The 115,343-nt window shown below is 50.2% G+C and carries 104 protein-coding genes and 1 other RNA gene (1 of these 105 only partly in view); 38 read left to right on the top strand and 67 right to left on the bottom strand.

What is annotated here, in order from left to right; genetic code table 11:
- Positions 1-337 precede the first annotated feature (337 nt).
- The 5 genes from DZK30_RS12985 to DZK30_RS12965 all read left to right on the top strand — a co-directional run bounded on the left by DZK30_RS12985 (position 338) and on the right by DZK30_RS12965 (position 5,827).
- Positions 338-736, top strand: a complete 399-nt coding sequence (locus DZK30_RS12985; RefSeq protein WP_118974544.1) for a helix-turn-helix domain-containing protein — start codon at positions 338-340, stop codon at positions 734-736.
- Positions 737-799: 63 nt separating this feature from the next.
- Entirely contained in the window at positions 800-2,227 is a 1,428-nt protein-coding gene (locus DZK30_RS12980; RefSeq protein ID WP_205529431.1) for a leucyl aminopeptidase family protein, read from the top strand.
- A 318-nt stretch (positions 2,228-2,545) separates the two neighbouring features.
- Positions 2,546-4,669 (top strand): S46 family peptidase, encoded by a 2,124-nt coding sequence (locus DZK30_RS12975; RefSeq protein WP_205529430.1) that lies wholly within the window; start codon positions 2,546-2,548, stop codon positions 4,667-4,669.
- 268 nt (positions 4,670-4,937) lie between these two features.
- Complete coding sequence (locus tag DZK30_RS12970; RefSeq protein ID WP_118974542.1) at positions 4,938-5,456, top strand: Dps family protein; 519 nt, start codon at positions 4,938-4,940, stop codon at positions 5,454-5,456.
- Positions 5,457-5,497: 41 nt separating this feature from the next.
- On the top strand, positions 5,498-5,827 hold the full coding sequence (locus DZK30_RS12965; RefSeq protein ID WP_118974541.1) for a phosphoribosylpyrophosphate synthetase: 330 nt from the start codon (positions 5,498-5,500) through the stop codon (positions 5,825-5,827).
- A gap of 138 nt (positions 5,828-5,965) precedes the next feature.
- On the opposite strand, the gene DZK30_RS12960 is transcribed toward DZK30_RS12965, so the two are convergent.
- Together DZK30_RS12960 and DZK30_RS12955 are read right to left on the bottom strand one after the other, a co-directional pair.
- Complete coding sequence (locus DZK30_RS12960; protein ID WP_118974540.1) at positions 5,966-6,811, bottom strand: methyltransferase domain-containing protein; 846 nt, start codon at positions 6,809-6,811, stop codon at positions 5,966-5,968.
- Positions 6,811-7,884 carry a glycosyltransferase family 4 protein gene (locus DZK30_RS12955; RefSeq protein WP_118974539.1) on the bottom strand — a complete coding sequence of 358 codons (1,074 nt, stop codon included), beginning with the start codon at positions 7,882-7,884 and terminating at the stop codon, positions 6,811-6,813. Before DZK30_RS12955 ends, DZK30_RS12960 begins: the two co-directional genes overlap by 1 nt.
- A gap of 226 nt (positions 7,885-8,110) precedes the next feature.
- Between DZK30_RS12955 and DZK30_RS12950 the strand changes: the two genes are divergently transcribed.
- Together DZK30_RS12950 and DZK30_RS12945 are read left to right on the top strand one after the other, a co-directional pair.
- A complete protein-coding gene (locus DZK30_RS12950; RefSeq protein WP_118974538.1) occupies positions 8,111-9,163 on the top strand; it encodes a glycosyltransferase family 4 protein in 1,053 nt (350 codons plus the stop codon).
- Positions 9,164-9,180: 17 nt separating this feature from the next.
- Positions 9,181-11,016 (top strand): ABC transporter ATP-binding protein, encoded by a 1,836-nt coding sequence (locus DZK30_RS12945; RefSeq protein ID WP_118974537.1) that lies wholly within the window; start codon positions 9,181-9,183, stop codon positions 11,014-11,016.
- 130 nt (positions 11,017-11,146) lie between these two features.
- Here DZK30_RS12945 and DZK30_RS25840 read toward each other — a convergent pair whose 3' ends face one another.
- Positions 11,147-11,320 (bottom strand): hypothetical protein, encoded by a 174-nt coding sequence (locus DZK30_RS25840; protein WP_162903060.1) that lies wholly within the window; start codon positions 11,318-11,320, stop codon positions 11,147-11,149.
- A gap of 81 nt (positions 11,321-11,401) precedes the next feature.
- Positions 11,402-11,581: a hypothetical protein gene (locus tag DZK30_RS12940; protein WP_118974536.1), complete on the bottom strand. Its 180-nt coding sequence runs from the start codon at positions 11,579-11,581 to the stop codon at positions 11,402-11,404.
- A gap of 268 nt (positions 11,582-11,849) precedes the next feature.
- Here DZK30_RS12940 and DZK30_RS12935 point away from each other — a divergent pair, with 268 nt between their 5' ends.
- Complete coding sequence (locus DZK30_RS12935) at positions 11,850-13,802, top strand: tetratricopeptide repeat-containing sensor histidine kinase (protein WP_118974535.1); 1,953 nt, start codon at positions 11,850-11,852, stop codon at positions 13,800-13,802.
- Positions 13,799-14,416, top strand: coding sequence for a response regulator (locus DZK30_RS12930; RefSeq protein ID WP_118974534.1), 618 nt, complete (start codon positions 13,799-13,801; stop codon positions 14,414-14,416). The genes DZK30_RS12935 and DZK30_RS12930 overlap by 4 nt, the downstream gene beginning before the upstream one ends.
- A 370-nt stretch (positions 14,417-14,786) precedes the next feature.
- On the opposite strand, the gene pruA is transcribed toward DZK30_RS12930, so the two are convergent.
- On the bottom strand, positions 14,787-16,412 hold the full coding sequence (gene pruA, locus DZK30_RS12925; RefSeq protein WP_118974533.1) for an L-glutamate gamma-semialdehyde dehydrogenase: 1,626 nt from the start codon (positions 16,410-16,412) through the stop codon (positions 14,787-14,789).
- A 271-nt stretch (positions 16,413-16,683) separates the two neighbouring features.
- Here pruA and DZK30_RS12920 point away from each other — a divergent pair, with 271 nt between their 5' ends.
- Entirely contained in the window at positions 16,684-19,023 is a 2,340-nt protein-coding gene (locus tag DZK30_RS12920; protein ID WP_118974532.1) for a PKD domain-containing protein, read from the top strand.
- Between the two features lie 250 nt (positions 19,024-19,273).
- Here DZK30_RS12920 and DZK30_RS12915 read toward each other — a convergent pair whose 3' ends face one another.
- The 13 genes from DZK30_RS12915 to DZK30_RS12855 form a co-directional block, all read right to left on the bottom strand.
- Positions 19,274-19,525 (bottom strand): VF530 family protein, encoded by a 252-nt coding sequence (locus tag DZK30_RS12915; RefSeq protein ID WP_118974531.1) that lies wholly within the window; start codon positions 19,523-19,525, stop codon positions 19,274-19,276.
- Between the two features lies 1 nt (position 19,526).
- On the bottom strand, positions 19,527-20,303 hold the full coding sequence (locus DZK30_RS12910) for an ABC transporter ATP-binding protein (protein WP_118974530.1): 777 nt from the start codon (positions 20,301-20,303) through the stop codon (positions 19,527-19,529).
- Between the two features lie 125 nt (positions 20,304-20,428).
- Positions 20,429-21,079 (bottom strand): fructose-6-phosphate aldolase, encoded by a 651-nt coding sequence (fsa, locus tag DZK30_RS12905; RefSeq protein ID WP_118974529.1) that lies wholly within the window; start codon positions 21,077-21,079, stop codon positions 20,429-20,431.
- 68 nt (positions 21,080-21,147) lie between these two features.
- Positions 21,148-21,246, bottom strand: an RNA gene (gene ffs, locus DZK30_RS12900) — signal recognition particle sRNA small type.
- Between the two features lie 196 nt (positions 21,247-21,442).
- Positions 21,443-22,318: a transglutaminase-like domain-containing protein gene (locus tag DZK30_RS12895; RefSeq protein ID WP_118974528.1), complete on the bottom strand. Its 876-nt coding sequence runs from the start codon at positions 22,316-22,318 to the stop codon at positions 21,443-21,445.
- 141 nt (positions 22,319-22,459) lie between these two features.
- Complete coding sequence (locus DZK30_RS12890; protein WP_118974527.1) at positions 22,460-24,151, bottom strand: M20/M25/M40 family metallo-hydrolase; 1,692 nt, start codon at positions 24,149-24,151, stop codon at positions 22,460-22,462.
- 155 nt (positions 24,152-24,306) lie between these two features.
- The gene (gene porN / locus DZK30_RS12885) at positions 24,307-25,209 is read right to left on the bottom strand and encodes a type IX secretion system ring subunit PorN/GldN (protein ID WP_118974526.1); all 903 of its coding nucleotides are present in this window, start codon (positions 25,207-25,209) and stop codon (positions 24,307-24,309) included.
- A 24-nt stretch (positions 25,210-25,233) separates the two neighbouring features.
- Positions 25,234-26,781: a type IX secretion system motor protein PorM/GldM gene (gene porM, locus DZK30_RS12880; protein ID WP_118974525.1), complete on the bottom strand. Its 1,548-nt coding sequence runs from the start codon at positions 26,779-26,781 to the stop codon at positions 25,234-25,236.
- A 101-nt stretch (positions 26,782-26,882) separates the two neighbouring features.
- Positions 26,883-27,725, bottom strand: coding sequence for a type IX secretion system motor protein PorL/GldL (gene porL / locus DZK30_RS12875; RefSeq protein ID WP_118974524.1), 843 nt, complete (start codon positions 27,723-27,725; stop codon positions 26,883-26,885).
- A 72-nt stretch (positions 27,726-27,797) separates the two neighbouring features.
- Positions 27,798-29,078 (bottom strand): T9SS ring complex lipoprotein PorK/GldK, encoded by a 1,281-nt coding sequence (porK, locus tag DZK30_RS12870; RefSeq protein ID WP_118974706.1) that lies wholly within the window; start codon positions 29,076-29,078, stop codon positions 27,798-27,800.
- A 538-nt stretch (positions 29,079-29,616) separates the two neighbouring features.
- Entirely contained in the window at positions 29,617-31,686 is a 2,070-nt protein-coding gene (locus tag DZK30_RS12865; RefSeq protein ID WP_118974523.1) for a thioredoxin domain-containing protein, read from the bottom strand.
- A gap of 23 nt (positions 31,687-31,709) precedes the next feature.
- Positions 31,710-32,393: an alpha/beta fold hydrolase gene (locus DZK30_RS12860; RefSeq protein WP_162903059.1), complete on the bottom strand. Its 684-nt coding sequence runs from the start codon at positions 32,391-32,393 to the stop codon at positions 31,710-31,712.
- A gap of 52 nt (positions 32,394-32,445) precedes the next feature.
- Positions 32,446-33,009 (bottom strand): hypothetical protein, encoded by a 564-nt coding sequence (locus DZK30_RS12855; RefSeq protein ID WP_118974521.1) that lies wholly within the window; start codon positions 33,007-33,009, stop codon positions 32,446-32,448.
- Between the two features lie 121 nt (positions 33,010-33,130).
- Between DZK30_RS12855 and DZK30_RS12850 the strand changes: the two genes are divergently transcribed.
- From DZK30_RS12850 to DZK30_RS12820, 7 genes are all read left to right on the top strand, one after another.
- Positions 33,131-35,365 (top strand): TonB-dependent receptor, encoded by a 2,235-nt coding sequence (locus tag DZK30_RS12850; RefSeq protein WP_118974520.1) that lies wholly within the window; start codon positions 33,131-33,133, stop codon positions 35,363-35,365.
- Between the two features lie 69 nt (positions 35,366-35,434).
- Positions 35,435-35,929, top strand: coding sequence for a thioredoxin family protein (locus tag DZK30_RS12845; protein WP_118974519.1), 495 nt, complete (start codon positions 35,435-35,437; stop codon positions 35,927-35,929).
- Positions 35,930-36,046: 117 nt separating this feature from the next.
- Complete coding sequence (rlmB, locus tag DZK30_RS12840) at positions 36,047-36,823, top strand: 23S rRNA (guanosine(2251)-2'-O)-methyltransferase RlmB (RefSeq protein ID WP_240432918.1); 777 nt, start codon at positions 36,047-36,049, stop codon at positions 36,821-36,823.
- 111 nt (positions 36,824-36,934) lie between these two features.
- On the top strand, positions 36,935-37,837 hold the full coding sequence (locus DZK30_RS12835) for a DUF4249 domain-containing protein (protein ID WP_162903058.1): 903 nt from the start codon (positions 36,935-36,937) through the stop codon (positions 37,835-37,837).
- 97 nt (positions 37,838-37,934) lie between these two features.
- Positions 37,935-38,906, top strand: coding sequence for a thioredoxin-disulfide reductase (trxB, locus tag DZK30_RS12830; RefSeq protein WP_118974517.1), 972 nt, complete (start codon positions 37,935-37,937; stop codon positions 38,904-38,906).
- 218 nt (positions 38,907-39,124) lie between these two features.
- On the top strand, positions 39,125-39,616 hold the full coding sequence (locus DZK30_RS12825) for a methylated-DNA--[protein]-cysteine S-methyltransferase (protein WP_118974516.1): 492 nt from the start codon (positions 39,125-39,127) through the stop codon (positions 39,614-39,616).
- Between the two features lie 138 nt (positions 39,617-39,754).
- A complete protein-coding gene (locus tag DZK30_RS12820) occupies positions 39,755-43,222 on the top strand; it encodes a pyruvate carboxylase (RefSeq protein WP_118974515.1) in 3,468 nt (1,155 codons plus the stop codon).
- 516 nt (positions 43,223-43,738) lie between these two features.
- On the opposite strand, the gene DZK30_RS12810 is transcribed toward DZK30_RS12820, so the two are convergent.
- Together DZK30_RS12810 and DZK30_RS12805 are read right to left on the bottom strand one after the other, a co-directional pair.
- Positions 43,739-44,377 carry a response regulator gene (locus tag DZK30_RS12810; protein ID WP_118974513.1) on the bottom strand — a complete coding sequence of 213 codons (639 nt, stop codon included), beginning with the start codon at positions 44,375-44,377 and terminating at the stop codon, positions 43,739-43,741.
- A gap of 7 nt (positions 44,378-44,384) precedes the next feature.
- A complete protein-coding gene (locus DZK30_RS12805; RefSeq protein WP_162903057.1) occupies positions 44,385-46,292 on the bottom strand; it encodes an ATP-binding protein in 1,908 nt (635 codons plus the stop codon).
- 382 nt (positions 46,293-46,674) lie between these two features.
- Here DZK30_RS12805 and DZK30_RS12800 point away from each other — a divergent pair, with 382 nt between their 5' ends.
- Positions 46,675-48,585, top strand: a complete 1,911-nt coding sequence (locus DZK30_RS12800; protein WP_118974511.1) for a T9SS type A sorting domain-containing protein — start codon at positions 46,675-46,677, stop codon at positions 48,583-48,585.
- Positions 48,586-48,640: 55 nt separating this feature from the next.
- Here DZK30_RS12800 and DZK30_RS12795 read toward each other — a convergent pair whose 3' ends face one another.
- The 7 genes from DZK30_RS12795 to DZK30_RS12765 all read right to left on the bottom strand — a co-directional run bounded on the left by DZK30_RS12795 (position 48,641) and on the right by DZK30_RS12765 (position 52,803).
- Positions 48,641-49,450, bottom strand: a complete 810-nt coding sequence (locus DZK30_RS12795) for a carboxypeptidase-like regulatory domain-containing protein (RefSeq protein WP_118974510.1) — start codon at positions 49,448-49,450, stop codon at positions 48,641-48,643.
- Positions 49,378-50,166, bottom strand: coding sequence for a carboxypeptidase-like regulatory domain-containing protein (locus tag DZK30_RS12790; protein ID WP_162903056.1), 789 nt, complete (start codon positions 50,164-50,166; stop codon positions 49,378-49,380). The genes DZK30_RS12795 and DZK30_RS12790 overlap by 73 nt, the downstream gene beginning before the upstream one ends.
- A gap of 71 nt (positions 50,167-50,237) precedes the next feature.
- Complete coding sequence (locus tag DZK30_RS12785; protein ID WP_205529429.1) at positions 50,238-50,513, bottom strand: hypothetical protein; 276 nt, start codon at positions 50,511-50,513, stop codon at positions 50,238-50,240.
- Between the two features lie 67 nt (positions 50,514-50,580).
- Entirely contained in the window at positions 50,581-50,847 is a 267-nt protein-coding gene (rpmA, locus tag DZK30_RS12780) for a 50S ribosomal protein L27 (protein ID WP_118974508.1), read from the bottom strand.
- Positions 50,848-50,961: 114 nt separating this feature from the next.
- Positions 50,962-51,264, bottom strand: coding sequence for a 50S ribosomal protein L21 (gene rplU, locus DZK30_RS12775; RefSeq protein ID WP_118974507.1), 303 nt, complete (start codon positions 51,262-51,264; stop codon positions 50,962-50,964).
- A 49-nt stretch (positions 51,265-51,313) separates the two neighbouring features.
- Positions 51,314-51,757: an META domain-containing protein gene (locus DZK30_RS12770; RefSeq protein WP_118974506.1), complete on the bottom strand. Its 444-nt coding sequence runs from the start codon at positions 51,755-51,757 to the stop codon at positions 51,314-51,316.
- Between the two features lie 41 nt (positions 51,758-51,798).
- The gene (locus tag DZK30_RS12765; RefSeq protein ID WP_118974505.1) at positions 51,799-52,803 is read right to left on the bottom strand and encodes a glycosyltransferase family 9 protein; all 1,005 of its coding nucleotides are present in this window, start codon (positions 52,801-52,803) and stop codon (positions 51,799-51,801) included.
- 139 nt (positions 52,804-52,942) lie between these two features.
- On the opposite strand from DZK30_RS12765, the gene DZK30_RS12760 reads away from it, so the two are divergent.
- Positions 52,943-53,443 (top strand): hypothetical protein, encoded by a 501-nt coding sequence (locus DZK30_RS12760; RefSeq protein ID WP_118974504.1) that lies wholly within the window; start codon positions 52,943-52,945, stop codon positions 53,441-53,443.
- Complete coding sequence (locus DZK30_RS12755; protein ID WP_118974503.1) at positions 53,440-54,192, top strand: oxygenase MpaB family protein; 753 nt, start codon at positions 53,440-53,442, stop codon at positions 54,190-54,192. Before DZK30_RS12760 ends, DZK30_RS12755 begins: the two co-directional genes overlap by 4 nt.
- Positions 54,193-54,290: 98 nt before the next feature.
- Here DZK30_RS12755 and DZK30_RS12750 read toward each other — a convergent pair whose 3' ends face one another.
- The 4 genes from DZK30_RS12750 to DZK30_RS12735 all read right to left on the bottom strand — a co-directional run bounded on the left by DZK30_RS12750 (position 54,291) and on the right by DZK30_RS12735 (position 62,435).
- Positions 54,291-55,331: an adenylate/guanylate cyclase domain-containing protein gene (locus DZK30_RS12750; RefSeq protein WP_118974502.1), complete on the bottom strand. Its 1,041-nt coding sequence runs from the start codon at positions 55,329-55,331 to the stop codon at positions 54,291-54,293.
- Positions 55,332-55,428: 97 nt separating this feature from the next.
- Entirely contained in the window at positions 55,429-58,209 is a 2,781-nt protein-coding gene (locus tag DZK30_RS12745; RefSeq protein WP_118974501.1) for a sodium-translocating pyrophosphatase, read from the bottom strand.
- Between the two features lie 146 nt (positions 58,210-58,355).
- Positions 58,356-58,748 (bottom strand): gliding motility-associated C-terminal domain-containing protein, encoded by a 393-nt coding sequence (locus DZK30_RS12740; RefSeq protein ID WP_118974500.1) that lies wholly within the window; start codon positions 58,746-58,748, stop codon positions 58,356-58,358.
- Between the two features lie 186 nt (positions 58,749-58,934).
- Complete coding sequence (locus DZK30_RS12735) at positions 58,935-62,435, bottom strand: hypothetical protein (RefSeq protein ID WP_118974499.1); 3,501 nt, start codon at positions 62,433-62,435, stop codon at positions 58,935-58,937.
- A 200-nt stretch (positions 62,436-62,635) separates the two neighbouring features.
- Between DZK30_RS12735 and DZK30_RS12730 the strand changes: the two genes are divergently transcribed.
- Positions 62,636-63,127, top strand: coding sequence for a hypothetical protein (locus DZK30_RS12730; RefSeq protein WP_118974498.1), 492 nt, complete (start codon positions 62,636-62,638; stop codon positions 63,125-63,127).
- 126 nt (positions 63,128-63,253) lie between these two features.
- On the opposite strand, the gene DZK30_RS12725 is transcribed toward DZK30_RS12730, so the two are convergent.
- Both DZK30_RS12725 and DZK30_RS12720 read right to left on the bottom strand, forming a co-directional pair.
- Positions 63,254-65,350 (bottom strand): protein-disulfide reductase DsbD family protein, encoded by a 2,097-nt coding sequence (locus DZK30_RS12725; protein ID WP_118974497.1) that lies wholly within the window; start codon positions 65,348-65,350, stop codon positions 63,254-63,256.
- 117 nt (positions 65,351-65,467) lie between these two features.
- On the bottom strand, positions 65,468-67,099 hold the full coding sequence (locus DZK30_RS12720; RefSeq protein ID WP_118974704.1) for an ArnT family glycosyltransferase: 1,632 nt from the start codon (positions 67,097-67,099) through the stop codon (positions 65,468-65,470).
- A gap of 101 nt (positions 67,100-67,200) precedes the next feature.
- On the opposite strand from DZK30_RS12720, the gene DZK30_RS12715 reads away from it, so the two are divergent.
- The 3 genes from DZK30_RS12715 (at position 67,201) to DZK30_RS12705 (ending at position 70,504) form a co-directional block, all read left to right on the top strand.
- The gene (locus tag DZK30_RS12715; protein WP_205529428.1) at positions 67,201-68,478 is read left to right on the top strand and encodes a hypothetical protein; all 1,278 of its coding nucleotides are present in this window, start codon (positions 67,201-67,203) and stop codon (positions 68,476-68,478) included.
- Positions 68,479-68,695: 217 nt separating this feature from the next.
- Positions 68,696-68,902: a cold-shock protein gene (locus tag DZK30_RS12710; protein ID WP_118974496.1), complete on the top strand. Its 207-nt coding sequence runs from the start codon at positions 68,696-68,698 to the stop codon at positions 68,900-68,902.
- A 204-nt stretch (positions 68,903-69,106) separates the two neighbouring features.
- Positions 69,107-70,504 (top strand): phosphoglucomutase/phosphomannomutase family protein, encoded by a 1,398-nt coding sequence (locus DZK30_RS12705; protein WP_118974495.1) that lies wholly within the window; start codon positions 69,107-69,109, stop codon positions 70,502-70,504.
- Here DZK30_RS12705 and DZK30_RS12700 read toward each other — a convergent pair.
- Together DZK30_RS12700 and DZK30_RS12695 are read right to left on the bottom strand one after the other, a co-directional pair.
- Positions 70,501-71,469, bottom strand: coding sequence for a sensor histidine kinase (locus DZK30_RS12700; RefSeq protein ID WP_118974494.1), 969 nt, complete (start codon positions 71,467-71,469; stop codon positions 70,501-70,503). The two genes, DZK30_RS12705 and DZK30_RS12700, sit on opposite strands and share 4 nt — an antisense overlap.
- A gap of 6 nt (positions 71,470-71,475) precedes the next feature.
- A complete protein-coding gene (locus tag DZK30_RS12695; RefSeq protein WP_162903055.1) occupies positions 71,476-73,443 on the bottom strand; it encodes a vWA domain-containing protein in 1,968 nt (655 codons plus the stop codon).
- A 141-nt stretch (positions 73,444-73,584) separates the two neighbouring features.
- Here DZK30_RS12695 and recR point away from each other — a divergent pair, with 141 nt between their 5' ends.
- Entirely contained in the window at positions 73,585-74,214 is a 630-nt protein-coding gene (gene recR / locus DZK30_RS12690) for a recombination mediator RecR (protein WP_118974492.1), read from the top strand.
- 77 nt (positions 74,215-74,291) lie between these two features.
- Entirely contained in the window at positions 74,292-75,170 is an 879-nt protein-coding gene (locus DZK30_RS12685; RefSeq protein WP_118974491.1) for a T9SS type A sorting domain-containing protein, read from the top strand.
- Positions 75,171-75,906: 736 nt separating this feature from the next.
- Here DZK30_RS12685 and DZK30_RS12680 read toward each other — a convergent pair.
- Together DZK30_RS12680 and upp are read right to left on the bottom strand one after the other, a co-directional pair.
- Positions 75,907-76,950 carry a PorP/SprF family type IX secretion system membrane protein gene (locus DZK30_RS12680; RefSeq protein WP_118974490.1) on the bottom strand — a complete coding sequence of 348 codons (1,044 nt, stop codon included), beginning with the start codon at positions 76,948-76,950 and terminating at the stop codon, positions 75,907-75,909.
- 196 nt (positions 76,951-77,146) lie between these two features.
- Positions 77,147-77,797 (bottom strand): uracil phosphoribosyltransferase, encoded by a 651-nt coding sequence (upp, locus tag DZK30_RS12675; RefSeq protein WP_118974489.1) that lies wholly within the window; start codon positions 77,795-77,797, stop codon positions 77,147-77,149.
- Positions 77,798-77,958: 161 nt separating this feature from the next.
- Here upp and DZK30_RS12670 point away from each other — a divergent pair, with 161 nt between their 5' ends.
- The 7 genes from DZK30_RS12670 (at position 77,959) to DZK30_RS12640 (ending at position 85,185) form a co-directional block, all read left to right on the top strand.
- Positions 77,959-78,600 (top strand): DUF4294 domain-containing protein, encoded by a 642-nt coding sequence (locus DZK30_RS12670; protein ID WP_118974488.1) that lies wholly within the window; start codon positions 77,959-77,961, stop codon positions 78,598-78,600.
- Positions 78,601-78,684: 84 nt separating this feature from the next.
- Positions 78,685-79,416 carry a bacillithiol biosynthesis deacetylase BshB1 gene (gene bshB1, locus DZK30_RS12665; protein ID WP_118974487.1) on the top strand — a complete coding sequence of 244 codons (732 nt, stop codon included), beginning with the start codon at positions 78,685-78,687 and terminating at the stop codon, positions 79,414-79,416.
- A 222-nt stretch (positions 79,417-79,638) separates the two neighbouring features.
- Positions 79,639-79,875, top strand: coding sequence for a 50S ribosomal protein L28 (gene rpmB / locus DZK30_RS12660; protein ID WP_118949942.1), 237 nt, complete (start codon positions 79,639-79,641; stop codon positions 79,873-79,875).
- 33 nt (positions 79,876-79,908) lie between these two features.
- Complete coding sequence (gene rpmG, locus DZK30_RS12655) at positions 79,909-80,091, top strand: 50S ribosomal protein L33 (protein ID WP_118974486.1); 183 nt, start codon at positions 79,909-79,911, stop codon at positions 80,089-80,091.
- A gap of 93 nt (positions 80,092-80,184) precedes the next feature.
- Positions 80,185-80,355, top strand: coding sequence for a DUF4295 domain-containing protein (locus DZK30_RS12650; RefSeq protein WP_118974485.1), 171 nt, complete (start codon positions 80,185-80,187; stop codon positions 80,353-80,355).
- Between the two features lie 369 nt (positions 80,356-80,724).
- A complete protein-coding gene (gene priA, locus DZK30_RS12645; protein WP_118974484.1) occupies positions 80,725-83,163 on the top strand; it encodes a replication restart helicase PriA in 2,439 nt (812 codons plus the stop codon).
- Between the two features lie 63 nt (positions 83,164-83,226).
- Positions 83,227-85,185 (top strand): hypothetical protein, encoded by a 1,959-nt coding sequence (locus DZK30_RS12640; RefSeq protein ID WP_118974483.1) that lies wholly within the window; start codon positions 83,227-83,229, stop codon positions 85,183-85,185.
- 126 nt (positions 85,186-85,311) lie between these two features.
- On the opposite strand, the gene DZK30_RS12635 is transcribed toward DZK30_RS12640, so the two are convergent.
- The 8 genes from DZK30_RS12635 to rplF form a co-directional block, all read right to left on the bottom strand.
- On the bottom strand, positions 85,312-85,914 hold the full coding sequence (locus tag DZK30_RS12635; protein WP_162903054.1) for a GNAT family N-acetyltransferase: 603 nt from the start codon (positions 85,912-85,914) through the stop codon (positions 85,312-85,314).
- Between the two features lie 7 nt (positions 85,915-85,921).
- On the bottom strand, positions 85,922-86,674 hold the full coding sequence (locus tag DZK30_RS12630; protein WP_240432917.1) for an MlaE family ABC transporter permease: 753 nt from the start codon (positions 86,672-86,674) through the stop codon (positions 85,922-85,924).
- Between the two features lie 67 nt (positions 86,675-86,741).
- Complete coding sequence (gene secY / locus DZK30_RS12625; protein WP_118974481.1) at positions 86,742-88,073, bottom strand: preprotein translocase subunit SecY; 1,332 nt, start codon at positions 88,071-88,073, stop codon at positions 86,742-86,744.
- Between the two features lie 144 nt (positions 88,074-88,217).
- On the bottom strand, positions 88,218-88,664 hold the full coding sequence (rplO, locus tag DZK30_RS12620) for a 50S ribosomal protein L15 (RefSeq protein ID WP_118974480.1): 447 nt from the start codon (positions 88,662-88,664) through the stop codon (positions 88,218-88,220).
- 141 nt (positions 88,665-88,805) lie between these two features.
- Entirely contained in the window at positions 88,806-88,988 is a 183-nt protein-coding gene (rpmD, locus tag DZK30_RS12615; protein WP_118974479.1) for a 50S ribosomal protein L30, read from the bottom strand.
- Between the two features lie 54 nt (positions 88,989-89,042).
- Entirely contained in the window at positions 89,043-89,558 is a 516-nt protein-coding gene (rpsE, locus tag DZK30_RS12610; protein WP_118974478.1) for a 30S ribosomal protein S5, read from the bottom strand.
- Between the two features lie 77 nt (positions 89,559-89,635).
- Complete coding sequence (gene rplR, locus DZK30_RS12605; RefSeq protein WP_118974477.1) at positions 89,636-89,998, bottom strand: 50S ribosomal protein L18; 363 nt, start codon at positions 89,996-89,998, stop codon at positions 89,636-89,638.
- A 184-nt stretch (positions 89,999-90,182) separates the two neighbouring features.
- Positions 90,183-90,737: a 50S ribosomal protein L6 gene (gene rplF / locus DZK30_RS12600; RefSeq protein ID WP_118974476.1), complete on the bottom strand. Its 555-nt coding sequence runs from the start codon at positions 90,735-90,737 to the stop codon at positions 90,183-90,185.
- Positions 90,738-91,081: 344 nt separating this feature from the next.
- Here rplF and DZK30_RS12595 point away from each other — a divergent pair, with 344 nt between their 5' ends.
- Positions 91,082-91,891 (top strand): LamG domain-containing protein, encoded by an 810-nt coding sequence (locus DZK30_RS12595; RefSeq protein WP_118974475.1) that lies wholly within the window; start codon positions 91,082-91,084, stop codon positions 91,889-91,891.
- 101 nt (positions 91,892-91,992) lie between these two features.
- Here the strand turns inward: DZK30_RS12595 and rpsH are convergent, their stop codons facing one another.
- The 19 genes from rpsH to DZK30_RS12500 all read right to left on the bottom strand — a co-directional run bounded on the left by rpsH (position 91,993) and on the right by DZK30_RS12500 (position 106,109).
- Positions 91,993-92,391: a 30S ribosomal protein S8 gene (rpsH, locus tag DZK30_RS12590; RefSeq protein ID WP_118974474.1), complete on the bottom strand. Its 399-nt coding sequence runs from the start codon at positions 92,389-92,391 to the stop codon at positions 91,993-91,995.
- Between the two features lie 93 nt (positions 92,392-92,484).
- Positions 92,485-92,754 (bottom strand): 30S ribosomal protein S14, encoded by a 270-nt coding sequence (gene rpsN / locus DZK30_RS12585; protein ID WP_118949931.1) that lies wholly within the window; start codon positions 92,752-92,754, stop codon positions 92,485-92,487.
- 5 nt (positions 92,755-92,759) lie between these two features.
- On the bottom strand, positions 92,760-93,335 hold the full coding sequence (rplE, locus tag DZK30_RS12580) for a 50S ribosomal protein L5 (RefSeq protein ID WP_118974473.1): 576 nt from the start codon (positions 93,333-93,335) through the stop codon (positions 92,760-92,762).
- The gene (gene rplX, locus DZK30_RS12575; protein ID WP_118949929.1) at positions 93,335-93,673 is read right to left on the bottom strand and encodes a 50S ribosomal protein L24; all 339 of its coding nucleotides are present in this window, start codon (positions 93,671-93,673) and stop codon (positions 93,335-93,337) included. Before rplX ends, rplE begins: the two co-directional genes overlap by 1 nt.
- Positions 93,674-93,733: 60 nt before the next feature.
- Complete coding sequence (gene rplN / locus DZK30_RS12570; protein WP_118949928.1) at positions 93,734-94,102, bottom strand: 50S ribosomal protein L14; 369 nt, start codon at positions 94,100-94,102, stop codon at positions 93,734-93,736.
- 139 nt (positions 94,103-94,241) lie between these two features.
- Positions 94,242-94,505: a 30S ribosomal protein S17 gene (rpsQ, locus tag DZK30_RS12565; protein WP_118974472.1), complete on the bottom strand. Its 264-nt coding sequence runs from the start codon at positions 94,503-94,505 to the stop codon at positions 94,242-94,244.
- 22 nt (positions 94,506-94,527) lie between these two features.
- On the bottom strand, positions 94,528-94,740 hold the full coding sequence (gene rpmC, locus DZK30_RS12560) for a 50S ribosomal protein L29 (protein WP_118974471.1): 213 nt from the start codon (positions 94,738-94,740) through the stop codon (positions 94,528-94,530).
- An 87-nt stretch (positions 94,741-94,827) separates the two neighbouring features.
- Positions 94,828-95,247 carry a 50S ribosomal protein L16 gene (gene rplP, locus DZK30_RS12555; protein ID WP_118974470.1) on the bottom strand — a complete coding sequence of 140 codons (420 nt, stop codon included), beginning with the start codon at positions 95,245-95,247 and terminating at the stop codon, positions 94,828-94,830.
- A gap of 117 nt (positions 95,248-95,364) precedes the next feature.
- The gene (gene rpsC / locus DZK30_RS12550; RefSeq protein ID WP_118974469.1) at positions 95,365-96,192 is read right to left on the bottom strand and encodes a 30S ribosomal protein S3; all 828 of its coding nucleotides are present in this window, start codon (positions 96,190-96,192) and stop codon (positions 95,365-95,367) included.
- Positions 96,193-96,333: 141 nt separating this feature from the next.
- Positions 96,334-96,681, bottom strand: a complete 348-nt coding sequence (rplV, locus tag DZK30_RS12545) for a 50S ribosomal protein L22 (RefSeq protein WP_118974468.1) — start codon at positions 96,679-96,681, stop codon at positions 96,334-96,336.
- Positions 96,682-96,824: 143 nt separating this feature from the next.
- Positions 96,825-97,097 (bottom strand): 30S ribosomal protein S19, encoded by a 273-nt coding sequence (gene rpsS / locus DZK30_RS12540; RefSeq protein ID WP_118974467.1) that lies wholly within the window; start codon positions 97,095-97,097, stop codon positions 96,825-96,827.
- Between the two features lie 95 nt (positions 97,098-97,192).
- Positions 97,193-98,044 (bottom strand): 50S ribosomal protein L2, encoded by an 852-nt coding sequence (gene rplB / locus DZK30_RS12535; RefSeq protein ID WP_118974466.1) that lies wholly within the window; start codon positions 98,042-98,044, stop codon positions 97,193-97,195.
- A gap of 98 nt (positions 98,045-98,142) precedes the next feature.
- Entirely contained in the window at positions 98,143-98,439 is a 297-nt protein-coding gene (gene rplW / locus DZK30_RS12530) for a 50S ribosomal protein L23 (RefSeq protein ID WP_118949920.1), read from the bottom strand.
- Between the two features lie 73 nt (positions 98,440-98,512).
- Positions 98,513-99,151: a 50S ribosomal protein L4 gene (rplD, locus tag DZK30_RS12525; RefSeq protein ID WP_118949919.1), complete on the bottom strand. Its 639-nt coding sequence runs from the start codon at positions 99,149-99,151 to the stop codon at positions 98,513-98,515.
- A 53-nt stretch (positions 99,152-99,204) separates the two neighbouring features.
- Positions 99,205-99,831, bottom strand: coding sequence for a 50S ribosomal protein L3 (rplC, locus tag DZK30_RS12520; RefSeq protein ID WP_118974465.1), 627 nt, complete (start codon positions 99,829-99,831; stop codon positions 99,205-99,207).
- A 232-nt stretch (positions 99,832-100,063) separates the two neighbouring features.
- The gene (gene rpsJ, locus DZK30_RS12515) at positions 100,064-100,369 is read right to left on the bottom strand and encodes a 30S ribosomal protein S10 (RefSeq protein WP_106522046.1); all 306 of its coding nucleotides are present in this window, start codon (positions 100,367-100,369) and stop codon (positions 100,064-100,066) included.
- Between the two features lie 419 nt (positions 100,370-100,788).
- Positions 100,789-102,081 (bottom strand): PKD domain-containing protein, encoded by a 1,293-nt coding sequence (locus tag DZK30_RS12510; RefSeq protein WP_118974464.1) that lies wholly within the window; start codon positions 102,079-102,081, stop codon positions 100,789-100,791.
- Positions 102,082-102,320: 239 nt separating this feature from the next.
- Positions 102,321-102,578: a hypothetical protein gene (locus tag DZK30_RS12505; RefSeq protein ID WP_118974463.1), complete on the bottom strand. Its 258-nt coding sequence runs from the start codon at positions 102,576-102,578 to the stop codon at positions 102,321-102,323.
- 222 nt (positions 102,579-102,800) lie between these two features.
- Positions 102,801-106,109, bottom strand: coding sequence for a DUF7948 domain-containing protein (locus tag DZK30_RS12500; RefSeq protein ID WP_162903053.1), 3,309 nt, complete (start codon positions 106,107-106,109; stop codon positions 102,801-102,803).
- Positions 106,110-106,323: 214 nt separating this feature from the next.
- Here DZK30_RS12500 and DZK30_RS12495 point away from each other — a divergent pair, with 214 nt between their 5' ends.
- The 4 genes from DZK30_RS12495 (at position 106,324) to DZK30_RS12480 (ending at position 110,451) form a co-directional block, all read left to right on the top strand.
- Positions 106,324-106,965 carry a DUF5606 family protein gene (locus DZK30_RS12495; protein ID WP_118974461.1) on the top strand — a complete coding sequence of 214 codons (642 nt, stop codon included), beginning with the start codon at positions 106,324-106,326 and terminating at the stop codon, positions 106,963-106,965.
- 186 nt (positions 106,966-107,151) lie between these two features.
- The gene (locus DZK30_RS12490; RefSeq protein WP_205529427.1) at positions 107,152-107,994 is read left to right on the top strand and encodes a transketolase; all 843 of its coding nucleotides are present in this window, start codon (positions 107,152-107,154) and stop codon (positions 107,992-107,994) included.
- Positions 107,995-108,072: 78 nt separating this feature from the next.
- A complete protein-coding gene (locus DZK30_RS12485) occupies positions 108,073-109,299 on the top strand; it encodes an MFS transporter (protein ID WP_118974460.1) in 1,227 nt (408 codons plus the stop codon).
- Positions 109,300-109,317: 18 nt separating this feature from the next.
- Positions 109,318-110,451, top strand: a complete 1,134-nt coding sequence (locus DZK30_RS12480) for an NAD(P)/FAD-dependent oxidoreductase (protein WP_118974459.1) — start codon at positions 109,318-109,320, stop codon at positions 110,449-110,451.
- Positions 110,452-110,533: 82 nt separating this feature from the next.
- Here the strand turns inward: DZK30_RS12480 and DZK30_RS12475 are convergent, their stop codons facing one another.
- The 3 genes from DZK30_RS12475 to DZK30_RS12465 form a co-directional block, all read right to left on the bottom strand.
- Positions 110,534-113,266 (bottom strand): PKD domain-containing protein, encoded by a 2,733-nt coding sequence (locus tag DZK30_RS12475; RefSeq protein ID WP_118974458.1) that lies wholly within the window; start codon positions 113,264-113,266, stop codon positions 110,534-110,536.
- A 43-nt stretch (positions 113,267-113,309) separates the two neighbouring features.
- A complete protein-coding gene (locus DZK30_RS12470; RefSeq protein WP_118974457.1) occupies positions 113,310-113,711 on the bottom strand; it encodes a hypothetical protein in 402 nt (133 codons plus the stop codon).
- 138 nt (positions 113,712-113,849) lie between these two features.
- Positions 113,850-115,343: the 3' portion of a PKD domain-containing protein gene (locus DZK30_RS12465; RefSeq protein WP_118974456.1), read on the bottom strand. 861 nt of this gene lie beyond the right edge of the window; only the last 1,494 of its 2,355 coding nucleotides appear in the window; the start codon falls outside the window, past its right edge; it ends in the stop codon at positions 113,850-113,852.

The following is a 115,343-nucleotide window of genomic DNA, read 5'->3' as shown; positions in this document are numbered from 1 at the left end:
AAAGAAATATTTTAATAGCGATGATTAATTTCATAATATTTCCCGATTCAACAAAGAAGAACTTTGAATTGTTACAATTCTATGATTATAAATTAATTATTAACATTAAAACAACTGTTCTTTTATTCGAAAAACAATAAATAATGATGCCATTGATAAATAATGAGTATCCGTAATAACTAAGGGATAACCCTGATTTAGCACCATAATGCTTTTCATTTTGCATTATAACCTAAAATATATTTCTATCTTGCAGCACCAATCCACCACAACCAAGCCATTTAACCAAGGGCACTACAGGAGACAAATTTGTTAAAATTTAATCTCGAATTGCTATATGATTTTGGCCAATATCCGTACGAATATTAAAAGACTACGCCGCTTCAGAGGGATTACACAAAGAGAAATGGCTATGCGCCTCTATATGGACGAGCGCACCTATGCCAAGATGGAAAGAGGTGTTAATAAATCTATGGATGTAAGGCTCCTTTCCTCTATTGCCGACATTCTGAAGACCGACCTTGCCACCTTGCTGCAGCATACAGCGGCATCTGAGGAAAGGGAGGAAAGCCTTCCGCAGGAGGGGGCGCCAGCTGCTGCGGCACCCGACAGCGAGCAAACCCTGATACAAGAGATCCGGTCGCTGAAAGAAGAATTAAAAGCCCTGATCGATTTCCAGAAGAAGGCGATACAGCTGCTGGCGCTGGCCGTTCCCGATCCAATACTGGAACGTTGAACCGGCGTACGACCTGGAGGTATAATTGCTATTTTTGCGCTTTGATCACTCTAATAGCAAGCTATGTTCTTCAGAATGCACAAAAGCCCCAAAGGGCAGCTGATCTATATCACCGACAACGCCAGCCAGTTCAGGAACGCCGGGCTCACCAAGGAAGAAACGACCTACCTGGAACTGCAGATCAGGAACGAGCAAAAGATCATTTCCTTCAACCGGTTCGAATACCAGATATACCTTATCTACCTTACACCAAAAAAGGAAAGCTATCAAAGCCGGGAAACCTTGCGCAAGCTGGGCGCCGAGCTTCAGCAACTACTGCAGAAAAGCAAGGCCAAAGAGATCACTATTACCAATCTCAGTACCGAACCGGTCGCCGCTTATCTTGTTGCGGAAGGCCTTACCCTCGCCGCCTACCAGTTCCTTAAGTATAAATCCGACGCCCGCAAGATCACCCACACACTCACCGATATCGGCTTCGAAAAACAAAGCATTACCCTTAAAGATCTGAAACAGCTCCAGGCCGTATGCGAGGCAGCCTACCTGGTGCGCACACTGGTCAATGAGCCGCTTAGCTTCCTCACCGCGGAGCAACTGTCAAAGGAGATCACCAATATCGGTAAGGAAGCCGGCTTCCGGGTGAACGTACTGGGCAAAGCTAAAATAGAGCAGCTCAATATGGGCGGCCTGCTGGCGGTGAACCGCGGCAGCATATTGCCACCGACCTTTACCATTATGGAGCACCGCCCTACCCGCGTGATCAATAAGAACCCGATAGTGTTGGTAGGCAAAGGCATTGTATACGATACCGGTGGTCTCAGCCTCAAGCCTACGCCCAATTCGATGGATCGTATGAAAAGCGACATGAGCGGCGCTGCGCTGGTAACCGGCGTGCTGTATGTAGCGGCACAGCTCGATCTTCCCCTGCACCTGGTGGGCTTGATACCCGCCACCGAAAACCGCCCGGGCGAAAATGCCTATGTGCCCGGCGATGTGATCACCATGTACAGCGGCACTACGGTCGAGGTGCTGAATACCGATGCAGAAGGCCGCCTGGTGCTCGCCGATGCCCTGCACTATGCCAAAAAATACAGGCCGGAGCTGGTGCTCGACTTCGCTACCCTCACCGGCGCTGCCTCCGTAGCCATAGGTGATGTGGGCATCGTAACCATGGGTACAGCGGCCGACACGATCAAGCAACAGCTGCACCAAAGCGGCTTTAACCAATACGAGCGCCTGGTAGAATATCCCTTATGGGAAGAATACGGCGACTTGATCAAATCCGACATTGCCGACCTGAAAAATATCGGCGGCCCTTCGGGCGGCGCCATCACCGCCGGCAAATTCCTGGAGCATTTTACCGATTATCCCTGGATGCATTTTGACATTGCCGGGGTATCCCATATCCTGACACGGAAAGACTACCGTACCGCCGGTGGCACGGCCTACGGCATGCGCATGGTGGTCGATTTCCTGCTGAATTATTGTAAATAGATGAGTGAGTATCCCGATATAGGAAACAGGATACAAATTGCTACCGGTTAACGGTTACTAAGCCTGTCCGAAGCATCATCTTTGTCCTTTCGGCCAGCTCAAGGACCGGCTTCGTTTCCTACATCGGGATAGTCGGAAATAGATATTGCACCATCGTGTTGGCATGTAGTGATATTGCCCACAACATCGCTATATGCCAACACCGCCACATTATTATGCATTTTATCATATTGTTTTCCCCGCTAAAGGGGTGAGAAACGGCACCGAACATTTTATATTTTTGCAGGCATGAAAAAAATTCTATTAAGCATATTCGCGATGTCCGCGCTTTTTTCTGCCAGGGCAGACGAAGGCATGTGGATCCCCATGCTCATCGGTAAAAATTACGATGAGATGCAGCGCATGGGTCTTAAGCTCACCGCCGAAGATCTTTACAGCGCCAATCATTCCAGCCTTAAGGATGCCATCGTACATTTCGGCGGCGGCTGCACCGGCGAGATCATTTCCCCCAACGGCTTGCTGATCACCAACCACCACTGTGGCTACGGTAGCATAGCCGAGCTGAGCACTGTGGAAAACAACTACCTCGAGAACGGTTTCTGGGCCAAAAGCTTCGATGAGGAGATTGCTGCTCCGGGCCTTTCGGTCAAGTTCCTGGTACGCATGGAAGATGTGACCAATCAAATGCTGAAGGCCGGCGAGAACAGCCCTTCGGAGGAGAAAAAGAAAAAGGCAATGGACAAGGTAAAAGAAGAGCTGGAAAAAAAGGCCAACGAGAATGGCCGCTACAGCGCTTCCGTTACCTCCTATTTCAACGGCAACCAATATATCCTGCTGGTATACCAGGTATTTAACGATGTGCGCATGGTAGGAACGCCCCCAAAATCATTGGGCAAATACGGCGGCGACACCGACAACTGGATGTGGCCCCGTCATACCGCCGACTTCTCTATGTTCCGCGTGTACGCCGATAAGAACAATAACCCGGCGCCTTATTCCAAAGCTAATGTACCTTATAAACCCAAGCAGTTCCTGCCGGTATCGACCCAGGGTGTGAAGGAAAACGATTTTGCCATGGTAATGGGCTATCCCGGCCGTACCAATCGCTATGAAACCTCCTATGGTGTGGACATGGCGATCAACGAGGTCAATCCTTCCATTGTAAAGATCAGGGATATGCGTCTTGGCATCATGCGTAACTATATGCGCAAAGATCCGGCGGTAAACCTGAAATTGGCATCGAGCTATGCCCGTATCGCCAACTATTGGAAATACTTCATAGGCCAGACCGAGCAGCTAAAGCGCCTGCGGGTGATCGACGAAAAACAGCGCCAGGAGCAGGATTTCACCTCATGGGCCAAAGCCACGAACAGGGATTACGAAGACCTCATGAACCAATATGCGCGTGCCTATACTGAATACCGGCCCTATGCCAAGCACAATGTCTACTATACCGAATGCTTCATGGGATCGGGCCTGGCCAGGCTGGCGGCAAAGACCAACAAGCTGCACCAGCTGCTTTCCGACAGGAAGACCAAGGCCGAAGAGATAGGCAAGGAAGTAGCCGAGTTGCGCAAGGCAAGGAAAGAGGTGATGAAAGATTTTGTACCGGCAGCCGAACAGGAGATGCTGGCGCGTACAGCTGAGCTGTTTTATAAGGATGTTCCTCACGGGCAGCAGCCCGACTTTTACCAGCGGTTTATCTTCAAACAATTTGGCAATAGCGACTGGACCAAGACTTTCAACGATTTTGCCAACTATGCCTTCCTCAACACCTTCCTGCTCGACGAGGTTAAGTTTGAGAACTTTTGTTCAGACCCCAGCCTCGAAAAGCTGGATGCCGATCCGGCAGTGCAATATGCGCTAAGCTTTGTCAATAACTACGAGCAGAACTACAAGCCGCGCCAGGAGCAGTTTGGCAAGACCAAAGAAAGCCTGAGCCAGCAATACATCAAAGGGCTGATGCAGAAGAACCAGGGCAAGCTGTTCTATCCCGATGCCAACAGCACTATGCGTATTACCTACGGTACCGTAGGAGGTTATCATCCGCAGGACGCCGTGACCTATGATTACTACACCACTATAGACGGACTGCTGGATAAGTATAAGCCCGGCGACGAAGAGTTTGACCTGCCCCAGAACTTTCTGGACCTTTGCAAAACCAAAGAATATGGCCGCTACGCCAATGCCAATGGCGAACTGGTAACCTGCTTCATCACCAACAACGATATTACCGGCGGCAATAGTGGCAGCCCGGTGATCAACGGTAGCGGCGAGCTGCTGGGCCTGGCTTTCGATGGCAACTGGGAGGCGATGAGCGGCGATATCGCCTTCGACAAAAAATACAAGAGGACTATCGTGGTCGATATCCGCTTTGTGTTGTGGCTCATCGACAAATACGGTGGTGCCAACAACCTCATCGGCGAGATGAAATTGAATTAATACCCGACAACCGGCTTTATATATCCCCCGCAGATTGCCTGTGGGGGATTTTTTCTTCGCCACCGGCCAATTCGCCAGGGAAAAGTCTGTCCCGGGAAAACGAAACCACCCTCAAAAGACAGCTTTCTTTCTGTAGCAGGCTTTATAGATATATTCAATCGGATGAACTGAAAATTAACACGTTGAAAGGTGTAGCTACCTTGGCAAACCTTTTTAATTTTGATTTGTCATTTTATCTAACACAATCACAACACAAATCAAAGTACACATGGCAAAGACTTCATCAAAATCAAAAACGAATGAGGCCGGCTTAACCGAGGCCAATATCGGCATCAGCGCCGGTAACAAACAGGCGGTAGCCGATGAGCTGAATAAATTGCTCGCCGATGAGTTCCTGCTTTATACCAAAACCAGGAAATTCCATTGGAATGTGGAAGGCGCCCAGTTCCACGACCTGCACCTGTTTTTTGAAAAGCAATACAACCAACTGGCCAATATCATGGATGAAGTAGCGGAACGTATCCGTAAGATCGGCCACTATGCGCTGGGCTCTATGAAGCATTTTTTGCAGGAGGCTTCTTTGCTGGAAAATGAAGACGCCGGTACCAGCTCGGCCAATATGCTGCAGCAATTACTGGACGACCACGAAACCATTATCCGCAGGCTGCGCAGCGATATCGATAAGTTTCAGGAAAAATACAAAGACGCCGGTAGCGCCGATTTTATTACCGGGCTTGTGGAGCAGCACGAAACAATGGCCTGGATGCTGCGCGCTACGGCCAAATAGCAGCGCTACAGCACTTTTTTGATCCACTAAAACCATTCGTTATGGCAGATATACAAGAAATAAACGAACACCCCGATTTTTCAACCGTAACCGATGCCATTGCCTGGCTGGAAAAGAAAGGTTATACTTACGATTTCAACCTCGACAACGACTGCCTGAGCTACGAAGGGGGACAAAAAAGATTGAATCCTGAAGACTTCAATATTGACAGGGTCTTTCGCTTTGAAGGCATTACCGATCCCGGAGATGAAAATGTGGTCTATGCCATTTCATCGGAGAACCACGACGTAAAAGGGATATTGATGAATGCCTTTGGCGTCTATGCCGATCCCGTATCCGACAGAATGATCAAAAAGCTGGCGACACATTAACGTAAGAATATAAACGCCAAATGGGGCTGTTCCAAAAGTAGGGACGGCCCCATTTGCATTCAGACCGAAGGATGCTATCTTGCGCATAGGCATCCTCTCTGTTGCTATGCCGGGTACTTCCGGAAGCAAACACCCGGCTCAGAAAAAACGCTTCTTTTTTTGTATGATGAGCCCTATCGACGTGACCACAAATTCATTAAGCTGCAGCTTAAGGTGTACTTGCTCCATATGGGGAAATACATCGACATCAAAATCCTGCGGAAGCCCGCCCAGGGAATAATCCAGCTCTTCCACAAAATGCCCTTCCTTCCTCAGGCATGCGGCCAGCTGCTCCAGGTCTTTCATCCGGAAAATAACCGTATCGCCGCTTTCCAGCGTATGATCGTTAGAAGAGATATTGAATTCGGTGGTATGCACCGCCCATCCGCCGGGCCTTAGCGTACGCAACTGGTTTTTCAAAAAAGCGATGCCCCTCGAAATGCTACCCAGGTGCTCAAAGGAGCAGCTGGACCAGTTGAAATCAAAATTCCTGAGTGTTGCCGGAATATGATTCATATCCACAGCCCTGTACTGCACATGCTTTTGCAAGGTTGCCTCATCGGTCAGGCCTCTTTTGTTGAGGGAGGCGAGGCCGCGGCATAGCTGGTCGCCGTTTGCCCAGCCTTTTGCTTCTCCCTCTCCCGTAAAAATATCCGTAGCCAGTATGTCGCAGCCGTAATTGGCAAATAACGACGGCAAGGGCTCCGTTCCTACAGCAAAAACAAGTCCTTTTTTGCCCGGTGCAATACAGCCCCGCTCCCACAGCGCCTGCATGATGTATACAAACTCCCACTGCTTCCGGTGAAAGCGGGCAGGCTCCCGCAATTCCGCAACCCATCGCCGGAACCATTCAGCCTGCCAGTCCATAGCCTTACAGAGTTCAGATCTTCTGCGATCCCCTCCCCTGTTCAAGTTGGTATTCCATTTCTTGCCGGTATCGCTCATTAGTCTATCAGGGATTGGTATACATTTATATACTGTGCAGCGCTTTTTTGCCAGTTGAAGGCATGGCCGCGCGCCATAACGGCTGGCCCCATACCAAGCCTGCGAAAGGTTGCCATTCCATCACTAAAGACCTGCTGCAAATGCGTTTCTTCAAAAGAAGAAAAATAAAAAGCGATATCGCCGCCGATCTCCGTCAACGCTGTACGGTTGGACAGGAAAAGTGGTTTACCAAAATGCATTGCCTCCACTACCGGAGCGCCAAAACCTTCGGCCAGCGATGGGTGCACAAAGGCCAGGCAATTAGCAAGGTACCAGCTCTTCTCTGCTTCGGGCACAGGGCCAGTCAGCCTTAGCTGGTCAGACACCTGCATGGCTTCCGCAGCGGTCTTCATAGCAGATACGTAATCGGGATCATCCAGCCGGCCGGCAATCACCAGCTCCAGCCCGGGGTTATGCTTCAATAACGGGAGCAGTACATGAAAATTTTTTTTCCGGTTCACATATCCCATTCCGAAGAGAAAAGGTCTGTTCCCGCTTACCTGCTGCGGTACACTGGGTTCGGCATGCAAGCGGTGAATGCCATTGTGTATCACCACAACCGGTTTGTTCCCCGTAGCGCAATGCTTCAGCACATCACTTTTGGTAAACTCAGAGATACATACGATCGCATCGCTTTGATCGATCAATCCCTGCGTATGCAAAAGGCTGCGTTGCTGCTCTTCCTGCGGTTTGCCTTCATGCAGGGGGTTCAGGTCGTGGATTGTAAGCAATACTTTAATACCGGGGTGTCTTTTTTTGTCAGGGATCATCCGCCCCGACTGGAAAGGTGCATGCCATACAGCACAGCTATTCAGAAAAGGCCGCCATAGCCTATGCCAGGCACGCTCTGTAATCGCGTTCACTTTTCCCTCAAAAGCCTCTTTCTGCTGCGGTGGTACATACATTTTCAAAGCTAAATTCCCCATCTGTGGTAATAGCTGATTTACCGCCAGGCCTACATTAAGACAATAGTGGTACAAGCCGGAGTGGGCATGTTTCATCAGGTCGCAATCCAGTATTATAGTATGCATCATTTTTCAGATCAACTGGATACGGTGTAAATAATACATGTAGCGATCCAGGCTTCAAATAAACGCATTTAAATTAAATATGAGTGGAAATTCAGACAGTGAAAATCCCGTTTCAGCTAGCCCAACAATGATGTTACACTTTATTACCATGTATTTTGTGACAGGTTTTCTAAAAACACAACCCTTTTGTGATGAAATTTTCACAAGGATGAAGACAGAATAATAAAGCATGAAACATATCGTATTCGATTGCGAACGGATGAAGTACAGCAATACCGGTCTGTATCATTATTGCCTTAACCTGGGTCTTCATATAGCCCGGCAGCAGGATCCGGCGAGGGAGCAGATGGCATTCTTTATTCCTCCCAATGCTGTGCCGGCTTTCCAGGGCCCTGTATTGTACCAGCATCCTCTCCGGAAGTTCCTCATGCCCGCGCTGCGTTCTTTTGATATCTGGCACGGTACCTACCAGAACTCCGATTACCTGCCGTTCCGGAACCGGAGGATCAAGGTAGTGCTGAGCATACACGATCTCAATTTCCTTTACGAACCGAAGAGCAAAGCCAAAAAAGAGCGGTACCTGCGACACCTGCAGGCCAATATCGATAGAAGCGATGCCATCGTCTGCGTATCCCGTTTCTGCTACGATGATGTACAACGGCACTGCGACACCGGCAACAAGCAGGTTTATACGATCCACAATGGAACCAACCACCTGGAGCAGCCGTCTTTATTCCCCTATTCTTACAAACCGGCAAGGCCTTTCCTGTTCTCCCTCGGTACCCTTTGCGCCAAGAAGAATTTCCATGTGCTGCTGCCCCTACTAAGGCAACAGGAACAGATGGAGCTGTTGATTGCAGGGCCGCGACAGGATAGCGATTATGAATCCCTTATCCACCGCATAGCCAGTGATCTGGGGGTAAGTCACCGGCTCCGGATGCTGGGCAACATATCGGAAAATGAAAAATCCTGGTATTACCACAACTGCTACGCATTCGTATTGCCCTCTCTCGCCGAGGGTTTTGGCCTCACAGTAATGGAAGCGATGTCGGTTGGTAAGCCCGTCTTCCTGTCGGGGCGCACAGCCTTACCTGAAATAGGCCGCGATGCCGCCTTTTACTTTCATGATTTCAGCGAAGACCATATGAACAGCGTCTTTTCCGATGGTATGGCCCGCTACCGGCTACAGGAAATGCGGGACCAGATACAAAAACGAAGCGAATCTTTTTGCTGGAAAAAGGCAGCAACCGCTTATCTGGAAGTTTATCGTACTTTATACTAATACCTAACATTACCCTTATGAAGATATACCGCCGTTTACTGCAATATGTGAGGCCTTTCCACCGGTTTATTTTTCCCTTTTTCGCATTTACCCTGTTGGGTGTCTTTTTCGGTATCTTCCAGTTTGCGCTCATTATACCTCTGCTCAATTTTCTTTTTGATCCCGTCAATACAGCCGATGCCACCGCTTACGCCACTGCGCCGTCGTTTGAATGCTCTGCTTCTTTCTTTAAAAGTTATTTCTATCACCTGATATACCATTTCAAAACGAGCAACCCGGCATATGCGCTTTATTTCCTCGCCATAATGATCGTGTCGGCGGTACTGCTGACCAATATTTTCCGTTACCTGGCCCAACGCTGCCTCATCAACACAAGGACCTTGCTGGTAAAGCGTCTGAGGGAAGCCCTTTTCGAAAAGATCAACCAATTGCACCTGGGGTATTTTACCCGGGAGCACAAGGGAGACCTTATTTCCAGGTTGAATACGGATGTGTACGGGATAGAAGGCGCCGCCGCGAGCTCACTGGAAGTATTGTTCAAGGAGCCTTACGTGATGATCGGTTACTTCATCGCGCTCTTTGCCATATCGGCAAAACTTACCTTATTTACCCTTATCATTATCCCTGTCTCTGCGCTGGCTATTGCAGCGGTTACCAGAAAGCTGCGCAGGGAAGCCAAGGACGTACAGGCTTCGGCGGGCCGTCTGCTCACACTCATCGATGAATCCCTGCTGGGCATGCGTATTATAAGGGCGTTCAATGCTACCGGCTTTGTTGTAAAAAGATTTAGCAGGGAAAATGATTTTTACCGCAAAGCCAGCCTGGCATCCTTCAACAAAAGGGAGCTGGCGCCGGCTTTTTCAGAGGCCGCCGGCGTGCTGGTCGTGGCCTGTATCCTCGTTTATGGCGGTGGACTGGTGCTGGCCCGTAACAACGGCCTGCAGGCCAGCGCTTTTATCGCTTTCATCGCCATATTTTCCCAGGTCATCCGTCCGGCAAAGGCTATTGTGACGGCCTTGTCCAATATGCAGACGGGACGGGCGTCGGGCGAGCGTATATTGGAAATACTGGATAAAAAAGTGGAGGTGGCAGATGCTCCCGATGCGATACCGCTGCCGGCTTTCTGCCGGGAGATAACCTTCGATGGCGTAGGCTTTGGCTATACAGACAAGCCTGTGCTGAAAGGAATAAACATCAGGATCGAAAAAGGGAAAACCATTGCCCTTGTAGGGCCATCAGGCGTAGGGAAGTCGACCATTGCCGACCTGATCCCGCGGTTCTACGATGTTACCGGGGGCGCGGTGATGATCGATGGTAAAAACGTAAAGCAGTATACTATGGAGTCCCTGCGTAGCCATATGAGCTTTGTAACACAGGAGATCATTCTTTTTAACGATACCATATTCAACAATATTGCCCTCGGACATCCGTCTGCACGCATGGAAGATGTGGTGCATGCGGCCAGGGCGGCTAATGCGCATGCCTTTATTATGGATACGGAAGAGGGCTACCATACCGTCATCGGCGACCGTGGCATGCGTCTTTCCGGCGGTCAGCGGCAGCGCCTCAGCATTGCCAGAGCGGTATTTAAAGATCCATCCATATTGATACTGGACGAAGCGACATCAGCATTGGATACCGAATCGGAGCGACTGGTGCAGGATGCCCTGAACAACCTGATGAAAGGCCGTACCACTATTGTGATCGCACACCGGCTAAGCACGATCAAAGAAGCCGATGAGATTATCATACTCCAGGATGGCGAGATCGTAGAACAAGGTAGCCACACAGAACTGATGAACAACGAGTCGGGCAGCTATTACCGGCTTACCCAGCTACAAAGCATCGCCTGATCTGCTTTCAGAGCAAGAATACGACAGGCTTTGCGCTTCTTATCTTTCGCAATTTTGCTACTGTGTCTCCTAAAAAGAACACGAGGGGCTATCCACGTTACCAGATAGCCCCTCGCCTCCAAAGGAATGTTTATTTAGGGCATCCTTTCTGGCCCGGCATAGAGATACAGCTGTCGCAGGTCCATCCGCCGCCCTTGCCGGTATTGGCATTGGCTCTCTGCAGACCACCCCATACCTGGTTCGTGGCCGTGAGCTGAACGATTTGCTTTTTGCCCAGGTCGAGTTTTTGCAGGTTCTTTTTCATGACTTTAGTTTTATAGGGGTTACAGGATAAATGAGGAAACAAAGATCGCTTCCGGTAATGCTGTTGCAGCAGATAGAACGACTACTTAGGGCATCCTTTCTGGCCGGGCATAGTGATGCAGCTATCGCAGGTCCAGCCACCACCTTTACCGGTATTGCCGGAGGTATTGGGTTTTCGCAGACCGCCCAATACCAGGTCGGCAGCGATGAGTGGAACGATTTGCTTTTTGCGCAGGTCGAGTTTTTTCAGGGTCTTTTTCATGTTTACTGTTTAAAGGGTTAAGAAATAATGATAGCGCAAAACTCGTACAGGCCTGCCGTTGTTCTTCTCCTGTTTTTAGGGGATTTTTTGTCCCCTGCCGCAAACTACCCGGCAAGGGCATTTTTATGCTATATGGCTACAATACTCCTGGCCTGGGCCCGGGGCGATACACTGCAGGTTTGGCTATCCGCGTCTTCGTTGAATAAAATGTCAGCATATAATTTCCTATTTTTAAACGGCAATGAGCCTGATCCCGTAAAAATGATCCATGAAAAAAGCAGCTATCATTTTGGGTCTGCTATCCAATATGGCTTTCGCCCGGCAGGAAAATGCGAAAGACAGCCTGCAGCGTCTTATAGCTGTTGCGCGCCAGGATACGGCCACCGTTTCCCTGTATTATAGCTATGGGGCTTTGCTTGAAGAAAAGGATGGAGACTCTGCGCTATACTATTATCGTAAGGCGCAACAACTAGCACAGGCAATAGGCTACAGGAGAGGAGAAGCGGCCTATGCCGGTAATGCCATCACTGTGCTCAACAATAAGGGGCAGTTCCGGAAAGCACTGGATGATTCAAAAAAGGCCCTGGAAATCTATAAGCAAATAGGCAGTCCCAGAGACCTGGCAGTGGCTAATCTGAACGTCGGCAGCGAATGGCAGTACCTGTCCGATTTTAATGCTGCGGCCGCACATTACCTCGAATCCAAAAAATACGCAGAACAGATCGCTGATATAAAGCTGCAACGCCTCGCTAACAATAACCTCGCTGCGGTATTCCTGTCCCTGGCACAATTTGAAAAAGCGAAGCAATATGCACAACGTGCATTGCAGTATGCGCAGCAGCTGAAGGATGATATGGCAGTAGCTTCCAGCCTGTACAACCTGGCTACTGCGGCGGTATACCTGAAGCAGTACGATACGGCGCTCGTGCTATTTCATAAGATAGAAAACATAGCTGGGGAGCAGCACGATGATATCTCGTTCCTCGATGCCTGGCTGGGCAAAGCCGGCGTCTATAGCGGGCAAAACAATAGCGTTCCCGCCGCATACTATTTCGATAAGGTGATTGCCCTTTCCAGGCAAAAGCAGGTACCGGAATACGAAATGTATGCCTATATGGGCAAGGCTGATCTCTATATACAAACCCGCAACTTTGCGTTGGCCGAGAAGGCCATACAGCAGGGGTTACAGCTGGCAATACAGCTCGAAACAAAGTATGAGCGGAAGGACTTATTGCTTAAGGCGGCAACGCTCAATGAGCACAGGGGAAATTACAAAGTGGCCCTTGCTTACCAGAAGCAGGCACAGGCCTTAAATGATTCTATTATCGGTGAAAAAAACCAAACCGTTATCAGCAACAACGAGGCCAGGTATGAATTTGAAAAAAACCAGGCGGCCATCAAATCACTACAAGCCGATAAGAAACTATATCAATTAACCCTCCGGCAGCACAAAAGCATTACCCTGGCCCTGGGCATTGGAGCCCTGCTGCTACTGCTGCTCGCCTTGCTGATCTACCGGAACATCAAGAACAAGCAAAAGATACAAAAGCAACGCATCGCCGAGCTGGAAAGAGAAAAAAAACTAACGGCCAGCGAAGCTATTCTTAAGGGAGAAGAGCAGGAACGGTCGCGCCTGGCCAAAGACCTGCACGACGGGCTGGGCGGCATGCTCTCGGGGATAAAGCACTCCCTGGGCACGATCAAGGCCAGTGTGGCTATGGAAGCAGAACAAGGGAAAACATTTGACTACAGCATTCATATGCTGGACCATTCTATAACGGAGATGCGCCGGGTGGCACACAATATGATGCCGGAATCCTTAACGAAATTTGGCCTGGATGCTGCGCTGAGCGATTTCTGCAACCAGCTGTCGGTAAGCGGCGTAGTGGCGGTTTCCTATCTCTCTATGGGTCTGGAAAAGGTTCCTGTTGAACATTCCCTCGCTATTACCGTATACAGGATAGTGCAGGAGCTGCTGAACAATGCCATCAAACATGCTTCGGCACGCAAAGTAATGGTACAGGCAACCCGGGAAGCCGGCCTGCTAACGCTTACCGTAGAAGACGACGGTAAAGGATTTGATGTCGATGCATTAAAAACAGCTGAAGGGATCGGCTGGAAAAATATCCGCTCACGGCTGGACTACCACAACGGCAAGCTGCATATACAATCTGCGCCATCGGTCGGGACTTCCGTATTCATTGAATTCATTGCACGATGAAAACAAAGCTGTTTATAGTAGATGATCACTACATGGTGATTGAGGGCATCAGGTCGATGCTGGAGCAGGAACCGCAGATCGATTGGCTGGGATATGCCTATAACGCGGCAGCCTGTTTATCTTATCTCCGGACACAGACACCGGATGTTATCCTGATGGATATTAACCTACCGGATACCAGCGGCATCGAGCTTTGCGGAGAGGTGCTGCAACGCTATCCCGGCGTAAAAGTTATCGGTTTAAGCACGTTTAACCAGCTCAGCTTTATCTCCAGGATGCTGGACAAGGGCGCATCGGGCTACCTGCTTAAGAATGCATCAAAGGCAGAGATACTGAAAGCCATAGAGACCGTAATGCAACGCAGGCAATACCTGAGCCTGGAGGCCTCCGAAATGATCAAAAAGAACGAAACGGCCGATGCCCCTGTGCTCACACGACGGGAAACAGAGGTACTGCAGCTTATTGCCGAGGGCATGACCAATGCAGAGATGGCAGAGCGGCTGTTTGTAAGCACAACGACCATCGATACCCACAGAAAGCACTTGCTGGCAAAATTCAATGTAAAGAATACGGCGGTCTTGATCCGGCTGGCTACACAAATGAAATTTGTATAGAAGCGCTGCCGGGCAAAGGCCTATTTGCAGCGATTTCATTTCTTTAACCGCAAAGGGCGCTAAGGAATAATTCTTATTTAAACGCAAAGCACGCAAAGTAAGGAAGAGCTTCGCGTCCTTTGCGCAACCTTTGCTTCTTTGCGGTTATTTCTTTTTTTATTTTAACCGCAAAGGGCGCTAAGGAATAAATCTTTTTTAAACGCCAAGCACACAAAGTAAGGAGGTGCTTCCTGTTCTTTGCGCAACCTTTGCTTCTTTGCGGTGATTTCTTTTCCTTTTTAGTCGCAAAGGGAAAATGCTAAAAGGCTGTCGGATGCTTCGTTTCAAGCATCCAACAGCCTTTTATTTATCCTGGAAAAATCCGCCTTCTTTATTGATGGAAAGGATAACGGTAATTGGTTACCGGCACATATGTTTCCTTGATCGTACGGGCGCTCAGCCAGCGGAACAGGTTCAGGATGGAACCGGCCTTATCGTTGGTACCGGAAGCGCGGGCGCCGCCAAAAGGCTGCTGTCCGACTACGGCTCCCGTAGGCTTATCGTTGATATAGAAGTTACCTGCGGCATTCACCAGCTTCTTTGTCAGCAACTCGATCACAGCCCTGTCATGGGCAAAGATAGCGCCGGTAAGGGCATAACCCGAAGTGTGGTCTACCTTGTCGAGCAATTGTTCCCACTGGCTTGCCTCGTAGGTATGGATGGTAAGCACAGGGCCAAACAGTTCTTCGCACATGGTCACATAATCAGGATTGGTAGCTTCGATCACGGTAGGCTCGATAAAGTAGCCTTTGCTCTTATCGTAGCTACCGCCGTGTATAATCTTAGCCTCGCTGCTATCCTTCACACCATCGATGTATTTCACCAGGCTGTTGAACGATTTTTCGTCGATCACGGCATTGATAAAGTTGGTGAAATCATCCACTGGTCCCATTTTCAGGGTCTTCAACTCGGCGATGAATTTACTTTTGATCTCTTCGGCCAGGTTGGAAGGCAGGTAGGCTCGTGAAGCCGCGGAGCATTTTTGCCCCTGGTATTCGAAAGCGCCGCGCACCAGGTTGGCTACTACAGCGTCCACATCAGCCGAAGGATGTACAAAAACAAAATCCTTACCACCGGTCTCACCTACAATACGGGGATAAGATTTATACTTGGCAATATTGTTGCCGATGCTCTTCCACATGCCCTGGAATACGCCGGTAGAACCGGTAAAATGCACCCCGGCAAAATCCGGATGGTCAAAGCATATCTCGCCTACCACCGGACCGCTTGTATATACCAGGTTGATCACGCCATCGGGCAAACCGGCTTCCCTCAGTATCTCCATGAATACGGAAGCGGAATAGATCTGGGTATTGGCAGGTTTCCACACCACCACATTGCCGCACATAGCCGGCGCAGTAGGCAGGTTGCCGCCGATAGCCGTAAAGTTGAAGGGCGTTACTGCCAGCACAAAACCCTCCAGCGCACGGTATTCCATACGATTGTTGAAGCCTTCGGGAGAAATAGGTTGTTGCTTATAGATATCGCTCAGGAAATGAACATTGAAACGCAGGAAGTCGATCAGCTCACAGGCGCTGTCGATCTCAGCCTGGTAGGCATTCTTGCTTTGTCCCAGCATGGTGGCGGCGTTCATGCGGAAACGGTATTTGGTGGCCAGCAGCTCTGCAGCCTTCATAAACACGGCCGCACGGTGCTCCCAGCTGGTCGCAGCCCATTGCTCACGGGCCGCCAGTGCAGCGGCGATCGCGTCTTTAACATGGCTCGCATCGCCTTCGTGAAAATGGCCCAGCAGGTGGGCCGTTTCGTGTGGCGGACGGATTGCCTGTGTTTTACCTGTACGTACCTCTTTGCCATTGATATACATGGGAATATCGCGTTGCTGGCCTTTGAGCTCGGCAATAGCTTTCTTAAGATTTTCAGCGTCGGCCGAACCGGGTGCATAGCTGCGTACCGGCTCATTCTTCGGCTCGGCGAAATAGAAATATCCGTTGTTCATATAGATGTTTAAAAATTTTAAGCTATGGAAACCGCAAAGTTAATTATTAATTGCAGAGGGACAGCCAGGCAGAAAATTTATACCCGGATAGGCTTTGTCTAAAGCTTATTGTACGACTGGTACCTGGTTTTTTGGTACGACCGGCACCTGGTTTCCCGATAATTCACGGCATGGACAGGCTTTTTCCTAAAAAAAGCGAATAGGATAAGGGTTTCGTTGCGCTGTTCACATCTTACTTAAGACCAAATTTCGATCACTAAAAAAAAGGAACATGAAAAAATGTATTATGGCACTCCTCTGCCTGGCATGCTTCAGTCCAGCTTTATTGCGCGCACAGTGCAATCCTCAATTCAGCTGGGCCTCAGCGCCGTCAGGCAACGACCTTTTAAAGGTCAATTTTACCAACACTAGCCCCGGCAGCTATCCGCCTGGTAGCGTGCCTCATTTCACCCTGTATTTCGGCGACAACAGCAGCCAGCACAATTTCAACACGACTACCAGCCACAATTACGCAGCGCCCGGGACCTACAATGCTATGCTCCGGATTGAGCTGCACGACAGCCTCAACCCGGCTGCAACCTGCATCGACACTATCTTTCATCAGGTAACGGTAGGCTACTCTCCCTGCGCTACCTATGTAACTACCATCAACAATGGTGGCGGCTCCTTTACCATGTCGGCCACCACGCCGGCCGGTACCCCGGGCATGACCTATTCCTGGAACTTCGGCGACGGCGGTACCGCGACAGGCAGCCCCGTAACCCACACTTACGCAGTAGGCGGCAGTTACAACCTTACCCTCCAGGCCACCGGAGGCGGATGTACCTACAACAACGGGCAGAATATCTACATTCCCGGCCTGAACTGCGATTCCCTGCATGCCAATTTCTATGCAACAGTATCGGGTAGCACCGCACAATTCATCAATACTTCTACCAGCAGTACGACAGCCTTTATAAACGGCGCGAGCTGGAGCTTTGGCGATGGCGGCTCCTCTACCCAGCTGCAGCCTTTACATACCTATGCAGCTCCCGGTACTTATACAGTTACCCTGATCAATCGCTGGGTAGACTCTATGACCATGACCCAGTATTGCAGCGATACCATAACCCACAACATTACGATCACCGGCGGTGGCAGCAGCAACGTATGTGATTCCCTGCACGCCGACTATACCGTTTCTCTTTTGGGCGGTACTACTGCACAATTTCACAATACATCCAATGCGCTGAACAATGTATTTGTGAGCAGCGCCAGCTGGCATTTTGGCGATGGTAGCACCTCTACACAGTATAGCCCCTCACATACCTATGCCGCTCCCGGTGTATATGCCGTTACATTGATCAGCAACTGGACAGATTCTCTGAATATGACCCAAATCTGCTCCGATAGCGTGACCTACAATATTACGATCACCGGCGGTGGCAGCAGCAACGTATGTGATTCCCTGCACGCCAATTTTACCTATGCGGTTTCGGGTAATACCGTCAATTTTACCAATACTTCCAATAGTGTGGGCACGATGGCGCTCAATGGCACCAACTGGCATTTTGGCGACGGCACCTCATCGTCATTATATCATCCGTCGCACACTTATTCAGCACCTGGCAGCTATACCGTTACCCTTTTTGATACCTGGGTAGACTCTTTTACAATGGCACAGTATTGCCACGACAGCATTAGCTATACGATAGTCGTAGGTGGCCAAAATAACGAGATCTCCGGTAATATTTACTACGACTCCCTGAGCATCGGCAATCCTACCGATTCATTTAAAGTATGGCTGATCCGGTACGACAGCACAGCCAATACGCTTACTGCCATCGATTCGCTTTACCGCAGCATTTACAATCCGCATTACGGCTTCCATAATGCGCCTGCAGGCACTTATTATGTAAAAGCAGCGGTTCTGGGTCAAACACCCGGCACTACCGGCTTCATTCCTACCTACCATTATTCCAGCCCATACTGGGGTAGCGCTACGCCCATATTCCACAGCGGCGGCGCTAGTCTGCACCGGGATATCGTTATGCTGACCGGTACTGTAACCTCAGGCCCGGGCTTTGTAGGCGGCAATATCAGCATGGGTGCGGGTAAGGGCACCGCAACAGGCGTAGCCGATATGCTGGTGCTGCTACGCGATAATACCAACAAGGTGATCGCATCGGTTTATACCAATGCCGACGGCGACTACGCCTTCAGCAATATACCCGAAGGCAGCTATACCGTATATCCCGAAGCGATGAACTACAGAACTACCCCTTCTGCGACCATTACACTCGCAGCAGGACACTACAGTAGTAACGGCAACGATTTCGGACAAACGGAAGATGAGATCATTCCGAAACATGGTCTTGGCATTAGCCGCCTGGGTAAGGAAGACGGTATTAATGTATACCCCAATCCCGTAACACAAACCCTGTACCTGGATTGTAAGAACGGCAAGTACAGCGAGCTGAGCCTGGTTAACGTGCTGGGTCAGACCGTATATCATCAGCCGATCCATTCCGGTATCAACAAAGTAGAGACCGGACACCTGAATGCCGGCATCTATTACCTGCTCATCAAGGGCAGCGAAGGCGCCCGCTCGATGCAGATCAGCAAGCAATAAACCGTGTTTTGTTTGGCAATAGTAGAGAGGCTGCCCTTATGGGTGGCCTCTTCTTTTTTGCGGGATATAATGTTTTAACGATTTGACCAGCCTGGATATTAAAAGACGAAAAATGTCGATAATTGGGGGACAATGCAGATTACCGTAACAAGCTCGTCTTTCAGAAAACGGCCAATAAGCGCGGCAAGGAGCTCCTTCCCATTGCCACACAAAGAAAAAGGCTGCCCTTGCCGGCGGCCTCATAATCGATTCAGATATAATCCAGGGTGGCCAGATAAAGCGTTTCCACCTTTTTGCGCGCCCAGGGCGTGCGGCGAAGAAATTTAAGGCTGGAGCTCATGCTGGGATTATCTGTAAAACAATTGATCGGGATATTGTATCCCAACTGTTCCCAACCGTCATAATAAGCCAGCAAATGTTCCAGTATAGCCTGCAGGGTAACGCCATGCAAGGGGTTATTGGGCTGCTTTGGTTTACCTGTTGCCTGATCCTCGTGCGTCATGTTATTGCTTGTCTTCTATTTCTTCCATACGCTTGGCCTTTGCATCGCGCAGAAATTCGGAGGCAAAAATAAAGTCGTTGAGCAATTTGTCCTTGCTAAAGATAATATCCTTATTGGAGCCCTCCCACTGTTTTTTGCCCTGGTGCATGTATACGATATGATCGCCGCTTTCCATTACGGTGTTCATATCATGCGTATTGATCACGGTAGTTATATTGTACTCTTTGGTCAGCTCGCTGATGAGCCGGTCGATCACCATCGAGGTTTGCGGGTCCAGGCCCGAGTTAGGCTCGTCACAGAAAAGGTATTTGGGATTGAGCACGAGGGCGCGCGCCAGCGCTACGCGTTTCTTCATACCGCCGCTGATCTCGGCCGGGAATTTCCGGTTGGCATCTTTAAGGTTCACACGATCCAGCACTTCCTGCACACGCTGCATCTTTTCCCGGTACCGCTGATTGGTGAACATGTCCAGGGGGAACATGACATTATCCTGCACCGTTTTACTATCGAACAATGCCGAGCCCTGAAACAGCATACCGATCTGCTGCCGTATCTCTTTCTTTTCCTTCTCGTCGATCTGCATCATGTCGCGCCCTTCGTAAAGGATCTGGCCCGAATCGGGCATAAAGAGACCGATCATACACTTCATCAGTACCGTTTTGCCACTACCGCTGGTGCCGATGATCAGGTTGGTCTTACCCGCCTCCATCACAAAATTGACGTCCTGCAGTACTTTTTTGTCGCCAAAGCTCTTCTGTACGTTTTTAACTTCGATCATAACGATAGATTGTTCCCGACCTGTAGCGTCTTTAAAAAAAAGCGTATCCCTTGCATGAGGGATACGCAAATGTAACTGAAATAACGTTGAAAAAGGAATATTGTTGCCTTGTAACCGCTTGTTGCTTAAAGGTTCTTAGCGTCTTCCAGGAACTTGGCCAACCCTATATCGGTAAGCGGGTGGTTGAGCAGCCCCAGTATAGAGCTCAAGGGACAGGTGCAGATATCGGCGCCTACTTCAGCACATTTTACAATGTGTAAAGGAGAACGGATAGAAGCCGCCAGCACTTCGGTCATAAAGCCCTGGGCGTTGTACACGTTCACGATCTGCTCGATCAGCTGTACCCCATCCCAGTTGGCATCGTCGATGCGGCCAATGAAGGGGGACACCATGGTCGCACCGGCTTTAGCGGCCATTATGGCCTGTCCTGCCGAGAATACCAGGGTACAGTTGGTCTTGATATCGTTATCGGAAAAGTATTTGATCGCCTTTATCCCTTCTTTGATCATAGGCACCTTTACCACGATGTTTGCGTGCAGAGCCGCCAGCTTCATGCCTTCGTCAACGATACCTTTAAAATCGGTAGCGAGCACTTCGGCGCTTACCGGGCCATCCACGATACCGCAGATATCCCTGTAATGTTGCAGGATAGCCTCTTGGCCTTTGATCCCCTCCTTCGCCATCAGGGAGGGATTGGTCGTTACACCGTCCAATATGCCGAGATCATGTGCTTCCTTGATCTGTGCGAGATTGGCTGTATCGATGAAGAATTTCATATATCGTATCGGTTATTAACGAAAAAAAGAGAAGGACAGATCAATTATACTCATGATCTTAAATAAAAAAATGGCAAGTTACTTATATCGCACCGCTCAACCATCTATCCTTGCTGCATTCCTGCCCTGGGGAGGTTCAACAGGAGCTGGTCGTATAAGACTTGCCGGCGCAAAGATACGCCTGTTTTACCGAATTATGAAATTTTTCTACAAAAAAATGCACAAACGATATCGACGATCTTCCGCTATAGCGCAAAACGGTTGCAGAAAATGATATCATCCACGATTATGTTCCGCAGGAGCAAAACGTTGTGGCAAAAAACGATTATTGAAACAACGGTTGTCGGATGGCGTTGGTAATCGTTAATCGCTGCGCAGCACGCTGATGAGCTGATGCATTTCCTGCGCCTTATCTTCTTCATGGGCATAGTCGTAAGTCAGCGCCATTTCCTCCAGCATACGGATGATCACCTCTTTATTGCTCAGCGGCTGGAAGAAATGCTCTTCATGCCCCGCCCCTATCTTTTTCAGGTATACCTCTACATCGTTTTGTGTATAGACCATGCCATTCACCGGGTCGATATAGAACTGGATGGTTTGCACCGGTTCCGTATCGGGCGTCATGAAGTGGTATTGGGTATCGAAAAAGGCGATCACAAACTGCCGGGGCAACCCTACGGCAAAGATGGGAATATCCAGCAGTTCGCAAAGGGAAAGGTAGATGACTCCTATGGAAAAGGCGTTGCCCTGCTTGCTTTCCAGGGTCGCATTGATATAGAACAGGTTGGGATCCCGCTCTGTGATCTCCTTGCCCTGCAGCTTGTAATAATTGTAAAGAATGCTGTTGACCACATTGATCTGCTCCAGCGGCGTGAGGTAGTAGTTGAGCTCGAGCCAGATATTGCGGCGCATCTGGTCCAGTTGCTTCATCAGCTGCTGAATGTTGAGCTCGGGATAGCGGTATTTGGCTACCAGCACGGCGCCTTTAAACAGCGAAGGCGCCGGCTCGCGCGCCCAGGCCGCAAACTCGTGCTGCAGCTCGGTGAATAGGGCCCTGTGGATCAGGTTCTCGATGCGGTACTGCACATCCTCATCCTCCGTCGTTTCCCATAGCTGTTCCAGGTTGGGGATAATCTCTTTGCCATAGCGGAGCAGCTGGCTGGCTACGGTATCAAACACTTCTCTGTCCGGGTCGTCTACCAGGTGCAGCAGCGCCTGTATCTCTCTATTCGCTTGCATATCTTCGGAAAGCACTCAATTTTCGTATTGCTAAAATAGGTTAAAACCCTTGAAACACCATATTTTTTTACACCCGGCCCGGGATAAGCAAAGCCACCCTCCGTATGGCGAAGGGCGGCTTCTATAATAACATCTCCGGGGTTAGAAGGCAAGCGGGAACTCCTGTACGGTGGGACCGCGTTTTACCTTAACGGTTGTTTTGTCGCCGGGATTAAAGGAGCCCAGCGCCTCCATATAGGATTGCATGCCGTTGATCTTGACCGCGCCCAGCTGCAATATGATATCGCCCTGCTGCAGCTTTGCCTTTGCTGCCGCCTTGCCATCGATCACGCCATCGATACGCACGCCGCCTTCCTGGTAGCTGTAATCCGGCATAATGCCCAGGGTTACCTTGAAGCTGGTCCGGGTCATGGTTGTATTACGGGTAGCCGTGTACAAGGGGGCGGGTTGCTTTTCCATGGCTGCTGTAACGCCGAATACATAGTTGACTACATCCTTCGTGCCCACGTAATTGATCTTGGTGGCATCATCGCTCGGCTTGTGATAGTCGGCATGCGTACCGGTAAAGAAAAAGAGGACCGGTATACTGTCGTTGTAGAAGGAAGTATGATCGGAGGGACCAATGCCGGAGCTATCCTTTACGATCTTGAAATTGCTATTGATACCCGCAATAGCGCTGGGCCATACAGGCGATGTGCCCAGGCCGCCTATCGTCAGCTTCCGATCGGGGCTCAGGCGGCCTACCATATCCATATTGATCATATAGGCCACCTTGCGCGGATTGAAATCCTTGTCCTTCACAAATGCCTTCGATCCCAGCAGGCCCAGCTCTTCGGCCGAGAAAGCGACAAAGAGGTAATTATATTTCTTCGCACCGGACTGCCTTATCTTAGCGGCAACCGCCAACATAGCCCCTACCCCGCTGGCATTGTCGTCGGCTCCGTTGTGTATCGCTTTTACACCATCGGTAGCCCGCGAGCTGCCGTCTTCTCCATAGCCCAGGTGATCGTAGTGTGCACCAATGACCACCGTTTGCGCCGCATTGTTATTGATATAGCCTACGATGTTGGTTCCCGTGCGGAACTCCTTTCTGAAGGTAATATTCATCATCACGGGCTGCATCACTTTCATGTCTTTGACATAGAGGTCGTAGATCTTTTTGCTCAGCACCATTACCGGGATATCCAGGCCTTCGTAATCAGTCCTTTTGCTGAATGCCGGAAAATATTTGCTGCCATATTTGTCGTAAAACAATACAGAAGTCGCCCCTCTTTCTGCAGCTTTCCGGGCGCGGTCGAAGGCCTGCTTTTCCCAGTCAAAATGCGGATTATCTGCATCCGTCTCCGATTCGTATAAGGGAACGAGCCAGGGGCTATTGGACTCCATACTTTCCGGCAATACATAATTCTCATCCTTTGCTGCCGCAGAAAATGGCGCGGGGAAAGCATCTTCGGGTACAGAAATATATTTATTGCTGATGGAGAAACGCAGCTCGGGCGTTAGCTCTTTACCCCATTCAAATTTGAACGGGCGGCGATAGTTCTGTCCGTAAGGCATCAGCCCTATCTGCCCCATCCGCTTTTCGATATACATGCCGGCCAACGCTTCGCCTTTGGTTCCGGTGCGCCGGCCTTCCAGCTGATCGGAAGCCAGGTAGCCGATGTCTGCACGTAGCTGCTGGATCACCGCCTGCGCATTGTCATCCTGTACCTGCTGCTTCTCGTCTTTTTTATCGGGTAATATCTTCTTCCAGATCTGGGCTTCGCCCCTGCCGGCCAAACCCGCCAAAGACAAGATCATGAAGAACCGGGAGACTGCAACAACTCTTTTCATTAACACTGGGTTGGATTAATCGATAGCCCTATAGTCCGGGGCATATAAATGTGCAAACTTAGTCAATTGACTGGCAATTTTTGTTTGCAAAATGTAAAAAACGGGATATAAAAAAGCCGGAACATATGTCCCGGCTTTTTCTATAAACATGAGGCTTAGCGTTGCCACATATCATCTTCTTTTTCGCGCAGCACTTCGATTGCCTTATCACCTTCTTCGAGGCCACGGAGGTCACCGCTGAATTTAAGACCGCGGGCATTGTTGGCAGAGGTCTTAACCACGTAGCTCGCAAAATAGCGACCGTCGAAGAAATCGGCCCAGGACATGCGGTGCAGGTCGTTCTGGGGATTGTACACTTCATAGTTGGCCAGCAATTTACGCAGATCAGGGTAATACAGCCAGAACATCTGTAGCGAGCCTCTCAGGTTGTTGTTATCATCCATACGATCCTGAAGCGGGGCGACACCAATGATGCGTACCACCATGCGACCGGTATTGCGGTCGAAGATCCAGTCTTCTTTGATCTGGTATTTCGTAACAGAATTGATATCAAACTCCTTACGAACCTTAACCCAGGTTTGTTCGCCTGTAATAGGATCCTCTACCATGGTCGAATCTTCTGTACCGCCGATCGTCTTCTCAAAGGCTTCCATATCCAGAGGTGTAGTAAACCGGTCATCCATGGTACCGTAGGCAGAAATCTTGCCTTTCTTTACCGCATCGATCAGGATCTCAATAAAAGAGCCACCGCCAGAGTACTCGTCACCTTCGTAAACAAAGGCCTGGTTTTGCTTTTGACGGACATCGATCTGGCGCCAAACCCGGCGTTTCCAGGCCGCATCCGCTTCGCGGATATCGGTCATTCCCATCGTCTTATTCAGATGCGGTACTTTATCGATAATCCCATCCTTTACCAGGGACGGCTTCCAGGTGGCATTCACAGCATCGGCAGAAGCCTGTGGCTGAGACGGGTCAGCTACCGATGGATTTTGTGCAAACACCATGCTGCCCATAGAAAGGATCCCTAAAGTCAAACCAATTTTATTCAGGATGTTCATGTTCCCTAAATTTATTAAGAATAATTAAATCAACGTTATTGTTATCGAGTTTACGGTCTGTACCCGGCCGTCAGGACCTTTTACCTTGATGTTCTCAAATATCCATTTATCACCAGGTTTCGAACGATCCATATATGCCCGTACAGCAGCATTAAACCTGGCGCCGCCCGGATTCTCAGCCTCACCGTATTCTCCATTCCTGGGTATGTAAGCAAAGCGGAAGCTCAGCACTTCAAAGCGGGTGTCGAAATCGAAGTTTTCCAGTTTGGCAATCACCCCTTGCTGGGCCTTCGCTTTGGCAGTCTCCATTTTTCCACTTGAGATACCGCCCACAGTAGCCGTAGGCGCAGGGATGTACTTCACCCTGATCTTGCCGCTGCTGACCGTACCGCCTGTGCTACCACCGCGACCAGATGCCGCAATCGTATAGTCAAAGGTACCCTGCTTGTTCACTTTGGCCTCATATTTGCCTTTGCCGGTGCTGGTCAGCTCGGCCCAGGGCATTACGGGCTTTACATCTTCGATATTATAACCCGAAGCGGAAAGTGTCATAGGGTTCGGTACGCCAATATACATTACGTTCATCTTATCCAGCTGCAAAGAGGCGCCGGCAGAACCCACCGTGTAGTTAAACTTGTAAGGATAGTTTTTAATTTCTCCGTTGGTCTCCATAGTCATGACGCCATTGACCGTTTTGGGGCCTGCTCCGGAAGCTTTAAATTTAAGCGTACCGACACCTTCTTTGACACTAACAGCTCCGGCTGAAGAAGTGATCCTGGGATTGATATTCTTATTATAAGCAGCCAGAACAAGTGTCGCTTCTATCTCCTGACCTTCCAATGCGTAGCTGGTATTAGGCGTCGCCATCGGAACAAATGCATCGATTTTGATGTCTTTCAGATAAACCTGGGAAGCCAGGTAATCGAGCACCATGGATTCCGTATTCTTCACGTCGTTCTGAAACTTGGAGAACATCGCTACCGAAGCCACTACAGGGATGTTGTGGAAAGTGCCATAGGTCCAGTCGCCATTCGGATTGTCTTCTGTTTTGGGCAGATCCTTGATCTGGATCGGAATCTGCTTTGTCAGACGGTCTTTATCAGCAGGGTTTTCCACGCGTTCCAGTACATATTGACTGAATTCTGTAAGCCTTTTTTTGATATCATCGCCCTTCTTCTCTTCCACAAGCAGCATAGTTGGCGTATTGATATCTTCGGGACTTTTAATTTCCTTTATCCCGTTCACGATATCCCAGCCTCCTGATTTCGTAATGATATCTTCTTTCCAGGTATCCAAGAATTTGTACAGTTCTTCAGATTTCGCTTTGATCTCTTTCGCCTTATCGTTATACGGTTTCACTTTTGCGCGGTCAGAACTTGCTTCCGCTTCATCAAAAGACTTATAAAAGGCGTTGTTTTTATCGATGATCGTGGTATTGGATTTCTCGATACTCCCATTGATGGTCATGAAGGCCGTAAGGACCTCCTTGGTAATATTTAAGGCAAGCATGGCTGTCAACACCAAATACATCAGGTTGATCATCAACTGCCGGGGATCTTTAGGTAAAGCCATCCTTTAACTTTTTCTATTGTTTTAAAAACTTTTTTACAGGAAGCCCGGCCGGTATTTCCGGAAGGCTCCATAGTTGTGGGTTAACAATACACCACCGGTACTTAGCGGCCTTGCATAGCGCTCAGCATGTTACCGTAGATGTTATTCAGCTGTGCCAGGTTCTTAGACAGGGTCGCGATCTGCTCTTTAGCAGCTACGGCATCGGAAGCGCTGGATGCCATAGCATCGGAAGCGTTTACCAGGTTGCTGTAGAATTTGTTCATCGCCTTCAGGTGATTGTTAGCATCCTGAAGCTCTACCTCATAGATCTGGTTCAGCGAACCCAGGTTTTTAGACAATACCTGCACTTGCTGATGGAATTGTGCCGTACTGTCGGCAGCATTATTAAAGGATTGCAATGTGTTTGTAGCGCCAATGAAGGTATTCTTCATTTGTCCCAGGGCGTCGGCAGCTTCGCGGGCGCTTTGAGAATAGGTACCGGTAGCGGCAGTAACATCGGTGATGTCTTTCATCTGCTCTACTGTTTGACCGAAACGTTGGAAATTCTCATTCAGGCGTTTCAGGTTAGGCGCGTTGATGTTGGCGTCGTCCAGCAATTTATCCAGCGATGCTGTCGCGTTGCTTCCACCGCCGGCAGATTCGCCCAAGGCAGACACTGGTGGCTTGAACTTCAGGCCTTTCTTATACGCTTCAACATGGGGATTTTCGTCCAGGTTGGGATAGTAGCGCTCCCAGTAGTAATCTTTATGCGGAGGAAGAATACCCAGCAAACAGAAGATGAACGCCTCAGTACACATACCCACAGTAAGCATCAGACTTGCGCCTTCCCAGTGCTGGATTTTAAAGAGAGCACCCAAAAGTACTACGCCCGCACCTACACCGATGATCAGATTTTTAATGTATTTACCTTGCTTGGTTTCAAAAAACAAAGATATTGAGCCCATTTCTTTTTAATTGTTTTTTTACGATTGAAATTAGATGATAATTAAATAGAATCCACGCCGCAACAAACCCACTTATCTGGAAGCCCTGCCATTGTTATTGGTGATGCCTCCGTAAACCTGCTCATATACACAACGGAAACCGATATACGCTTTGGCGGTATCCGCATATTCATAGTCACGATAGCTTACATTCAGGTAAGGAGCGGGATCCCTCCAGCTGCCGCCTTTAACCACTACCCTGCGCTGCCAGGCGGGGTCGGTTTCGCTGAGACGAGCCCTGATATCAGGATTCATGTCGGACAGCATATTGACATTGTATGCATCTCTTACATAGATGGAACGGGTCCATTCGGCCACGTTGCCAGACATGTTGTACAGACCGTAATCGTTGGGCCAGTAAGCATTGGCTCTCACGGTATACAGACCACCATCGGCAGAGTAATCGCCACGATCGGGTTTAAAGTTGGCCAGGTAGCAACCTTTCTGATTCATAGTGTATGGTCCGCCCCAGGGATAGGGAGACAATTGACGACCACCACGTGCAGCCCATTCCCACTGGCTTTCTGTAGGCAGCTGGAATTCGCCTTCAAAGTAAAGCTTGCGTTTTTCGCGCTCTCCTTTCCACAGCATGGTACGCCAGTTACAGAAGGCATTGGCCTGGATCCAGTTCACACCTACTACAGGATATTCGTCGAAAGCAGGGAACCAGTTGTATTGACGGGTAATCGGCTCATTGTTGGAATAAGCAAACTGCTTCAGCCAAACCGTGGTGTCGGGATACACCTTAACCGACTTCTTAATCTCAAAGCTCGTACGGGGCTGACCAGGATTCATAATAGAGCCTTCCAGATCAAATTTACGGCTGAAATACTCAAGCTTGGAAACATCCAGTTCTTTTTTACCGGTACCGGTTTGTCCGGCATCGATAAACATACCCATCAGCTGATCCTGAACATCGGCATCAGACCACTTCAAACGATTGGCCCAATCGATGCTCTGGGTACCATCGTCGTTATCTTTAAAATCTCCCAATATCGTATGCGCGATGGAGTCGCGAACCCAGTTGGTAAACTGGCGATATTCCGCATTCGTGATCTCGGTAGCATCCATGTAGAAGCCGGTCATGTTAAATGTACGGATCGGCGCATCCATAGAATTCTGAATATCCTGATCGCTGTAGCCTGATTTCAGTACACCTGCTTCTACGAAAACCATACCAACCGGTGTAGGGGCTTTATAATTCATTCTGTTAGAATAGTCGCCCACTAACTGACCTTGCGATGTAGGCTGTCCGCAACTGGCAGCGAACATAGCCATAGCCACTGTGGCAATACTCAGGGAGAGTTGTTTCATCTGTGTGTTTTTTGTCATTGTTATTGCTCCATACATTTCGGTTTCAGATTTGCCCTCCTGTATATAAAAGCAATCATTGCCGTGTTTTAAAGTAATGTATGATCTTATCAATACTGATAAAGAGATACCTGGTCAATTTTGCACGAAAGATAATCAAAGTTTTGAAAAATAAACCTCTGAATGAAAAAAAGGCTTTTTCGTTCTTTTACCTTCCGGCCGTCTGTTTGTTTGGTGTGGAATGTTCCTGATCCCCCTTACAATATGCCCCTCCACAATATATTTCTTCCTCTTCCCGTTTCCTTACAATACACTGCTCCTGCTCACATTCGGTTACCACGTGATTTTCTGCAACGGGTCACAATATTCAAATAATTTTTTGAAAATGCAACAATACCGTTAATTTTTTTTTGCTTTTCCTACACAGTTATGTTGAAACGGAGGGCTAAATAAAGAATTTTTTTTTTTCAAAACAACTGTTTGGAACATATTTTGTCTGAAAGCGCCGGAATAGCATCTTCCGGCCCGGCCGGGTATGATCTTAGCGCCCGCCGGTCCGTCGTTTTTCCAGCAGCGCTATCACAGCTTCCTGTGTGGTTACCGGCGGGAGACAGCTCATCCCGGAACATAAATAATAATAGTCGAAACCAGGCTTGAATTTACCCTTAGCCGCAGGCAGGCTCGCGTAGTCCTCTGCTACCGCTACTGCCGCCACTTCGGGGACATACGCTTTGTTCCATGCGATCAGCGCTTGTTGCGCTGCCGGACCGGCAATGACCAGCTGCATCAGCCCCACCTGGTACTGCTGCAGGAAGACAGCCCAGCGGGCAAAAGAGCCGGGGTAACGCATTACCGTCTGTTTCATGGCATACAACATGGCCTCACTGCGGGCAGTCCAGCCTCCGTTTTCGTATAGGTTGCCCATCAGCCACAGGTTTTCCATCATTACCGCATTGGCCGAGGGCGTGGCGTCATCGTAAAGCTCGGTCTTCCGCACCAGGATATCAGATTGCACCGACGAAGAAAAGTAATAAAACCGGTTGTCCTCCTGCAGGAAGTAACGATCTGTATAGCGCATCAGTTCCTCCGCTTCCTGTAGCCATTGCGTTGCTCCGTCTACAGTAGCCAGGCGGCAGAGGGCCTTCACCAGGTAAGCATAGTCGTCCAGCTTTCCGGCAATACGGGCAATGCCATCTTTGAATACATGTGCCAGGCTGCTGTCTTCCCGCTTGAAATGCTTCAGCATCCAGGCCATATGCTTCCCTGCATCGTCAAGATAGCCGGCATCATCCAGGGCCAGGGAAGCTTCCACCAGGGCAATATTCATCAGCGCATTCCAGGACAAAAGCTGCTTGTCGTCGGTGCCTGGCCGTTCCCGGCAGCTTCGTGAAGCATACAGCACCTCTTTAGCCTGTTGTAACAAAACATGCCATTCATCTGGCGTTAACGAAAAGGTCTCCATCACCACGGTCGCGGGCACGGCCTGGTTCAGGATATTGGTCCCTTCCCAGTTCCCGGCTTCCGTTACACCGAAATACTGCGCCACAGCCGGATGGATACCAGGTGTTATCGCTTGCCATTCTTCTATAGTCCAGGTGTAGAATTTCCCTTCCTCGCCTTCCGAATCGGCGTCCAGCGCACACCAGAAGCCACCCGTATCGGCAAAGCCCAGTTCCCTGTAGCAGAAAGCGATGGTTTCCCTGATCACCTCGCCATATACCGGATTCCCGGTAAGGCGATAAGCATCGCAAAGCAGGATTACCAGTAATGCATTATCATAAAGCATTTTCTCAAAGTGCGGGACCAGCCATTCCCTGTCGGTTGCATACCGCGCAAAGCCGCCACCTACCTGGTCGTAGATACCCCCGGCGATCATCTTGTCCAGGCTGAGCAAAGCCTGCTCCAGTGCTGCTGCTGCGCGTTCGGGCTGTCGCTCCCGGTGGTAATGCCAGTACTCCAGCAGGTACCGGATCGATCCGGTTGCCGGGAATTTAGGCGCGGGGCCAAAGCCTCCGTCTTCCTTATCGGCCTGCTGCAGCAGGTTGTCCGCGATGGTATCGACCAGGGCCAGGCTTAGCTCTTCTTCCGCTCCTGTAGCCGCGGCGACCTGTGAGGCCTGCCGCAGGTGCTGCAGCATTTGCTCCGATTGTAGCCGTATCTCTTCCGGTTTTTCCAGCCAGGCCTGGCGCAACGCTTCAAGCAGCTGCCGCCAGGAGCTGCGGCCATAGCGCTGCTCCGGCGGAAAATAAGTGCCCCCGTAAAAAGGCTTACGATCCGGCGTAACGAACATATTGAGCGGCCAGCCGCCCGATCCCGTCATTGCCTGTAAAGCATCCATATACAGGTGGTCTACATCGGGATGCTCTTCCCGGTCCACCTTTATGTTCACAAAATGCTCGTTCATGAATGCGGCGACCCCAGGATCTTCAAAGCTCTCATGTTCCATCACATGGCACCAGTGGCATGCCGAATAACCGATGCTGACCAGCACAGGCTTATGCTCCCTTGCCGCCCTCTCAAAGGCTTCGTCGCCCCAGGGATACCAGTCGACAGGGTTATTGGCGTGCTGCTGTAAATAAGGGCTGCTCTCATATTGCAATCGGTTGGACATAGTCGTATAAATGTAAGTTGGTATTAAGAATGAAGGAAATCGAGGATGATCCTGCTAATCGTATCGGCACGGTTCAGGACCATCAGGTGTCCGCCGCCTTCGATGGCATAATCGGCCTTTACAGCGCTGAAAGGAATGATCCTGTCGGCGGTGCCGTGAATATGGATGAGATGTGGCGGTATGGTCTCATTATCCCAATGAACGATATTGTCCATGGCCCAGCGGAAGAAGGGTACGTCGGTATCTTCCAGTATAGCGCCCAGCACTTCCTTATCGGAAGCTGTCTCGGCGCCAAAGAGTTTATTGACAATAAAATTGGACTGTTGCAGCAGCTGCCCGGGAATATACCGGTATAGCTTCCATTTGAAGAAAAAATTGGCGCCTGCGGCAAGATCGCTCCTGGTCTTGGCCGAAGAGATCAATACGATCTTCTCTGCCGGCAGTTGCTTAGCCACCTCGACGGCTATCATCCCTCCGAAAGAAAGTCCGATCAGTATAGGACGGGGTACCGTGATCTGGCTGCGCAGACGACCTGCATACTGCGCCATGCTTTCTCCTTTCTCAGGCCTGATCCACCGGATATAGACCAGGTGATAGCCTGGGAGGCTCAGCCGGCCAAAAGCGTGGTAATCGGCGCCAAGACCGCTGAAGAGATAGATCGTCTTTTGCCCGGGCTCCGGCAGCCGGGCGTTCGAAAGATTGCTCATTAAGAAAAAACAAAGAAAGAAAACACAGAGACACCTCATAAACGATCGGTATTTAACGGGACAAAGCGGCGATGCAGGCTTCTCTGATCGTCCATAGCGCACCGGCATTGTAGGGCAGCGCCATTTGCTCCAGCCAGCGGTTGATAAACATTTTATGATAATTCACCTTAAACTCGCCAATCTGATCCGGACTGATGATACACTCCTCCATCAGCTCCGGTTCAAAATCGGCAGCACTGGCGCCGGGTCGCGTAGCATCGTATATGGCGCCGTCGATGCGCAGGTAATTATGCGCCTCAGGAATATAGGCAAGGCCGTAACGGTCCAGCACTGCAGCTACCCGCGGTGTATTGTCCCTGTTCATCCTGAACATGCCCATGCAGAGCTGTACCCCATCCTGCTGCTGCTCTCCGGCCAGCCGGCGCAGCGCTGCGTGCTTGGTGCTGCAGGTACCATATCCCTCCAGGAACAGCACCAGCGGATCTAACCTGGCCTGGTTACGGCGATAAGGCAATTGCCGCACCCAGGCCGCCGCCTGCTGAAAGTCTGCTGTTTCCCTGAGCCAGAACTGATCCGAAACTGGTCCGTTATGGCTTATCCTGAAATTGAATATCATTTTTCTTCCTTGCCTTACAAAGCTAGGTATTCCGATGCAAGCGAGGCGTTTCAAAAAATTCTTAAAAATTATTTTAGACTAATCTAAATTTTTATTTCCTTTGCAAAAAGAAATAAAATCAATGAAATCAAAATTAACATTTCTACTACTCATAATCTCTCTACAGGTAAAAGCCCAGGTACTTTCCGGAACGGTAGTAGACAGCCGTAGCGGCGAGTCGTTACCGGGCGCCACGGTACGTGTCCAGGGAAAGGACAAGGCAGTGTTCACCGACGGCAGGGGACGGTTTAGCCTGACGACAACCGATAGCCTGGCAACTTATCCCCTGATCGTTTCCTATACAGGATATGATAACGATATGCTGACCGACCAACCGGCGGGTGCAGTGACCATACGGCTAAAGCCACAGCAAGGACTGGACGAAGTGGTAGTGACCGGCACTCTGAAACCGGTAAGCCGGGCCGAAAGTCCCATCCCGGTGGAGATATTTACCCCTAAATTCTTTAAAAAGAATCCGAGCCCTTCGCTTTTCGATGCTGTGGGCATGATCAATGGCGTAAGGCCGCAGCTCAATTGCAATGTGTGCAATACCGGCGATATTCATATCAATGGCATGGAAGGCCCCTATACCCTGGTGCTGATCGACGGTATGCCTATTGTGAGCGCCCTCTCTACTGTATATGGCCTTAGCGGCATTCCCAACAGTATTGTGGAACGGCTGGAAGTGGTTAAGGGCCCGGCCGCCTCCCTCTACGGCAGCGAGGCCATGGGCGGTATCATCAATGTGATTACCCGGTCGCCGCAGAATGCGCCCCGGTTCAGTGTCGACCTGATGGCTACCTCCTGGCAGGAATACAATACCGACCTTTCCTTCAAAGCCAGGATGGGCAAGGTGCAAACCTTGCTTGGCGTCAGCTACTACAACTACCAGCAACCTTACGACCGCAACCACGACGGCTTTACAGATGTCACGCTGCAAAACAGGATATCGGTCTTTAATAAATGGGATTTTACACGCATAGACAACCGTGTAGCCAGCATTGCCGCCCGTTATGTATACGAAGACCGTTGGGGTGGCCAGATGGACTGGTCCCGGGCCTGGCGGGGCAGCGACAGTATTTATGGCGAAAGCATTTACACATCCCGCTGGGAGCTGATAGGCCAATACCAGCTGCCCTTAAAGGAAAAGATCATGACGCAATTCTCGGTGATCGGCCATCACCAGGATTCCTACTACGGTACCGTACCCTTCCTGGCCGACCAGAAAGTGGCTTTCGCACAGCTCTATTGGGACAAACAATGGGGACGGCACAGCTTACTGGCAGGCGCCTCCTTCCGCTATACTTACTATAACGACAATACACCCGGCACGGCTACCGTATCGGGCGAAGACGCCCCTTCACGCACGCCGCTGCCCGGTGTGTTTATCCAGGACGAATGGTCGCTGCACCGACGCCACAAGCTGCTGCTGGGTTACCGCTTCGATTACGACAGAGTGCACCATGCTATTCATTCGCCCCGGCTGGCCTATAAATGGTCGCCCGACGACCGGAATACACTGAGAGCCAGCTTCGGGACCGGTTTCAGGGTAGTCAATCTCTTCACCGAGGATCATGCGGCGCTCACTGGTGCACGGAAAGTGGAAATAGAAGAAGCCCTGAAGCCGGAACGTTCGTACAACAGCAACCTGAACTATGTGCTGCAACTTCCGCTGGGCAACAATTTTATCAACGTAGATGCGACTGCTTTCTACAGCTATTTCACCAATAAGATTACCGGCGACTATAATACCGATCCCAATAAGATCCTCTACCGCAACCTCAGCGGGCATGCCATATCCCAAGGCATTTCGCTCAACCTGAGCATGACCTTCAGCATACCTTTGCATATAATGGCCGGCGCCACCTATATGGACGTCTACCAGATGAACCGCGATGCCGGTAGCGGGCTCATGGTGAGGAGCAACCAGCTCTTTGCGCCGAAATGGTCGGGCAACTATGCCATTACCTACACCCTCCCCTACCGCTGGATCATTGATCTTACCGGGCAGCTGAACGGCCCCATGCGCCTGCCCCTGCAGAAAGACGACTACCGCCCCGAATATTCTCCCTTATACTGCCTGGCCAATATACAGTTGACTAAAAAAATAGGTAGCGGGCTGGAACTGTACGGCGGGGTAAAGAACCTGCTGAACTTTGTGCCGAAAGAAACCTTTATGCGTCCTTTCGACCCTTTCGATAAGCAGGTCAACGATCCGGTGAGCAATCCCAAAGGCTACACCTTCGACACAGAATACAACTACGCTCCCCTGCAGGGCATACGGGGCTTTGCCGGTATCCGCTACATGTTACGATAACATCATGCCTTATGCGCCTATTGCAAAACATTAACCCCTGCCTATACGCTCCGGGTTTACCTTTGCCTCATGAAAAAATGGATCTTAGCAATTCTTCTGTTATGGGGCGGTTACACGCTTCAGGCACAGGAAGCCAGGGAGGGCGCAAAGCTGTACAACCCTGCGGCCGATGCCAATGCCGATATTAAACAGGCAGTAAAGCAGGCGCAGCAACAGCACAAGAATGTGATGCTGATGGTCGGCGGCAACTGGTGCATCTGGTGTACCCGTTTCAACCAGACCGTTACCGGCAACGATACGCTGAGCAAGCTGATGAGCGATAACTATGTGCTGGTACATGTGAATTATGAAAAGAAGAATGCCGGGGATAAGCTGTGGGCCGGGTTGGGTTATCCGCAACGTTTCGGGTTTCCGGTATTTGTGATCCTGGACAATAAAGGGAATCGCATCCATACCCAGAACTCCGGTTACCTGGAAGAAGGTAAGGGACACAGTCCGGCGAAGATCGCGGAATTCCTGCAGCAGTGGTCGCCGGCTGCAGTAGCAGGCAAGACGCTGAGGTAATACGATACTAATGCAACAGAACGGGGCAGCGGGCGCTTATTGCCGGCTGCCTCTTTTTTTAAGCTACCTTTGCCTTCTGAACCAAGGGCCGCGTAAGGTCCGGTAAAATGAATTTCCTTGAACAGACCACCTTTTAAACGTTCGGGCCCTTCCCTGCCCAAAAACCGCCTGATCATCGGCCGGAAACCCTTGCTGGAAGCTATGGAGCAAGGCGCCAACCTGGAAAAAATATTCCTGCTGCAGACGGCGACGGGCGACGAAATATCGGCTATCAGGAAGAAAGCACGGGAGCTGAATATAGCATTAAGCCTGGTACCTCAGGAGAAGCTCGGGCGCTTTACCCAGGCCAACCACCAGGGTGTAGTGGCCATTGCCGGCCTCGTTGAATACCAGCCGCTGCAAGAGATCATCAGCCAGGCCGTCGACAAGGGGGAAACACCCCTTATTGTTTTGCTCGACGGCATTACCGATACCCGTAACCTGGGCGCCATTGCGCGTTCGGCATATTGCTACGGCGCTCATGCCCTGGTGGTTCCCTCAAGTAACACTGCGGCCATTACCGAAGAAGGCATCAAGGCGTCAGCCGGTGCACTGGAGAGAATACCGGTATGCCGCGTCGCTTCTGTGGAACAAGCGGTCGATGTGCTGCACCTGAACGGTATACAGTTGGCGGCGGCGAGCCTGCAAGGCAGCACGCTGATCCAGGATACGGATCTTACATTGCCACTCGCCATCGTTATGGGCTCGGAAGACAAAGGCGTAAGCGACTTTGTGTTAAAACATGCTGATCATTTGGTACGGATTCCCATGACCGGTAACTTTGATTCGCTTAATGTATCGGTAGCTGCCGGTATTATGCTGTATGAAGTGCACCGGCAGAAAATCTTAAATTAACCATATGGCAGGCATGGTCTTTACGCGCCGGACTGTCACTTACCGGGCAATGAAAAGGGTAATCCCGCGTTGTAACATTTGCCGGAGGTACCGGACAAATGACGAATGCTCATGAATCGTAACTTTCCTTTCCTGTTGATGCTGGCCGGCGCCTTGTTTCTTTTCTCCTGTGAGAAGGAAGTGAAGTTTGACCTGGGCCCCTCGGCAGAAAAAGTGGTGGTGGAGGGCGCCATTGAAACGGATGTTCCCCCTTACGTGATCCTGACCAAAAGCTTCGGCTTTTTTTCGCGTATCGATCTGAAAACCCTTAACAATGCGTTCCTGCACGACGCCCGCATTACCATATCAGACGGCAGCCAATCGTTCCTGCTCCGGGAATACCAGGTCGATAATAACGGCACTCCTGTCTATTTTTACAGTGTCGATTCTTCCGACATAAATGCGCTGTTGTTCAGGGGACGCGCCGGCAGGACCTACCAATTGAAGATCGAATACGGCGGTAAGACCTACGAATCGGCCACGACGATACCCTATGCCAAGGCACTGGATTCCATATGGGCCGAAACACCCAAGGCAGAGGAGATCCCTAAAGATTACCCCAATTCCATGCTGCTGTTTGCCCAATATACAGATCCCGACACCCTGGGCAACCGTGTACGCTATTTTACCAAAACCAACCAGGAACCTTTCCTGGCGCCCTATTATTCGGTAAACGACGACGCGATCATCAACGGCAGCAAGATCACGATACAGCTGTCGGCGGGCTTCGACCGCATGGATACGATCGACAGGGAGACCTTCGGCTATTTTTACAAAGGAGACACTGTAGTGATCAAATGGAGCGCGATCGACAAAGGGGTATTCGATTTCTGGCGTACGCTGGAGTTTTCTTATGCTGCAAATGGCAACCCTTTCGCTTCACCGGTACACGTCACCAGCAATATCAGCAATGGCGCCCTGGGCGTATGGGCCGGCTACAGTAACACTTTCGATACCCTGATCATACCTAAGTGATTCTCTATACCGCCTTTGAGCCAGCCTATTTACTCATGAGATAAAAAACACCTATTTTCGCAGGTAGTTCAATGTATATCAATTAAAGCATCATAACATGTCAGAAAGCACAGAAAGAATTCATTGCCTGATCATTGGCTCGGGACCTGCCGGCTACACTGCTGCCATCTATGCGGCGCGCGCCGGTATGAAACCCGTACTGTACTCAGGATTGCAACCCGGCGGACAGCTGACCATTACCACCGACGTAGAGAATTACCCAGGCTATCCCGAAGGCATCATGGGCCCGCAGATGATGAAAGATTTTGAGGCACAGGCCCGCCGCATGGGTACCGATCTCCGCTGGGGTATGGTATCGAAGGTGGACCTTTCACAGCGTCCGCTGCGCATAGAAGTAGACGAAGAGAAATGGATCGAGGCCGACTCGGTGATCATCGCTACCGGCGCTTCAGCCAAATGGCTCGGTATCGAATCGGAGCAGCGGCTGAATGGTTATGGCGTTTCGGCCTGTGCCGTGTGCGATGGCTTTTTCTTTAAAGATAAAGAAGTAGCCATAGTGGGCGCCGGCGACACCGCCTGCGAAGAGGCGCTGTACCTGGCCAAGCTGTGCACCAAAGTGCATATGATCGTACGCCGCAACGAAATGCGCGCCTCTAAAGTAATGCAGGAACGTGTACTGAAAACCGGCAATATCCAGATTTACTGGAACAGCGAGACCGTGGAAGTGCTGGGCGATAAGAAAGTAGATGGCGTAAAGATCAGGGACCATCAGACCAACGAAGAAACGACCATACCTTTGAGCGCCTTCTTTGTGGCTATTGGTCATCAGCCCAACTCCGATCTTTTCAAGGATTACCTTCAAATGGATGAGCAAGGATATATCCTTACCACGCCGGGCACTTCGAAGACGAATATCGACGGGGTATTTGCCTGCGGCGATGTGCAGGATAAGATCTATCGCCAGGCGGTAACCGCAGCCGGCAGCGGCTGTATGGCAGCCCTGGACGCAGAGCGTTACCTGGGCGCACTGGAGCATGAAGCCGCTACGGCTGCGCATGCGAGTGCCTGAGACCCGGGTCTATAATTTACCAGATAAGTCCGGGATAGTTCGCTGCCCCGGACTTTTTTTATCTGGCTATGTCGATATAGGAAACGTCGCGCAACATTGTCCCAACCCCGGTTGCTGAGCCTGTCGAAGCACCATTTATAGCTGTCCTTTCGACATGCTCAAGGACCGGAAATAGTTTTGTTTCCTATATCAGCATAGTCAGCTTTTTTCATTTCCGTATGTACACATCGTTTTATCAGTCGCCGCTCGGTCCTGTACGGATCTCTGCCTCGGAGCAAGGCTTGCTCTCTGTTTCCTTCATCGAGGAGGCACAGGGGCAATACCTTACCGAACCGGTGCTGGCCAATACGCTCAGCCGCCTGGCGGCACAGCAGCTGGACGAATACTTCAATGGCAAGCGAAGGGCCTTTGACCTGCCGCTTCTGCCCACTGGCACCGCATTCCAGGAAGCGGTATGGCGCGAACTGGTAAAGGTACCTTTCGGAAAAACAGAAAGCTATGGCTATATTGCCCATCAGCTCAACAATCCACTGAGCATACGCGCCGTAGGCTCGGCCAACAACAGGAATCCCATCGCGGTATTCATTCCCTGTCACCGTATCATAGGCGCCGACGGATCGCTTACAGGCTATGCCGGCGGGCTCTGGCGCAAAGAGTACCTGCTCAAACTGGAACGCGCCGGGCAACCGGTACAGACCAGCCTTTGGTAGCTTTCAACTTTTTTCCGCCGATGCCGTTAAACAACCTCGGGGAAAATAAATCGTTCCTATTCCGATAAAAAGTAATTTGCACCCGCTCCCGGCAGGGAGCATGTTTTTCAATTTTAAACGGCTAAAATTTTACAAAAAATGCAAACGACCTTACCCGATCAGGCGGCGCAAGGCCAGATCAAAAGATTAATGGTAGCCAACCGCGGAGAGATCGCCATCCGCATCCTGCGTGCAGCTTCCGAAATGCGTATCCGCACAGTGGCCATCTATACCTATGAGGATCGCTACTCGCTTCACCGCTATAAAGCCGACGAGGCCTATCTTATCGGCAACGAAGAAGAGCCGCTGAAGCCTTACCTCGATATCGAGGCCATTATCAAGACCGCAAAGGACAACGCGATCGACGCCATCCACCCTGGCTATGGCTTCCTGAGCGAGAATGTACGGTTTGCCCGCCGCTGCCGTGAAGAAGGCATCATCTTCATTGGCCCCACTCCGGAAGTAATGGAGCAGCTGGGCGATAAGATCGCGGCCAAAAAAATCGCGCGAGCGGTCAATGTGCCGGTTATTGAGGACAGTACCATCAGCTTCGGCGATACGGACAAGGTAATCGAGGAAGCAGAACGCATCGGCTTTCCCATCATCCTCAAAGCTGCGGCCGGCGGTGGTGGCAGAGGCATGCGTGTGGTGCGCAAAAAAGAAGATCTTGAAAAAGCCTTTACAGAAGCACACAGCGAAGCAGAAAAAGCCTTTGGCGACGGCACTATTTTTATCGAAAAATTCATCGACCAGCCAAAGCATATCGAAGTACAGCTGCTGGCCGACAATCATGGCAATATCGTTCATCTTTTCGAGCGCGATTGCTCTGTGCAACGCCGCTTTCAGAAAGTAGTAGAGATCGCCCCGGCCCCAAATCTACCACAGGAAGCCAGGGAGGCTGTATACGACTATGCGCTGAAAATAGCGCGTGCGGTCAATTACAACAATGCCGGCACCGTAGAATTTCTTGTCGACAGGGAACACCGAGTATACTTCATAGAAGTGAACCCCAGGATACAGGTCGAGCATACCGTAACAGAAGAAGTGACCGGTATCGACGTTGTGCGCAGCCAGATCCTTATCGCACAAGGCGTACCCTTGTCCGATCCTAATATCTTTATCCGCAGCCAGGACGATGTAAAGCTTAATGGTTTTGCGATCCAATGCCGTATCACCACGGAAGACCCGGAGAATCATTTCAAACCCGATTACGGTACGCTCATCACTTACCGCAATGCCGGCGGTTTCGGCATCCGGCTCGATGAGGGCAGCGCTTATTCCGGCATGAAGATCTCTCCCTTCTTTGATTCTATGCTGGTAAAGGTCACCGCCTCCGGCCGTACGCTGGCCGGTGCGGCGCAACGGCTCAACCGCTCCCTGCGTGAGTTCCGCGTAAGGGGTGTGACCACCAATATCCGTTTCCTGGAAAATGTGATCACGCACGAGCAGTTCCGCAAAGGCCTCTGCACGGTAAATTTCATCGACAACAATCCGGAGCTGTTTGCTTTTGATCGCCCGAAAGACCGCGCCACGAGGATATTGAAGTACCTGGCCGATATCAAGATCAACGGACATCCCGATGTGAAGCATTACGATCCTACCCGTAGGTTCAGGACGCCGGAAATACCCGCTTTCGACTCCTTTGCGCCTTTTCCAGCCGGGACCAAAGATAAACTGACGGAGCTGGGGCCACAGGGCTTCATGCAATGGCTTGGGCAAGAACCTTCCGTATTGTTTACCGATACCACCTACCGCGACGCCCACCAATCGCTGGTAGCCACGCGCATGCGCAGCAGGGATATTCTTGCGGTAGCAGAAGGCTATGCCCGCAATCATGCCGAGCTATTCTCTATGGAAGTATGGGGCGGCGCCACCTTCGACGTTGCGCTGCGCTTCCTGCACGAATGTCCCTGGACAAGGCTGCAGGAGATCAGGAAAGCCATGCCAAATGTGCTGCTGCAAATGCTCTTCAGGGGATACAATGCCGTAGGTTATTCGGCTTATCCGCGCAATGTGATCCAGCAGTTCATTGAGAAGTCATGGGAAAACGGTGTAGATGTGTTCCGCATCTTCGATTCGCTCAACAATATTGAATCCATGCTGCCCGGGATCGAGCACGTGGTAAAACATACGGGCGGCATTGCCCAGCCTGCCATATGCTATACCGGCAATGTGCAGCGCAAAGAAAACAACAAGTACAACCTGCAGTATTATATCGACCTGGCCCGCAGGCTTGAGGATACTGGCGCACATATGCTGGCCATCAAGGACATGGCTGGCCTGCTGAAGCCCAATGCCGCTACCGAATTGATCGGCGCGCTGAAGGAAAATATAGCGTTGCCCATTGCGCTGCACACACACGATACCGCAGGTACCCAGGTCGCCACCTATCTCAATGCCGTGAATGCTGGTGTGGATACGATCGACTGCTCGCTGGCCTCGTTCAGCGGCACGACTGCGCAGCCCAACCTTAACTCTCTCGTTGCGCTGTTGCAGGGACATCCACGCGAACGCCGGAGCAATCTGCACAGCCTCAATGCCTACAGCAACTATTGGGAAGCGGCCAGGGAATATTACTACCCTTTCGAATCGGACCTGAAATCGGCCACAGCCGAAGTATACGACAACGAAATACCCGGAGGGCAATATTCCAACCTGCGCCAGCAGGCGGAGGCGATCGGTCTTGGCGGGCAGCTGACCACCATCAAGCAAAACTACAAGGTGGTGAACGAGCTGTTTGGCGATATTGTGAAAGTAACGCCCAGCTCTAAAGTAGTGGGCGATATGGCCCTGTTCATGACGGCTAACGCACTTACTGCTGAAGATGTGCTCAATGAAAGTAAGAATCTTTCTTTCCCCGCTTCGGTAGTTGGTTTCTTCAAAGGCGAGCTGGGCGTGCCTTACGGCGGCTTCCCCGAAAAGCTGAGAAAGATCGTGCTGCGCAATGAGCCACAGACCAATGGCGCCAATGCACAGCTATTGCCCGACATAGACCTGGAGGAAGCCTTCAAAGGCTTTACGGAAAAATATCCCGGGAGCACCTTCCTCGATTTCCTTTCTTACCAGATGTTCCCGAAGGTATACGATGAATATTACCATTATCAGAACGAGTTTGGCGAAGTAAGCAATATTCCCACACCGGCCTTCTTCTACCCCATGAAGAATGATGAAGAGTTGCTGATCGAGCTGGGCAAGGGCAAGACCATTCATGTACGGCTGATCTTCGTTTCCGATGCCGACGAGACCGGCATGCGCACCGTATCCTTTGAGCTGAACGGCTACAACAGGACGATCAGGGTGAAAGACAATTCCGTTAAATCGTTGAAACCGCAGCATAAAAAAGTAAGCGATGCGGATAAGGAAACCGGTGCGCCCTTACAGGGCAAGCTAAGCGTGGTGCTGGTAAAGGAAGGCGATGAACTGCAAGCCGGCACTCCCTTGTTCGTAATCGAAGCGATGAAGATGGAAAGTACCGTAAGCGCGGCCAAGGCAGGCAAGGTAAAGAAAGTGCACATCAATGCCGGTACCATGGTAGATCAGAATGATGTGGTGATCGAGATGGAATAGTACAAGACAATTTAGATAACGCAACAAGCGCCGCCGGAGTATCCGTGCGGCGCTTGTTTCTTATACAGGAGCTATTTCTTTTCTCGCAGCGCTTGTTCCTGGACATTACTTATTACTGTCTCGCAGCGCCGCTGCGAGACACCACATTTTGTTTTCGTGGCAAAAAAAGAAAATGACTATCCGGATGTAGGAAACGGGATACAATTTGCTTCTAAATAACGGCTGCTGAGCTTGTCGAAGCACCATCTTTGTCCTTTCGACAAGCTCAAGGACCGCCTTTGTTTCCTATATCCGGATACTCAGAAAAAAGAATTACTGCTCCACAAAAAACCGGGAGAAATCTTTTGCCGTGCAGACCGCTGCGCGTTCCGGCAGGCTGCCGCAGAGAGCACGCAAAAGTCGAATATCCTGCGGTGTCAGCTTCTTGTAAAATATCTTTTTTCTCGCGGCGCCGCTGCGACGCCGCGAGAAAGCCCACCTTATAACTGATATGATCGCCGCGAGCAATAAAGCAAGCTACTCCGAAAGACCCAGCAGCAGGGCTTTTCGTATCAATCCCGCCATATTCCTGACATCCAGCTTCAGGAAAAGATTGGAACGATAGTATTCTACTGTCCGCAATCCGATAAACAGCTTTTCCGATATCTCCTGTATCGTATCGCCGTTCACGGTCATGCGCAGTATTTCCTTCTCTCTGGGAGTAAGCGCAGGCTTCAGCGCCGATTCCCTTTTCATGCGTTGCGTAAACTGATCGAGGCTATCCAGTAGTGCCGGATCAATAAATTGTTTACCCTCATATACTGTCTCTACGGCCCTGATCACGACTTCCGGGTCGGTGTTTTTCAGCACATAGCCCAGTACCCCCATGCGCAGCATATTGTGCACATATAAAGCGCTGTTCAGATTCGTCAGCGCAAGAATACGGATATCGGGATAATGTTTCAGTATTACCGGCGCCAGCATATCGCCGGTCTTGTCCGGCAGTTGGATATCCAGCAACAGCACGTCAGGCTGATTCTCCTGCAGGCCTTGCAGCAGGTCGGCGCCATTGCCATAAGCGCCGGCCAGACGGATATGCGGGTATACCGACAGCATATTCTTCAAGCCGCCGATGATCATAGGATGGTCGTCTGCAATAGCTATACGGATGTTCATGTTCTCTTCAGTTGGTTTGCTCCAGGTTAAGCTCTATAAATGCTGTGGTTCCCTGCCCGGCCGGCTCAATGGAAAAATAGCCGTTCAATGCCTGTACCCTTGCTTCGATGTTCATCAGCCCCAGGCCACGGTGTTTATCCTGCGCCTTGAAACCCGTACCGTTATCTTCTACCAGGATGCTGATCACCTGGGCCTCCCGTCGCACCTGAACGGCAACCAGGGTAGCCTGTGCATGCTTGATAATATTTTGCAGCAGTTCCTGTATCATCCGGTATATCGGTAGCTCCAGCGCTTTACCGAGACTATCCAGGTCGCCGTAAAATTGCAGGTCTATAACCGGCTGCCCTCCTGTATCCAATTGCTCGCAATACAACAGCAGCGCTTCTTTGAGGTGATGCTTCAGCAAGATATCGGGCATCAGGTTATGCGCCGTTTTGTGGATCTCCCGGCCCATATCCTGCAACATCTCCATCACATCGCCCAAGCCATCACCGGTCACCTCTTGCTCATGCAGCTTCTGCCAGGTCTTCAGGTTCATCTTAATCCCGGTGAGCATCCCGCCGATACCGTCGTGCAGCTCCCTTGAAATACGCACCCGTTCCTTTTCCTCGCCGGCCATCATGGCTTTTAGCTGTTCTATCCTTCTGTCCCTCATGGCTATTTTGCGCCGGCTTCTATATATGCCCAGCGTCACGGCAAGCCCGATCAGCATTCCTCCGATAACGGCGCCGATCAGGATATTCTTATGCTCGATCCTTCTTTTTTGCGCTGCGATGGTCCATTCCTTTTCCAGCAGCTCCTTGTTCTTCTGTACGGTCTGGTAGCGTGCCTCCACCTCGTTGATCGCACGCAGCTTTTCGGTATTGATCTGGCTGTCCTTGAGCTGATCGTACCGGCGGTGCTGCTCCAGGGCTTCGCGGTACCTGCCTGTCGCTTCGTAAAGCGCAGCCAGCGTAGCGTGCCCGTCTTTCTGATTGCCGGTAATCCCGGTTTCCTTTGCCTTCGCCAAAACCGCCAGCAGCACCTGCTCTGCCTGCCGGTACTCTTTCAACCGGAACAACGCCAGGCCCAGCGAATAGCCAGGCATAATAAAGGCGTGCAACGGGCTGGTGGTCGTGCTCAATTGCATGGCGTCGCGATAATAAGCAACCGCTTCACGATTCCGGCCCGACTTAAGGAGCAAATCGCCCATGCTGGTGAGACAGGCCTGCTCCATATCTGTAATGCCCTCTTTGCGGCTCAGCGTCAGCGCCTCGCGATAAGCAGACATGGCACTATCGACAAGCTGCAGCTTATCGTAGGCCGTTCCCTTATTGACCAGGGCACTCCCAATGAGCATCACCGCATTCTTTTTACGGGCAAATTGCTCGGCCTGCACCGCATAGGCCAAAGCCTGACGGTGTTGCCCCAGCTCTTCCTGTACGGTAGCCAGGTTGTTGTATACTGCTGCGATATTGTCACTGGCCGGGAAATACTGTTGCAGGTATTTTAACGCGAGGTAATAGTATTCATGCGCGCGCTTATAATCACCAGACTGGAAAAAGCTGCCGCCCATGTTGATATACAAGCTGGGTAGCGCGTTCCCGATGTAGCGGGCCCGCCGGCAATAGGGCAAAGCCTCCTGGTAGAGCATCAATCCCCGGGCGTAGTCGCCCCTGTCTGTCACGGCCGCGCCCAGAAAGGCCAGGGCATAGCCGATACCATCGTCGAAGCCCGTGGCCCGGCTCAGCGCTTCTGCAGCTTCGAAGCAAGCGATCGCGCTGTCGGTATTGCGCGACAACAATGGAATGCCTTTACGGATCAGGGCCCTTACCTGAAGCGTATCGGCAGTGGTGAAGGTGGCATGCGACAGACGTACCACCTCCTGCGCCCGGCCGGCGACGGTAGTCAGAAGCAGCCACCACAATGTGCCCACAATCAAGCGGCTTCTTGAAATAGGATAAAAATACACTTTACTCAATGTTGTACAGCGACAATCATAGTTAAATAAAAAATATCAGTGAAATCCGAAAAGATTTTCAGCAGCTGGATCCTTTAATTTGTAGAGAAAGGTCCGCTACTGCATCCGGGACGTTTTATCGCACCCGGTTGGCTCTGGCTTTGCGTATCAAGATAATTAAAATAAAAATATCCGCCGATTTCTTAACAACTAAACCACTTATGTCGATCATGAGATGAATGCCGCCCTCTAAAATCAATGCATAATAACCCGGACCGGTGCCACAGGTTGCCGCTCAGGAACCAAACCATATCTCCTTTGGCGCTCATTTTTTTTACCAAAAAACAATAAAGCTTTTATGAAAAAAATATTGACACTTGCCCTGCTTTTTTCCGGCTGCCTTACGCTGCAGGCCCAGCAAGGCACACTGGATGCGACTTTCAATCCTGGTACGGCGCTGGACTTCAACGGCGCCAACTCCCTGGCCCTGCAGCCAGATGGTAAAATACTGGTCGGCGGAGGGTTTTCCAAACATGTAGCGCGGCTCAACAACGATGGTACCGTAGACGCGTCCTTTTCGCTCACCGGCAACGGCTTCAATAGCTATGTACCTGCCATGGCGCTGCAAAGCGATGGCAAGGTCGTGGTCGGCGGCGGCTTTACCGAGTTCAATAACCTTCCAATACCCGGCCGTATCGCACGGCTCAATAGCGACGGATCGGTGGATGCTACATTTAAAACCAACCTGGGCACAGGCATTACAACAGATTATTCTTCGGTAAATGCCGTGGCACTGCAAAGCGATGACAAGATCCTGGTCGGCGGTGAATTTGATGCCTTTAACGGTACTGCCAATAACAATATTCTGCGGCTCAACAGCGACGGCACTCGCGATGCCGCCTTCAACACAGGTACTGGCTTCAACCGCGCCGTTGCCTGTTTCGCCATCCAGCCCGATGGCAAGATCCTGGTCGGCGGCTCTTTCTGGACTTATAAGGGACTGGCGGTGCCCCCAAGGCTGGTACGGCTTAACGCCGACGGTACGCTGGACGCCACTTTTGGCACTACAGACGGCTTCGACGGCACTGTCAATTCCATAGCCATTCAACCCGACGGCAAGATGATCATTGCCGGTTTCTTTTCTAATGCCAACGGCTTGTCACGCGCCGGCATTACCCGGCTCAACAGCGATGGCACTACAGATGCCACTTTCAATGTAGGCACCGCCCTCACCGGTCCCCAGCCTTTTGCTCATGCCGTAAAGCTGCAGAGCGATGGCAAAGTATTGCTCGGCGGCCAGTTTGTAACGTACAACGGCACTAGCATTAACCGCATTGCCCGGCTGAATGCTGATGGCAGCCTCGACGCCACCTTCAACGTAGGCAGCGGCTGCGATCAAACGGTGCTCGTCTTTGCTATCCAGCCCAATGAAAAGATCATTATTGCCGGCGAGCTGACCACCTACAACGGCACCAGCCGCAATTTTGTGGCCCGGCTTACCGGACCGGATAATATAAAGACCGGCGCGCTTACTGTGGGGAATTTTTGCCAGAACCCGGCTGTCGCAGTATCCTTTACCGTGACCGGTACCATCAACAGCGGCAATGTATTTACCGCGCAGCTCAGCGATGCTTCCGGCAGCTTCAGCAGCCCGGTGGCGATCGGTACGCTCAGCGGCACAGCCAGCGGTACCATCAATGCTATGTTACCTTCCAATACACCCAGCGGCACCGGCTACCGCATCCGTGTAGTGAGCAGCAGCCCTGCGCTTACCGGTAGCGACAATGGCGAGGATATCAGCATTACCAATGTGGCGCCCGCCGTGATCCAGCGTACGAGCAATACCTTGTCCACCATTCTTCCCTATGCGACCTACCAATGGATACGCAACAATGCCTCTATTCCCGGCGCGACCAACAGCACTTATACCGTAACTGCCAATGGCAGCTACCAGGTAGCGGTAACCAATACCGGAGGGTGCAAAGACACTTCCGATGTATTTACGGTAACCAATCTCAGCCTGGATGAGCGGGAGCAGCTCGCACAGCAGGTACGCCTCTATCCCAATCCGGCAAAGGATATGATCCATATCCAGTCGCCGGTTAAGGTCAACGTTGCCATCACCGGTATAGAAGGAAAAATGATCCGGGAAGAAAGCCACGTAAGCATGATGATGCTGAACGATCTGCCTGCAGGTATTTACCTGTTGCGCATTAGCGATACCAAAGGCATGCTGATCAAAACAGAGAAGCTCATTATCGCCAGATAATTCGATTAACCAGGCACAACCAGCCGGCCCTGCAGTATTGCCTGCGGGGCTTTTTTTATTGTTGCTGCTTATAGTCGGCTCTCCCTGTCCATTGGCGGTAATTATCTTTGATCCACATACCGATCTCCAGGTCCGATGCTGCCCTGGCATAATCGTAAGGCATGGGATAGGTATTCATGAAGGCGGCCAGCGTATCTCCTGTAAGGCCGGTAAGGTCGTGTACGACCCCGGGGGTATAACGGGTGTAGACAAAAGACTGCTTTTCCTGGTTCTTGAATCGTTTCTGAAAAGCGCGCAATCGCTTGTATTTACGTGCCAGCCGTTGGTACGGCGCCGATATGGGATTGTTGAAGACTACACCGAACCGTGCCGGCGGACCTTGTTTGTTCAATCCGAACTTTGCAGGTTCCTGCGCCACTTTTTTCCCGAATAACCTGCGATATTCCAGTGAATCCCGTTGATAATCGCTGAGCCCCGGACGGATGACCACGGTATCGATACGCTGCAGGTATTTCTCCAGCGGGATGCGTTGGTATTGCGTCGCCTCATCGGAACCTACAACGAATTCCTTGCTGATATAGCCTAGCAGACTGAAGCGTATATGATCGCTGCTTTTTACAGCTATCGTATACGTTCCTTTTCCGGCCGACCACGTATCTGTACCGCTGCGGCGGTTCTCGATATGTACCGAAGCCAATGGCTCGCCCGTGGCGGCATCTACTACAGTACCTTCCAGTTCCTGTGCAGAAAGTGACACAACACTGCATAGCAGCCATAAAAGAAAAAGAAACCTCATGGTTTCTTTAACGTATCGGCAGTTTCTTTTGGTATTGGTGGCGGCAGCGTCACCGGCTTTTGTTTCCATTGCCGGTAATTGTATTTGATCCACATCTTGATCTCGAGATCGGTAGCTGCCCGGGCGTAATCGTAGGGCATGGGATAGGCGTTCATAAAGGCAGCCAGCGTATCGCCGGTAAGACCTGTAAGCGCGGTAACTTCTTCCGGCGTATACCGGGTATCGACAAATTTCTGACCCTCCCACTTTTTGAAGTTTTCCTGGAAGCGGGTACGCTGTTTGCTCTTTTTATTGAATTGCTCGGCAAGGGCCGAAGCCGGGCTGAAGATCGATCCCATTACCGTGCTGCTGGCTCTTTTGCGGGAAAGGTCCAGCGCGTATCGCTTACTACGGGCAATAGAATCCAGCTGGTAAGGCGTCCAGTCGGGGCGTATCTCGACCTCTTCCAGGGTATACAGCTTTTTCTTGAGATTTACCCGGCGAAAGACGTTGGCGCCTTCGGGCATCTGGAAAGAAACAGGATAGTAGCCTACGTAAGTGAATTCGATATCGTCGCCTTTATCGGCTTTAATGCTGAACTTCCCGTCTACATCGGCCATAGTGGAAAGATTTTTGGTCTTATTGACCACGATCACTGCGGGAAGAGGGCTGCCGTCATTATCGGCGACCACACCGTCCAGCGACTGTGCTATCGCAGGCGTAATGCCAAGCAGCATAAAAAACAGGAGACAATACCGGAGCAACAAGGGAAACGATTTTAGAAAACTAAAACAGGTTTGGCTCAAAATTATTGCTTTCAGCTCACAAAAAATCCCGGTAGTGAACTACCGGGACTATTTCATTGAGAACTTTAGCATTACTTTTTCTTAGCAGCAACCTTAGTTGGGGTTGGCTTTTTAGCAGCTTTAGGAGCAGCTTTTTTAGCAGCAGCTTTCTTAGGAGCGGCCTTTTTAGCAGCGGCTTTCTTAGGAGCAGCTTTTTTGGGAGCGGCTTTCTTAGCGGCGGCTTTTTTAGGAGCAGCTTTCTTAGCGGCGGCCTTTTTAGGAGCAGCTTTCTTAGCAGCAGCTTTTTTAGCTGGAGCGGCTTTTTTTGCGGCTGCTTTCTTCGGAGCAGCTTTTTTTGCAGTTGCCATACTTATCGAATTTATGGGTTAGAAAATAAAAAAGCTCTTTTATTTATGGCAAACCGCTTGAAGGGGGTTAGGCTTCAGCGGTACTTACTTCGTTTATGGAAACTAAAGTCTTACTGCGTGTTTTTCTAAACTCAACAATTCCGTCTGTTAATGCGAATATAGTAAAATCTTTACCAATTCCAACATTTGTACCGGGATGATACACGGTACCTTTCTGACGAAGAATGATATTTCCGGAGATAGCAGGCTGGCCACCGAAAATTTTAACACCCAGCCTTCTGCTACGTGAATCGCGACCGTTCCTTACGCTACCTTCACCTTTTTTATGTGCCATTACTTTTTTATTAAGTTGTAATACCTACAAAGTTAAATAATAATTTGATTTATCCAAAAAATCGCCATGCGATTTTCAGACGACGATCGTAACAGGATCACCACAGGGTGTTCCTTATGCGATTGCCTGGATCTTGATCTTAGTCAGGGATTGACGGTGACCGTTCAGCTTCTGATATCCTTTGCGGCGCTTCTTCTTAAAGATAAGTACTTTATCGCCTTTCAGATGATCGATGATCTCTGCTTTTACGACTGCCTTTACAGCGCTGCCTACGGCTACATTGCCGCCATCGCTGGTCATCAGTACATCAGAAAATTCTACATTGTCCCCGGCTTTGCCATCGAGACGGTGTACGAAAAGTTCGTCGTTCGCCTGAACTCTGAACTGCTGTCCTGCTATTGTTACAACTGCAAACATGCTCCAAAAATTTTGCGCAAAATTACTGGAATTTTAATTTATAGCCAAATTATTTTTGTTCTTTTTTGCCACCGGTGAATTCGGCCAATACCTTTTCCCCCTGCATCAGGGTCAGTTTATTCCCCGAAATACGGAAATGATCTACCTCATCAAATATCTTGTACAGCTTATTTTCTGTATCCAGACCAGGCATGCAGGCCATTTTAGTGGCGACTACCTGTCCTAGCTTCAGACCGGTCCCTTCTACCGTATAGCTGCCGCCATAGCTGTTGCAACCTGCATAGCCGCCAAAACGGGACAGGCTGTCTTCAAAGATGATAGTTACGGGTCTACGGGTCTTCTCCGGCGTAAAATCGGGGATCGAGCTAAGCGTCCAGCCGGTACCGGCAAGTGAATTGCCGCCGCCGGCACCTGCTTTAGCTTGTTTCTTCATAGAGGAGCAGGAACACCATACCAGCAGGGTTAAGGCAAGGCAGGAAAGTAGATAACGCATTTTATTTTATTTTGAAGATGAACAATAAGAATCAGTCCGGCTTACTGCCACAATCGTTGCACCTGTTCGGCTATCGCCGCTACAGGGATATCATTCATGCAACGGAAATGCTTCCGGGGACATTTATGGTAGCCGATCTTGCTGCAAGGCCTGCAGCCAAGATCTTTCACTTCCATTATCACAGACAATTGCGATACGTTTTGGTTTAAATTGTTGAAGCCATAATAAGGGAACATACCCATTTCCGGCGTCGTATTGCCCCATAGCGATACGACAGGCTTTTTAAAGGCGGCTGCTATATGCATGAGGCCTGTATCGTTGCTCACCACCACTTTTGCCCGTTTTACCAGGTCGGCCGACTCGTTAAGATTAAACTTGCCGCAGGCATTGTACACCTTTGCCGGGTCGGCGGCCACGATCTCGTTACCGGCATCGCGGTCTTCTGGTCCGCCCAGCAGGATCAACGGGTAAGGACATAAGGCTACGAATTCTTTCCAGCGCGCCACCGGGAACTGCTTGGTGAAGTAAGAGCCGCCGATCACGCAGCCAACAAAGCCGGCCCAGTGTCCCATGGGAATATCGTCCTGCTTTGTCTGTAGGTTTTCGGGAATAAAGTAGTCCATTCCTTCGCCATCGTTCTTCAGCTTCAGCGGCTTCATGCCTTCAAAATAGCGGTCGACGATACTTTTATCGGGCATCACGTTCCATTTGAAATTCACGTACAGCCATTTCCTGAAATTGAGCTTATTGAAGGTGAGCGACGGCGCTCCCAGCGCCTTTTTCACCCGCATTGTCCTAAGGTTCCGGTGCAGATCAATAACATAGTCAAAGGTATGCTGTTTCAGCCCTGCGATGGTCTCGTTAAGATCCTGCTCCAGGGTATGGATTACGTCGATATAAGGATTGGCTGCGATTACAGGCTTAAATTGTTGCTTGACCAGGAAATGGATCTCGGCCCCGGGATACTGGCGCCGCAACGCGCGCAATACCGGCGTGGTGAGCACGATATCGCCTATGGAAGAAAAACGGATGAGGAGTAATTTCATGAAAGAATAATCGCTGCAAAGATAAAAGGGTCGTTTTAATAATGCAGACAGGCCATACAGAAGATGTGTGATTTTTTTTGGCGATCTGTCAAAAACAAAGTTACTTTGTAATAGAAAGTACTTTTTAATTAATAATCCAATGAAAAAACAGGAAAGAACGATACGATTATGGTTGCTGTTGTTCATGGCGGGGCTACTGCTGAGCGGCATTACCGCCTTTGCTGTAGAGACGGGGCTGCACTGGCTCCTTTCTTTCGGATCATACAACACGGCATTATACCGTTGGCTGGAAGAGAGCTACCAGGCAATCAGCGCTACCAACAAGGCTTTTCCCGCTATCGCCTATGGCTACGACTGGCTGGCATTTGCGCACATCGTGATCGCCACGGCTTTTATAGGACCACTCGTGGATCCCGTGCGGAATATATGGGTAGTACAGTTTAGCTGCCTGGCCTGCCTCATGATATTTCCCCTGGCATTTATAGCCGGCAGCATACGCCACATTCCTTTGTTCTGGCGACTCATCGATTGCTCCTTCGGTGTGCTGGGCCTGGTTCCCTTATTGATCTGCTATCGCAAAATACGCCGGCTTGAGGCCAGCCGGCGATTACCTGTACCCACTCATTCCCTGCGTTCATGAAATATTTTGTACCGCCCGGCTCCATTGTACGGACCATATGGGGGCAATCGGATACTGTATTGTTTATTTTTGCCGGCGCCGCAGCGGAATTTGCACTGAACAAAGCTGTAGACTGGCTCTATTTTACGGGCAAGCTTCCCGCCGATCCTATAGGCCGGCTATTTTCTACGGTAACTTATGCCCGCCAGATCATTTTTGCCACCGAAGACGAGGCTTATGCCGCCATCGCACGTATCCGTCAAATCCATACCGGCGTTGAGCAGAGCCGGGGCAGCGCGATACCCGACTGGGCTTACCGCGATGTGCTGTTCATGCTGATCCACTATTCGCTGGCTGCTTTTGAGCTGCTTGAACGACCTGCCACCCCGGCAGAAAAGGAAACACTGGCGGCTGTTTTCCTGCAGGTGGGCGAGAGAATGGGTATCACAGGATTGCCAAAGGATGAGGCCAGCTGGCGCCAGGCCTACCAGGAGCATCTTTCGGCCAATCTGCAATACAGCAAGTATACAACCGATCTGTACCGGCAATACCGCAAGCACCTGGGACCATTGCGCTATCATTTCCTGCTGCAGGTACAGCTGCGCCTGGTATCGCCTATCCCGCTCAGGCTGCTGCCCTTAAAGCCTTCAGCTTTTACCGGGCTGCTCCTTGACCTGTACCGCAAAGTCCACATACTGCGCTTTCTGCGCGCCGTCCTCATCCCGGCACAGTATAAGGCGCAGGTACGGCAGCTGGATGTCAAAGCCTGACATAGCGTTGCAGAAAACAGGATCAGGGATCAGGCACCGGAGAAGATCAAGCAGTAACCAACCGAAGCGCAGGCGTATCATAAAATACAGCGTAGTACTCAGGCGCCTTTGAGCTGTACACTATACACTTTCAGCGACTGGTATTTGCCCTTCAGCTGCACGTCGCCGATCAGGCCCAGCGCAAACTTTTTGTTACCGGCTATGGGATTGAAAATGCTCTCGGAAATGAGCAACTGCTGGCTATGCTGGTTGCACAAGCCCTGTATACGGGAAGCCGTGTTCACTACATCGCCATGATAAGCGATCTCGGTCTTCAGTTCCCCCACTTCGGCAGCTACTACCGTTCCCGAATGGATGCCGGCTTTGAACAGTGGTTGTACCCCAAAGGTCTCCAGGAAATAATCTTTTTTGCGCAGCAGCGCATTGGCAAAGGCGAAGTAAAAATTAACGCATTGACCATAGTCAAAGTCTTTATTGACCTTCCAGGTCACCACGACTTCGTCGCCTACAAATTGGTATACATGCGCCGAGAAAGCGCTGATAGGCTCGGTGAGCTCTATATAACAGGACTGAAGGAACTGGCTGTACAGCAGTGTATCCAACGATTCGGCTATCGTTGTAGAAGCGGTAAGATCGAGGAACATAAATACCCGTTTCTCTTCTTTCGGATTAAAATATTTACCAATAATGTATTCAAACAGCACTCCGGGCCCGAATTTCTTGTTCATCTGCAGGATAAAGTGGTACAAAAGACTGCATACCGAGAGGTAGAATAAAGTGACCAGGCTGGCGCTGGAAAGGCTGTATTGAATGGCAAACGCCAGCGTATTACCCACGAGGCTTGAACCAAAAATAACGGCGCCAAAAAAACAGACGTAGATCACCGTATTGATAAGCACGGTGCTGAAGAACGCCCTCCGCTTGAGTTTCAGGCTTAGTGAAGAAGAAGTAAAAACACCAAAAAGAAAACCGATGACAATGCTGTCGAAGGTAGCGAGGAAAAATATTTCCCCGTAATCTATCTTCCCGGCAGCATCGCCATCGATCCCTATAAACCGTAGTATAATATAGCAGTGGCAGGCCAGAAGCCAGTATACCACCGAAAACAGTATGTATTTAAGCCTGTTACCGAATTTCATTATGCTGATGAAGATAATACTTAAAAATAATGGTTGTTTATCTACATTGCAAATGATGAAGAAATTATAACAGTTTCTTTGTTTTAATATGAAAAAATCATTTCCGGGATACCTTCACATCGATACGACGGTTCATCGCCTTTCCCAGTTCTGTGCCGTTGTCGCCTACCGGGAATTCCTGTCCGTAGCCATCGGCTTCCAGGCGGGAAGCATTGACCCCCAGTGCCACCAGGCGGCTCTTTACGTGTTCCGCTCTTTCTTTGCTCAGCTTCAGGTTGCCGGCGGCATCGCCGGTATTGTCAGTATAGCCGCCGATCTTCAGCCCCACCTCTGGATAGGCCTTAAGGATAGCAACGATATTGCTCAGTTGCTCTTCAGATGAAGGCTTCAGGGTGGACTTGCCGGTTTCAAATTGCAGGCGGTCGAAAGAGATCCAGTTAGCGCTTTTATTGGCTTCATCTATGGTACCGTTATGGATAAAGTCGACCAGCTTACGCTCTACGCTTTGCTCACCCACCTGCAGCTCGGTGTTGTCTTTTAACTTCAGCACGGTAACGCTACCGAGGTCGGCGACGAATTCATTATCGACCAGCTTACCGTTACGCTCTGTTTTCACCGTGGCGTCGGGCGTTTGGGTTACCGTTTCCTGCTGAACGTTAACTTCCGTACCCGGCGCTACTGCCGTACCCGCTGCAGCCAGCTGCATACGCGCTATGCTGGCGGTACGTTGCTCCTGTATTTTGCCGGCATATATATGCGACAAGGTAGGCGCGATCACCAGGCTCACGATGCTCATAAGCTTGATAAGAATATTCATTGAAGGGCCGGAAGTATCTTTAAAAGGATCGCCCACAGTATCGCCCGTTACAGAAGCTTTATGCGGCTCCGATTTTTTATAATGGGTCTCGCCATTGATCTCTACGCCCTTTTCAAACGACTTCTTGGCGTTGTCCCAGGCGCCGCCGGCATTGTTCTGGAACATACCCATCAGCACACCGCTAACGGTAGCACCGGCCAGGAAACCGCCCAGCACTTCGGGCCCCAGCAGGAAGCCGATAGCTAGTGGCGACAGGATGGCAATAGCGCCGGGAAGCATCATTTTGCGGATAGAGGCATCGGTGGAGATGGCTACGCATTTCTCATATTGTGGTTTGCCGGTGCCTTCCATAATGCCTGGTATTTCGCGGAACTGGCGGCGTACTTCTTCTACCATAGCCATAGCAGCTTGTCCTACGGCTTTGATCGCCAGGGAAGAAAAGATAAAGGGGATCATACCGCCTACGAAAAGGCCGGCCAATACATCGGCCCGGTAGATATCGATACCGTCAATCTTGGAGATGCCCACAAAAGCGGCGAACAGCGCCAGGGCGGTCAATGCCGCAGAGGCGATAGCAAAGCCCTTACCAGTGGCAGCTGTAGTATTACCTACAGCATCGAGGATATCGGTCTTTTCACGCACCTCACCGGGCAGTTCACTCATTTCGGCAATACCACCGGCATTGTCGGCTATAGGACCGAAGGCATCGATAGCCAATTGCATAGCCGTGGTAGCCATCATACCCGCTGCTGCGATCGCTACACCGTAGAGACCCGCAAAGGCATAAGAGCCATAGATACCACCCGCCAGCACCAATATAGGCAGCAAGGTACTTTCCATGCCCACGCTAAGGCCGCCGATGATATTGGTAGCATGGCCTGTTGCCGACTGGCGTATAATGCTGAGCACGGGACGCTTGCCCATGGCCGTATAGTATTCGGTAATAATACTCATAAGCGTGCCGACTACGAGGCCTACCACTATCGCACCGATAATGTCCATTTTCGTGAATTCATGTCCGCGCAGGGTCATCGTGTCGGGCATAATGCCGTTCACCAGGAAGAAAGCCATAATTGCCGTGAGCACAATAGATCCGTAGTTGCCCATGTTCAGCGCGCTTTGCACTTTGGCAGTGCTAAGCCCCGCATTTTCGCTGATGCGTACAAAGAAGGTGCCGATGATAGAAAGGATAATACCGGCGCCGGCAATAAGCATCGGCAGCAGGATAGGCGCGAGTCCATGGAAGCGATCGCCGGCCACGCTCAGGGTTTCCCGGCCCAGGACCATGGTCGCCAGCACCGTAGCCACGTAGCTGCCGAAAAGGTCGGCGCCCATACCGGCTACGTCGCCCACATTGTCGCCTACGTTGTCGGCGATGGTCGCGGGATTGCGGGGATCATCTTCGGGAATACCAGCTTCAACCTTACCTACCAGGTCGGCGCCTACGTCGGCCGCTTTGGTATAAATACCTCCACCCACACGGGCAAAAAGCGCGATGCTTTCGGCGCCCAGAGAAAAGCCTGTCAGCACTTCAATGGCTTTTTCAAGCGCCAATCTGTATTCTTCTGTATTGGGCTGATAAGCCGATACAAATTGCATATAAAGTACGATGAACAGACTTCCAAGGCCGAGGACAGCCAGACCAGCTACCCCCATACCCATTACGCTGCCGCCGGTAAAGGATACCTTGAGCGCTTTGCTCAGACTGGTACGGGCGGCTTCTGCGGTACGCACGTTGGCCTTGGTAGCGATACGCATACCAATAAAACCCGCCAGGGCGCTCATAACAGCACCCAGGACAAATGCCAGGGCAATACTCCAGTGCGAGTTGGCATTGCTGGAGCCCATAACGCCCAGCAGGATCGCTGCGAGCACAACGAAGTACGCCAGTATCTTGTACTCCGCCTTAAGAAAGGCCATCGCACCGTCGGCGATATACTTACTGATCTCTTTCATGCGGTCGTTACCGGCAGGCTGCCGGCCCACCCAACCGCTTTTGATCAGCATAAACAGCAATGCTACTATCCCGAAACAGGGCACCAGGTAAAAAAGTGAGTCCATGCTTAGTATTAAGTTTTTAGAGTTAAAACAAAAATAGTCGTATAAATGGAAAATCCATGCCATTTTTTACAGACAAATAAAAAAAGGCATGGTGTAATAAAAAAACCGCGCCTGGCGCGGTTTTCAAAATAACAATTCAAAAAATCTTAGCGGATCAGGGTTACTGTACCTTTATATGTTTCAACATAGCCATCGGGATAGCCGATGCGGATCACATAACCATATACACCCAGGGGCTGCACCTGGCCTTTGTAGGTGCCATCCCAGCCTTGCTTGGCATCGGTTGTACGGAAAAGGATTGTACCCCAGCGATTGAATACTTTGAAGTCGATCAGCTTTTCGTTGGTGATATTACATACTTTGAAATAGTCGTTTTGTCCGTCATTATTGGGACTGAAAGCGTTCGGTATCAGCAGTTCCTTTCTGGCAGCCGGCGCCGGCACGTTGCCCGGCATAGACCCGACGTTGATCGTCTGAGCCTTGGCCGCCAATGGTAACAAGGCAAACAACACAAGCACCAGGTGAATATATTTCTTCATTTTCGATAATTAAACGATACAAAAGTAGACGCTTTCTTTCGAAAAAAAGTTGGGTAACAGAAAAACAACACCAAAATACATTCCGAATTAACACAAATTAACGCTTATAGCCATTTGTAACTGAAAAGATCAGGCTTTTCCCTGAAAAACAGTACTGGCAGGGCTTCCCGGAGCATATGCTGCCTGCTAGAAGTCGGTGCCGATGGATATGTACCACTGGAAATTGTTCCGGATGTTCCAGGCAGCGTCAAAACGAGCAAAATATCCAAAGAGCTGGGTCCTCACGCCTGCACCGTATCCGATGGCAATGCCGTTATCGGAGTAATTGGGTACGGCTACCGATACAATGGGATTGGATGGCGCAGGCGGCCAGGAAACCCGGTAGTAACGGTCCAGGTTCTCGGAAGTCGGCAACAGGCCTTCCCAGGCCGAGCCTATATCTACAAAGCCTACCAGTTGAAGGTGCTTCAGCAGCGAAGACTGTACCGGACGGCGCATTAAGGTGCCGAAGACCGGGAAGCGAAGCTCCGCATTGATCAAGGCATAAGTATTGCCATTTCTTGAATTTTGGGTATAGCCTCTCAGGTTGGTGGCGAGGGACTGGAAAGCATAGTCGTTCCTGCCCGAAGGCTGCAGGCTGTTGTTGAACTTGGGATTGACATCGTTGTCTACACCGCCCAGGAAATAAATGATCTTCTGGTTACCACCCGAGTGCGCACCGGCTACACGTACGGCGGCAATAAAGTTTTTATAGATCTTATGATAATAACGAAAATCGAAACCGAGATTGTAGAAGCCTCCTTTTTTGTTGGAGGCATTGGTATCGATTCCCGTGGTATAGGTATTGTTGGAATAAAGCCTGTAGCTATATTCAGCGAAAAGCTTGTAACGCAGACCATTCCATATATTCAAGGTAGGATTGCGCGTATCATCGTAGACAAACTCGGCGCGGCTCATGACCCAATATTGTTTCGTATTGGGCAACGCCAGCCCAATGGGATCTTTGGCCTTAATAACCAGCCGGTCTTCGCGGCCACTAAAGTGCAGGCGAACGCTTTTTACTTTGTCGAAAGGATAGCTGACACTCCCTTGTACCAGGGTAGTGATATTCTTGCCGGGCTCGGTAAAGATGACAGGCTGGGTGGGGTCGACGGAGAAGCTATAGTTGTTCTTTGTTTCCTGGCGGTAGAAGATAAGGCCCCAATCTACCCTACGCCGGAAGTTCTCAAACTGCAGGAAGTAGGTAAGCCCTGAGAAATTGACGGGAATACGCAGCCCTCCGGTAAACCGGTAATCCTCCAGCTTATCTACAAGGCTGGCGGTGATCATTCCGGAAATAGGCGTGTTGGCATACTGGCCCAGGGTATTGTCGTACGACTGGTAACGATTGAAAATAATGCTGTTGTCGGCCCTGATACTGAAGAAGTCCAGCGTAAAGGAACGACGATAAGGCTGCGAGCGCATTTCGATGAAAGTACTGTCTACATATATGATCCGCTTGTTGAGGGCGCCATCGGTTTCGCCTGAAGCCGAAGTAATGGGGGGTTGGCTGGCCTCAGTACCGGCATCGGTATGGGTAACGCGCGGCGCCTGGGAAGAATCGGCGGGTTGGTTGAGCGTAAGCATATCGGCAAGCGTATTCGATTCTGCGCCGGGTTCTACTTTGGCCGAATCGGTCGGATCGAGCCGGCTTCTTCTCCCGAACTCATTTTGCAACTGATCGCCGGTGTTAATCTTAAAGTCATCATCCTTCTTCTCCAGGTCTGCCTTGTCCATCAGGTTTACCGGCATATTGGTTGCTGTGGCGGCTTTATTGTTGGCCACCCCATCGACAAACACAAGGGGCAACAGCTTTTTGATCGCAGCAGTGCCATCGGGAGCAGGCAATTCGATCTTGTGAAAAAACACCTCATACTCCTTTTGCCGCTGCACAACATCTGCAATTTTACCGCTGGCCGGGTTGTATTGCTGATAAAGGATGCTACGGCTAAAATTGGTCATGGGCACAGCATAGGCAGAGTCCTGGTTGTTGACATTGCGGGCAAACATTACGACAAAGCGGTTACGGACGCCATTTTGATCTGAGAGGAAAGCGAAGTGATCGCTGCCGTAGGGGATTGCCTGTACTACCTCGCCTTTTTTGCTATGGCTCAGCTGCATCAGGTCATAGCTTTTGGTAGTCGAATTATAAAAGAAAGCATTCATGGGCCCTGCCGGCAACTCGTTGGGCAGTGCGTTCAGATTGAGAAAAGGTTCGGGCCGGTTGCTCAGGAAAATAATGCCCTTCCTCGATCCTCCGCTTACAAATACCGGCGCCATATCATCCCAGGTATCATCGGTAAGCTGGTTCATGCGGCCGCCCTTCAGCCTGTATTCAAAAAGATCACTCTGCCCCTTTCTTATGGCCGATATGATGAGCATATCATCATCTTCCATGAAGGTGAAGCCGGTAATACGGTCGAAACGGGATGCCGGAACCCTAAAATCCTCTATTTTTCCTTTTATGGAATTGTATACGCGAATACGGAGCCGGTTCTTCATCTTGGATATGATACCCAGCTTAAACCCGGTATTGTTCCAGGCCAGAAGGGGATAATCGGGATCGTCATTCTCCCGGTAGTTCTTTACACCGCCGGAAAGGATCACCGAACTCTCTCTTTTGGCAATGCCATCGACTATTTTTGTTTTTTCAAGCACCACCTGATACTCGCCGAAGCGCCACCTTACGTAGGCAACATCGCCGCCTCTCGGAGAAACGGTAATATCGCGAATACGGCTTTCGTCGTTAGGCACTGCAATACGCGTCAGCAAATGCGAAGTATCCATCGGCTCAAATATCTGCTCTTCGAAGCCGTACCTTCCCTGGTAGTAGGTTACCAGCGAATCGTATGTTGCCTTCAGCTTCTGGTTGATAGTGAGCTTCAATGCCTTGTTAAGACTGCTTTTCAGCTGGGTAAGGTACAGCAGGTTCTTCACATTGTTCTCACCGTACTTAATGGCAATGTATTTCCAGAAGGCTTTACCCGCCAGCCTGGGATTGCGGTCGCCTATCTCGTCAAAGTGTATCTTGTCACCGGCCATCAGTATGTTCTTCCAGTCGTTATCGTCGTTGGTGGTCCAGCCATCTACCACGTAATCGACATAACCTGTGGTGACCCAGGGGGGCAAGTTGAGCAATACGGCGTTCCGCACCATTTCCCTGAAATTCTCGCCAAACATAAGCCGCTCCATCACAACCTGGGCCATGCCCTGGCGCAGCTGCCGTTTCAGATCGGCATGCTTGCCCGTAAAGTAGATCACCAGCTTATCCCCTACCAGGTTGACGGTACCGGCAGGATTATCGTTCTGCAGCTGAAGCTCGCCGTTCAGGCCTACGTTGGTCTGCTGGTACTCATCGTAAGAATTGTAAATAATAATGTTGAGCTTTTCGGGAAACAGCCCCCCCAATCTTCGTTCGATTGCGCTCACGTCCTGCTCGGCCTGCTCGGCTACATAACGGGCCAGATCCCGTCCTGCACGGTCGTAGTGGTAGATCTTGAAATGTGTGGCATCGTAAAATTTCCAATCGAATCTGCGGAACTGTACCCGGTTTTGACCGAATACCTCCAGGTTAGTCTGTGCAGAGGTTCTGATTCCTCCTCCCAGGAATATCAGGAGGCCAATTATGTATTTCAGCCGGTAATTCATTATGGAGCCCAGAATACTTTTATGTTGAATGCGGGATAAAAATTAACGTAATTTACACTGAAATTTTCGATTTTCCCTCTTTATAACGGTAGTAAAGCATATTAATTACGGCAAAATAATATAATCCGCAATTTTCTACAAGACGGGAACAGTTCTACAAAATAGCCATAATTTTAGCCTTTCAAAAAAACATCTCCATTATGACAGATTTCAACCAGTTCCACGAAAGCTTTAATCCCGATCCGCAGCTACCGGCCAAGAAAGTACCGGATATGCTCAACGTGCTGACTATCCTCACTTTTATCGGGTCCGGACTTGGGCTGCTTGGCGCCATATATACCTACTTCACAGTATGCAAGTCGATGGAAATGATGGCCAAGCTTTCTCAAAGCGATAATCCCATGGCCGGAATGATGAACGCGATGTCGGATGTGATGGCCCGGCAATGCGAGATGAAGCTGCCGGTTATGATCATTACGCTGGTGAGCGTAGCGCTTTGCTTCTTCGGCGCCATGCAAATGAGAAAACTGAAACGCAGCGGGTTTTTCCTGTACCTGCTGGGCCAGATCGCCGCTCCCCTGGCGCTGGTGCTCATGGGCGCTGCCGGCGGTAGCTTTGTTGCTGTGGCCGGGTATGTGTTCCCGCTCATTTTCATAATCCTGTATGCCACCCAGCTCAAGCATCTTAAATAAGCGCCGGAGTATAAGGTAAAAATATGCTCCCCTAAGTGATATACTATCCCGGATAAAAGAGCGCGCAGCCTTCGAAGGCTGCGCGCTCTTTTATATTAAAGCTGGCTGGCGCCAGGTATGCAGAGATTATTTCTTTTTGTAAGCACTCTTTACTTCCTTCATGATATCGAGAAAACGTTGCACATCCGGCACATAGCCGCCGGCTTTTTTCAGCACCTTCCCATCGCTATCGACAAAGATATAGAACGGCTGGCCCACTTCTCCGTAGGTATTCACCTCCAGGTCTACATTACGATCACCAAGCGTGGTGATGGTGTTACCATCTTTCGATTTATAGGCTTCCTTCTCAGAAAGCGAGGCTTTGTCATCGCAATAAAGACTGGCTACAATAAAGTCTTCGCTTAGCTCACGCAATACTTCCGGTTTGGATAGTACCGCGCGCTCCATTTTGCGACAGTTTACACAGCTATGGCCCGTAAAATCGAGCAGGATGGGTTTCCCGGTTTTCTTTGACGCAGCCAGAGCCTCCTCATAATCGAAGAATGCATCTACACCGGGCAGCTCCGATTTCAGGTTTTCCGTATACTTAACGGGCGATACTTCAGATAAGCTTTTGCTGCTGCCCGACACCTGCCCCCGTTTGAGACTAATGATATCATCGTGCAGGTTAAACTCGAGTGTCTTTCGTTCGGGCAACCAACCGCTGATGCCCGACAACGGCGCGCCCCAGAGACCCGGGATCATATATACCGTAAAGGCCAGGGCCGCAATGGCAAAGAACAGGCGCGTAACGGTAAGGTAGGGTTGACCAAACATATTCTTGGGTAGATCATCGTCGTGCGAAAACTTGAGCTTGCCCAGCAGGTACATCCCCAGTAGCAGCGATAAAACGATCCAGATACTAAGGTATACTTCGAAATCAAGCAGGTGCCAGTGGTATTGAAGATCGATATTGGATAAAAACTTCATCGCCATCGCCAGCTCGATAAAGCCCATGGTCACCTTTACGCTGTTGAGCCAGCCACCCGATTTGGCGATATTGTTGAGCAGGCCCGGGAAAAAAGCGAAAATCGCGAAAGGCAGTGCAATGGCTATACCAAAGCCCATAAATCCGATGAGGCCGCCGATACGGTTATGCGCCTGCACGATCTGAACGATAAGCCAACTGATGAAAGCAGAAGTGCAGCTGAAAGAAACCACAACCAGCACCAAGGCCATAAAGAAGATACCGCCAAAGCTGTTGGAATTGGCTTTGGTATCGAGCTTGGTGCTCCAGGATGCCGGCAGGGTGATCTCGAAAGCGCCAAGCAACGAGATGCCAAACACGACAAACACAGCGAATACAAAGAAATTGAACCAAATGCTGGTAGAGATCAGGTACATCGTATTCTCCTTGAAGAAGAGGCTGATGAGCACACCAATAAGAGAGAAAATACCGATGATGGAAAAGGAATAGAAAAGGGCGTTCCGGATACCGGTAGCGCGGTTCTTGCTGCGCTTGGTAAAGAAGCTCACAGTAATGGGCAGCATCGCATAGATGCAGGGTGTAACAAATGCCGCGAAGCCAGCGCCAAGACCCGTGAGGAATATGGCCCACAGCGACAGCTCGCCGCCCGAGGCAGCGCCGCTTTGCGTTCCGCTACCGGTTGTTGCAGTAGTATCCTTCTTATCCTGCTTTGTGAGCAGGGTTTCTTTCGTGCCCGCATCTACGGGCGTATCTGCTGCGGTGGCTGTATCCGGGATTACAGCAGCAGTGGTCGCGAGACCTTCTATCTTCAGCTGGAATTTTTTAGTGGCGGGCGGCAGGCAAAAATCTTTGCAGGTCATGAAGGAAACCGTACCGTTGAGCGTCGTATTGGCCGAAGCGACAATCTTCTGGGTATAGACAACCTTCTTTTCATAATACTGGATCGAATAGCCCAGCTCCTTGATCTCCTCGTTGATGGGCTTACCATCGGTTTGCAGCTTTCCTGCGAGGCGGATATTGGGATTCCTGGCAAACGTAACTTTCGTAGGCACTTCCGATCCGGAGCCATCGCCACCGGGAGTCGCGGTATAGATGTGCCACCCGTCTATTATTTTTGCTGTTACTACGGCATCGAAAGTACTGTCACCGGTCTTTTTAATGTCATAGGTCCACTTCACCACCTCATCTACCGACTTCTGGGCAAACAAAGGCATTCCGGCGAACAGGAACGAAAGCAATAATAATAAACGCTTCATTTATGGGATGATTAATAAAGAATGAAAGAACCGGATTTTTTAGGGTGGTGCAAAATACAAAAATTAGGTAATAAAAAATGACATTTATATGTGGTTAACGGGCGCACAGCAATACCGCTATTGTTTTCTTTTATAAAAAACATAGCCGTTGCGTTCGCCAATTCGCATCAGGTTGGGATGCTTGTCATATTCGGCCGCAGAAGTGATCTTGGCGATAAAATAACAGGGTTTGTCTACTTTCCCGTTCAGCATCCAGCCTCTTTTGTCCTTATAATACTCCGGATTGGTCGATGGTTGCTTGGCCGAATAGAAGAGATAACCGTAGCTGGCAAAATCCAGAGTCTGCAGGTAAACATCCTTGCCTGCAAAGCTCTTGTAGTAATCAACCGCCGCTTTTTGAGAATAAGCTTCGATCTTGGGCACAAAATGGGTCATGGTCACCTGTATAATGACGAGCTGAAGCCCCAGCAAGAGCAGCATGCCTTTCTGGAACGAACGACGGGCCAGGATGAGCGCCACGATGATGCCCGCGAGGTATAGCAGGCCAAAAAGACATTCAGCATAGCTCCAGGGAACGGCCGCCTGCAGGTTGGCCACAGCAAAGGGATCGTCGAACAGGGGTATCAGCTTTTCTTTATGGATACCAACTACGGGCAGCAGGGTGATCGCTACCGCAATAAGAATCCCTATCGCTGCCAGGAAAATGGTAACGATCTTTTTCAGATTGATCTTCCGCTCGTCCAGCCGGCTAAGTTGTATCGCCGCCAGGAAGGTAAGCGGGAAATAGCAAAGCGACGAATAATGCACGATCTTGGATTGCACAATGGAGAACAGGACCAGCACTACCCAGAACATGATCCACATCCACCGGATAAAGTCTTTCTCTTCCTTACGGACTACCGTAGCCGCAGAACGTTTCCCCGACTGGAACAGCAAGGCAGAAGCAGGAAAACAACCGATAAGCAGCACGACAACGTGATAGTAAATGGGACCGCCATGCCCGGCATCTTCGGTCATGAACAGCCGCACCTGGTACTTGAGGAATTCGCGGGTGAACCATAGCCCGTTCTGTATCATATCGACGCCAAACCACAGGAAAGCGGTAACGAAGCAAGCCAGGGCCAGCACCAGGAAAGAATACCATTTATAGCCCCATAAACCTTTGTTGAGGATAACGTAAATGCCGAGGCTGAGGCCGGGTACCAGCACTGCGACCGGCCCCTTGGTCATGATCGCCAGGCCCATAAAGATGCCGCCCAGCAAGGCATGCAGCAAGCCGCGCTGTCCGTAGCGCATAAGGTATACCTGGTAAAAGGAGAGGAATATAAACAGGTTGAAAGTAGGATCGATAATAGCCGTTTTGAAGTAAAAAGCAGGCAGCCAGCTCGTTGTATAAATAGCGACCCACCACCAGGCCATGCGCTCGCTCACTATCTTTTTGCCCACATAGAACAAGGTGCACAGCGTTACGATACCCACGACCGCATTGGGAAAACGTGCGGCAAACTCATTGACGCCGAAGACCGACATGCAGGCCGCCTGCATCCAGATAAACAGGGGCGGCTTCTCCCAAAAGGGTTGAAAGTCGACCTGTACCCGCATGTAATTTTTGGTTACCAGCATTTCCCTGGCGCATTCGGCAAAGTTCACCTCATCCCAATCGAAAAGGTGAACATGTCCCAGGAAGGGTATGAAGAGTATGGCTGCGCCGAGCGCGATCAGCAATTGCTTGACGAGATCTTGTTTCATGAATGAGGCAAAAATAAGGATAAAGGCCCGCATAATGGGATAGCTTCCCGTATAACAGCCCGGCAACAATTATTTTCGGGCGCAATCGTTATCTTGCAGGTATGCACAAGAAACTCCTGATCCTGCTGCTTTCGCTTGCTGCGGCCTGCACACCCTGCATCGCAGGTAAGGTCTATATTCCTATGAGCGCCGACAACCAGGGCAATCATCTCAAAGCTTACGGCATTGCCTTCCTGGCCCTTAAAGCCGGTATGCCGGTAGACTGGCTGCTGAATTACGACGGCGGAGCCTTCGCCATGGACCAGAATGCCGAGATAGAGAAGACCTGTAAGTTGCGTGGAGTCGACTATACCGTCATGGCCGACGCCCAGTACGACGGCATCCTGCAAAAAATTGCCGACCCCGACTTCAACGGCGATGTGATCAAGCTGGAAAAGGCGCCCAAAATAGCCGTATACACCCCCAAAAGCAAGCTGCCCTGGGATGATGCGGTAACTATGGCCCTCGAATACGCCGAAATCCCCTACGATAAGGTTTATGATGACGAGCTGCTCGATGATAAGCTGCACGAATATGACTGGCTGCACCTGCACCACGAGGACTTTACCGGCCAGTACGGCAAGTTCTGGTCGCAATACCACGGTGCTAAGTGGTATGAGGAAGATGTAAAATTGCAGGAGGCTATGGCCGCCAAGCACGGCTTCAGGAAAGTATCCCAGCTGAAGCTGGCGGTGGCCAAAAAAATACAGGGTTTCGTAGCGGGGGGCGGCTATCTGTTTGCTATGTGCAGCGCCACCGATAGCTACGACATCGCGCTGGCAGCAGAGGGTGTCGATATCTGCGATGTGCCGTTTGACGGCGATCCGGCCGATCCCCAGGCCCAGCAGAAGCTGAATTTCGGCGCCTGCTTTGCTTTTAAGGATTTCAGGCTCAATACCAACGTTATGGACTATGAGTATTCCGATATCGACAATGGCCCCCCGCCACCAGGTACCCGCAGGGTTGACCAGAGAGTCGATTACTTTACCTTGTTCACTTTTTCGGCTAAGTTTGACCCTGTCCCCACCATGCTTTGCCAAAATCACACGACTACCATAAAAGGCTTTATGGGACAAACGACTGCTTTTCATAAAGAAGTACTCAAAAGCAATGTGCTGGTCCTGGGAGAATACAAACCGGAGAATGAAGCGCGCTATATCCACGGCGAATACGGCAAAGGGACCTTTACTTTCTATGGCGGCCACGACCCTGAAGATTACCAGCATATGATCGATGATCCCCATACCGACCTTTCGCTACACCCCACCTCGCCGGGCTACCGGCTTATCCTCAATAATGTTTTGTTCCCGGCGGCAAAAAAGAAACCGAGAAAAACATAAAGCTTTCTTTATGAATAGAATATCCATACTTTACCTTAAGAAGACAAGCATTTATGCTGAGAAAGCGGTCCGCAACAGGTAAAAACCTGGTTTTTAAGCTGTAAATCACCTATTATCAGAAAGTTAAATTCGCATATTTTTTTACAAAGAGGCTGCACTTTTTGATCGATAAATCTATATCTTTGATATCCATATTTATTCATTAAATTTTTTTACAGTGGAAAAAGAAAAATTCCAGGGAACAGTAAAGTTCTTCAACTCAGAAAAAGGCTTTGGTTTTATTAAGAGCACCGCCAGCAAAGAAGATGTTTTCGTTCATGCTACCGGTGTCATTGATGAAATTAAGGAAAATGACCAGGTTGAATTTGAGCTGCAACAAGGTCGTAAGGGTATGAATGCAGTCAATGTCGTAGTAGTACGATAGTCGAGTATATAGATACCAACCTTAAGCTATGCTAAGTCCGGCCCCGAGCCGGACTTTTTTTTGCCCTATCCTTCAACCATCGCCTTTTTTTAACGTTAGCGCCACATAGCTTTGCCGGACAAGACCTTCCCGTCTGGCTTTTTTCCTTTTCTTTGCATCGTTATTTTTCAAGAACCTGTTCAAAATCTTTTCTAAAGCATAACCATGGACATAATCAAATTCGGTACCGATGGCTGGAGAGCGATCATCGCCAAAGACTTTACGGTATACAATGTTGCAAGGGTATCGCAAGGTCTGGCTCATTGGCTCCGGCAATCGGGCAATGAGGCACATGTGGTCATAGGGCATGATTGCCGTTTCGGCGGCGCGCTTTTCGCCGCTACGGCAGCCGGCGTATTGTGTGCCAATGGCATTAAAGTATCCCTGGCAAAGGGTTTTGTGAGCACCCCTATGGTATCCCTGGGTGTTAAGACCCTCGGCGCGCAGCAAGGCGTGGTGATCACCGCATCGCACAACCCTCCCGACTATAATGGCTATAAGCTGAAAGGCCCCCATGGCGGCCCTACCAGCCCCAAAGATATCGCCGCCGTAGAAGCCCTGATACCCGACGCCGTAACCGTTCCGCAAACATCGCTGGAAGAATGGGAGGCCAAGGGCATGCTGCAATATGTAGATCTCGAGCAAATGTACCTCGATTACCTGCATACCAAATTCGATCTCGGCAAGCTGGACAATGCACCCTACAAGCTGGCTTATGATGCCATGTACGGCGCCGGCCAGAACGTGATTCGCCGTACGCTGCCCTCTGCCGTATTATTGCATTGCGATTATAATCCTTCTTTTAAAGGCACCCCACCCGAGCCGATCCATAAAAACCTGGGCGAGCTGTCGGAAACCATGGCCCGCACGCCTGAGCTGAAAGTTGGCCTCGCCACCGATGGCGATGCCGACCGTATAGGACTTTATGATGAGGATGGCCACTTTGTTGATGCCCATCATATTATACTGCTGCTGATCCAGTATCTGCACCAATATAAAGGTCTCGGCGGCAAAGTAGTGATTGCCTTCTCGGTTACCGACCGCGTGAAAAAGATGTGCGCCGCTTATGGCCTCGAAGTGGAAGTAACGCCTATCGGTTTCAAATACATTAGCGAGAAGATGATCGAAAGCGATGTGCTGCTGGGTGGCGAAGAGAGTGGCGGTATCGCGATTAAGGGACATATACCCGAACGCGATGGTATCTTTGATGGGCTTATCATCTATGAGTATATGATGGAGACCGGGAAAACGCTGAAACAGCTGTGCGAAGAAGTATATGCGGTAACCGGCCGTTTTGCTTACGAAAGAAATGACCTGCATCTGACGGAAGAGCAGAAGCTACGCATTATGAAAGAAGCCGGCGAGGGTGTATACAAAGCCTTCGGCAGCTATAAAGTGGATCGCATCGAAACCATCGACGGCATCAAATATCATCTCGACAACGGCGGCTGGATCATGCTGAGGGCCTCGGGAACGGAGCCCGTGCTGCGCATCTACGCCGAAGGCAACAGCAGGGAAGAAGCGCTGGATATACTCGAGCAGGTGAAGCAAACGGTACTTTAAGCCCTGGGCACGGTGATCTCAAACACCGAGCCGGCAGGATGATTGTCCCTTACCAGGATAGCGCCCTTATCCTGCTGAATGATCTTGGAAGTGAGGTACAGGCCCAGGCCTGTACCTTTCGTTTTGCGGGAGTTCTCATTGCCCACACGGTAAAATTTACGGAAGATCTTCCGCTTTTCTTCATCGCTGATGCCGCAACCTTCATCGGCGACGCTCAGGATAAGATCATCGTCCTGTCGTGCCAGCTCCAATGTGACGGTGCTGCCTGCGGGCGAATATTTGACGGCATTCTCCAGCAGGTTGTTGATGGCAAGCTTCCACAGCAGGCGGTCGCCCTGTATAAAACAATCTTCTTCCAGCTTGATCTTGTAGCTATTGCGTCCGCGATGTTCGTAGGCCTGGATACATTCGGCAGCGATACCGGAAAGATTGATACGCTCCTCCGCAGGTGTGAAATGACGGCTTTCGATCTGTGAGGCCAGCAAAAGATTATTGCACAGATCGTCCAGACGGTTCGCCTCCTGTATACTTCTGCCAATGAGTTGTTGCTGGGTGTCCTCATCCAGCTTTCTGCGTGCCATGGTCTGCAGATTCAGTTTTACCGCCGCGATGGGCGATTTGAGCTCATGGGTAACAGAAAGAATAAAATTGGATTGCTGCCGGGACAATAAGTGATTGCTGCGGATCGAGGAATAGACAACGCCGGCGCCGATGAGGATAATAGCCAGAAAGGTAGCACCTTCGCCCAGGTATTGCCGCTTACGCGTATTTTCCCTTTCCCTGATGCCCTTTAATGCCTTCTGGTATTCCTGTGGCCGCGCCACACTGTCGATATGTGTATGCAACACATCAACCTCGTTGCTGACGATCAAAGCGCTTTGCCTGTTGAGACTGAGCCCCCAGAAAACAATAGCAGCTATAATATAGACCAGCAGCAGAAAGTAAAGAAAGGAGATCAGTCGCATAGGTTTCTATAATTCCAGTTCAAGTTTCGTGGTGGTGTTGCTTTTGATGCTGAACAGCTTTACTTCCGCTTTGGCCATAGGCCCCCCCCCGCCTTTGTAATAACGCACCTGATAGTTGCCCGGCTGCAGGTTGAGCTTTTGCAGATCGACCCTGCCGGCAATCATCATTTCATAAAAGGGAACAAAGGTCCGGTCGCCCATCTGGTACCAAAGCTGGATCTTACCCACATTGGTCTTGTTGGTGATCTGCATGGTACCTTCCTCTTTAATGGGAATACGCTTGTTGACATTGAATTCCAGGTCCATATTCAACAAGGTGGGCGGCATTGTCGTGATCTCTACATGGTAGTTATCCGGATCGTAGGGTAGCTCGTCATCGCAACCCTGGTTGACCACGGGACCATTCTCAAACCGTTTACTCACACGCGCCTGGAACTCTTTTACCGGACGATTAGGTGCTGTGGGATAAAAGAACGAAAGCGACCCGGCGCCTACTCTCATATAGTACTTTTTGTTCTTACCGGCTTCGATCACAATACCGCTCGCCTTGCTCCGGGAGCCGGGCATCTCAACATCATATGTACCCGGGTCCAGCTTGATGGGGTCCGGCTCTCCGTTGGTCACATTACGGTATATATTTTTGACCTCCCTGCCGGTTTTGCTATCCCTGATCACCATGCGGGGCTCGGTACGATAGGCTTTCCCCTGTCCGTTGGTAAAATAGATCTGCAAAGTGCTTTCTTTAGCTTCTTCCGTCTTGACCACATAAGTCAATGTCTCCTCCTTCCTGGGCGTGGACTCAATGGCATCGCCCACAGGGGGAGCCGGTTTCCTGGTCGCAGCCGGGGGGCGCACAGCTGTGGTCCGTGGCGGTGCAGTGGCACTGGTCCTGGGAGTAGGAGTAGAACGGACCGGCACGGGTGCGGGTGTTTCTTCTTCAATACGTATTGTCAGCTTCAGCGGCGGCACTTTCACCATACGCTCTTCTCCCGGTAAGGTAAACAGCAAGCCCAGGCGACCAGGCCGGGTGATCTGGGGAATACGGTCGATCGTTACCGGGGCGGGGCGGGCGACTATGGGTTCCGGTGTTTTCACCGGCTCTTCTTTTTTAACAATTACGACAGGCTCTTCTTTTTTAGCCGGAGCTACAGGAGCCGGCTGTACGGGTACGACAGGGCTGGCCGATACAGGTGGCAGCGACCGGCGGGTAATGGGCTCTCCTTTGGGCGCCTCGGCAGCAGTAACGGTCCGCTTCAGGCCGCCGGTCTTGATCGTGAGTATTTTCCGGTTATCGTTGATGATGGTATTAATCGCCGGTACTATATCCTTTTCCCTGGCAACGATAAGATACTTGCCCAGGCAAGCATATTGCTCGCGCAACGGTTCGTAATCGACCAGGCTAAGAATATAAGGTTTAAAGCTGATCTTTTTGGCCAGCAACGTGGTCACCGTGGCGCAGATGTCGCCGCCGCAGCTTTCGCCACCATCTGTAATCAGGATGATGCTGTAGGAATAAGCGTTGCTCTCTGTAAAGTCGTTTTCTGCTGTCTCCTTCAGCGACCAGGCGATGGGCGAATAGCCTCGGGGGACCAGGTATTTGAGCCGGGCCCTTATCTGAACCTCGTTGCTCAGACCAAACGGCACTTCAAGACGGGTATCGTAGCAGTTCTTGTCCTGCGCCGGGTACTGGTTACCAAACGCCCTTACCGCGAAAGCGACATCGGGATTAACCTTATGGATGCTGTCCACGATGGCGGTAATCAGCCGGGATGCGGCATGAAACCGGTTCTCGGTGGTGTTCCAGTCGCTCAGCATACTGCTCGAAGCATCCAGGAGAAATAAAATACGGGCAGGCTTTTGTACCTCGGGCTGGGCGTATAATTTGCCGGCGCAAGTGATCAATAACCATAGGACCAAAGCTCCTGTGCTGCAATGCAGGCGACGCCATACAACCTTCCGGCCGGGCTTTTTCAAAATATCGTTTTGTTTCATTACTATCCGGCTGCCAAATTACGAGGATTAGTTTAAAGATAGATCATAGCAGGCTCCGCCGCCGCTTTTGCGGCAGGTTTCGTTATCTTTGCCAGGACGGCCCGAGCGCCTCGGAATTACCATATGATATTTTCCTCCAGACTGATAGAAGATGCTGTTGACGCGTTTTCCCGACTGCCGGGCATCGGCCGGAAAACGGCTTTAAGAATGGTGCTCCACCTGCTTAAGGCAGACAAGGAAAGTGTAAACCACTTCAGCGATACCATAAGCCGGATGCGATCGGATATCTGCTTTTGCCCGCAATGCAATAATATATCGGACAGCGGTCTTTGCAGCATCTGCAGCAATCCTATGCGTGACCACACTATTATATGCGTGGTGGAGAACATCAGGGATGTGATCTCGATTGAAAGTACAAGACAGTTCAACGGCTTGTACCACGTACTGGGGGGGCTGCTATCGCCACTGGATGGCATAGGGCCCGACCAGTTGCAACTATCCAACCTGATCGGACGGCTTGATGAAGGCAGGATCGAGGAGATCATTATGGCGCTAAACCCAACAATAGAGGGGGATACTACCGTCTATTACATTAGCAGGCAACTGCAGGCCTACCCGGTCCGGATTACCGGTATTGCCCGGGGTGTATCCTTTGGCGGCGAGCTGGAATACACTGATGAGTTGACTTTGGCCCGGTCTATAGCGAAAAGATTACCTGTTGAAACATATGTTAATACTGAAAACAAAAATTAGAATGGTGTTGGAAATTATCCGAAATCTTTCCTACATTTGAAGCCTAAATTAAATTTTTATAAACAAAAAAGAAGACTATGAAACGTATTTACATGACGCTGGGATTGATCGCAGCAGCTGCTACAGGTGCAATGGCACAAAACAAAGCTATCGATTTGGGTATAAGGCTCCTCAACCCCGTTGACAACCAGACCTTTAACAATTTCGTTGTTGGTACTGACACCATGAAATATCAATTGGAAATTTCAAACAATGGCACTGACGCTGTAGCTCCGACAGATACATTGACAGTAATTCTGGACTTAGCTGCCATGGGTATTGCTCCTACGGGTTCTAATACAAAGAGTCTCTTGTCTATCGGAACTCCCCCCCTCACCATCGCTGCAGGAGGGAAAGATACTTTGTACTTCAACGTTGGCCAAGGTCGCGTGTTCCAGTTCACTTCAGGAAACAAGACTGTGAAGTATCCTTCCGATTCCAAAGTATGTACTTATGCTACTATTTTTGGATATGATCAGGATCTCGGATTCTTTAACGATCCTGGTTTTGATGGCGCTGCATATAATGCTGCTACTACCGCAGATCAACTGTATGCTGCTTTCTCTGGCAATAACCTTGACAATGTTGACAATATTAAATTCGGCTCTGGCGCTAATGACCTTTGCGGTGGCGTAGGTATCATCGAATTCGGCGGTGGTGCTAAAGAAGCCCTGAAAGTATACCCCAACCCTGTAATGGACAACCTGAACTTCGATTTCAACCTGGACAACGCTGCTAACGCCGTTGTACGGATCACTGACATCGCTGGTCGCACTGTTAAAACTCAGGATCTGGGTAAAGTTAGGGCCGGTGAGCACAAATTCTCTATCAATGTATCTAACCTGAACACTGGTATGTACATGGTTGAAGTTTCTGCTGATGGCAAACGCTTCGTAAGCAAATTCAACAGGAAGTAATTCCCGCTGATTAAAGTATAAAAAGCGCCTCGCAATGCGGGGCGCTTTTGTTATATGGTAGGCTTCTCTTGGTGAACATATCGAATCAATCGGAAAAGCTGGGGAAAAGGGAAGAGCTAATTTATGTGAATTGGAGTTTGCCTATATTAAGACCTAGGTGTGCATGCCGCCCGTAGGGGACAAAAAGCTTGTAGTTGAAACGGGATAAATCCACACTTCCTCTGTAGAAGCAAAATGGGGCAAGGTTATAAACATCATATATCTCAGCCGTCGTTCAGACCTCTACCGCATTCCGACCGGCAGCCGTACAAAGCGGCCCGTAACCTTCCCGACAGATAGTGGTACCTGAAACATAATACACCCGGGTTCTTGGGCATATCGAAAGGAGGGCTATAAAGATGGCCCTTCAACAGGCCCGGTAACGGTGATTGAGCTAATTTCGCCAGTTAGAAGCCACAATACAAAAATCCGATGTCGTGTATGCAAGCATTGGCTCAAAGGCAAAAGCCATGTAACGCTAACCGCCGAGGACGCAAACAATTGGCGTGAAATACTTCATTAAGGACATTATTCCTGCTAAATGGATATTACTGGTAGCTAACGACGGATCCAATCATTTGCACCTATTGCGGCTACGGCAAGCAGGTTTAAGCGATAAATGGCAACATCCTTACGTTTACGCATAAAAAAAGGCTGCCCGGAAGCAACCTTTTCTTTGTATATGTAAATCTCTTTTTTAGAATTTAGGACAAGCGAAGTTGTATTTTTTACGGGTGATCTTGTTGATGATACCATTGTAGATTACAGACACTTCATAAGCGCCCTGGCCGCTGGTCATGTTCTGCGCACTGGACAAGGTCACATCGTAGCTGAAGCCGATCTTCATGCGGGACCACTCAAAGCCCACATAAGGAGCGATAGCATCGCCATAGCGGTACCAGGCGCCCAGATAGAAGACCGTATTGCGGGTAAACTCGTCATGGCCGGGATTCATTACAAAGCCAACCGCACCACCCAGCAGGAATTCAGAAGCAGGTCCCTGTTTCTGGTACATCGCGCTCAGGTACATCACCGTATTCTCGTTCATCTCGAAAGAACCGCCAAGGTGGGCAGAATAGCGTGAGTTGATCTTCACGGCGCTACCGCTTTGCAGGAATTTCTCTTCGGGACGGGTAAAATGGTAGTAAGCAAAGCCACCGTACAGTGTTGCTTTCTCTGCTACGCGGCCCGAGTACATGATACCGGCGTTAAAATCGGGATAAGTGAGGTCGGCATTACCGAAGCTTTCGGCAGATGTTCCCTTCAGGTAGCCTTCGGGCATATTGGGATCGAACTGATCGCCGAAAATAAGCTTATCAAACTGGATACTTTTTTGCACCAGGTATCCCTGTACGCCCAATGATAAGGTATGTTGCTTGTCCATACCAAATGCTTTGTGGTAAGCAACCGACAGTCCGACGGTCGTATTCTGAAGGCCACCGGTACCCGACCGGTCGTATAAGCCCAGCACACCGATACCGAGGGCGTCGCCTTCGGGAAGCTTACCGCGCAGCGTGGGAATATCGAAAGCCACCGTTCCGCTCATGTAAGGATTATCAGATACCGTGTACCACTGGGTCCGAAAGTTTGCCGATGCGCGCCAGTCATTTTGAGTAAGTCCCGTCTGCGCAGGATTCAATGTCAGCGGTGACGTGAAGTATTGGGTGAAATGCACATCCTGCGCCTCCACACCCAAAGAAATACCTGCCAGAGCCAACGCGCTTAGTAATACTTTCTTCATGATTTTTATTTATCGGGGATGACCAATTTTTCTTGTCAATTGTGCACAAAATAGCACAAAGGAAGATATTATACAATAGACAGCGAAAAAAAATTTTGTGTTGGGCATTTTCGCTTTTTATTAGTACGAAAACACCCGGAAATTCAGGCATTTGCAACCGGAGCTTAAAGCCTACATGCTTATGTTCCGCAGAAAGTCACCCTTGCTGCTTGCTTCCGAAAGCCAGGTCGCCGGCATCGCCCAAACCAGGCACAATATAGCCCTTAGCGGTCAGCTCATCGTCAATATCACCGGCCCAAATATCGCAGTCGGGGAAGCGGCGCAGCACATTTTCGATGCCTTCGCTACAGGCAATTGCCGTAACAATATGAATGTGAGCTGGTTTGCCATAGCCCATCAGCGTCTCCAGGGCGAGTATAAGCGAAGCGCCGGTAGCCAGCATAGGGTCGGCAATGATGAGCACGCGACCTTCCAGCGCAGGGCAGGTAATATAATGCTGTTCGATCTCAAAGCTGCCATCGCGATGGTGCTTGCGATAAGCGGCGATAAAAGCAGAGTCGGCCTGGTCAAAATAATTCTGCAGACCCTGGTACAAGGGCACACCTGCCCTTAAAATAGTGGTGAGTACGGGTTGACCATTCATGACATTCACCATCGACTCGCCCATGGGTGTTTGCACCAGCCTTTCGGTGAAAGGAAGGTGCCGGCTCAATTCATATGCAGCCACTTCGCCGATGCGTTCCATATTACGGCGGAACCGCATCCGGTCCTTCTGTATCTCCATATCCCTTATCTCGCTCATCCATTGTGACAGAAGCGAGTGCCGCACGCTTAAATTATAAACCATTATGCTGTGAAATTTGACTGCTAAAGAACTATTTTTTCAGCAGAACCGGAAATAATTTACCGCTAATCTTTACTGGTTAAACCCGCTGGCATGCTCCTGGTCCAAAATTTCGCATTCTCATAAATTAGTCAGAACTTTATATTTTGAATGTCCCCAACGACATGAACCGATTGTTGAAAGCCTGTTTTTTCCTGATCGCGATCCTGGTGCCCGTATTCAGGTCAGGCGCCCAAAAGGGCGTCAATGACACCATTCTGCTCGGCGGGATACAGGTGGACAACCAGGTCTACCCCATGCTTTTTATTGATGAAGTAGAGATCACCAGTACGTTTACCGACCCTAAACGACGCGAGGAGATACGCCGGCTCCGCTACAATGTGTATAAAGTATATCCCTATGCGGTAACCGCTGCGTTTGTGCTCAATAAAGTGGATAAGGAAGTAGCTGTAAGGACCAAGCGGAAAGACCGCAAGCAATACCTCAAGACCGTTGAGAAGGAGATGAGCAGCCGCTTTAAGGATGAGCTGAAAAATCTTTCAATGACCCAGGGCCAGATCCTGGTTAAGCTGATCAACCGGCAGACGGGACGGGATTGCTATAGCGTGATCAAAGAAATTAAAGGAGGGCTGAATGCCCGTATTTACCAGACCGCGGCATTCTTCTTCGACAATGATCTCAAAGCCCAGTACGATCCCTATGGTAAGGACAAAGACATCGAGATGATCGTACAGGAAATAGAATCCAAAAACTATTACCAGTACCAATACCTGCTGCAGCAGAAGCGGCTGGCCAATGCGCCATAGCCATCTAGTCTGTTTATATCCATTTAAGCCCTTAATTTTGCGCCCGTCTTCCGCGCTGTTAAAGCGGGAGCATCTTCAACGCGCATGAAACTGCATATACTCGCTATAGGTGCCCACCCCGACGACGTAGAACTGGGCTGTACCGGCACCCTGATCAACCATATACAAAAAGGACAAAAGGCCGGGATACTGGACCTTACCGAGGGAGAGCTTGGTTCCAGGGGCTCCGTTGAGAGCCGGTACGAAGAAGCAGCCGCATCGGCCGGGGTGCTGGGGCTCTCGATGAGGACCAATCTGCAGATGGCCGATGGTTTTTTCCAGAACAATAAGGAGCACCAGCTTAAGATCATCCGTATGCTCCGCCGCTTCCAGCCCGATATCGTGCTGGCTAACGCGCTGGCCGACCGACACCCGGACCACGGGCGTGCCGGCCGCCTGATCGCAGATGCCTGCTTCTTTAGCGGACTACGCAAGATCGAAACCGATTGGGAAGGTGAGGCACAGCTGCCATGGCGTCCCAAAAAGGTGTTTCACTATATCCAGGACCGGTTTACTGAGCCGGATCTTATTGTCGATATCTCCGGCAGCTTCGAGCAGAAGATGAAAGCCATAAGCTGCTTTAAAACCCAATTCTTCAACGACGATTCGGGCCAGCCCGAAACCTATATTTCCAATCCCGGCTTTCTCGATAAGATCCGCAACCGGGCCAGCCAACTCGGGCATCGCATCGGTGTGGCTTATGGAGAAGGTTTTACGGTCGAATCGCGCCTGGGCGTAAGCGATCTCGACCAGCTCATCTACCCCGACCTGGTATGATCCCCGGCATTGCCTTGGGTGTCTGCTTCCGGGCCTATTAAGGTCCATCCGGCATTTCCGGAATATTAATAGCTTTTTTTTCAATGTTTCGCACAAAGAAGCGTATCTTTGCCGCCTTCCGGTAAATCGCGAGCCAGGAAGAAAACGAAAAAAATATTCTGGAAATATTTTTTGCCGTTTCCAAAATAATTCGCACCTTTGCAGTCCAAAAAAAATTAAGTCATGGCTCGTGTTTGTCAGGTAACCGGCAAGAAACCAATTACAGGTCACAAGGTTTGTTTCTCTAATAAGAAAGCAAAACGCCGTTTTTTACCCAATTTACAGACCAAACGTTTCTTCCTGGTTGAAGAAGACCGCTGGATCACAATGAAAGTGTCTTCTGATGCTATTCGTACCATTAATAAAAGAGGTCTGTTCACCGTAGTATCAGAACTGCGTGAGCAAGGCGTTGCAATCTAATTTATTTTATATTATTATCAATAATTACCCAAGATGGCTAAAAAAGGAAACCGCGTTCAGGTGATTTTGGAATGTACCGAGCATAAGACCAGCGGCATGCCCGGCACGAGCCGTTACGTCTCACAAAAGAATAAGAAGAATACTCCTGAGCGTATTGAGCTGAAGAAATACAATCCTATTCTGAAGAAAGTAACCGTTCACAAAGAAATCAAGTAATTGAACAATAGGCAGATAGGCAGATGTGCAAATTCGGAGTGATTTGTATGATTTGCTGATTTGCACATTTGCTAATTTTTCAAACAAAATATCATGGCTAAAGCAGCAAAAACCGCGATCAAGAAAGACCCGAAAGCTAACCTGGAGGCAAAGAACTATACGAAGGTGATCAAAACCGTTCGTAGCCCCAAAACAGGCGCTTATTCTTTCAAGGAAGCGATCATTCATAAAGACAAAGTGAAGGATTTCTTCGAAGCGAAGTAATTTTTTCCCCACATCGATTTTTGGGTAATCGAAAAAGCAAGCCTCAAGGGGTTTGCTTTTTTTTGTTACAACCATTTTGCTCCTACAGACATTTTGCTCCTATGGAGCAAGACCATAGCTGGTTTATTTATCCTACAGACATTTTGCTCCTATGGAGCAAGACCATAGCTGGTTTATTTATCCGACAGGCATTTTGCTCCTACGGAGCAATTTTGTGAAGGATTAAGCTGCCGCCTTTACCTGGCTTTGCTTTTCCCGGATCGAACCTAAGCCGCAACGCTTTGAAAACCTTATAGGACTTGCCTATTGCCCGTTACTTGACCGGTCCTGGTTTTATCCGTAACTTGCAAGGCTAAATTCATACCCGTCTTGCAGTTCGCCGACGTAATATTACCGCTTAATCTTCCCCGCACGCTTACTTATGGCATTCCCCTGCAATGGCAGAATAAGCTCTTGCCCGGCATGCGCGTAGAGGTAAGCCTGGGGCGCAATAAGATCTATTCCGGCATTGTGCTGCAAACACACGATTTCCGGCCCGAAAGCTACGCCGTAAAGCCTATACGCAATGTGATCGACGAAGACCCGGTAGTCTATCCGCTGCAGCTGCAATTTTGGCAATGGGTAGCGCAGTATTATCTCTGTGGTATAGGCGAGGTGATGAATGCCGCACTGCCGGCCCATCTTAAGCTCATGAGCGAGTCGCTGCTTATCTGGAACGAGGCTTTTAGCGAGCCGCCGCTCAATCTAAGCGATGCCGCCTTCATTCTTGCAGAAGCGCTGCATATCCGCAAACAGCTTACCATTGGCGAAGTACGCCAGCTGCTGGAAGGAAAGAATACGGCGAAAGCCATCAACGAACTGCTGGAGCGGGAAGTAGCCACTGTAGCCGAAATACTGGAAGAGCGCTATAAAGCCAAGGTGGAGCGCTACGTATTCCTGGAAAGCCTGTATGAAAAAGAGGAGCTGCTCAACCTGCTCTTCCGCGACCTGGAGAAAGCGCCCAAACAGCTGGTATTACTCATGACTTTTTTCCAATTACGACAACAGGAAACTGCTGTTGCCGTACCTGCGCTCCTCAAAAAAGCTAACGCTACAGCCTCCCAGCTGAACAGTCTTATCGATAAAGGCGTGCTGCGTTCGGAATACATTCCCGTGGACCGCGTGGGCCTTCTGGAACAAAAAAGCCCCTCTGCTTTCAGCCTCAGCCCGGAGCAACAGACGGCGTTGGACCAGGTACGCCTGGGCTGGGAAAAGCATAATGTTGCCTTGCTGCATGGTGTTACCGGTAGCGGTAAGACCCTTATCTATGTGCGGCTCATCAAAGAGGCTCTGGAACAGGGCAGGCAGGCATTGTTCCTGCTGCCTGAGATCGCGCTCACCACGCAGGTGGTAAACCGGCTGCGGGCCTACTTCGGCGATGAGCTGGGCGTATACCATTCCCGCTTTACCAACAACGAGCGGGTAGAGATATGGAATAAGGTAAAGGAAGGCAAATTTAAAGCGATCATTGGTCCGCGTTCGGCGCTGTGGCTGCCCTTTAAAGACCTGGGCTATATTATCGTTGACGAGGAGCATGATCCCTCCTATAAGCAATACGATCCGGCGCCGCGTTTCCATGCCCGCGATGCCGCGGTATACCTGGCCGGTCTGCACAAGGCAAAGGTGCTGCTGGGCTCGGCCACCCCATCGCTGGAAAGTACGGCTAACGCCCAGCAGGGCAAGTATGCTTATGTACAGCTAAAACAACGCTACAGGGGCATTTCACTACCCGATATCGAGATCGTCTCGGCTAAGAATGTGCAAGCGGCCTTATCTCCATTATTGACTACCAACCTGCTGGACAGGATCACGGCTACCTTGTCGGCCGGCAAACAAGTGATCCTTTTCCAGAACAAACGGGGCTACGCGCCTTTTCTCATATGCGGCTCCTGTGGCTGGGTGGCGCACTGCAAAAACTGCGACGTATCGCTTACTTACCATAAGGCCACCGACAAGTTGCATTGCCATTATTGCGGTACCCGGTCGGCGCCATTCAAGCATTGCCCGCAATGCGGTCACATGAAGATCGTGGCCAGGAGCTTCGGAACCGAAAAGATCGAAGAAGAGCTTCAGCGCATCTTTCCCAAAGTAAAGACGGCCCGGATGGATTGGGACAGTGTAAAGGGAAAGAACAAGATGTCGCAGCTGATCGAAGATTTCACAAAGGGTCGTATCGATATCCTGGTGGGCACACAAATGATCGTAAAAGGGTTGGACTTTGAAAACGTAGGCCTGGTAGGTATTCTAAGCGCCGATAGCCTACTCAGCTATCCCGACTTCAGGGTCAACGAGCGGGCTTTTCAGCTGATGGAGCAGGTAAGCGGGCGTGCCGGCCGGCTGGACGGGAAAGGTCAGGTGATCATCCAGAGCTACGACCTGAAGCATCCCGTGCTGCAATGGGTAAAAGAGCACGATTTCCGCTCCTTCTACCAAACCGAATCGGCGTCCCGTCAACAATTCGGCTATCCACCATATAGCCGTATGATCAAACTCACCTGCCGGCATCGCGATGAGGAGCGCACGGCATCGGCTGCCGTATCGCTGGCCGAAGCATTGCTGCTGATAAAGGGTATCGATATCCAGGGGCCAGCGCCTGCGCTGGTACCCCGCGTGCGCAACTACTACCTCCAGGAGCTATGGCTGAAGCTGCCCAGGGACAACCAATTCCTGCGCCAGGCCAAAGAGCAGATTGCTGTGGCTATTAATTCCGTGCTGCAAAAGCGAGGTAATTCGGCTTTGCAGATCATTACAGATGTAGATCCTGTATAGTTGTGTTCCTTATCTTTATCCAACCGGCACGCCTTTCAGCGAAGTCCTCCGGTATCCTTATCTATGTTCAGAATTTTCCTGACCGCATGCTTAAGCTTCCTGATTACCTGCCCGCTCTTCTGCCAGGAAGTATCGCCTTGTCTGCATGCTGCAGGTCTCGTAGGTATCAGCTGCCCCAAAGGCGTAGATGCTTCGGTCGATGACGCCTGGTGCGCCGGCATTGCCCGGCAGATCGCCCGTAGCTTTAATGCTGAGGGATTGTCGTCCTGGATCACACCTGGCCGGTGCTGGGGCTGGATTGGCACGGAAGGCGGCCGCTACGAGGAGCAGGCAATCCCGCCCGACTTAACGCCGGTCAACTGCACACCACCCTACGACAGGTGCTATGGGAATTACTGCCCCGAAAAATATTGCAGTGTGATCAAAGCGATGACCGGTCTTAAAGCCTCGATCATCCTCAGGGCGGTCAATACCTGGGGCAGAGACGATGTACTGAGACCCGGCACTGCCTTTTACCGGGGTATGCAGCAATTGGTCATCGATATTAATGCCGCCTACGATTGTCAGGGGCTACAAAGACCGGTAATCCAGGGAACGATCCTGGAGCATATTGAAAAAGGGGTGAATGTGGTTCCGATTCCCGTTGCTATTATTATGGCCTGCAGGAATGAAAAAGGATTTGAAAAAAAATATTACCTCGACGCCGGGGGCAATGCGCGTACAGATCTCCATTTCGATTTTGACCGCATCAGGAACAAGAAACGAAAGCTGCCACTCGCCGATTGTCCCGACATTACCCGGATAGAAGCCAGGATGTGGTTCTACTATCTGGCCAGGATGTATATCGACATGGGCTATAAGTCGATCCATATGGGTCAGCTGAATGAATGGGGACGCCTCGACCAGCCCCGATACAAGCATACCGCTACCGTCCTGGCCGCGATCAGGGCTTATGCCCGTTCCAGGCATACCTTTGTTCTGTTGACCCAAGAGAACTTCAGAGCGCTGAAATACCCGGGTACCGATACCTTTATGTTCGATTACGATAGCCGGGCACTGCGTATCAGGGAAGTTACCGGGCCGGAGGTTTGCGGCGATTTTAACTGTAATACGGTACCAGTCGATTACCTCAGCCATACACCTTGTGCCGGCGAAGGCTTTCCTGCTGTGATCGACTCCTGCGTGCTTTGCGCGCAGGGCAATTCGGGCGGTTACCAGCCGGTATATGGCACCTATACACCCTTTCAGCCCTATAATACTTATTTCGATTTCGGCCCCGGCAACCACCCCGATACGGGCAAGGCCTCATCGGGCTGTGATCCGAATCCGCAATGGGGTACTTGGGGCTGGGACGACACCAAATGGTTTGCGCAAAAGATAGGAGCGCCCTGCAGAGCGTTCTGGATCAGCGATGCGATAGGCCGGCTCAGGCAGTATCACAATGGCTTCGGCTTTATGACGGCACCCGGCCTGCTGCTCATCCCGATGCCTGAAAACGGCGACCGTTATCTCAGCGGGCATAATCCTACTGCCGGCGCTTCTTATCTGCTGGCAGATGAAGACCCGGTCATGCGGGCCGTAGCGGCACAATGGTCACCGGCAAATGAGGCGATGATCTTTATTGAGCGTGTGGGGGATGAAATACCTGAAAAGAAGTCTTATACATTCCGGGTACAGGGGGCAGACCATACGACGCTCTACACCTGGCATATACAGAACCCCGATGGCAGCTGGCAGCCCCATGCTTATGGCCTGGCCCGTAGCTTCGAACCAACAGCAGACGGTACGTACACGATCTATCTGCGCCAGGATAACCTGGGGGGCTACGCAGATCGCAGCACCACAAAAGTAATTTCCTGTAAGATCAAGCTGGGCCGGCAAGACAACCATTCCCTGCCTGCGCCGCTACAGGATCCTATTCAAACGGCCTACCCTGCGGGCAGCATCCCCTACGAAGCCAACAAAGACATGTCGGCATATGACCGTTATGTAAAGGACCGGGCCGACACTACCCCAAAATAAGGCCGGCGGTTGTATGGGTTCATCCTGCACAACGGGTGCAAGCGGCAGGGCTGGCACGGAGGCTATTTGAAGTACGGTCCGGAGCTTCTACTTTTGGAAGATGAGCGTGGCTAGAGCAGTTGGAAGCTAATCACAGGACGCCGCGATATAGGGCCTGTAGCCAACCATAGCGCACACCATACCTTTTACACTACCAGGACCTGTTTGTCTCGTAGCAAACGCAAGGCTGTAACCGGGGACTGCCGGCCAGCATAGGATGCTCAAATTCAAGAGCGGTTTCATGCCACTTTTCTGCATTACCCTAATGGAAGGCTCATTGACCAATGGGGCAACCGCTTTGATGTTATCCAGCTTTAGTGTATGAAAAGCATGCTCCAGGCATCTCTTCGCACCTTCAGTGGCATAGCCTTTGCCCCATGATGCTGCAGAAAGCCGCCAGCCGATCTCGGTACAGGGTGTGAACGGCGCCTCGTAAGTGATCCAGGACAGGCCGATAAACCCAATGAACTGTTTCTCATTCAAGGTCTCTACAGCATAGAAGCAATAGCCCTTTTCGGCATACATATTGCGGAAGCGCTGCAGCGCCGCAGCCGTTTCGGCCATAGTTTGTAATGCAGGAAAATGCCGCATCACAGCGGGGTCGCCGTTGATCGCGGCCATAGCCGGCAGATCTTCGTCGGTCCAGGTACGGAAGCCAAGACGCTCGGTGGTGAAAAGATAAGGAGACACCGGCATGTTATAGCATCAGCATAGTGATCACGTAATCGGCAAAAAGGATCATGATACAACTGACCACCACAGAAGTGGTAGATGAGCGTCCGATCTCAAGTGCGCCGCCCTCTACATTATAGCCATAATAGGCAGGCACGGAAGCAATGATGAAGGCAAAAGTAAAGGCTTTGACCATGGCCACCAGTATACCAAATGATTTGAACCCTTCGACCAGGCCATAGGTATACTGCTCGCTGGACATGATACCTGTAAGCAGTCCTGTAACAAAGCCACCGGCCAGACTGAGCGTGATCGCGATCACAATGAGGCAGGGGATCATGATGAGGGCAGAAATCAGTTTGGGCATTACCAGGTAGGATTTGGTATTGATCCCCATGATCTCCAGGGCATCGATCTGCTCGCTTACCCGCATATTGCCCAGCTCGGACGCGATCTTGGATCCAACCACACCTGCCAGCACTATGCAGATGATGGTGGGGGAAAGCTCGAGGATAACAGAGTCCCTTACAACCTGGGCCATAACGTACTTGGGGATAATGGGACTGATGAGCTGATAGGCCGTCTGCACGGTCATTACCGCACCCAGGAATACCGAAATGATAATAACGATGGGCAGGGACCGGAAACCGATATCGATGCATTGATGCATGAACTCCTTCCAATACACCTTACCATTCTCGGGCCGGCTGAACATGCCTTTGAGCATGAGCGTATACCGTCCCAGGTGTTCTAAAAATAAGCTTATCATCTTGAGCATAGGTACAAATATAAATGAAAAAAGCGCCCCGGTGTTGAGGCGCTTTTCACATATATTAAACTATCATTTAGATCGCAACAGGTTGGCGTCCGGAAATACGGCCGGTCTTCATCAGACCATCGTAGTGACGCATCAACAGATGGCTTTCAATTTGCTGCAGGGTATCGAGCACAACGCCCACACCAATCAGCATGGAAGTGCCGCCAAAGAAGCTGGCAAAACCGCTGGTAACGCCGCAAAGGGCAGCGATGCCGGGCAGAATACCCGCAGCAGCCAGGAACACGGCGCCGGGTAAGGTAATACGGTCCATAATAGCGCCGATATAATCGGCAGTAGGCTGACCAGGCTTGATACCGGGGATAAAGCTGTTGTTACGCTTCAGGTTCTCGGCCATCTCGGTGGGATTAAAGATGAGCGCGGTGTAGAAATAGGTGAAGGCAATCACCAGCACAGCGTAGATCACGTTATACCACAGGGAGGTATGATCGGAGAGCGAACGCATGAAGTTGTTGCCGCCACTGTCTTCGCCTGTAGCAAAGCCGGCGACCATAGCAGGAATAAACATCAGCGCCTGAGCGAAGATGATAGGCATTACGCCGGCAGAGTTTACCTTGAGGGGGATAAAGTTGCGGGAACCACCGATCTCTTTAGCGGCATTGGTGCCAACGATACGGCGCGCATAGTTGAGGGGGATGCGGCGCACACCTTGTGTCAGGAGTACGAGGCCGATGATCACGGCTACGAATACAGCAAGCTCTACCAGGAAAAACAGAAGCTTGTCTGTTTGCTGCTTAGAGGTGAATTCCTCTACAAGGGAGTGTGGCAGACGGGCCAGGATGCCGACCATGATGATCATGGAAGTTCCGTTGCCGATACCTTTATCCGTGATTTTTTCACCCAGGTACATAACAAACAGGGTACCGGCTGTGAGCACAACGATGGTAGAGACGTAGAATAAAAGGCCATCGGTTACAATAGCACCGTTGGTTTGCGTACGGAGGTAAGCGATGTAGGCAGAAGCCTGGAAGACCGTTACCAGCACCGTGAGGAAACGCGTATACTGGTTCATCTTGTTCCGGCCGCTTTCTTCCTTCTGCATCTTGGCAAACTGTGGGATCACAATACCTGCCAACTGCATAAAGATAGAGGCAGAGATGTAAGGCATTACACCCAGGGCAAAGATCGAAGCATTACCGAACGCACCGCCTGCGAACATATTGATCAGGCCCAGCAGGCCCTCCTGGCTTTGGCTTTGCCCCAAGACAAGCGGGTTAATTCCGGGAAGCACGATATAGCTACCGACACGGTAAACGAGGATCAGGCCCAGCGTAAACAGGATACGCTTACGAAGCTCTTCGATGCTCCAGATGTTCTTGAGGGTTTCAATAAGTTTCTTCACAAAAACGGTAATATTTTTTTAAATAGGTTGCGAATAAACGACAAAAGACGCATTTTACCAAATCTTTAATAAAGATAATCATTTATTAAAGCACCACTTGGTTAAAAAGCGTCTTTTGTAATAACGTAAGTACTTGTTAATGACCTAGATCAGCTCAACAGTACCACCGGCAGTTTCTACAGCACTTTTCGCTTTTTCGCTGATCGCGTTCACTTTGACGGTTACTTTGGATTTGAGCTCACCGGTACCCAGCACTTTCACCAGGTCGGTACGATTGATCAGACCATTGATGTACAGCGCATCCAGGGAGAACTCCTGCAGGCTGTATCTTTCCATCAGGTAGTCGATCTGACCCAGGTTGAAAGCCTTGTACTCAACACGGTTCCTATTTTTGAAACCACGCTTGGGCATACGGCGCTGGATAGGCATCTGACCACCTTCGTGACCTTTCTTGGATTGATAGCCGGTACGGGCTTGCTGACCCTTGTTACCTTTACCGGCAGTAACACCATGACCGCTACCTTCACCGCGACCTACGCGTTTCTGGTGGTGGGTAGATCCTTCGGCGGGCTTTAAATTGTGTAATTGCATTGTATCTAGTTTTTGAACTTACGCGGGTATCGCTCCCGCTCGCATTAAAAATGAAAAATGAAAAAGTCAGCATTAAAAATCAGCATCGGCTCGAAGGCTTTGTGATTGCTACCGTTCTACTTCTGACTTACTGTTTAAGGCTTATTTTACCTCTTCTACGGTTACCAGGTGGAGCACTTTGGTTACCATACCTTTGATCTGGGCGGTGGCCTCCACTTCTACGGTAGCGTGCATTTTGCGCAGACCCAGCGCCTGCAGGGTGCGTTTCTGGCGCTCCGGACGGTCGATGCCGCTTTTCACCTGAGTTATTTTGATCTTAGCCATTGTACTAAAATTTTGAAAAATGAGAAATGGGAAATTACTAAAGCATCAGCGGGATTAGCCGTTGAATACTTTTTTCAGGCCTACGTTGCGCTTTTTCGCTACTTCGATCGGCTCGCGCATTTCGCCCAACGCTTTAACTGTGGCTTTTACCACGTTGTGCGGGTTAGCAGAACCCAGTGATTTGGCCAGAACGTCGGTATAACCGGCAGCTTCCAGTACAGCACGCATGCTACCTCCGGCCAGTACACCGGTACCGTGGGCTGCAGGCTTGATCAATACTTTAGCAGCGCCGGCTTTGGTAAACTGATCGTGGGGAACGGTACCGTTCATTACGGGCACCTTGATCAGGTTTTTCTTAGCGTCGTCAATACCTTTGGCAATCGCTTCTTTTACTTCCTTGGCCTTACCCAGACCCTGACCTACCACACCGTTACCATTGCCTACTACCACCAGGGCAGAAAAGCTGAACGCACGGCCGCCTTTGGTGGTTTTCACCACGCGGTTGATGGCAACCACCTTGTCTGTTAATTCTAATTCTCCGGATTTGATCCGGTTATTGGATTGAGTCATTTTTATCAGATATGCTCTACGGGTTTTGGCTTCCCTTGCCCGTAAAATTTTTAAAAAATATTTTTTGCCTGCGCAGATTAGAATTTCAATCCACCTTCACGAGCACCATCAGCCAGGGATTTCACGCGGCCATGGTACAGGTAACCACCACGATCAAATATGCATACTTCGATACCCAGGTCTTTCGCTTTCTGGGCGATCACCTTACCTACGAATGCTGCTTTTTCTGACTTGGTGCCGGACTGGGCAGCGATGTCTTTCTGACGGGAATTGGCTGAGGCCAGGGTAAGGCCGGTAGCATCATCGATCAGCTGAGCATAAATATCTTTGTTGCTGCGGAAAACGGACAGGCGGGGGCTTTGTGCCGTGCCTTTAACGTTCTTCCGGATACGCCAACGCAGTTTCTGGCGGCGTATTACTGTTTTTGCTGTTTTTGACATTGTGTCTCTATTTGTACGGGCTCGCCTTTGTGTTGTATTGGGCAATGGACCGATCCCTTTTGATCCTGGGTCCTGTCACCCGGCAACGGTCACAGACGGCTTCCGAAGGTTACATATTAATTCAAAAATCAAAAGCCAAAAGTCAAAATTCCAATTTTTGAATTTTGACTTTTTACTTTCAAGATTATTTACCAGCGGTCTTACCTGCTTTACGGCGTACGATCTCACCAGCAAAACGGACACCTTTTCCTTTGTACGGTTCGGGTTTACGCAGGCTGCGGATCTTAGCGGCTACCTGGCCTACCAGCTGTTTGTCGATAGACTCGAGCACGACGCGGGGAGGCTGACCTTTTTCCATAGTAGCGGTTGCTTTTACTTCAACGGGAAGATTCAGGATAATGTTGTGAGAGTAGCCGAGGGACATATCCAATTGCTGTCCGGTAACGGCGGCACGATAACCCACACCTACCAGCTCCAGGGTCTTGGTATAGCCATTGGTTACACCTTCAACCATATTGGCCAGCAGGGCACGGGTGAGACCATGCAGGGCTCGGTGACGAATCTGGTCGGTAGGACGGGTGATGGTCACTTTACCATCAGCCACTTCTACTTTCAGGTCGCGGTCTACCGCTTGTTTCAGTTCGCCCTTAGGGCCTTTTACAGTTACTTCATTAGCGGCGCTAACGGTAACGGTTACTTTGTCGGCCAATGCGATTGGCGCTTTTCCTACACGTGACATTTCTTTTGTGTATTTAAAAAATGTAAAAAACGGGAGCAAGTTATACGCTTCTTCCCTTGAATGCTCCGTTACCCTGCGTTTTCAGCGTTGTATAGGGACGCTTAGATGGCGCAAAGTAAGGCCCGGTAAAATTGGGAGTGCAAAGGTATAGTATTTTTCTTTTAAAAATGCAAGTTTTGCCAGCCTTCTTAAAAAAGTTTAATCTGAGCTCCTCGAGCGGTGCGAAATTGCCCGTGGCGCCATATTACGCAACATGCTCCCCTATAGCGAAAACGACATTTTTTATTGCCGTTGTACCACAACGGGAGAACCATTCGTTTATCTTACAATAATACCTGTCTTCCATGAATCAATTATCAAAACGCACAGCCATCGCTGTACTCGCCTGCCTTGCCTCCTGTGGCAAACAAGACGGAAAAACGAGGGATATCGCCTGCCTTCCTTCCAGCCTTTCGACGAACGTGATCGCCTTTTATCCTTTTTCAAGCGGATCGCTGCTGGATCGATCCGGCAACAACAGGCACCTGGTAGGTGTGGGTGCCGTTGGCCCCGACGCCGACAGGGACAATAATCCGCAATGTGCCTATGTTCTCAATAACACCGGCGGCAATACGGCCTATCTCACTTGCCCCGATCCCACTTTTCTCAACAACCTCAGCGGCCTATCTGTATCGGCATGGTATACGATTACAGACTCCCTGCGATATGGAGGCAGCTACACGACCCTGGTAAGCCGTGATACTGCCAAGGCTTGCCCCGACCGGGGCGGCCAATGGTCCTTGGGGCTGTACGATTGCTCCAGGGCCGTGTTTGGTATGTACCATTCTGTCTGGGACCAAATGATCACTTCCCCGGTCAGCTGCGAAAAAGAGATGCGCTTGCGCTATCATTCCTGGCACCACGCTGTCGCTACTTACGATAAGGCGACGATGTCCATAGCCATCTATCGCGATGGCGTGCTGCAGGAGACCAGGACCGGCGTCGCCGATTGTGGTTCGGGTGCCCCTCTTGTACGGGATATCGGCGATCTTATGCTGGGATATCGTTTTACCGGCAAGCTCGACGATGTGGCGCTATTCGACAAAGCCCTCACGCAACAGGAAGTAAGCGCGCTCTATAACAGCGCCCCCTGCTGCAGTACCTATGTCGAGTAACAGGTGTTCACAGATGGTTGCCGTCGCTGGCCGGATAATAAAAAGAGCAAATGTGCTTTACAGCGCATTTGCTCTTTTTATTATCTTATATATCTGTTGTCTTACCAGATCTGGCAAAGCACTTCTCCGCCTACATTCTGAGCACGGGCTTCTTTATCAGTCATTACACCTTTAGAAGTAGAAACGATAGCGACACCCAGGCCACTTTTCACTCTACGAATATCAGAAGGTTTGGCATACTGACGCAGACCGGGACGGCTTACGCGCTCCAGGGAACGGATCGCAGGCTCCTTGGTCTCGGCATTGTACTTCAAAGCAATCTTGATCAGACCTTGCTTATTGTCGTCTTCAAATTTGTACTTCAGGATATAGCCTTTGTCGTACAGGATTTCAGTAATGCGCTTTTTCAGATTGGAAGCGGGGATCTCAACGATACGGTGGCGCGCCATCTGAGCATTACGAACGCGGGTAAGAAAATCTGCAATAGGATCAGTTACCATTTTTTACGCTGTGTTTTTATTTGTTTGATAAATTGATGATAGTTACCCGAAGGTCTTTTCATCTAATGTTTCAAGTCCTTTAGGATCGGAGGCTTACCAGGAAGCTTTCTTTACACCCGGCAACTTACCTTCAAGGGCCATATCGCGGAAAATAACGCGACCCAGGGCAAACTGACGCATATAACCTTTAGGACGGCCGGTAAGCTGGCAACGGTTTTTCAGGCGTACAGGAGAAGCATTCTTGGGCAGTTTGTCCAGGGCTTCGTAATCTCCTGCTGCTTTCAAAGCGGCACGCTTCTCAGCAAACTTGGCAACCATTTTCTCACGCTTACGCTGGCGGGCTATAATTGAGGTTCTTGACATATCGATTAGTTGTTGTCTTTTTTGATATTTTTAAAGGGCATACCCAGCTCTTTCAGCAGCTCATAAGCCTCTTCGTTGGTACGGGCAGTGGTTACGAAAGTGATATCCATACCGCTGATACGATTCACCTTGTCGATGTCGATCTCGGGATAGATGATCTGCTCGGTAACGCCGAAGGTATAGTTGCCGTAGCCGTCAAAAGCCTTCTCGTTGATACCTTTAAAGTCGCGAACACGGGGCAGAGACACTGATACCAAACGGTCCATGAACTCAAACATATTAGCACCGCGCAGGGTTACGCGCGCACCAATAGGCATGTTCTTACGCAACTTGAAGTTGGAGATATCTTTCTTAGACATTGTGGGTACTGCCTTCTGACCGGCGATCATGGTCATTTCCTTCACAGCATCATCCACCAGTTTCTTGTCGGATACAGAGCCTTTAACGCCCTGGTTCAGACAGATCTTTACCAGGCGGGGAACCTGCATCACAGTAGAGTAGCCGAACTTCTTCATCAGGGCAGCCACTACTTCGTCTTTGTATTTCGCTTGAAGACGCGGTTGGTAATTTACAGTGCTCATTATTTAATTTCTTGACCGGTTTTTTTAGATATACGAATCGCCTTACCGTCTTTGCGTTCGCGACGAACACGTACGGGAGCTTTCGCTTTTGCATCCCAAAGCTGAACGTTGGAGATGTGAATTGTGGCTTCTTCTTTTACGATGCCGCCCTGAGGATTCTTAGCATTAGGTTTCAGGTGCTTGGTTACGATATTAACACCTTCCACCAGAATGCGTGCATCCTGCGGATATACAGCCAACACCTGGCGGGGAGTAGTACGATTTTTGTCGTTACCGGCAATGACCACTACCTGGTCGCCTTTTTTGATGCTGAACTTAGGTTTGAATCTAGTACTCATTTCTATAGATCTTGAGCCGCTATTTTATGAACGGGCGGCAAAGGTACGAAAATATTTTAATTATAATACTTCTGGCGCCAGAGAAACAATTTTCATGTATCCTTTATCACGCAGTTCGCGGGCTACTGGCCCAAAAATACGGGTACCACGGGGATCATCAGAGTTGTTCAACAACACCACAGCGTTATCATCAAAGCTGATATAAGAACCGTCCTTACGACGTAATTTATTTTTGGTACGAACAATAACGGCTTTGCTTACAGTTCCTTTCTTCACACCACCGGCGGGGATAGAATCTTTTACTGTAACCACGATCTTATCGCCAATACCCGCGTATACCTGGCCGCTATTGCCCAGCACACGAATGCAGAGTACTTCTTTAGCGCCGCTGTTATCAGCTACATTGAGCCTTGATTCCTGCTGTATCATTGTTATTTTGTTTAGCTGTTAGCTAATGTCAATTTTTAAGTTTTTACAATGCACCGATCTTTCATCCGGGCATTATGAAGACGAAAAGAGGCTATGCTTTGCCAATCTGACTCCCGGCAGGGGAAAAAGATCGTATCGCTTATTTAGCTTTCTCGATGATTTCTACCAGCCTCCAGCGCTTTGTGCGGCTCAGGGGGCGGGTTTCCATGATCCTTACGGTATCGCCGATACCACACTGGTTGGTCTCGTCGTGCGCATGGAACTTGGTGGTTTTCTTAAGGAACTTACCGTAAAAGGGATGCTTTACTTTACGTTCTACCGCAACGGTAATGGTTTTATCCATTTTGTCGCTGGTAACAAGCCCAATACGGCTCTTCCTGGTTTTCCTTTCTACTGCTGACATTATGAAAGAGGTTGAATATGAATTAAGATGCTAATTGTCTTTTACGCTGCTCGGTTTTCAACGTTGCAATCGTACGGCGAATGCTGCGGATCACCATCGGGTTCTCGATGGGGTTCACTGCATGGCTGAATTTTGTTTTCTTCAGACGCAGGCTCTCCTCGCCAATTTTGTCGTTAAGCGCTTCATCGCTCATAGAGCGATAATCTTCAACTTTCGCTGCTTTTGACTTTGCCATTGTTAAATATTGTATTGAGATTTGAGTATCGAGTATTGAGCTTAATTACTCGCTACTCTAATTCTTTATTTAATTTTCCTACAGGAATTAGCCTGCGTAGTCGGGGCGTACCACGAACTTAGTCTTGATCGGCAGTTTTTGTGCTGCCAGCTCAAAAGCTTCGCGGGCTACCTGCTCGGGAACACCGTCTGCTTCGAACATGATGCGACCGGGCTTTACTACAGCTGCCCAGTATTCCAGGCTACCTTTACCTTTACCCATACGCACCTCTGCAGGCTTTGCAGTAATAGGCTTATCAGGGAAAATGCGGATCCAGACATTACCTTCACGCTTCATGTGACGGGTCATAGCCTGACGGGCAGCTTCGATCTGGCGGTTGGTGATCCACACCGGCTCCAGGGCTTTCAGACCGAAGGAACCGAATGCGATGGTTGCACCACGCTCTGCATTACCTCTGATACGTCCTTTATGCTGCTTACGATGCTTTACTCTTTTTGGTTGTAACATTGCTGATATTTTTAAGTATCAAGTACTTTGTTGTATGATGTATGTTAAGCGTTGTCGACCCTGCCGGCGGTCAAGGACCAGGCGGCTGCTACGGGAGCCAGGGGGATACAGCGATTATTAGTCTTTCCTGGGACCGCTGTTGCGACGGTCTCCACCACCGCCACCACGACGGTCACCGCCGCCGCCACCACGACGATCACGGTCGCCACCGCCACGACGGTCACGATCACCACCTCTGTCACGACGCTCTTCGCCGCCCTGGTTGCCACGACGATCGGTAGCACCGCTGGTCAGGTTAGGATTCAGATCACGCTTACCCAGCACTTCACCTTTACATATCCATACTTTCAGACCGATCTTACCATATACGGTCATTGCGTATACAGAAGCATAGTCGATGTCCATGCGGAAGGTATGCAGCGGGGTGCGGCCCTGCTTGATCTCTTCGCTACGGGCGATCTCGGCGCCACCAAGACGGCCACCGGCCTTGATCTTGATACCTTCGGCACCCATACGCATTGCAGTAGAGATAGCCATTTTAATCGCACGCTTGTAGCTTACACGACCTTCGATCTGGCGGCAGATAGACTCGCCAACGATCTGGGCGTCCAGCTCGGGACGGCGGATCTCCATGATATTGATCTGAACGTCGTTATTGCCGGTCAGCTTCTTCAGCTCTTCTTTAATCCTGTCTACTTCCTGACCGCCTTTACCGATAATGATACCGGGCTTGGAGGTGTGGATGGTGATGATCAGTTTACCCAGAGTACGCTCGATAACGATGCGGGCTACGCCGCCTTTGTTGATACGTGCGTTCAGATACGTACGGATCTTGTGATCTTCAACCACTTTACCGCCGAAATCTTTCGGATTGCTGAACCACATAGAATCCCAACCACGGATAATTCCCAAACGGTTACCTATCGGATTTGCTTTTTGACCCATGTTCTTTGATTATGAATTTTGGATTTCAGATTTTGAATGTCTTTCAACAAAATCCAACCCTTAATTAATATTGTGAATTATTTGATCTGGAAAAAGTAATGGAACTAAATCAATTCAACATTCAAAATCCAAAATTTAAAATTAGTTCGCTTTGCTGTCTACGACGATTGTTACGTGATTGCTGCGCTTGCGTACGCGGTAAGCACGACCCTGGGGAGCTGGCAGCATGCGTTTCAGCATACGGCCACCATCTACGAAGATGGTCTTTACGATCAGGTTAGCCGAAGCTACGTCTGCACCTTCGTTCTTCTGTTTCCAGTTGTCGATAGCACTCAGCAGCAGTTTCTCCAGGGGTACCGAAGGATGCTTGGTATTGAACTTCAGAATATTCAAAGCTTTCTCTACTTCCAGGCCACGGACCAGGTCTGCCAAAAGACGCATTTTGCGCGGCGAAGTAGGATAATTGCGTAAACGAGCGGTTGCTTCCATTGTATTAATTTGATAAATTAGCTATTGCTAATCGGATAATTACTTTTGAATGATATCGGCTGTTGCCGGTGAATCAAATGTTTCTTTACTTGAGCACTGATCTCCTTACTAGCCAATCTCACATTAGCTAATCTTACATCAGCTTATTTTTTCTTGTCGCCGCCGTGACCTCTGAAGTTACGGGTAGGTGCAAATTCACCCAGCTTGTGGCCTACCATGTATTCCGTTACATACACGGGGATGAACTTGTTGCCATTGTGTACAGCGAAAGTGTGTCCTACGAATTCGGGAATGATAGTGGAACGACGGCTCCAGGTTTTCACTACCGTTTTACGACCGCCTTCAGCGTTCATCTTGGTTATTTTCTCTTCCAGGTTGTGGTCTACGTAAGGACCTTTTTTAATTGAACGACCCATTTAATTTGGTTGTTTTTGATGATTTGATCCCGGCACGGAACCCATTTTATCTGTTATTGTTATAATAGAGACGCAGCGTGCTGCGTCTCTACGCATTATTTCTTCGCTTTACCTGACAGCTTCTTACCATCGCGGCGCTGAATGATCAGCTTGTTGGAACCTTTAGTCAGGCTGCGTGTTTTTTCACCCTTGGCGTATTTACCTGTACGGCTACGGGGGTGACCACCGGAAGATTTACCTTCACCACCACCCATCGGGTGATCTACGGGGTTCATAGCCACACCACGTACGCGGGGACGCTGACCTTTCCAACGGTTGCGGCCTGCTTTACCGGCAGATTCCAGGGCATGGTCGCTGTTGGATACGATACCTACGGTAGCGATACAGGTGCTTAATACTTTACGCAATTCACCGCTGGGCATTTTCAATACAGCGTATTTCTCTTCTTTGGCGTTCAGCTGGGCATAAGTACCTGCCGAACGGGCCATAGCGCCACCTTTACCAGGCTGCAGCTCGATGTTGTGGATCACAGTACCCAGGGGCATGTTCTTCAACAGCAGTGCATTACCTACTTCGGGAGCTGCATTATCACCGCTGATCACCTTAGCGCCTACTTCGAGACCCTGGGGAGCGATGATGTAACGCTTTTCGCCATCGGCATAAGCCAGCAAAGCGATGAAAGCGGTACGGTTGGGATCGTATTCGATGGTTTTAACGGTAGCAGGAATGTCCTTCTTATCACGCTTGAAATCGATGATACGATATTGTTTTTTATGACCGCCACCCATGTAGCGCATTACACGACGACCCTGAACGTTACGTCCGGCTGTGCTCTTTTTGGGCGCCAGCAGGCTTTTTTCGGGGGTATCGGTAGTTATCTCTGCAAAGGCGTTGCCTACTCTCCAACGTGTACCGGCCGTAGTCGGTTTGTATTTACGTAAAGCCATTTCTTGTTTAATTTGTCACCGGTCTCAGCCGGCGGTATTTTATAGTTTGTTGTTAGCGGTGGCACTATCCGCCACCATACTTAAGCTGCGGGTTCTGTTTAGAATGCAAACAGGTCGATGTTTTCGCCTTCAGCCAGGGTTACGATCGCTTTCTTAAAGGAAGCTTTGCGGCCGGAGATGAAACCAGCTTTGGTAAAACGGCTTTTGCTTTTTGCAGGCATAACGATCGTGTTCACATCAGTAACCTTTACGTTATAGAACTCTTCTACAGCAGCTTTAATTTCCAATTTGTTAGAACGCTTGTCTACTACGAAAGTGTAACGGTTTTGCTTTTCCATCTGACCGTTTACCTTTTCAGTAACTTTCGGGCGAACCAATACTTCTGAAATTTTCATTGTTATTTTATTTGTTGGTCCCAGGCTTGCGCCGGATCCATGTTTTTATGAGTTGAGTACCGAACCGGATTGCTTATTCCGCTACTTCCACTACTTCTTCTGTAAATACTTTGGCAGCGCTCTCGGTCAACAGGATGGTGTTGGCGTGTACGATGTCGTAAGTATTGATGTCGCTCAGTACGCTGCTTTTTACGCGGGGTACATTGCGGCTGCTCAGGTAGAGGTTTTGATCGTAGTCTACATTTACCAGGAGCAGCTTTTTGCCGCCGATCTTAAGACCATTCACTACCTGCAGGAATGCTTTGGTGCTGGGCTTTTCGATCTTGATATCTTCTACAACCACGATATTTTTTTCGCGGGCTTTGTAAGTGAGGGCCGACATCTTAGCGAGGTCTTTCACTTTACGGTTCAGCTTGAAATCGTAGCGGTGCGGGATGGGACCGTTGATGGTACCACCACCTTTGTACAGCGGGTTGCGGATATTACCTTTACGGGAGCCACCGGTACCCTTTTGGCGATGCAGCTTGCGGGAAGCACCTTTAACCTCACCACGGGTTTTGGTTTTGTGGGTACCCAAACGTTGCGCCGCCAGATATTGCTTTACAGCAAGGTAGATGACGTGATCGTTGGGTTCGATATTGAAAATATCCTCCGGTAATTCTACGCTACGTCCGGTATTTTCACCTTTGCTATTTAAAACTTCGATTTGCATTTCTTATAATTTTTAGCTGATGCTAATGGAAATAATGTTTTCTATCCGCGGGATTAACCTACGTTGTTTTGGATCAGAACGATAGAACCGTTATGACCGGGAACAGAGCCGGTAACCAGGATGTAGTTCTGCTCGGGATAAACTTTTACTACTTTCAGCGCTTTCACTTTTACGCGATCGCCACCCATGCGGCCGGCCATGCGCATACCTTTGAATACACGGCTGGGATAAGAAGAACCACCGATAGAACCGGGAGCGCGCTGACGGTCGTGCTGGCCGTGGGAAGCTTCGCCCACACCGCCGAATCCGTGACGTTTTACTACGCCCTGGAAACCTTTACCTTTGGAGGTACCGATCACGTTTACCTTTTCACCTTCGGAGAAGATGTCTACGGTAATACTTTCACCAACTTGTTTATTAATGGAACTGTTGCGGATTTCTTTTACGACAGCTTTGGGGGCTGTTTCTGCTTTCGCGAAGTGATTGAGCAGGGCTTTGGGCGTGTTTTTTTCTTTACGCTCGCCAAAGGCGATCTGCAAGGCTTCGTACCCGTCGGTTTCGACTGTTTTCTTTTGCGTTACTACGCAAGGTCCGGCCTCGATAATGGTGCAGGACACCTGCTTTCCATTAGATTCGAACACGGAGGTCATGCCGATTTTTTTACCAATAATACCTTTCATAATATTTTGTTTTCAGCACCGGTCATAAGGGATCTGACACGGAGCTGTGTTATTATTATTTAATGCTAACGGAAAGCCAGAACTGTGCCTGCTTCCCAGCCAAGCGCCCGTTGATTGCTATTGTATCAGGGTCAAAGACCCGGATACGAATCCGCGGGATTAGCTGTTATTCCTATTGCTTTAAAGAACTTTGCTTTCGCTGTTTTTCTCTGTTTATACAGGGAGAAGACTGTTAGGCTTTGATCTCTACTTCTACACCGCTGGGAAGGTCCAGTTTAGACAAGGCATCCACGGTACGGCTGGAAGAAGTATAAATGTCCAGTAATCGCTTGTGTGTACACAATTGGAACTGCTCACGGGCTTTCTTATTTACGTGCGGGGAACGCAGAACCGTAAAAATTTTCTTATCCGTAGGTAAGGGAATAGGACCGGTAACTACGGCGCCTGTATTACGAACGGTCTTTACGATCTTTTCTGCGGACTTATCCACGAGATTGTGGTCGTAAGACTTTAGCTTGATGCGAATACGCTGTGACATATCAAAAAACTTCCTTGTTAAAATTTTTGGGACTGCAAAGGTAGAAAATCTTTTCAAAACACCAAAAATATTTTGAATTTTCTTTCTGGAACCTTACAATCGGGCCGCAAAGATACATACATTGCAGATATAATACTTCTTTTCCCATGTTTTTTTCCTGTAATTTCCTTTAGAAACTCCGGGGCATTTCTGAAGAAGTTTTGGCTGATGTGTGGCCTGGCCTGCTATTGGTTTTCACCCAGGACCAGGGAGGCCGGTACAGCAGGTACTGTCCTGGCCGGCAGCTTGATCGCATGTCCTTATGCACTGCTCCGGCAGGTATTAAATTAAAAGCGTACCGCCCCCGGTAGAGACAGTACGCGTCCATTTAATTCCGATCGGCCAGCTATAGGCTTTCTTCGCGCCACCATGCAGGCGCCTTATTGCTTCTGCACCGGCAGTACTGTGCTACCCTGCCCCTCTGCCGATAACAGCTGCAGGTAATACAGCCCGGCCGGCAATCGCTGCAGGGAAAGCGCTGCCTGTCCCATCTCCAGCTTACCCTGCTGAAGCCGGACACCAATATTGTTGTACAAGATATAGTCACAATTTTCTTTAAGGCCTTTAAAATAAAGCGTATGTGTAACGGGATTGGGATAGACCTGCAATTCGGTCAGGGAGCCCCTGTTGCCGATACCTACCGTACCGATCTGCACCTTACGGCACAGCTTTACCGTGTCGCAGCCGTCGATCGCTTTCAGGCATACGTCATACATCCCCGAAGCTGCGTAGGTATGACTGGGGCTGGCCACGGCTGAAGCCGGGCTGCCATCGCCGAAGTCCCAGCTGTAGGCAGTAGCCCCCATCGAGGTATTGGCAAGGTTCACGGTATTGCCGGCGGTTGTAGCTGTAAAACCAGCGGCGGGCAAGGGATCGAACCGGCGCCAGTAGCTCAGGCTATCGAAGGCCACTGCTTTGGCTGCAGCTTTGATCGCCCCGGCATCTCCGGCGCTAAGGCTGTAATTATAGGTATTCGCCACGGGATCTTTCCCGTATAAAAGTGTATAGAAGCTCAGTGCTGCCGCAAAGGTACCCGCAGCCGTGGGGTGGCTGCCATCGGCAGCGTACAGCTCGATGGAAGGATTGAGCGCACGTACCCTGCGCCTTACCCTACCCGCCGGGCTCAACCAGGCTTCGTTATCCTCGGCCATAATGGAATACCGGAGATACAACATGCTGTCCATTCCTGAGTAGGTGCATATGGGCGGCCATACGGGGCAATTGCCTGCATCGCCGTTCTTATAGCCCCAGGTCATATAGAAAACTGTTTTCGCACAAGGGCTGGCGCGATGGATCAGGCTGTCCAGCTTTTTCGCATAGGGATATACTTCATTAGCCACCTGACCATCTGAAAACGAGGGGCGCTGGCTTTGCTCCTGGAGCACCACATAGTCCCATCCGCCCTGGGCGATGAGCGATAAGGTGGTACTATTGCTGCAATGCTGCTGGAAGGTCTGTCCACCGGGCGTATTCGACTGGTAGATCAGCTGGTCGCCACTTGCCACAGCGAGGTTGGCGATCACCTGCGGCAGGTTATTGACCTCAGTGTAGCTATTGCCGAGAAACAATACCCGCAGGGTATCGGCAGCCGTGACCTGCGAGACCGCAAATAGTGAGCCGGCCAACAGCAATAGGGCCTTCAGCTTCGTAGTTTGAAAAATTCCTTTATTCATTTTGCTAAGGTTTATTCGTTTCTATTAAGTATCGTATGCCTGAGGGCTACTTTAACAGACGGCCGGAACAGAAATTTTCTTAGCTACTAAGAATAGTTACTGGTTTCCCGGTAGCCTGGACCACTTGTCCTTAGCCAGACAGCTTTGGGCTGCAGCAGGTTGGCACGGCATACCGATATAGCGTAAAAAAAGGGTGAGCGGATTGCCACCGCTCACCCTTTTCCCGTAAAAAAACCTGGTTATTCCTCTTCTTCGGGCAGCTCTTCTTCGTATTCTTCATAAAAGCCTTCGCCTTCGGGCAGCAGCTGATCGTTCAGGATCACCAGCATAGGCATGCGGCCGTTTACAGGCTCGTCGGTAAGGAACGACCAGTCTTCGATTTCCCAGCCTTCGGCCAGCAATTCATTAAGCCCTTCCAACTCTACCAGGGAAGTTACCTTATCGGGTTGGCTGGCCAGCTCATTTATGTTTACGGATACTGCTACTACCTTTTGCATCTTATTATGTTTTTAGGTTGTTACAAAGCTGACAAACCAATATGACCTCTAAAAAGTTCGGAGGTTATGCTTTGGTGATATTTTCCCGTTTTTCCGCAAATTTTCTCCCAGGTAAGCCGTGGACGATGTGCCTGTGGGCGACAATAAGTGACAAACATGCCTGAAATAACAACAGGCCGCCCCAAAGAGCAGCCTGCTATCAATTTTCATCTTTTCACATGCTTATTTCAAGATCACTTTTTTACTGTATTGCACATTGGCGTTTTTATCCAGCAGCCGTACCAGGTAGGTCCCTTTAGAAAGACCGCCCAGGTTGATACTGGTGGTATTCTTTTCGGAAAGCACCTGCCGGCCTGCGAAGTCGTATACTTTGATTACCGCTGGTTTGAAGTTATGTATCATCAACAGCCCGGTAGTGGGATTGGGACCGAGCTCAACAAATCCCGCAACCTCATGCTCACCAATGCCCGAAGTGATAAACGACACCGTATTGGAGGTAACCCGGGCAATATCTGTAGGCTTTGAGGGAGCGCATGACGGCGCCACATCAATTGCGATCCGGTATACTTTGTCGCCAAGGGGAGGCGTCAGATCGGAGTATGCCGTCATCGTGCTGGAAACTTCGTTCAGCAAAGTAAATGGACCGCCGTTAAAACTCCTTTCGATATAATGCGTAGAATAGCTTCTTCCGGCGTAAGTATTCCAGCTGAGGTTGATTTCACCATTGACGCCCATATTGGCGCTCAGGTGTATGGTGGTATGACGTTCGCTCAAGGGCCATTCATTGCCACAGCTATCGACTTCGGCCAATGCATAGGTATAGCTTTGCTGCAAGGGGTTTGCGATAATATCAAGGAAAGTGCTTAAGCTATCGACACTACGTGTCCCTATGAGCTCATACTGGGCCATAACGCTTGTTTCCCGATAAACGTTATAGCTGACCGCCCTTACATCGCCGACCTTCTCCCAGACTACCAGATTTTTTTCTGTTGCGGAATCCGTGGTAACGACACAGAGGCTGGCCAGCGGATTAGAAGGAGGAGTAGTCGTACGTTTTGTGATCTTCACGGTATCGATCTTCCCGCAACTGTACACATCACGCGTATGGACAATATAGGTACCGGTATCCAGACCCGAAACAAAAGCGGTGGTGTCCGGTAAATTATTCCATTGATAGGTATATGGCGGTGTGCCGTTCGTGGCTGCTACATTAATGGTACCGCTATTGCTGGCATAGCAGGGAATATCAGTATGGGTGACCTGAACTAAGGGAGTAACCGATTGGGTAAGGGATACAGCAGCCATACTGCTTGGAGGACAACCATTGACTAAGATCCGGTATAAGCCGGCAAGCGAAGCCGTGTAAATATTTTGGGTAGCGCCGGTAATCAGGGTATCATTGCGATACCACTGATAGGTAGTACTCGGTACAGCAGGCACAGAAATGGTAACCGGTGTTCCGGAACAGATATGTGTTTCGGGGGCGTCGATCACCGGTGTGGTATCGTTGCAGTAAGAAAACTTGGCCAGGTACCCCAGCACCACTGGGGGATGAAGAGGATATGCGATATAATAACCACCCGATATAAAGACGTCGCCACTATTATTTGCAGAGCAGTATACTGCACTTTCCGCTCCGTTAAAATAGGTTCCCGACAATTTCTGACCATTGCTATTGAATTCAGAAAGATAGGTTGAAGCACTGCCTATCGGACTGTAATTGGTTTGATAGCTCATGAATGTTGCTATAGCGGTATCGGATGTTGTCGTGCCACACAAATAAAGATTGCCGCTACTGCCCATTACAGTACCCGAGCCGGTTTCATCTCCTGTGCCGCCATGGTAGGTTCCCCATTGGCGTACACCACTCATATCAAATTTTGCCAGATAGGCATCTCGTCCTCCCGCTATGTTTCCCTGGTATACCCCCGGCGTAGCTATACTACTCGCGCTATTGGTTGTTCCTGAAAGATAAATGGCATTACCACCTACGACACAATTTTCCGCCGTGGTAGAATCCGCACCGTAATAAGTGCTCCATTGCCGCGTGCTGCCTGTAGTGTCAAGACAAAGCAGGAAGCCGTCCTGATTGCCTGCAAACGCTTGCTGATGTGATCCAACTGTTGCGATACCTGCTGATGTAGTAGTACCGGCGACAAAAAGCTGACTGCCCTGTATAGCAATGCTTCGGGCCATATCCGTGGCGCTGCCGCCATAATAGGTACTCCACACCCGCCTGCCTGCTGAGTCGAATTTAGCTATAAAAGCGTCACTGCTACCTGCCAGCGCCGGCTGGAAGGCGTTGATCGTGGCCATACTACCAGTAGAGGAGGTAGTCCCACAGATATACATATTACCGTAAGCATCTGCAATACAGCGTTTTGCCGAATCGTCGCCCGCTCCTCCATAATAAGTTACCCAGATCCTGTCTCCATTCAACGCATATTTAGCCAGAAAGCAGTCTTGTTGCCCGACAATGGTCGTCTGGTAAGCGCCACTTGTAGCGATGTTTACAGCAGTACACCCGGTACTTCCACATAGATACAGGCAATTGATTCCTAGTGCCAGGCCTTCAGCCGGGAAAGCATTAGAAGGGGTAATGTTGCTCCCAGTAAAAAAATCAGCTACATTGCGCGTCCAATTAACGGCTCCTGTACTGCTATTCCGGCTGGTTATCCTTGCATAGTAGTCATACATAGGGCCATTTTTGTCCGCGGCACTGGATATAACGTATACGTTGTTGTTATTATCGTGCACGGAGGCATAAGCTGTACCATCTGATTGTGTCAGGCTCGATCCGGAAGTCAGGGTACTTGAATACCACCTGTAGATCAACGGATCAATGATCAACGGCTGTGATGGGTCGTAGTTGCCTACCTGAAAACCCAACACATTGTCTTTCATTATCCAGGAAACAGGAACGGGCTTCTTGTTTTGGTAAGCAACAGGTACACCCTCTGTAACGGAACCATTTGCTGTAACAATGGTAAGCGTGCCGTCTTTATTGAGCCGGAGCGCACTGGCGCCTTCCATTTCGAGCCTGATATGTCTATAATCTGCATGCGGCGCGACAATAAAATCATATTTCAATGATGCGCCCTGATAATAGTAGTGCAGATCGATATCCTTATAAAGATTCCTATACAAAAGATCATTATACTGCCGTGCACCGAATATACTACGCCCGTCACGGATAAAATTTTCTACAGCTCCTGCTTTATTCTGACCGATGAGTTCTGCCTGTGTATTGGCTCCGAGCCAGGAAACATCAACACGGGAAAGATGGATATTCTTCTCCTCATCCCGCTGATACAATTGGTAGCTGATCCCCGATTTTTTAAAATAGTATTGCAGCCCGTCGCTGGCGCCATAGTAAAAAATATCGCCCCTTGCAGCGCCGTTCTGATCAATCAGTTGCCCCTTATTTTCTTTGAAATAAGTTAGCTTGTTGGGTTGTTCGCCGTCTTTACCTTGTGCGCCATAATGCAAGAGCAACAGCAGGAACATTAAAATGGTTGTACTCGTTTTCATGCGGCAATAGTTTAAGTTAAAATACAAAAATAACACATTCAAGTGAACCATCACGCATATCATATAAACTTCATGTGGCCCTACACTCAAATTCTGTAGATTAATTGCGTTTTAATGCTGAAATCAAAAGGAAAATTTTGGCGGGAACTTTGTATAGAATTTTTCTTACTTTTGCCGCCCTAAAAGTCGAGAACCTCCGGGTATTATATAAACTATGGAATACAGACAAATTGTAGCGGTAACCGGCCTCAGCGGTCTTTACCAACTGATGAGCACCAAAAACGACGGCGCTATCGTACGCAGCCTCACCGACAAAAGTGTGAAATTCGTATCGGCCCGTATCCACCACATTACGCCGCTGGAAAGCATTGAGATATATACTACCGGCGACAACGTGCGCCTGCATGAAGTGCTGGAAAAGATCAAGGAACAGGATGGCGAAGTAGCCGAGCTCAACAAGAAGAAAGATGATAAGGCAACCAAAGCTTATTTCAAGACAGTGCTACCCGATTTTGATGAAAGCCGGGTATACACCAGCGATATCAGGAAACTGCTGAAATGGTACGAGATACTGAAAGCAAACGACCTGCTGAATTTCGATTATCTGAAAGAGCAACCTGAAGAAGAGGATGCGACTGCCGGTGAAGCTGTTGACGCCACACCGGAAGAGATTGCAACAGAAGAGGCGAAGCCGAAGAAAAAAGCGGCTGCTAAAAAAGCAACAACTACTGAAGAAGGTGAAGAAAAGCCTGTAAAGAAAGCCGCGGCCAAGAAAAAAGCCGCTACTGCTGAGGGCGAAGAAGAAAAGCCGGCAAAAAAGGCCGCTCCCAAGAAGAAAAAAGAAGAAGAGGCATAAGTATTACACCCCGAATAATATTGCAAGGTTACCCGGTTGCTACCAGGTAACCTTTGTTTTTGGGCCTGTATTTTTCCTTGCCGTGAACCACTAAAGATGCTAAAGGAATGCGATTTTTAATTTGCCCTGCGGGAAAATTTTCGAAACCGAATGCTTACTTTTGCGCAAAATTTTCAAAGTATTATAATGGAACTTCAGCAATTGAAAGAGATGGCCACGCAGGTGCGCCGTGATATCGTAAGAATGGTGCATGGCGCGCAAAGTGGCCACCCCGGCGGATCTTTGGGCTGCAGCGACTTTCTTACGGCTTTATACTTCAAGGTAATGAAGCACGATCCGGCCTTCAATATGGACGGTGTGGGCGAAGACCTCTTCTTTCTTTCCAACGGACATATCTCTCCCCTGCTGTACAGTGTGCTGGCCCGTAGCGGCTATTTCCGCGTCGAGGAGCTGGCTACGTTCCGGCAGCTGAATTCCAGGCTTCAGGGACATCCTGCCACGCACGAACACCTGCCTGGTGTACGCATTGCGTCCGGCTCACTGGGGCAAGGCATGAGCGTGGCTATCGGCGCTGCGCTGGCAAAAAAACTGAACAAGGACGATCGTATGGTCTATTCCCTGCACGGCGATGGCGAGCTGCAGGAAGGCCAGAACTGGGAAGCCATTATGTTTGCCGCACACCATAAAGTGGACAACCTGATCGCAACCATCGACTATAATGGCCAGCAGATCGACGGCCCCACTGAGATGGTCATGGGCCTGGGCGATCTGCGCGGCAAGTTTGAGGCTTTCGGCTGGACGGTGCTGGAAATCGCCGAAGGCAATAATATGGAACGTGTGCTGGAAGGACTCGAAGAAGCCAAAGCCTACTCGGGCAAGGGCAAGCCGGTATGCATCTTACTGCATACGGCTATGGGTAGCGGTGTTTCCTTTATGGAGGGTACGCACGAGTGGCACGGTATCGCCCCCAACGATGCGCAGCTGGAACAAGCCCTGCTGGAGCTTACCGGCAGCACCACTGATTACTAAAGATAAATTTTATGATAAAAACCGTGTAGCGCAACTACACGGTTTTTTTTGTATCATGCAGCCTTAAAAAACAAGCTTATGCAAAGTGAGCGTTCCGGCAGCAGGAATGTGGTCTTGCTGGTATTGGTAGCCGCACTCGGCTATTTTGTAGATATATACGACCTGCTTATCTTCAGCATTGTTCGGGTACAAAGCCTTTCCGACATAGGTGTGGCGCCTGAGAACAGCCGCCGCCTGGGCGAATTTGTGATCAATGTGCAGATGGCAGGTCTGTTGCTGGGTGGCATCCTGTGGGGCATTGTCGGCGATAAGTTTGGCCGCATCCGGGTGCTCTTCGGCTCTATCCTGGTTTATTCCATCGCCAATGTGATCAATGGCTTCGTGCAGGATGTCAATACCTATGCGCTTATCCGTTTTATAGCGGGCATAGGTCTGGCCGGAGAGCTGGGCGCAGGCATTACGCTGGTAAGCGAAACCATGAGTAAGGAGAAGCGGGGCTATGGTACTATGCTCGTTGCGGTGATCGGCCTGTTCGGCGCCGTGGCAGCCAACCTGGTCGCCCACAACTTCTCCTGGCGTACCGCCTATTTTGTCGGCGGTGGTCTCGGCTTCGTGCTGTTGCTGCTGCGGGTAGGCACCTTCGAGTCGGGCATGTACCGGCATGTGGAGGGCAGCACGGTGCGCCGCGGCAGCTTCCGTATGCTGTTTTCCAACCGGCAGCGGGCCCTTAAATATCTTTACTGCATCCTCATCGGCATACCACTATGGTTTGTGGTCGGTATCCTTATCGCACAGTCGCCTGAATTCGGCAAAGCACTGGGCGCCAAAGAAGCATTGACTGCGGGCGGCGGCATTATGTATTCCTATATCGGCATCTCGATCGGCGATATTTTTGCAGGACTGCTGGCCCAGTGGGCACGTTCACGAAGGCTGGCGATCCTCATCTTCCTCGTCCTCTCGCTGGGTACCGTGATCTGGTACCTGAACAGCAAAGGCATTGATGCGCGCAACTTTCACATCCTTGCTTTTATCATGGGACTTGGGGTAGGTTACTGGGCCACCTTCGTTACCATCGCTTCAGAGCAATTCGGCACCAATCTCAGGGCTACAGTTACCACTACGGTCCCCAATTTCGTAAGGGGCTCACTGATCCCAATCACCTTTATCTTCGACTTTTTTGTGGAACGCAGCAATATCATCACTGCCGGCTATATTGTGATGTTTGGGCTTACGGCCGTCTCCTTGTTTGCCCTCAGCCGTTTGAAAGAAACGTTCGGCAAAGACCTGGATTACCTCGAAGAATAACGCCAATACTTCATTTATATGTTTAGCTACTGGGAGCAGGCGTCGTTCCTGCATTATGATGCCATCGTTATTGGCGCCGGCATTGTCGGCCTGCATACGGCGATCGAATACAAGGAACGCTTTCCGGCCAAGCGGGTGCTCGTGCTCGAGCGCAGCCTTTTCCCCTATGGCGCCAGCACGCGTAATGCCGGCTTTGCTTGTATGGGCAGCTTTACCGAGCTGCTCGACGATCTGAAGCACCATAGCGAGGTCGAGATGACAGCTCTTTTTTGTCGTAGAAAAGAGGGCCTGGCCTTGTTGCGGCAACGGCTGGGCGATCATGCGATCGACTATCGTGAAAACGGCAGCCACGAGCTCATCAGTCCCGGGGAATTGCCCTTGCTGGCGCAACTGGACCATATCAATGCGCTTATTGCTGCCGCTGCCGGCTTTGAGCCCTTTCGCCGTGCCGATGGAAAAATAGTGGGCTTCGGTTTTCCTGCGTCAGCGGTAGCGGCGCTTATTGAAAATACAGGTGAAGGCGAACTGCATACCGGTAAAATGATGCGCCGGCTCACCGACTACGCACTTGAAATGGGGATAGAGATCAAGACCGGCGCGCCGGTGGAGCGGTTTGAAGAAGAGGACGAAGGCGTATCAGTACTGGTGGCCGACACCACACGGGCTGCAACTATAGCGCTGCATGCCCGGCACCTTTTTATTTGTACCAATGCGTTTACGCGAACCCTTCTGCCCGAAGCAGCGCTCCAGCCCGGCAGGGGCCAGGTGCTGCTCACCGACCCTATACCGGGTCTGCCGTTCAAGGGCATTTTCCACTTTGACGAAGGTTACTATTATTTTCGCGAGATCGATGGCCGTGTGCTGTTCGGTGGCGGCCGTAACCTTGATTTTGAAGGGGAAACGACTACCGAGATTGCCCTGAACCCCGCAATACAGGCCGACCTGGAGACAAAGTTGCGCGAGCTGATCCTGCCAGGCAGCAAAGTTGCCATTGCACAACGCTGGGCGGGCATTATGGCTTTTGGCACAGCCAAACGCCCCCTTATTCAACAGTTTAGTCCCCATGTCTATGGGGCTTTCCGCATGGGTGGCATGGGTGTGGCATTGGGCGCTGCCGCCGCAAAGGAATGTGTGGCCCTCCTCTCTCCCTGAATCTTTTCTGCTGCTACCCCAGCGCCAAAAAGAAACCCGCCGGAACAACCGGCGGGCGCTTCATGTTCTATTGGCTGATTGTTTATCTTACCAGCGTTACATTACCGCTATAATCTTCGGCGCGGCCATTTTTCAATACCGCCCTGATCTGGTAAATGTAAACACCCATAGGTTGCTCCTTGTCGTTAAACCGGCCATCCCAGCCCCTGCCATTAACATTGGTCGTCTCAAAGACCTTTTGTCCCCAACGGTTGAATACGGTCATGGAGAAGGATACGACACCCTTACTAATGAGCTGGCGGGGATAGAAATAATCATTGCTGCCGTCGCCGTTAGGCGTAAAGGCATTGGGAATATCGGTGTAGCAATCTTTGCTCACCACAACCTTCTCTGTTGTTCCGCAATCGCCGCGGGTAGCGGTGACCGCATATTCACCCGGATGCACAATATCGATATAGGGCGTTTTGGCGCCGGTGCTCCACAACCAACGCACTGTGGGGTCATTGGCATTGTTGGCATCGCCTACCCTCACGGCCGGGCCATCCAGGCACAGTACGCTATCCGGTCCAAGGTAGACCAGGGGCATCACATTGACCACAACGGAATCGGTCTTCATCAGGTCTTCGCAAACGGGGTAGTCTGCCCGTAGCGTAATGTGGTAAGTCCCCGCCTGGTCAAAGCTGTGCCCGGTCGCGCCATTCTCCTGCCAGTGCGTGCCGTCGCCAAAGTCCCAGCTGAGGCTCTTCACGGTGTACAGGAAGGCAGGTGTAAAGCTGACGCGATCGCCGGTACAGATGCTGTGCTTATCCGTTACCAGGTCCAGGAAAGGAAGGGAGTCTACATAGACATTCCGGTAAAGGGTATCGTAGCAAGGTATCTTATCGTTGATGATCAGGCGTACCCTGCGGGTTCCCGCCAGGCTAAAAGTATGGGTCGGATTCTGCACGGTAGCAGTAGTGCCATCGTTGAAGTCCCAGCTCCAGTTGGCCGCGCCTATAGAGCCATCATTGAAGACAACAGGCGTACCGTTGGCCTGGCATACCGAATCGATACTGAGGTCGAAAGAAGCCTTCAGCGGATGCCTGATATCGACGATCTTCAACACAGAGTCGATGCAGCCATCGAGGTCTTTTACTGTAAGCCTTACCTGATAATTGCTCTGGTCCTGGTAAATATGTACCGGGTGCACGGTCGTGTCTTCGGGTAGGCTGCCGTCGCCAAAGCGCCACCAGTACCTGCCGGGCTCGCTCAGGTTGGTAAACCGTACCGTATCCTCAGTACAGCCGGGAAGCAACTGAAAGTTGAAATCCATCTGGACATCATTAATGACATTGAAGGTAATGGTGGCGATCGTGTCGCAGTTCCATTTATGCAGGCGATACACTACGGGACGCAGTCCCAGACCAGCGGCGGCCGGGTCAAACATACCTGCAGGGCTTACTCCCGGGCCCGACCAGGTGCCGCCGGGTGTTACATTGTTGCCCAGGTAGCTGAATGCGTTGACCGGATCCTGTCCCAGGCATATCTTTAGCGTGGTGTCCCTGCCGGGATTGCCGGGATCGATCACGTATACACATACCGTAGTATCGTAAGGGCAATTGAAGCTGTCGACCACCCTGAAGGTGTAGCAGTGCAACCCCTCTCCTGTTTCCGGCTTGATGGTAATGTTTTTTCCGCCGGCGCTGGTACCAATGATATCGGCATTGGCATCCCAATGCTGCTGCGGGTAAACGGGAATAAAATTATAAGCGCCGATCCCCTTGCTGAAGGTAATGCCCCAATTGAAGATATAGCCGTTATCGGCAGGCAGGTTGTCATTTACCGTTATCGTCCAGCTGCCATTCATCGGGCAGCCGACAAGGTTATTCCAGTTGCCATCGGCCTGGTAGGTACCGGGATTGGCCTGGTTGATGGGATTATCTGTGCTCACATTGCCCAGAGGGTCTGTATAAGGCGACACATTGGTAGTGTTGGCAATATCATGGATAAATCCGCTGGTCGACATGGGGGAAAAGCAATAGTTGAATCCGATACCCGGATCCAGCAAATTGCTTGCGTCCACCGGCAGGTCGGTAGCCACAGGCTGGCCCAGGATAATGCCGCCGCCGTTAGAGTTGAGCAGAGATAGGGTTTGCCCGTTGGGACAGGTGATATCGATATCCAGGTCGCCCATATAAGAGTGCTCCATATTGAGGCAAATACTTTCGATGTCGCCGGGAGCAGCCACAGTATCACAGGGGGTAAAGCAGCTTACGTTAATGCTGGTTGTGTAGGGGGTACCCTGTCCATCGGGCAGGAAAGTGGTGCCGGATACCGGCGGCGCGCAATCGTATTTTCCTTCCACCGGAGTTACAATACCCAGTATGGTTGCCGTATGGTGAAGGCACATAGTATCCGGCTTCTGGATCTGGTTGAAATGAGGCGTGGTCGATACCTGGATGATCTTACGGCTGTCGCAGTTCTTATTGACACAGCCGCTGGCATCGGTAGCTACAAAATCAACTACGTATACACCCTCGTCGGGAAAATTGCGGCTTATCGTAGTACCCGGCATAATGGTGCCGTCGTTGAAGCGCCACTCATAAGTAGCGCCGGTAGCAGAGGTGCTGAAAGTGGCCGAACCGGTAAACGTAACGGTAGTGCCCTTACATACCTTAACAATGGAATCGGCAGGGTCCGACGGCGGCGATGTGCTGTTGACCCGGGCTATGATCGTTTGACAGGGCGGTTGCGCCTCGCTCACACTCCAGGCGCTGCAAAACAGCACGAACAACAGGCAGAAAAGGGTATAGCGGGTAAATATTCGAAGAAACATAAGCGGTGATATTGGTTATTGGCAAATAGGGATCAGCTAGGGATCAGGGCGCCTTTGCAATGACAAAAAGCACATAATCTGTCCCATCGATCCGGTAGATAAGGTCTTTACGGGTATAAAACGGCAGATCATACTTAAGCGGATTGATCTTCGTGGGCTCGCTGAAGCTATCGGCCCTGAGGTCTGGTACAAACTTGGTCACCAGGGGCTGTTTGGAGAGTAAAGGAAACGACTCTCCTTTCTGCAGCGGCATTTGCTTCACGGTGCAACGAAGCAGGCGGCCATTCAGGTCGGCCAGCTGTGCCGAACTCAGCCGCGCCGTATAGCTACCATATACTTCGGTAATACGGCGATCGGTACCTTCCGGCAGCGCATTACCTTTCAGGGTCGGGAACAGCAGTAATACTGCTGCAAGCAGTACAACAATTCGGGACAATCTGGACATAACAATTATATATATGAAGGAAGACCTTTGTTAACTTTTCTTTAGTTGGGTCAAGGGCAAAAAAAAGTCCCTCAGGCTATTGAACCCGAGAGACTTTGGTCTTATTTCAGCTGCACTATGTAGCCGTAATACTACAAATTATCTTACCAATGTTATATTACCGCTGTATTCTTCCACACGGCCGTTCTTCAGCACTGCTCTAATCTGGTAGATGTACACGCCCATGGGTTGATCCTTTTCATTGAACTTACCATCCCATCCTCTACCGTTGGTATTGGTGGTTTCAAATACTTTCTGTCCCCACCGATTCAGCACGGTCATGGAGAAGGAAACGACGCCTTTGCTCAGCAGCTGGCGCGGATAGAAATAGTCGTTGCTTCCATCGCCGTTGGGGGTGAAGGCATTGGGGATATCGGTATAGCAATCTTTGTTCACCATGATCCTTTCGGTAGTGCCACAATCGCCGCGGCTGGCCGTTACGGCATACTCGCCGGGATGCACGATATTGATAAAAGCAGTAGTGTCGCCTGTACTCCACAACCAGTGAATGGTAGGATCGCTGGCGTTGGTATTATCCCCTACCCTTATCGCGGGGCCATCCAGGCACAATACGCTGTCCGGGCCCAGATTGACCAGTGGCAGGGCGTGCACCACTACGGAGTCGGTCTTCATAATCTCGGCACATACCGGGAAAGTAGCCAGCAGCTTCACCCAATAGGTACCAGGCTGATCGAAGCTATGGCTGGTAACACCGTTCTCAGTCCAATGCATACCGTCGCCGAAATCCCAGCTCAGCTGTTTGGCCGTGTACAGGAAGGAGGGCGTGAAGGTAACGCGGTCACCCACGCATATGCTATGCTTATCGGTAACAAATTCCAGGAAGGGTAAAGAGTCAACATAGACCTGGTGATAGGCCGTATCGTAGCAGGGAAGGTTATCGTTTATGATCAGCCTTATGCTATGGGTCCCGGCTTGCGTATAAGTATGGCTGGGGTTTTGCTGTGTTGCAGCAGCGCCATCGCCAAAATCCCAGCTCCAGCCAGTTGCGCCTGTAGAGCCGTCGGTAAAGGCCACCGGCGTACCGTTGGATTGGCATACGGAATCGGTGCTGGCCGTAAACGCGGCGATCAGCGGATGTCTTACATCTACAAACTTAAGCGCCGAATCTACACAACCGTCCAGATCCTTTATTTTCAGGCGAACAAGATAGTTGTCCTGGTCCTGATAGATGTGCAGCGGATTGGTCAGGGTATCTTCAGGCATGGTGCCGTCGCCGTAGCTCCACCAATAGCTACCGGGCTCGCTCAGATTGTTGAACTGAACGCTGTCTTCCGTACAGCCCTTCATGATGGTAAAGTTGAAATTAACGTCGGTAAAGTTAAGCTTGACGAACACATCTTCGGAAGTATCCCTGCAACCTTCGGCCGATACTGCCGTTACCAGGTAAGTGCCGTTTGTTCGTACCACCAGCACCGCATTGGTATCGTTGGGTAGCGCCACACCGTCTTTGAACCACTGATAATGGACGGTATTGGAAGGGCTGTTGAGCGCCAGCGTCGCGCTGTCGATATTACAGAGTATCCTGTCGTTGGGATTGGTTAGCGTAACATTGGGTAAAGGATGAACAACCAC

The sequence above is a fragment of the Taibaiella koreensis genome, from assembly GCF_003545715.1.
In the GTDB taxonomy this organism is placed as follows: domain Bacteria; phylum Bacteroidota; class Bacteroidia; order Chitinophagales; family Chitinophagaceae; genus Taibaiella; species Taibaiella koreensis.
The sequence above is the reverse complement of the archived record's forward strand: the minus strand, read 5'-3'. Positions and strand labels throughout refer to the sequence as shown.

What these genes read in the sequence shown, in the direction of transcription:
- rpsQ (WP_118974472.1), bottom strand. Translation starts at nt 94,505, where the DNA reads ATGTCAGCAGTAGAAAGGAAAACCAGGAAGAGCCGTATTGGGCTTGTT.
- rplU (WP_118974507.1), bottom strand. Translation starts at nt 51,264, where the DNA reads ATGTTTGCAGTTGTAACAATAGCAGGACAGCAGTTCAGAGTTCAGGCG.
- DZK30_RS12860 (WP_162903059.1), bottom strand. Translation starts at nt 32,393, where the DNA reads ATGAGCAATCTTTCGAACGCCCGGCTGCCGGAGCCCGGGCAAAAGACG.
- DZK30_RS12680 (WP_118974490.1), bottom strand. Translation starts at nt 76,950, where the DNA reads ATGAAGAAAGTATTACTAAGCGCGTTGGCTCTGGCAGGTATTTCTTTG.
- DZK30_RS12955 (WP_118974539.1), bottom strand. Translation starts at nt 7,884, where the DNA reads ATGATGCATACTATAATACTGGATTGCGACCTGATGAAACATGCCCAC.
- DZK30_RS12595 (WP_118974475.1), top strand. Translation starts at nt 91,082, where the DNA reads ATGAATCAATTATCAAAACGCACAGCCATCGCTGTACTCGCCTGCCTT.
- DZK30_RS12500 (WP_162903053.1), bottom strand. Translation starts at nt 106,109, where the DNA reads ATGAAAACGAGTACAACCATTTTAATGTTCCTGCTGTTGCTCTTGCAT.
- DZK30_RS12510 (WP_118974464.1), bottom strand. Translation starts at nt 102,081, where the DNA reads ATGAATAAAGGAATTTTTCAAACTACGAAGCTGAAGGCCCTATTGCTG.
- DZK30_RS12715 (WP_205529428.1), top strand. Translation starts at nt 67,201, where the DNA reads ATGCACAAGAAACTCCTGATCCTGCTGCTTTCGCTTGCTGCGGCCTGC.
- rpsE (WP_118974478.1), bottom strand. Translation starts at nt 89,558, where the DNA reads ATGACTCAATCCAATAACCGGATCAAATCCGGAGAATTAGAATTAACA.
- porK (WP_118974706.1), bottom strand. Translation starts at nt 29,078, where the DNA reads ATGAAACAACTCTCCCTGAGTATTGCCACAGTGGCTATGGCTATGTTC.
- DZK30_RS12850 (WP_118974520.1), top strand. Translation starts at nt 33,131, where the DNA reads ATGAAATCAAAATTAACATTTCTACTACTCATAATCTCTCTACAGGTA.
- rplD (WP_118949919.1), bottom strand. Translation starts at nt 99,151, where the DNA reads ATGCAAATCGAAGTTTTAAATAGCAAAGGTGAAAATACCGGACGTAGC.
- rpsN (WP_118949931.1), bottom strand. Translation starts at nt 92,754, where the DNA reads ATGTCAAGAACCTCAATTATAGCCCGCCAGCGTAAGCGTGAGAAAATG.
- DZK30_RS12920 (WP_118974532.1), top strand. Translation starts at nt 16,684, where the DNA reads ATGAAAAAATGTATTATGGCACTCCTCTGCCTGGCATGCTTCAGTCCA.
- DZK30_RS12505 (WP_118974463.1), bottom strand. Translation starts at nt 102,578, where the DNA reads ATGCAAAAGGTAGTAGCAGTATCCGTAAACATAAATGAGCTGGCCAGC.
- rplE (WP_118974473.1), bottom strand. Translation starts at nt 93,335, where the DNA reads ATGAGCACTGTAAATTACCAACCGCGTCTTCAAGCGAAATACAAAGAC.
- rpsJ (WP_106522046.1), bottom strand. Translation starts at nt 100,369, where the DNA reads ATGTCACAGCGTATTCGCATCAAGCTAAAGTCTTACGACCACAATCTC.
- DZK30_RS12940 (WP_118974536.1), bottom strand. Translation starts at nt 11,581, where the DNA reads ATGAAAAAGACCCTGAAAAAACTCGACCTGCGCAAAAAGCAAATCGTT.
- rplB (WP_118974466.1), bottom strand. Translation starts at nt 98,044, where the DNA reads ATGGCTTTACGTAAATACAAACCGACTACGGCCGGTACACGTTGGAGA.
- DZK30_RS12685 (WP_118974491.1), top strand. Translation starts at nt 74,292, where the DNA reads ATGAAACGTATTTACATGACGCTGGGATTGATCGCAGCAGCTGCTACA.
- DZK30_RS12800 (WP_118974511.1), top strand. Translation starts at nt 46,675, where the DNA reads ATGAAAAAAATATTGACACTTGCCCTGCTTTTTTCCGGCTGCCTTACG.
- bshB1 (WP_118974487.1), top strand. Translation starts at nt 78,685, where the DNA reads ATGAAACTGCATATACTCGCTATAGGTGCCCACCCCGACGACGTAGAA.
- DZK30_RS12950 (WP_118974538.1), top strand. Translation starts at nt 8,111, where the DNA reads ATGAAACATATCGTATTCGATTGCGAACGGATGAAGTACAGCAATACC.
- DZK30_RS12700 (WP_118974494.1), bottom strand. Translation starts at nt 71,469, where the DNA reads ATGCGACTGATCTCCTTTCTTTACTTTCTGCTGCTGGTCTATATTATA.
- rplV (WP_118974468.1), bottom strand. Translation starts at nt 96,681, where the DNA reads ATGGAAGCAACCGCTCGTTTACGCAATTATCCTACTTCGCCGCGCAAA.
- DZK30_RS12980 (WP_205529431.1), top strand. Translation starts at nt 800, where the DNA reads ATGTTCTTCAGAATGCACAAAAGCCCCAAAGGGCAGCTGATCTATATC.
- rplO (WP_118974480.1), bottom strand. Translation starts at nt 88,664, where the DNA reads ATGCAATTACACAATTTAAAGCCCGCCGAAGGATCTACCCACCACCAG.
- DZK30_RS12795 (WP_118974510.1), bottom strand. Translation starts at nt 49,450, where the DNA reads ATGGAAACAAAAGCCGGTGACGCTGCCGCCACCAATACCAAAAGAAAC.
- DZK30_RS12945 (WP_118974537.1), top strand. Translation starts at nt 9,181, where the DNA reads ATGAAGATATACCGCCGTTTACTGCAATATGTGAGGCCTTTCCACCGG.
- DZK30_RS12640 (WP_118974483.1), top strand. Translation starts at nt 83,227, where the DNA reads ATGTTCAGAATTTTCCTGACCGCATGCTTAAGCTTCCTGATTACCTGC.
- DZK30_RS12730 (WP_118974498.1), top strand. Translation starts at nt 62,636, where the DNA reads ATGACAGATTTCAACCAGTTCCACGAAAGCTTTAATCCCGATCCGCAG.
- rpmD (WP_118974479.1), bottom strand. Translation starts at nt 88,988, where the DNA reads ATGGCTAAGATCAAAATAACTCAGGTGAAAAGCGGCATCGACCGTCCG.
- DZK30_RS12745 (WP_118974501.1), bottom strand. Translation starts at nt 58,209, where the DNA reads ATGGACTCACTTTTTTACCTGGTGCCCTGTTTCGGGATAGTAGCATTG.
- fsa (WP_118974529.1), bottom strand. Translation starts at nt 21,079, where the DNA reads ATGAAATTCTTCATCGATACAGCCAATCTCGCACAGATCAAGGAAGCA.
- DZK30_RS12785 (WP_205529429.1), bottom strand. Translation starts at nt 50,513, where the DNA reads ATGGCAACTGCAAAAAAAGCTGCTCCGAAGAAAGCAGCCGCAAAAAAA.
- rplN (WP_118949928.1), bottom strand. Translation starts at nt 94,102, where the DNA reads ATGATACAGCAGGAATCAAGGCTCAATGTAGCTGATAACAGCGGCGCT.
- DZK30_RS12820 (WP_118974515.1), top strand. Translation starts at nt 39,755, where the DNA reads ATGCAAACGACCTTACCCGATCAGGCGGCGCAAGGCCAGATCAAAAGA.
- DZK30_RS12855 (WP_118974521.1), bottom strand. Translation starts at nt 33,009, where the DNA reads ATGATATTCAATTTCAGGATAAGCCATAACGGACCAGTTTCGGATCAG.
- DZK30_RS12835 (WP_162903058.1), top strand. Translation starts at nt 36,935, where the DNA reads ATGAATCGTAACTTTCCTTTCCTGTTGATGCTGGCCGGCGCCTTGTTT.
- rplX (WP_118949929.1), bottom strand. Translation starts at nt 93,673, where the DNA reads ATGAGTACTAGATTCAAACCTAAGTTCAGCATCAAAAAAGGCGACCAG.
- DZK30_RS12490 (WP_205529427.1), top strand. Translation starts at nt 107,152, where the DNA reads ATGGAACTTCAGCAATTGAAAGAGATGGCCACGCAGGTGCGCCGTGAT.
- DZK30_RS12985 (WP_118974544.1), top strand. Translation starts at nt 338, where the DNA reads ATGATTTTGGCCAATATCCGTACGAATATTAAAAGACTACGCCGCTTC.
- upp (WP_118974489.1), bottom strand. Translation starts at nt 77,797, where the DNA reads ATGGTTTATAATTTAAGCGTGCGGCACTCGCTTCTGTCACAATGGATG.
- rplR (WP_118974477.1), bottom strand. Translation starts at nt 89,998, where the DNA reads ATGTCAAAAACAGCAAAAACAGTAATACGCCGCCAGAAACTGCGTTGG.
- trxB (WP_118974517.1), top strand. Translation starts at nt 37,935, where the DNA reads ATGTCAGAAAGCACAGAAAGAATTCATTGCCTGATCATTGGCTCGGGA.
- DZK30_RS12485 (WP_118974460.1), top strand. Translation starts at nt 108,073, where the DNA reads ATGCAAAGTGAGCGTTCCGGCAGCAGGAATGTGGTCTTGCTGGTATTG.
- rpsC (WP_118974469.1), bottom strand. Translation starts at nt 96,192, where the DNA reads ATGGGTCAAAAAGCAAATCCGATAGGTAACCGTTTGGGAATTATCCGT.
- rplF (WP_118974476.1), bottom strand. Translation starts at nt 90,737, where the DNA reads ATGTCACGTGTAGGAAAAGCGCCAATCGCATTGGCCGACAAAGTAACC.
- porM (WP_118974525.1), bottom strand. Translation starts at nt 26,781, where the DNA reads ATGGCTTTACCTAAAGATCCCCGGCAGTTGATGATCAACCTGATGTAT.
- DZK30_RS12735 (WP_118974499.1), bottom strand. Translation starts at nt 62,435, where the DNA reads ATGAATTACCGGCTGAAATACATAATTGGCCTCCTGATATTCCTGGGA.
- DZK30_RS12915 (WP_118974531.1), bottom strand. Translation starts at nt 19,525, where the DNA reads ATGACGCACGAGGATCAGGCAACAGGTAAACCAAAGCAGCCCAATAAC.
- rpmG (WP_118974486.1), top strand. Translation starts at nt 79,909, where the DNA reads ATGGCTAAAAAAGGAAACCGCGTTCAGGTGATTTTGGAATGTACCGAG.
- DZK30_RS12845 (WP_118974519.1), top strand. Translation starts at nt 35,435, where the DNA reads ATGAAAAAATGGATCTTAGCAATTCTTCTGTTATGGGGCGGTTACACG.
- recR (WP_118974492.1), top strand. Translation starts at nt 73,585, where the DNA reads ATGATATTTTCCTCCAGACTGATAGAAGATGCTGTTGACGCGTTTTCC.
- DZK30_RS12965 (WP_118974541.1), top strand. Translation starts at nt 5,498, where the DNA reads ATGGCAGATATACAAGAAATAAACGAACACCCCGATTTTTCAACCGTA.
- DZK30_RS12895 (WP_118974528.1), bottom strand. Translation starts at nt 22,318, where the DNA reads ATGCAAGCGAATAGAGAGATACAGGCGCTGCTGCACCTGGTAGACGAC.
- DZK30_RS12480 (WP_118974459.1), top strand. Translation starts at nt 109,318, where the DNA reads ATGTTTAGCTACTGGGAGCAGGCGTCGTTCCTGCATTATGATGCCATC.
- DZK30_RS12865 (WP_118974523.1), bottom strand. Translation starts at nt 31,686, where the DNA reads ATGTCCAACCGATTGCAATATGAGAGCAGCCCTTATTTACAGCAGCAC.
- DZK30_RS12975 (WP_205529430.1), top strand. Translation starts at nt 2,546, where the DNA reads ATGTCCGCGCTTTTTTCTGCCAGGGCAGACGAAGGCATGTGGATCCCC.
- rpsH (WP_118974474.1), bottom strand. Translation starts at nt 92,391, where the DNA reads ATGGTAACTGATCCTATTGCAGATTTTCTTACCCGCGTTCGTAATGCT.
- DZK30_RS12810 (WP_118974513.1), bottom strand. Translation starts at nt 44,377, where the DNA reads ATGAACATCCGTATAGCTATTGCAGACGACCATCCTATGATCATCGGC.
- DZK30_RS12930 (WP_118974534.1), top strand. Translation starts at nt 13,799, where the DNA reads ATGAAAACAAAGCTGTTTATAGTAGATGATCACTACATGGTGATTGAG.
- DZK30_RS12755 (WP_118974503.1), top strand. Translation starts at nt 53,440, where the DNA reads ATGAAATATTTTGTACCGCCCGGCTCCATTGTACGGACCATATGGGGG.
- DZK30_RS12760 (WP_118974504.1), top strand. Translation starts at nt 52,943, where the DNA reads ATGAAAAAACAGGAAAGAACGATACGATTATGGTTGCTGTTGTTCATG.
- DZK30_RS12670 (WP_118974488.1), top strand. Translation starts at nt 77,959, where the DNA reads ATGAACCGATTGTTGAAAGCCTGTTTTTTCCTGATCGCGATCCTGGTG.
- rpmB (WP_118949942.1), top strand. Translation starts at nt 79,639, where the DNA reads ATGGCTCGTGTTTGTCAGGTAACCGGCAAGAAACCAATTACAGGTCAC.
- DZK30_RS12720 (WP_118974704.1), bottom strand. Translation starts at nt 67,099, where the DNA reads ATGAAACAAGATCTCGTCAAGCAATTGCTGATCGCGCTCGGCGCAGCC.
- DZK30_RS12750 (WP_118974502.1), bottom strand. Translation starts at nt 55,331, where the DNA reads ATGAAATTCGGTAACAGGCTTAAATACATACTGTTTTCGGTGGTATAC.
- DZK30_RS12970 (WP_118974542.1), top strand. Translation starts at nt 4,938, where the DNA reads ATGGCAAAGACTTCATCAAAATCAAAAACGAATGAGGCCGGCTTAACC.
- DZK30_RS12770 (WP_118974506.1), bottom strand. Translation starts at nt 51,757, where the DNA reads ATGCGTTATCTACTTTCCTGCCTTGCCTTAACCCTGCTGGTATGGTGT.
- rpsS (WP_118974467.1), bottom strand. Translation starts at nt 97,097, where the DNA reads ATGGGTCGTTCAATTAAAAAAGGTCCTTACGTAGACCACAACCTGGAA.
- rplW (WP_118949920.1), bottom strand. Translation starts at nt 98,439, where the DNA reads ATGAAAATTTCAGAAGTATTGGTTCGCCCGAAAGTTACTGAAAAGGTA.
- DZK30_RS12470 (WP_118974457.1), bottom strand. Translation starts at nt 113,711, where the DNA reads ATGTCCAGATTGTCCCGAATTGTTGTACTGCTTGCAGCAGTATTACTG.
- rpmA (WP_118974508.1), bottom strand. Translation starts at nt 50,847, where the DNA reads ATGGCACATAAAAAAGGTGAAGGTAGCGTAAGGAACGGTCGCGATTCA.
- DZK30_RS12825 (WP_118974516.1), top strand. Translation starts at nt 39,125, where the DNA reads ATGTACACATCGTTTTATCAGTCGCCGCTCGGTCCTGTACGGATCTCT.
- DZK30_RS12630 (WP_240432917.1), bottom strand. Translation starts at nt 86,674, where the DNA reads ATGCTCAAGATGATAAGCTTATTTTTAGAACACCTGGGACGGTATACG.
- DZK30_RS12765 (WP_118974505.1), bottom strand. Translation starts at nt 52,803, where the DNA reads ATGAAATTACTCCTCATCCGTTTTTCTTCCATAGGCGATATCGTGCTC.
- DZK30_RS12890 (WP_118974527.1), bottom strand. Translation starts at nt 24,151, where the DNA reads ATGAAAAGAGTTGTTGCAGTCTCCCGGTTCTTCATGATCTTGTCTTTG.
- DZK30_RS12910 (WP_118974530.1), bottom strand. Translation starts at nt 20,303, where the DNA reads ATGATCGAAGTTAAAAACGTACAGAAGAGCTTTGGCGACAAAAAAGTA.
- DZK30_RS12475 (WP_118974458.1), bottom strand. Translation starts at nt 113,266, where the DNA reads ATGTTTCTTCGAATATTTACCCGCTATACCCTTTTCTGCCTGTTGTTC.
- DZK30_RS12725 (WP_118974497.1), bottom strand. Translation starts at nt 65,350, where the DNA reads ATGAAGCGTTTATTATTATTGCTTTCGTTCCTGTTCGCCGGAATGCCT.
- DZK30_RS25840 (WP_162903060.1), bottom strand. Translation starts at nt 11,320, where the DNA reads ATGAAAAAGAACCTGCAAAAACTCGACCTGGGCAAAAAGCAAATCGTT.
- DZK30_RS12495 (WP_118974461.1), top strand. Translation starts at nt 106,324, where the DNA reads ATGGAATACAGACAAATTGTAGCGGTAACCGGCCTCAGCGGTCTTTAC.
- rpmC (WP_118974471.1), bottom strand. Translation starts at nt 94,740, where the DNA reads ATGGCAAAGTCAAAAGCAGCGAAAGTTGAAGATTATCGCTCTATGAGC.
- DZK30_RS12960 (WP_118974540.1), bottom strand. Translation starts at nt 6,811, where the DNA reads ATGAGCGATACCGGCAAGAAATGGAATACCAACTTGAACAGGGGAGGG.
- DZK30_RS12650 (WP_118974485.1), top strand. Translation starts at nt 80,185, where the DNA reads ATGGCTAAAGCAGCAAAAACCGCGATCAAGAAAGACCCGAAAGCTAAC.
- porN (WP_118974526.1), bottom strand. Translation starts at nt 25,209, where the DNA reads ATGAACATCCTGAATAAAATTGGTTTGACTTTAGGGATCCTTTCTATG.
- rplP (WP_118974470.1), bottom strand. Translation starts at nt 95,247, where the DNA reads ATGTTACAACCAAAAAGAGTAAAGCATCGTAAGCAGCATAAAGGACGT.
- pruA (WP_118974533.1), bottom strand. Translation starts at nt 16,412, where the DNA reads ATGAACAACGGATATTTCTATTTCGCCGAGCCGAAGAATGAGCCGGTA.
- porL (WP_118974524.1), bottom strand. Translation starts at nt 27,725, where the DNA reads ATGGGCTCAATATCTTTGTTTTTTGAAACCAAGCAAGGTAAATACATT.
- DZK30_RS12935 (WP_118974535.1), top strand. Translation starts at nt 11,850, where the DNA reads ATGAAAAAAGCAGCTATCATTTTGGGTCTGCTATCCAATATGGCTTTC.
- DZK30_RS12740 (WP_118974500.1), bottom strand. Translation starts at nt 58,748, where the DNA reads ATGAAGAAATATATTCACCTGGTGCTTGTGTTGTTTGCCTTGTTACCA.
- DZK30_RS12705 (WP_118974495.1), top strand. Translation starts at nt 69,107, where the DNA reads ATGGACATAATCAAATTCGGTACCGATGGCTGGAGAGCGATCATCGCC.
- rplC (WP_118974465.1), bottom strand. Translation starts at nt 99,831, where the DNA reads ATGAAAGGTATTATTGGTAAAAAAATCGGCATGACCTCCGTGTTCGAA.